Here is a 115343-nt window from a genome sequence, read left to right on the forward strand (position 1 = left end):
TTAACAGCATCAGGTGTAGGAATAATAATAGCTAAAAATGCCACACTATCAGGAGCAGAAGGAGGCTGTCAGGCAGAATGCGGCTCAGCAGCTGCTATGGGAGCTGCTGCTGTGGTTGAAATGATGGGAGGCAGTGTTACGCAGGCATTAGATGCAGCAGCAATAGTAATAAAGAATATACTAGGCTTAGTATGCGATCCAGTAGCAGGATTAGTAGAAATACCATGTGCAAAGAGAAATGCTTCTGGAACAGTTAGTGCTTTAACTACAGCTGATATGGTTATGGCTGGTGTGAATAGTCATATACCATTTGATGACTGCGTATCAGCTATGTATAAGGTCGGACGACAGATACCATGCGAACTAAGGGAAACGGCACTTGGGGGATTGGCAGTAACAGAAACAGGATTGAAACTGAAGGAACAAGTGTCAATGAAAGAATGATACCAACTGCTTTTGGCTTGTAACATTTCTAATAACAGGGAATAGAATGATATGGAATAAATTTATTAGAGAATTATTGATAAATATTACTTAAGCTGGTGTTTATTATGAAGAAGAATTATTTTATATTACTCATTATTTCCTTGTTATTGTTTATTAAAATTACAAATCCAATTTTCAATGCTGTTATATATTCCATTGCTATTATTCCACTGGCTATTTTGCTTGGAGAATTTACTACAAATATGGCAGAGTATATTGGAGATAAGAAAGGCGGACTTTTAGCAGCAGCAGTTGGTAATATACCAGAATTAACAATTGGGTTATGGTCTGTAAAATACGGAATGATAACTATGGTAAAAGCATCTTTGGTAGGAGCCATAATAAGCAATATGCTGCTGGTACTTGGCATCTCAACCTTTATAGGAGGAACTATTTATAAAGAACAAAAATTTAATAAAAATATAGCCAGGACAAATTTCAGCATGTTGTTTTTAGCATTGACCACTATAGTAATTATTTCATCACTGGATAAATACAGTTATAGGCTTTCAGCGGTGAATCTGCAGTCTATTAGTGTGAAAATATCTTTAGTATTAATACTTGTATATTTACTGGGACTGTTTTTTTCATTATATACTCACAGCAATCTGTTTGTAATAACTGAAAGTAATACGGAGAAGAACCTTAAAAAAAATAAAAATTATTATGTTTTGCTGGCTAATATAATGTATAGTGCCATTATTCTATATTTTATAAGTGAAAAGTTAATACTTAATATAAGAATAATCACTAATTCATACAATATATCAGAAGAATTTATAGGTATTATCCTTATGCCCATATTAGGAAATATAGGAGAAAACTTTGCTGCAATAATGGGGGCAATAAAAAATAAAGTAAGCTTAAGCCTTGAAATTGCTATTGGCTCAAGTATTCAAATTTCACTTTTTGTAATGCCCTTATTAGTGGTGTTTTCCCACTTTTGCGGAATGCCCCTGACTCTGCTTTTCTCAGAATTCCAGGTTGTATTGGTGATTGTAGCAGTAGCCATGTCATTTTTTGTTTTTCAGGATGGGAAGACTTATTGGTTTGAAGGTGCCATTTTAATAGCAATATATGCAGTAATTGCATTAGCTTATTACTATATGGTATGAAAAAATAAAACTGCTAATATAATAAATATATAAACCAATTGCCAAGAGGGTTATATGTCGCATAAAAGAGTTGTAGATAATTATTATGTTGATTTAAATAATTTAGTTGATGTTTTAAGCAGATTAGTAAGTTCTTATAGATTATTAGTAGGTGGAGCTGCAGAATTAAATCAAATAGCACTAGCAAAAAAAAAGGATATAAAGGATGCAATTGAACGAGCATCGGATTTAGGCGAAATTATAGATGAAATAATTAAATCCTTGGAAAAAACAGAAGGCACATATCTTGAATATTGTAAATTAAAATCAAAAATATTAGAATGCAAGGTTGAAAGCCAGTTTATTGAAACAGAAATAGATGAGGAATTAAAACTGAAAGACTAAAAAAAGATGTGAGAAATCACATCTTTTTAAACTTTACTGAGCTTACCATAAGATAGGAAAGCATAATTTCTAATAACATTGTTAAACCTATATTTGTTGGATGATTAACAGTTATTAATGCAAATATGGCCATGAGCATTCCTGCAATAGTAATAGGTATTCCCATAAATACACCAGTAAATGTAGAAGAATTATATCTAGCAAGCCTGTATGCACCTGCTATAGGGAAAAGAAGAACTAATAAATATCCTAAAAGACCTAATGAAGAATAATTATATAGGTTAAAAATCAATATAGCTGGAGCGACACCAAATGAAACCAAATCAGCTAAAGAATCAAGTTCTTTTCCTATATCGCTGGATACATTTAAAAATCTTGCAACTCTTCCATCATATCTATCAGCTAAAGCAGCTAATATGATAAAAAGACATGCTAATTTGTAATTTTCTTGAAAAGTCATCATTAAGGACATAACACCGAAACCTAAATTACTTAAAGTAAAAAAGTTTGGTACTGCGCTTTTAGCAATCTTTGCCATTATATCACTCCTAAAAATATCGTATGTTAAAACTTAACATAAATTAAAATATTTATATACTTTAAGATTTATTCAGCATGTTTTTTAAAAAGTATATATAAAGATTATTATATTATATTATAACTCAAAAGTAAAAAAAAATTAAGGGCTTATTTAATTTTTTTTATGGAATAAATAATAATATTTTGTTAAAATGAACTGTGAGTGATATGCTTTTTACAAAGTATATATTATGAATTTAAGGAGAAAGAATATGAACGGCAGAATTAAAAGTGCCTTGAAATACATAATTTTAGCACTATTAGTAGCAATTATAGTATTTATAATTTTAAAATATAAAAGCATTGGAAGAGTATTTAATTTTAGGCATATGAAAAGGCTTATTTTAAGCTATGGAAAATATTCGGCATTAGTGTTTATATTAATGTATACATTAAAACCAATTTTATTTATTGTACCAGCATCACTGCTTTCAATACTTGCGGGCAATGTTTTCGGACCATATATAGCACTTATACTCAGCATGATTGGATGCTTTGGCTCTGCAACAGTAGCATTTTATATGGCAAGATTTTTAGGACGCTCTTTTGTAGATAAACTACTAAAAGGCAAAGCCTTAAAACTAGATAATAATATAGAAAAAAACGGCTTTTTTATAATGCTGATAATGAGACTGTCAATAATTTTTAATTATGATGCATTGGGATATGCAGCCGGACTTACAAGTATGAGCTACAAGGATTTTATAGCTGGTACTATGATTGGGATATTACCGGAAATGGTTACATATTCATTAATGGGGAAAAATATTGAGCATCCTCTTTCAGTAAGGTTTATCGTGCCTATAATAATGGTTGTGATAATAGGTTTGATTGCATCCTATTTATATAAAAGCAGAATATCTAAAAAAAATAAATAAAAACATCTTGTGTGGATAAAATAACACCAGGAGGTGTTATAAATGAAAATTAGTGATGTAATGACTAAAACAGTTGCCAATCTTAATGTGGAAGATACAGTAAAGCGTGCAGCTGAACTTATGAAAGAACACAATATAGGTTCAATCCCTGTATGCAGAGATGAAAAAGTTGTTGGAATTATTACAGATAGAGATATTGCTGTTAGAACTGTAGCAGATGGGAAAAATTCATTAGAGCAGAAGGTTAAAGATGTAATGTCCAGTAACCCTGTTGTTGGAAAACCTGAAATGGACATTCATGATGCTGCCAGGATTATGAGTGAAAGGCAGATAAGAAGACTGCCTATAGTGGAAAATAATAATTTAGTAGGTATAGTTGCATTAGGAGACTTAGCAGTTGAAAACATATTAGTTGATGATGCAGGAAGGGCTTTAAGTGAAATTTCCTCTCCAAGTATTCCGCAGATGTAAAGTTTAATATTTTGTAAATTAATCCACAAGGTGTACCCAATAATCTTGTGGATTTTTTATAGAAGGTGTTATAATTAGTTAAAAGTTAATAGTTAAAAGTTAATACATAATGGTTGAAATTTGAAAGTTTTGATAATTAAATGTCGAAATTATGAAATTATATAGAACTGTAAGTTGGGAGAGTTAGTTATGAACAGAGTTAAATTTATTTATAACCCATATTCAGGGGATAATACCATAACTGCGAATATTGATAAAATTAGTAACTATTCAGTTACCCTAAAAAGTATATAAAAAAGCACCTTACTTTCAAATTCTTATGCATCTGACAGTAAGGTGTTAATATTAATTTTAGGTTCACCAAAAAGAGGTACTTCGTTCCTTTTTAAGCGGAGCTTTTACGTCAAAGTTGGATCAAATTGATTCACTGTAAATGTTGATTTTATGCAATCCAAGGCATTTTTGCCTTGTTTTCTTACAGTAGATACATATCCACGGATTCTAGTAAAAGCGTTAGCTCCAGCAGAACTTCTAAAGGTGCCTGAAATCTTTTGCTTAACTTTAGCCATACGTAAATCACGTTCTGCTAAGTTATTATCAAAAGGTATATCAAAGTCATACATGAAAGCAAGTATTTGTTCCTTATAGCCATTTAATCTATTGAGTAAATTAAGACTGGCACTTTTCTTTACCTTCTTTTTAGAATATAATTCAATGTTTTTAGCATAGTCTTCGTCAATGCCAGCTTTAAGTATTTTATCATACTTAGATTCAAAATCCTGAATTTTATCTAAAGGTAAAGCATTTTGTTTGTTATTAGCTAAATCTACTTCTTTTTTTATATCTAACAATAGATTTTTCATTGGCTTTGCCCAGTTTTGACCTTGTAATTCAGTTATACCATTAAGTTCTCTTAATATATGAGCATTACATAGAGCATGATTGCAGTTAGTATACTTAAAATAAGTTTTAAAACCATCATGGACTGCCGTCCCAGTAAAGTTTGGAAGTATTGTAATATCATCAATAGCCTTTTTACCACGCTTTTCATGGCATTCATAATATGTAAGATTTTTATTAGAAGCAACATGAAGCCACTGGCGTTTTTTATCTATATAAATACCAGTTTCATCAAAATGAACTGCTCCTGTAGATGAGGTAAGGCTATTTCTAATCCTATTTGTTATAGCTTGTAAATTATCATGACAGTCTTGATTGAAGGTTACCATACTACCTTGACTTAAATGATGGTTAAATAAATCCTCAATGAGTTCAACAGCACGTTTATACGGAATCAACTGATATTGAGTTAAGTAAACAGCTATCGCTTTTAGGCGTTCTCCATATTGAACTGTATTCTTTATTTCTTCTGGGAAAGCAGCTGTATTTTTACTTTTACAATGAGGACATATTTTAACTTCTGCTCTATGCTCTACAATTTTAACTTTTACATCTGGTATATCTATAATTTGACGAACAATATATCTTTCAGGAGGTACATCCTTTAGGGATGCTCCGCATTCAGTACAGAATTCAACATTGTGAATTTCAATTTCATCAGGAGTATCATGTAAACACAATGTTGTTCCCTCATGACCCCTTTGACCGCCAGGTTTTTTACCTGATTTTGTTCTTAAACTTTTAGTCTTCTTTTTAAAGCCATCTGACGATGGAGGTTTACTGCTATTACTACTGTTTTTGTTGACTTGGCTTTCTAATGATTTTACACGCTCGTTTAGAGCCTTATTCTCTTTAGAAAGTGTTTCTACTTGAGATTGTAGTTCTTTAATTTGATTTGATAATTCTTTAATAACACCTATAACCTGAGATACACCTTGATTGTAAATCTCGATGATTTGGCCTTCACTCACGATGTGTCACCACCTTATCATTAGTTTTTGCAAGACAGGCTTTATGATACCAAAAAATAATGATAAATGGAAGGCTTTTTTTCAATAAATTAATAATAACAGTAAATTTAAATTATTTTAATAGCTGAATAGTTACTAAAATTATTATGATACACCAGAAATTTGGATATGAAGTTGTACCTTTTAGAATAAGCTATGAATGTGATGTTACTGAAGCATTAAAGGAAATAGATGAATCATATAAGTATATTCTCATAGCTGGCGGCGATGGCACTGTGGATAATGTTGTAAACCATATCAAGCAGTTAAATATAGATATTCCAATCGCAATACTTCCAACAGGTACAGCAAATGATTTTGCTAAATTTATAGGCATGCCACAGGATGTTGAAACTGCATGTGAACAAATATTAACCAGCAGTGTTAAAGAAGTTGATTTAGGCAAAATTAATGATAAATACTTTATTAATGTAGCAAGCACCGGATTATTTACAGATGTATCCCAAAAAACAGATGTAAACTTAAAAAATACTATTGGGAAACTTGCATATTATGTTAAAGGGCTTGAACAATTGCCAAACTTCAGAAGCCTTGACATTGATGTAAAATCAAAGCATGGTGAATTTAAAGGCGGCATGTATTTAATGCTTGTATTTAATGGTCAGACAGCCGGAAATTTAAAGTTTGCATATAAGGCTGCAATAGATGATGGTATGCTGGATGTAATAATTATAAAAGCAGGTGTCTTAAAGGACATGATTACATTGTTTATTAAAATGATGAAAGGTGAGCATCTGGAAGATACTCCTGGTTTGGTATACTTTAAAACAGATAAAATTGAAATTGAATGTCATGAAGATATAGTTACGGATATAGACGGAGAAAGGGGACCGGATTTTCCTTTGACTATAGAATGTATTAAAGGAGGCATTAAGCTATTAGGTGCAAAAAATTATGGTTAGTAATTTATATTTGTAATAAAAATTAAAATATATAAATAAATATAAACCAGGAGCAATTATTATGGAGAAATTGTGAATCAGTTTTATATTTATTTTCCAATGTTAATTTTTATATTCATTATATGGTTCAAGGATTTGAGCTTAAGTTTTGCTGCACCTTTTAAAATTAAAACATTAAGCATTATTACCTTAAGTATTTTAATTACACGATACATAGCATTATTCATTTTGTGTCTTGCTGAAAATATAAAACTTTTATATTTTTTTAAACCATTTTATTTTGCCAGCTTTATAGCTGTACCAGTGTTAATATTGTGTACAATTTATATAATTTTTAAGAATAATAAAATAAACTTTTTATATGTGTTCTTATTAGAGTTTATAGCATTAATATTATATATAATCACACTTTATTATTTTAATATAGTTATTAAAGTTGATAGCAGTATTGGATTTATAATGCTATTTAACAATGAATCAGCATATTATTTATATCTTATAGAAATTTCAATAATATTATTATTAATACTTTACTTAGGAAACATCAAAAACTTTGATAAAGCTGCATGGATATCTGCTGCAGCCATAGTTTTAATAATTGAGATATTATTAATTATTATGAAAATCAGGATTTTACCTGAATACCTTGCAGGTGAATTAATTACTCTCATTGTATTTGGGAAAGCGTTAAATATGGTAAAAAAACAATAGATAATATTATCTATTGTTTTTTTTAGATTTATTTTTTCTTTTATTATTAAAAGGCCTTGGCGGAACATTCCCGATTAAGCACTTTGAACTGCTGCCTATTAAATCTTCTCTATGGGCTGAAATAAGTGCCTCTTTTACAATTTTATAGTTCTTTGGCATGCCGAATTGTAAAAGGGCTCTCTGCATGTTCTTTTCTTTTTGGGATTTAGGCACATACACCTTTTCACCTGTTACAGGATTAATACCGCTGTAATAAATAGTGGTGGATAGACTTCCAGGAGTAGGATAAAAATCCTGAACCTGTTCCGGAGTATATCCCATAGTTTTTATGTACTGTGCTAATTCAATGGAAGCATTTAAATCACTGCCTGGATGACTGCTCATTAAATATGGTACCAAATACTGCTTCTTGCCAAGTTCTTTATTTATGCTGAAATATTTTTTCGTAAATTTTTCGTAGACTTCCATTTTTGGCTTTCCCATTTGTTTTAAAACCCTATCATTTATGTGCTCAGGAGCAACCTTTAACTGACCGCTAATATGATATTTGCATAGTTCTTTAAAAAATGTATCATCCTTGTCATATATTAAATAATCAAAACGTATACCAGAACGTATAAATACTTTTTTAACTCCAGGAACTTTTCTTATTTTTCTTAATAAACTCAGATATTCTGAGTGGTCTACTATTAAGTTTTTACATGGTGTTGGGAATATACATTGTCTGTTTTTGCAAACTCCTGATTTCTCCTGTATTTTACAAGCTCTGTGCCTAAAGTTGGCAGTAGGTCCTCCTACGTCATGAATATAGCCTTTAAAGTCTGGTAATTCAGTCATAATCTTCACTTCTTTAAGTATAGATTCCTGTGTTCTGTGCTGAATAGTTCTTCCCTGATGAAATGTTAAAGCACAAAATGAACAGGCACCAAAGCAGCCTCTGTGACTTGTAATTGAGAATTCGACCTCCTTAATAGCTGGTATTCCTCCTTTAGCTTCATACATTGGATGATAAGTTCTTGCATAAGGCAGCGAATATACCAGATCCATTTCTTCCTCAGTTAAAGGATATTGAGGAGGATTTTGAATAATGTAGTGATCACCATGCTTTTGAACTATGGTTTTACCATTTATGGCATCCTGCTCAAAGTATTCTATTTTGTAGCTGTCAGCATATTCTATTTTATCTTCCACACACTGTTCATAAGAAGGAGCTTCAATAAAATCTTTAATGTTTGCTGTATCCTTAGATAGATAAACTGTTCCTCTTACATCTGTAATACTGGATATTTTCATTCCATACTTTAAAAGTTCAGCTACTTGGATTATTGTCTTTTCACCCATGCCGTAAACTAATAAATCTGCTTTGGAATCAAGTAAAATACTTCTTCTTATTTTATCCTCCCAATAGTCATAATGGGCAAATCTTCTAAGGCTGGCTTCGATTCCTCCAATAATTATAGGCACATCCTTATATGCTTCTCTGGCCCTGTTACAATAAACTATTACTGCTCTGTCAGGCCTGTGACCAGCTTCACCGCCTGGTGAGTATAAATCATCATGTCTTTTCTTCTTAGCTGCAGTATAGTGATTAACCATTGAATCAATATTACCCGAATTAATTAAAAATCCAAGTTTAGGCTTTCCTAATTTAATAAAATCCTTTGTGTCAGACCAATCAGGCTGTGCAATTATTCCAACGGTAAATCCCTGGCTTTCAAGAGTTCTTCCTATGATTGCGGCTCCAAAGGATGGATGATCTACGTAAGCATCTCCTGTAATAAGTATAAAGTCAAGCTGGTCAATACCCCTATTTTTTAAATCTTCTTTTGATACTGGAAGAAAAGTGTTAATCAATTTTTAAAATCTCCATTCCTTAATAAACTTTTAATTTTAGTCATGTCATTATATTAACACAATATAAGAATTTTGCATTACAAAATTCTTATAAAGTAGGTTATAATTAAAATGTAAAATTTTTAAGGTGGTGAGCTTTAAATGGAAAGTGGCCCTTATGGTGGTCGGTTTATTTTTAAAGAAAAATTGAATAATAGTATACAGAGGGACATTATCTATTTTAATTTATAAAATTATAAGTTCCTCTGCAAAGAAGGAGGAACTTTTTATGGAAAAAGCATATAATTTCTTTTTGAGCAATGTTCTCTATAAGAAAGTTTATGACGAATTTGGGGAATCCATTGGTAAACTTTATGACATATATGTTACTACTGAAGAAGGATTACCAAGAGCAATAGCTTATAAAATTAAAAAAGATGGCGAAATGTTTAATTACGAATTTAAGAATATAAATTTCTATAACGACAATGGGAAAATTGTAATAAAGTGCAGTGAAGCAAGGGAGATAATGCTAAGGAAGTATTCATATCTTTTATCTAAGCATCTTCTGGATAGACAGATAGTGGATATAAACGGGAAAAAACTGGTAAGGGTTAATGATCTGAGAATTGCGGAAATCGCGGGGGAATTAAGAGTAATTGCAGTTGATACTGGCATTATGGCCCTTGGAAGAAGACTTGGAGCCGAAAAGTTATTTAAAGATGTTTACAAACTCTTAAAAATCAAACCAGCTGATAGTTTAATAATGTGGGATAATGTGGAATCCCTTGAAATGATCAATGATAATTTAAAATTATCAGTACCCTATAAAAAGCTTTCTAAACTTCATCCCGCTGATTTGGCGGATATTTTAGAGGAAATGGATATAAACTATAGAAAGAAAGTATTTGAAAGCCTGGATGAAAATTTAGCCGCTGACACATTAGAGGAAATTGATCCTGAATTTCAGGCGGACATTATTGAAAGCCTCAGCCAGTCCAAAACATCAGAGGTTCTTGATAATATGCCAAATGATGAAATAGCTGATATATTAGATGAAGTTGACGAAGAAGTAGCTGAAAGAATTCTTTTAAATATGGAAAAAGACGATGCAGATCAGGTTAGAAGCCTTATGCTATATGAAGATGAAACTGTTGGAAGCATTATGAATAAGGATTTTATATCCTTTAATATAAATATTACAGTAGGAGAAACCATTGAACTGCTTAGAGAAATAAAGCCTGAAGAAGAAGTTATGCATTACATTTTTATAGTTGACGAAGAAGAAAGGCTTCAGGGTGTAATATCCTTAAGAGATTTAATTATGGCGGAAAGCAGCTGCAAAATAAAAGATATAATGAGTACAGAAGTTATTTCAATAGAAGATAGTGACTATATAGAAGATGCTATTGAAATAGCTGTTAAATATGACCTTCTTTCTCTACCAGTAATAGATAAAAATAAAAAATTATGCGGAATAATTATTATGAATGATATTGTGGAAGATATACTTGTACCAACTTGGAGAAAAAGATTTAAAAAGGTAGTCTAAGAGGGAAGGAATATAAATGAAAGCAAAAAAGAAAATATTTATGATATTAAGCATTATAGGGCCGGGAATAATTACAGCTAATGCGGGAAATGATGCAGGCGGTGTTACAACTTACTCTGCAGTTGGGGCTCAGTATGGATATTCAATGCTGTGGGGAATGTTTGCCATTGCCATTGGACTTGCAGTTGTTCAGGAAATGAATGCCAGAATGGCAGTTGTTACAGGTAAGGGATTATCTGACTTAATCAGGGAAAGATTTGGAGTAAGATGGGCTTTTTTTGCAATGCTTATTCTGCTTATTGCAAATCTTGGAGTTTGCATAGGAGACTTTGCGGGTATAGCTGCAAGCTTGGAACTGTTTAAAATAAGCAAATATATTACTATTCCTTTTTTTACGCTGCTTATATGGCTTTTACTTACCAAAGGAACTTATTCTAAGGCAGAGAAGGTATTTTTAATATTGACTCTTACATTCTTCAGTTATGTTATAACTGCATTTATGTTAAAACCAGATTGGAACTCAGTAATTTCCAATGTATTTCATCCCAAAGCTGATTTTGATAAAAACTATTTTCTTGTTTTAATAGGAATGGTTGGTACTACTATTACTCCATATATGCAGTTCTATCTGCAGTCTTCAGTGGTTGATAAGGGAATTTCATTGAAAGAATATAAATATGAAAAGATGGATGTATACCTTGGAACATTCTGGGGGATCCTGACTGCACTTTTTATTACTGTATGTACTGCTGAAACACTACATAAGGCTGGAATTAATATTACTTCAGCTCAGGATGCAGCGCTGGCTTTAAAGCCTTTGGCAGGAAATTATTCATTTATATTGTTCGCTATAGGACTTTTCGGGGCATCATTTTTAGCCTGCTGCATAATACCATTATCAACTGCCTATGCGGTATGTGAAGCTTTTGGCTTTGAAAGCGGACTGGATAATAAGATTAAAGAAGCACCGGTATTTTTTTCATTATTTTTATTTATGCTTTTAGCAAGTGCAATAATTGTTTTACTGCCAAAGGTATCACTTATTTCAATAATTCTTATTACTCAGCAGGTTGCAGGAGTTTTATGCCCTGTAGTTTTAATATTTATGATTAAATTAGTTAATGATAAAGAAGTAATGGGGGACTATGTTAATACCAGGATGCAGAATTTTATTTCTAAAGCCACTGTTGTATTAATAGTAGTACTTACTTTATTAGCTTTTATAATGAATTTTTTGTAATACAAAACTAAACTTTAATGTATTTTTTATTGCTTACATACACAAAATAGAATCAATTATATGATTTGCTTTGAAATCTATTTAGTTGGTAAAAGAGGTGTGTGTGAATGATAAAAAAACTTTTTGGCTGGAAGAGGATAATTTTATATTTAATGATTATATTGTGCACGTACTTTATAACTGATTTATATACAGCCAAATTTGTTAATCCTGTTGGAGCTGTTACATACTATTATGGTTCCAGAGGAGACGCTGTTATGGAAATACAAAGAAGGCTGAAAGCATGGGGATACTATAACGGAAGTGTTGATGGAATTTATGGATATAAGACAAATATAGCTGTAAGGTATTTTCAAAGCAGCAATGGATTGAAGGCAGACGGAATTTCAGGAAATTCAACTCTTCAGGCATTGGGAATTAACACTGGAGCTGGTTCAGGCAATACTGGAAGCTCATATAATGCAAATAATTCAGATTTGATGCTTTTAGCAAAATTAATTAACGGTGAGGCAAGAGGGGAGCCATATGAAGGTCAGGTAGCAGTGGGAGCAGTGGTTTTAAACAGAACAAGAGATGCTAAATTTCCAAGGACAGTTGCCGGTGTTATATATCAGCCGGGAGCCTTTACAGCTACTGTTGATGGTCAGATAGAATCAAATCTTCAGCAGAGTTCCATAAACGCTGCCAGGGATGCACTGAATGGATGGGATCCCTCTGGAGGCGCTATTTATTATTTTAATCCTGCCACAGCAACAAGTTCATGGATATGGAGCAGACCTCTTATTAAAATTATTGGAAAGCACAGATTTTGCAAATAAAGATTATGCGGGTAAATGAAATAGCTTCTTATTCTAAATGTACCTATAGGGCATCTATTTTAGACACCTTATAGGTACATAATTACATATTATTATTTTTTAATTACTAAGCTTGCAGAACTATTATCAGATGCCTGATTAGTTATTTGAATCTTTAAGCCTAAATGAGGTATATTTCTGCCTAAAGCCGGTATCTCGTTATTGTAATAATTCCTGCTGTCATTAAAGCTTGGTTCTGTGAATCTATAGCTATCTACTGGTGATCTTCCTAAAGCCGTGTTTGTGTTTATTGTAAGTACTGCTTCCTTATCCTTGCTAAAGGCAGCATCATGCATTTGGAATTTTCCGCTTGCCAGCATTGGTTTCTTGCTTGGATCAGTGTACTGCCATACAACACTATGCTGATCTGCATCAACAATACCAAGGTATCCTTCTCCAGGATGATTTCCTGTCCAGTTGTCAGTGTAATAATCATCAACATACCAAACTACCATTCCAGGATCATAGGATAAATTCTGCCCCAGTGTACTTATGTGAGCAAGGCTGGTATCAACGCCGTGATGGTTTCTCCACTCAACAAGATAATAATTAGGTGCAATTATGGTACCTGTATTTCTTGTAAAACCATTTAATGTAAAGCTGGAAGTTCCTTCAGCATTATCTGATAAAACTACATTTTTATCGTTAATTACTTGAATATCATCAACATAGAAGCCAGCACCAAAGCTGTACTTGTCTGTCTCATATTCAAATTTAAGTTCTATATTTTTACCAGCAAAAGCACTTAAATCAAATGTTCCATCTTTCCAGCCATTAGAAGTGCCGGTAATGCCATTAGGTATATTTACTGCTCTATCAGGGTCTCCATCAGTAGTTGTAATATTCCCTTTAAGATAAGTCCAGTCAGTTGTCCCAGCTTCTCTAGCTTGTACTGAAGCATAGTCCCAGCCTTCTTCTATATCGTACCAGGTCTTAAATTTAAGTGTTGCTGCAGCTTTGCCAGTCAGATCAACTTTTGCAGTCATATTAGTCTTTAATGGAGTTCCATCCTGCCCTTTGCCACCCCAATACGCATACTTTCCGCTTGTAGGAGTAGCTATTACATGAGCTTTATCAGGAAGATTAATCCTTACAGCCTGACCTTGCTCGTCTGCTTGTCTTAAGTTTACACGTGCACCTGCATTTGTTAACTTATTAAAATCTAAAGTAACTTGTTTCTGCCAATTCCCGCCATAAAGAGCTTGGAACATTTGCTTAGCATATGGACTGAAGCCTGTAGGTTCAGCTCCAGGAATAGTTCCTCCCCAGCTTCCTGCTGACATTATTGACCAGTAGGATATTGGTTCCCCTATTGAAGTACCTGAACTATAAATAGTATCGTATTCATCTGGTAATCCCAGGTTATGACCAAATTCGTGAGCAAATACACCGGTTGCTCCATCTTCCGGTTCTATAGTATAATGATAAGCACCAAGTTTTCCACCCCAGTTAGTAACATCAGTTTTTGTTCCTGGAATTGGATAAACACCGCCTAAATCCCAGCTGTGTGACCAAATTGCATTACTTCCTAAGCTTCCACCGCCAGCTTCTTCACCAACACCAGCGTGTAAAACCATCAGGTAATCTATGATGCCATCTGGCTCATTATAGTTTCCATCACCATCTATGTCATATATATCTTCTTTATCAAAATCAGCAAGATTTAATTTAGGATCTTTTGCTGCTTCCTTAAGTGCATCTGCAACAGCATTTCTTGGCCTTATATCATTAGATGATCCATTAGATGCTCCATAATATGCTGCTGTATTAGGTAATGTATACCATCCAGCAACTTTCCCTTCAAAATCAAGACTTCCACCTGACTGCTGTGCATAGTACTGCTTTGCAGATATAAGATTCTCTCCGTTGGGTCCCTTATAGCCTTTATCGCCAAACAGCATATCCTGATAATGCTGTAAAGTGTAATCCTTGTAATACATATCAGTTTCCTCTGGTTGAATGTTGTTGTGCTTATAATCCTGATAATCAACCAATAAAACTAAAACATTAACATTCTTAGGATTAGTATCCGGCTTGCTTTGATCAAACTTATACTTTTGAACCTTTTGATTTTGCTTAGCCATAAGATCTCTGTCCATCTTTGAAGGCTGAATTTTTTGATTTGATTTAGCTTTATCCTGCATATATTTCGAATAGACTTTTTGTGCTTCTTCATAGGTTGCATTCTTTGGAATTTTACCTTCATTTTTAAGCATTTGAATAACTCTTTCTTCATTTGCAATAGATAAATCTACAGGACTACCTGTGCTTTCCAAGCCTTGTTCTGCGGAGTAGGCCTGTTTCGAAGAAGAATAGTTTTGAACCATTGCTGAGGAACCTCCCCCAGCACCAGTTAGCATGAATACAGCTGTTATAATCCCTAAAAACTTTTTAGATAACACACTTTACCCCCCTTTTAGATAAGTTTTTTATTATTTATAAAGTTGTTATAATATAATATATTTTTATAGTTTACAATATATGCCAAGGCTTTCTTTAAAAAAATTTATTAAAAAAGTTGACAAATTTTAAAAATGGCATATAATAAAAATATAATTCATAGTAAAACACTCGGAAATACTTAGAAAAAGGAAAGTATTGTAAATGGAATATACAGAGAGGAAATCTTATGCTGAGATGATTTCCATAGAAAGTTTATAAGAAGTGCCCTTTGGAGTAGTGCACCGAAATTATAGTAGGCTGCAACGGAATCATCCGTTATAGTGATAGAGCATAGCGCTGTGCTTGATTAAGTGAGATTTTTTTAAATCTAATTAGAGTGGAACCGCGAATATAACTTCGTCTCTATAATGTGGAGATGGGGTTTTTTGTTTTATTTAGAATTAATAATTAAGTAGGCCGCTTGAAACTGGTTTTAAATAAAACTTGTAAAGTTAAAAAAGAAAATTAATAGAATTTATTTTGGAGGATTAGATTATGATTTATGATAATGCATTAGATTTGATAGGCAACACACCTATGCTGAAATTGAACAGGGCTTTTGGTGAAAACACTGCAGATATATATGTAAAGCTTGAAAAATATAATCCAGGCGGAAGTATTAAGGATAGAATAGCTTTAGGTATGATTGAGGATGCTGAAAAGAAGGGCTTATTAAAACCAGATTCAGTAATTGTTGAGCCAACAAGCGGAAATACAGGTATTGGATTAGCTTTAGTAGGAAGATTAAAGGGATATAAAGTAATAATTGTTATGCCGGATACAATGACCGTTGAAAGAAGAAGCCTTATAAAGGCATATGGAGCTGAACTGGTATTGACACAGGGCTCAAAGGGAATGAAAGGAGCAATTCAAAAAGCTGAAGAATTAGTAAAAGAAAATAAGGGATATTTCGTGCCGCAGCAATTCTCCAATGAATCCAATCCTGCAAAACATTATGAAACTACAGCTGATGAAATTTTAAAGGAAATTCCAGAATTTCAGGCATTTACTGCCGGAGTAGGAACTGGAGGAACAATAACTGGTGTTGGAAGAAAGTTAAAGGAAAAATTAAATTCTGTAGAAATTGTTGCTGTAGAGCCGGAATCCTCACCAGTACTAAGCGGAGGACAGCCAGGGCCGCACAAAATTCAAGGTATAGGCGCAGGTTTTGTACCTGATGTATATGATGAAAAAGTTATAGATTCTATTTTAACAATATCTAATGAGGAAGCATATCATTATGCCAGATTAGTAGGGAGAGAACAAGGAATTTTAATTGGAATATCTTCCGGTGCTAATATTGCAGCAGCTGTAAAAATAGCTAAAAAGCTTGGCAGTGGTAAGAAGGTTGTTACTGTAGCTCCTGATGGAGGAGAAAAGTATATTTCAGCAGGACTTTACGATTAATATATGCTTTATGAGGTGATACAATTTGTTTAAAACTATAAGGTATGATTTGCAAAATGCCATTAAAAATGATCCATCAGCCAGAAGCACATTAGAGATAATGCTGCTTTATCCTTTCTTTCATGCTTTAATAGCCTATAGAATAGCTCACAGGTTATATAATGCTAAAATGTTTTTCTTAGCAAGGTTAATTTCTCAGTTAGCAAGATTCTTTACTGGAATAGAAATTCATCCTGGGGCTATAATAGGTAAAGGATTATTTATTGATCATGGTATGGGAGTAGTAATAGGTGAAACCGCAGAAATCGGCGATAATGTTACACTATATCATGGTGTAACTTTAGGAGGAACGGGAAAAGAAAAAGGAAAGAGACATCCTACTGTTGGGAATAATGTTATTATAGGAAGCGGTGCAAAGGTGTTAGGACCTATATATATAGGTGACAATTCAAAAGTTGGAGCTAATGCAGTAGTATTAAAAGATGTTCCCTCTGGAACAACTGCAGTTGGCGTACCTGCCAGAATAGTTTATCCTAAATTGGGTTCAGTAATAGAACTAAAGGATTATAAGGGTAATGTTAAAAAAATCTATAATGATATGGTAATATAAATAAGGGTGAGCAGAGTGGATAAAAAGGAAGAAATAATAAAGTTTTGTAACAGCTTAGGATTAGATTTAGTGGGATTTACAAAGTGCAGGGTATTTTGGGAATTAGAGAGTTTTTTTGAATATAGAAAGAATATAAATTTAGAAAATGAGTTCGAGGAAAAAGATATAAACAAAAGGATAAATCCAAATTTGCTGATGAACCAGGGAAAGACAATAATCTCTATTGCCTTTCCCTATATTTATAATCTGCGGCCTAATGGAGAATTTTACTTTTCAAGGTACACCAGAGGAGAGGACTATCATAAAGTAATAAAAAGTTATTTAGATAAAATATCAGACTTTATTAAGGATATGGGGGGAACAGCATCAGCCTTTGCAGACAGCAATCCACTTCCGGAAAGATATATTGCAAAGCTTAGTGGAATTGGATTTATCGGAAAGAACAATATGATTATAACTGAAAAGTATGGATCCTTTGTATTTTTAGGGGAAATAATTACTGATCTTGAATTAGAAGAAAGCAGACAGTTAAATATAAGCTGTGGACATTGTAATAAGTGTTTCAGTAAGTGCCCTACAGCATCAATAAATGAGAAACAATGTAATCCTAATATATGTTTATCCTATATTACTCAGAAAAAGCATATAGAAGACAAATGGTTTAAAAAATTAAATGGAAGGATATTTGGATGTGACAGCTGTCAAATGGAGTGCCCATTTAATAAAAATATTAAATTTTCAAATTTAGAAGGATTTAAACCATTTGAGTATATGGAAAACATAAACCTGGAACAGATAATTATGATGGATAATAAGGATTTTAATGAAAAATATAAAATTACATCCTGCGGCTGGAGAGGGAAAAATGTGCTGAAAAGAAATGCATTAATTAATTATATCCCAAAATATGGTGCCTTCCATGGCATTGATAAGGTAAATTCACCATATGTAAAGGATTATAATAATAGACTTTTAAAGCTTTTCAATTTATAATTTATATATACACAAATTTTTATAGAGGGTATATAATTTGTTTTAAATGAAAGGTGGAATACAAATATGATTTCTCCCGCATTAGTTAAAATAATAGCTCATTTGCCTAAAGGGCTTTTGCGATGCTTATCCAATAAGTTACTAAATGGCTATATTAAAAAATATGCAAATATAAAAGTGAGTGGAAAGGAGAAGTTATCTGATTTCCCGAGTCCCACTTTATATATTTGCAATCATTTAAGTAATTCAGATGCTTTGGTATTAAATAAGGTTATGAAAGAAAAGGATTTAACCTTTGTGGCAGGGGTAAAGCTTTCAAATACACCTCTTACAAATTTAGGCGTAAATATAACTAAGACTATTCCCATAAAACCAAATTCTGCAGATAAAGATGCTATATCAAAAATAATAAAAACTTTAAAAGAAGGTAAAAATATACTTATATTTCCGGAGGGAACAAGAAGCAGGTCTGCAAGCCTCATTGAAGCCAAAAGAGGAGTATTTTTAATTGCCAAACTTTCAAAGGCTGATATTGTACCTGTGGCTGTAACAGGTACTGAAAATCTTTTACCAATCAACAAATCCGATATGGGTGCTGAAAAATTCAATTATGCAGATGTTACTGTTACAATTGGGGATAAAATTGGAATACCGGAAAGAGAGCCTAAGGAAGAAAAGCATACATATGAAAATAGATGTGTAACATATTTTATGAAACAAATAGCAAATCTGCTGCCTGATAAATATAAGGGAGTATATAAATAAGATAAGGAATTAAGTTACAAGAACTCTAATAAATTACTATTAGAGTTTCTTATTGCATTTATTTAAATTTTAAATATTTCACATATTTAAATTTATTCAATAATTCAAAAAGTGGAGAGGATTTTTTCAATTAATAGAGAATACTATATATAAAATGAAAGTATTATGTCATTTTATTTTTAGTATAAACAAATTGCTTCATTTTATATAATCTATAATAACAGATATATAATAATAATTTTATTAGGGAGGAATTGAAATGGGAAGTAAATCATTGGAGAAATTTTTAAAGGAAGGTTTAGAGGACCTTAAAAGCAAGGGACTTTACAATCAGATTAACCCGCTGCAAGGTGCTAATGGAGCTATTATCCGCATTGACGGAAAGGAGTTTATTAATCTTTCATCTAATAATTATTTAGGATTAGCAACTAATCCCAGATTAATAAATGCAACAATTGAAGCAACAAAAAAGTATGGCGCAGGAGCAGGTGCAGTTAGAACAATTAATGGTACTCTTGATATACATGAAGAGCTGGAGGCAAAGCTTGCTAAATTTAAGCATACAGAAGCAGCAATTGCTTTTCAGTCTGGATTTAATTGTAATATGGGAGCAATTTCTGCAGTTATGAATAAAAACGATGCCATATTATCAGATGAGCTAAATCATGCATCTATTATTGATGGATGCAGGTTAAGCGGTTCCAAAATAATCAGATTTAAACATTCAGATATGGAGGATTTAAAGAAAAAGGCACAGGAAGCAATAAACAGTGGATTATATGGCAAGATAATGGTTATAACTGATGGCGTTTTCTCAATGGACGGCGATATTGCCAAACTGCCTGAAATTGTAAAGATTGCTGAAGAGTTAAATTTAATAACATATGTAGATGATGCTCATGGATCAGGAGTTCTTGGAAAAGGAGCCGGCACAGTAAAGTATTTTGGATTATCTGATAAAATAGATTTCCAGATTGGTACTTTATCAAAAGCCATTGGTGTAGTGGGAGGATATGTTGCAGGTACACAGGATTTAATTGACTGGTTAAAAGTCAGAGCAAGACCTTTCTTATTTTCTACATCACTAACACCAGGTGCAGCAGGTGCATGTATTGAAGCATTAAATATTTTATCTGAAAGTACAGAACTTGTAGATAAACTTTGGGAAAATGGAAGGTACTTAAAGAAGCAGTTAAAGGAATTAGGCTTTAACATTGGACACAGTGAAACACCTATTACACCTTGTATTATTGGTGATGCTGAAGCAGCTCAGCACTTTAGCAAGAGACTTTTTGAAGAAGGAGTTTATGCAAAGTCCATAGTATTCCCAACAGTACCATTAGGAACTGCAAGAGTTAGAAATATGCCAACAGCAGCACACACAAAGGAAATGCTGGATAAAGCCATTTCTATATATGAAAAGGTAGGAAAAGAAATGAAAATAATCTAATTGAAGCTTAACTATTAACTAAATTACTAACTTTCAACTAAATAACTAACTTTTAACTAAATAACTAACTTTTAACTCAAAACTTAAAACTACTAACTGAATTATGGGGGTATCTATAATGAAAAGAATAATGCTAACAGGAGCACTAGGACAAATTGGTTCGGAATTAACCATGTACATGAGAAGTATTTATGGAAATGATAATGTTATTGCAACAGATTTAAGAAGACAGGATGAAAGTAAAGTTGTTAAATCAGGACCATTTGAAATGGTTGATGTTATGCATCCTGATGAGATAGCAGATGTGGCAAGAAAATATAAAGTTGATACAATAGTACACCTGGCTGCACTATTATCCGCTGTGGCTGAGGCAAAGCCTCAATTGGCCTGGAATATAAACATGGGTGGATTATTTAATGCCCTTGAGGTAGCCAGGGAATTAAAATGCAGCTTTTTCACTCCAAGTTCCATAGGATGCTTTGGCCCGTCAACACCAAAGGATAAGACACCTCAGGATACATTGCAGAGACCAAAAACAATGTATGGTGTATCAAAGGTATCAGGAGAGCTGCTTTGTGACTATTATAATTATAAATTTGGAGTTGATACCAGAGGAGTAAGATTTCCAGGGCTTATTTCCTATGAAACTCTTCCAGGTGGAGGAACCACAGATTATGCAGTAGATATATATTATGAGGCAATTAAAAATCATAAATATACATGTTATATAGACAAGGGTACTTATATGGATATGATGTATATGCCTGATGCATTAAAGGCCATTGTAACACTTATGGAAGCTGATCCTGCAAAGTTAATTCATAGAAATGCATTTAATATAACAGCTATGAGCTTTGCACCTGAGCAGATTTGTGAATCCATAAAAAAGTGTATACCAGATTTTACAATGGATTATAATGTAGATCCTGTAAGACAGGCTATTGCAGACTCATGGCCAAATTCTCTGGATGATAGTGCAGCTAAAGAAGAATGGGGCTTTAAGGCAGAATATGATTTGGATTCAATGACAAAAGATATGCTGGCTAAACTGAGGAAAAAACTAGATGTCAGATAATTAGAAATAAGTTAAGGATGTTGTAATGCCACATTACAGCATCCTAATTTTATATAGAATTATATTAATGAATTGATTTGTGATAAAATAAATTTGAGGTGAGGACATTGAAAAAAGACAAAATTAACAGCATTTTAGATATTTTAAGTAAAACCTATCCTGATGCAAAATGTGCTCTTAATTTTAAATCGCCATATGAGCTTCTTATATCCACTATTCTTAGTGCTCAGTGCACTGATGTGAGAGTAAATATGATAACTTCAGAGTTATATAAGGAATATAATACACCTGAGAAAATGATAAAATTATCACAGGAGCAGCTTGAAGAGAAGATTAAAAGCTGTGGATTTTATAAGAATAAAAGTAAAAATATACTTGGTACCACAAAGGAAATCATAGAAAGATATAATGGTCAGGTTCCAAGTAATATGGATGATTTAATTAAGCTGCCAGGTGTGGGAAGAAAAACTGCAAATGTAGTTATGTCAAATGCTTTTGGAATACCAGCCATTGCTGTAGATACCCATGTATTCAGGGTATCCAACAGGATAGGGCTTGCAAAAGGAAAAACACCAGAGGAAGTAGAAAAACAATTAATGAAAAATATACCTAGGGATATGTGGAGTGATTCTCATCATTATTTAATATGGCATGGCAGGAATATATGCAAATCAAGAAAGCCTCAATGTGATAAGTGCCCTATAGAAAAATTATGCGAGAAGAATTTTGACTTTCTTAAAGAAAAATCATTACAGGAACATTAAAATTAATTTTCCTGTAATGACAGCTGCTGTTTAAGCATATTAAGTGCAATGTTAACAGTTTCTCTCCTTATGCTTTGTCTTGTACCAGATAAATTCAGCTTTTTTGAAATTAATTTTTTATTAATATACAGTCCAATATAAACTAATCCCACAGGCTTTTCTTTTGTTCCGCCGCCTGGCCCGGCAATACCTGTTGTAGATATACCAATATCAGTACCAGCTGCCATGGCAATGCCATAAGCCATTTCTCTGGCAGTTTCATCGCTTACCGCACCATACTGCTCAAGGGTGCTGATATTTACATTTAACCTTTTAACTTTTGCCTCATTGCTGTAAGTTACTGCACCTTCCATAAAACATGAGGAAATACCGGGATAGTTTATTAAAGCAGCTGCTAAAAGGCCTCCTGTACAGGATTCAGCAGTTGAAACAGTTAAATGCTTTTTTATTAATAATTGACCAACTTCGTTTTCTATGCTTTTTTCATTTGACAATTATAACACCTCCAATTTATATTGTATATTTATTATTTCACAATTAATCTAAAAGTTAAAGAGGGAGATAAAAATGGGGAATTTTAATACTATTCAATGGAAGGACAATAAATTGATTTTAATTGACTGCACTAAACTGCCTGAAAAAGAAGAGTATATAGTATGCTGTAAATATAGTACTCTCTGCAAGGCTACAAAGGATCTGGCTGTAAGGGGAGCACCTGCAATAGGAGTTTCTGCTGCCTATGGTGTAGTCCTGGCTGCAATTGAAGCTGAAAAATGTAAAAGTCATGAGGAGTACAATAATTTTATAAAAAAAGCTATTAAAGATTTATCTGAAACAAGGCCAACAGCTGTAAATTTATTTTGGGCATTAAATAAAATGGAAAAGAAATTTAACAGTATTAACAGTAATGATAGAGAATATATAAAGGATTCATTGCTTGAAGAAGCAAATGATATTTATAAATATGATATTAAGTGCAATGAGGATATGGGCAGATATGGGAATACAATTGTACCTGATAAAGCAAACATTCTTACTCACTGCAATGCCGGAGCACTTGCTACTGCAGGATATGGAACAGCACTGGGAGTGGTAAGGGCTGCTTATAGCTCAGGGAAACAAATACATGTGTATGCTGATGAAACAAGACCTTTGCTTCAAGGAGCAAGGCTCACCTGCTGGGAGCTGATGCAGGATAATATACCAGTAACTCTTTTATGTGATAATATGGCAGGTTATGCTATGCAGCTTGGAAAAATCGATTTAGTCATTACAGGAGCAGACAGAATAACTTCAAATGGAGATACCGCAAATAAAATCGGTACATATTCTGTAGCTGTTTTAGCAAAAGAAAATGGCATTCCTTTTTATATTGCTGCTCCCCTTTCAACTATAGACATAAATTTAAAAAATGGCAGTGAAATAAAAATTGAAGAAAGAAATCAAAATGAGGTAAAAGAACTGTTTGGGGTTAGAACAGCACCTGCAAAGGCAGAAGCCTTCAACCCAGCCTTTGATATAACTCCAAATAAGTATATTACAGGTATAATCACTGAAGTGGGAATATTAAAACCACCCTTTGAAGAATCCATAGCCAGAGTGATTAGAAAATAGTATAAAAGGCATTCTTTATGAGAATGATAAATTTTCATAAAGAATGCCTGATTTTATTTACTCTGGCAATATTTAATTACTAAATCTAAGGTAGCCATGACACCATCTATATGAGTTCTTTCATAAGCATGAGATGCAAATACTCCAGTACCTATTAAACCAGTTTTAACATCCCATCCTGCACGAACTACTGCAGAAGCATCAGATCCATAAAAGGGGTAAATGTCTATTTTATTTGAAATATTATTTTCTTTGCATATATTAACTAATTTATTTCTAAAATCTAAATCATATGGGCCCGAGGAATCCTTGGCACATATGCACACACTGTATTCAGATGAATTCTGAGTAAGTCCTGGTGCACCCATATCCACGGATAAAAATTCCTTAGTGTTCTCAGGAATATAGCTTGCACCATGGCCTACTTCTTCGTAATTACTGATAAATATATTTGTGGTATAAGGAAGCTTAATGTTATTTTCTTTTATATATTTAATTGCATATAACAAAACAGCTACACTGGCTTTATCGTCCAAATGCCTGCTTTTTATAAAACCATTTTCTGTAATAGTTGTTCTGGAATCAAAACATATAAAATCTCCAACATTAATTCCTAATTTTTCTGTATCTTTAGAATTAAATACCTTTTCATCTATTATTACTTCCATATTTTCAGGTGTTCTTTTAAGTTCTCTGGCCTCATCACCGCTAATATGTACTGATGGCTTTATAGTATGGATTGTGCCGCTGTATTCCTTTTTATCCATTGTAACAATAGTACAATTTTCTCCATCTATGGAGTTCATCATAAACCCGCCAATAGGAACAAGAGACAATGCACCATTACTTTTTATACCTTTAACCATAGCTCCAAGTGTATCAACATGGGCAGATAATGTCCTTTGATAATCCTGATTTTCCCCAGGTAAAGTAACAATGAGAGCTCCTTTATTTGTAGCTCTATATGGAATATTCATTGAGGAAAGCTCACCTTTAAGATAGTCCATAATTTTAGCAGTATATCCTGTAGGACTTGGTATAGTCAAAATCCTTTCAAGATATTCTTTTACTTTTTCCACGTCGTAATTCATATAAACACCCCTAATCTAAATAAAATAAATTTATTTGTAAATAAATCTTTACTTCTTAATTTTACCATAATGTTATAATTTTATAAATGATAAAACCATGGGAAATGATATACAAACACAATTATTTTTAGTATAATAATTTAATGAGAAGAGGTGATATATTTGAAAAACAAAAAGATATTAATTCCACTAATATTAGCTGTATTGATTGTTTTTGGATCTGTGGGATTTTATATGGCACATATAAATAATAGCGTTAAATCGTGGAATAATAAAATTTATCCTGGTGTTAAAATAGAAGGCACTGACTTATCTGGAAAGACAAAAGAACAGGCTGTCCAGTTATTAAATGAAAAATTCAGCAATGTTGTACCAAATAAGAAAATAAATATTAAAACTTCAAAAGGAACTTATACATTAACTTATAACAAACTTAGTCCAAAATACAATATTGATGAAGTAGTTAACCAGGCTTTTAATTATGGGAAGGATTTATCTTTTTTCTCAAAATATAATACAATAAAGAAATCTCCAGTGGAAAACTTTAAATTAAAATTTACCTATGACTCAAAGCCTGTTAAAGACATTGTAAGTACAATAGAAAAGGGTGTTAATAAAGATCCTGTAAATGCTTCAATGAAAATATCTGGATCATCATTTATAATAAATCCCGAAGCTAAAGGAATAAAGCTTCAAAATAATAAGCTTGAAAAGGATATTTTAAACAGTATAAATGGGGATTTAGGATCAGATGTAAATATTCAGGCTGCAACGGAAGAGGTACAGCCAAGGATTACCAGTGAGAAATTAAAACCAATTGATACTGCTATTTCTACTTTTTCTACAAACTATGGCAGTATATCTCCTTCGGAAAGAGCTAATAATATAGCATTAGCTACAAGGGGAATTGATGGTACTGTATTAATGCCTGGAGATACATTTAGTTTTAATGGAGTGCTTGGAAAAAGAACAGCAGAAAAAGGCTATCAATCAGCCCATGTTATTGTAGGAACTCAGGTAGTAGATGATTATGGGGGAGGAATCTGCCAGGTATCAACTACATTATATAATGCCATATTAAGGGCAAATGTTAAAGCAACGGAAAGAACACATCATACTATTCCTTCTTCATATATAGGTTTGGGAATGGATGCTACTGTAGATTATGGGAATCTGGATTATAAATTTACTAATACACTAGGCTATCCAATTTATATAGCAGGCAGCGCGGATGGAGCAAATGTGGGCTTTACTGTGTACTCAAATTCATCATTAAAAGGCAAAACTTATGATATATATAATGATGTATATGAAACAATACAGCCAAATGTAAAATATATAGATGATCCTGCAATGCCAGTTGGTCAGACAGAAACTATTCAAAAGCCTTTTACTGGATACAGGGTGAAAGTGTATAAGAAAACCATACAAAATGGCAGCGTAATTTCTACAGAGCTCATATCAAATGATTATTACAAGCCAGTAGATGCCCAAATTAAAAGAGGAACAAAAAGTAGTTAGGATTAACCTAACTGCTTTTTTTAATATATATTTATATTTTTGTATAAAAAAGGAGGAAATATTACATAAATATCTAATTATATATGTTAAGAAAAGTATATAAATGTTTTGTTTAATAAGGAGAGGTATGAATGGACGATAAGGGTGTTATAAATAAAATTGTACTTAATATTGAAAAAGTAATTATAGGAAAAGAATATGAAATATATAATATATTAAAAGGAATAATTGGAAATGGGCATATACTAATAGAGGATGTCCCTGGGGTTGGGAAGACTACTCTTGTAAAAGCACTATCAAAATCTGTGAATCTCTCTTATAACAGAATTCAGTTCACACCAGATCTGCTGCCATCAGACATAACAGGTATTTCAATTTATAACCAGAAGTCCATGGAATTTGAGTTTAAAAAAGGACCTGTATTCTGTAATATACTGTTAGCTGATGAGATAAACAGGACATCACCAAAAACCCAGTCTGCATTGCTGCAGGTAATGGAGGAAAAGCAGGTATCAGAAGGAAATAATACTTATGAAATGAAAGAACCATTTATAGTTATGGCAACACAAAATCCAGTTGAGTATGAAGGCACTTTTATACTGCCTGAAGCTCAGTTAGACAGATTTATGATTAAGGTTAAACTTGGATATCCTGATAAGATGTATGAAACAAAAATATTAAGTACTTATATAAATGATGAGCCTTTAAAAAATTTAGAAACTGTAGCTGATGCAGAGGATATATTGATGATACAGAAAAAAGTAAGGCAGGTTTCAGCATCTAAAGAAATATTTGATTATATAGCAAATATAGCTGATGCTACAAGGAACAACAAATTTTTAATTTTAGGCGCAAGCCCAAGAGCTTCATTGGCGTTACTTAGAATATCTCAGGCTAATGCATATATTAATGGAAGAGATTATATAATTCCAGAGGATGTAAGGGAAAATGTACACATAGTGCTGGATCACAGACTAAGATCATCTTCTCTTGCCAAGTCTAACAACTATACTACAAGTCATGTTATCGATGATATTATGAAGACTTTACCTGTACCAAGAATAAAATAGTATTGTTTCGGAAGGTGGTTCCGTGGTTAAAATAGATAAAAAATTTGCAGCTTTAATGATCTGTGCACTTGTATTTGCCTACTCCCAGGGTGGGAATCTGCCTTATGCTGTTTTTTATGGATTTTTATTATCTTTTTTGCTTGGGGTATTATATGTGATAAAGATGAAGAACGGCATATACATGAAAACTGAAATGGATAGAAATTTATATTTCTGCGGTGAACAAGGTGAATATAAATTAATTATAGAAAACTTAACTCTGCTTCCCATACCTTTTCTAATTATAAAAAACAGGGCATTGGCTGATTTAAATCTAAAGTATAAAGGGCAGTCAATAAACCTGAACATTGATGAGAAAAAAATAATAAAAGGAAAAGTTAATTTTAAAGTAAGGGGAATATACAATTTTGGAGACAATGATTTAAATATATCAGATTTGTTTTCCATTTTTAAAATAAGGAAATATTATAATTCTCATGAGGAAATTAAGGTTTATCCAAAAATAACAGATATAAAGGGCATTGAGGTCAATGGATATAATCTTATAAGAAATATTGTAAATTTCAAGGGCACCCTTGAGGATATATCAGCTGTAAAAGATATAAGAAAATACAATACGGGAGATAGCTTAAAAAGAGTTCACTGGAAGCTCAGTGCAAAATATGGACAGCTTTACGTTAAAGATTTTGATAATGTATCCGAAGAAAAGTGTACATTGCTCTTTAATATGAATGAGGATGATTATTTTGTAGAAAACGGACATATAATTGAAGAAAAAATAGTAGGGGCATGTGTTTCTGTAATAAATAATATGCAGATAAGAGATATAACCTGTGATGTATTTATTAACAACAGTTCAGTGCAAAGGTTTTCCATAGAAAGCAGGGAAGATTTCAACACTCTTATGGAATATTTTCTTGTTAATAAAAGTAAAGGTAAAATGGAATATATTAAATTTATATATTCCAGCCTGGAAAGCATTCACAAAGGCAGCTGGCTTGGGATATTTACACACAAGGCAGATGAAGAATTTGCAAATTGCATTATAAATATTATGAATATGGGGTATAGGGTCACAGTAATCTATATTTTAGAAAATCCAAGGGACTTAAATTATATAAATGTTATTAAAAATTCTCAAATAGATTGTATAAATTTTAATGAGCTTATTATATAGAGATTTTAAATATCTACACAGGTAATCTGCACTGAAAAGAGGTGTAATGGTGAGAACTATTAAGGATAATATAGTTTTTATTATACTTATATATATTAATATTATTTTTAATTTAAGTGTAATGAGCAGCTGTTTTCAAATCAGCAGATTTGGCTATGGATCAGTTACATTATTATATATATGCAGTATATTAATATGGGCTTTTTATAAGGATATATTAAAAACAAGAAAGAATAGAATATATTTTACTGCGGTAATTTTAATATTAACTGCACTTTTTATGCACTATATGATGGATATTAATAGTATTATGCAGACTTATGTTAATAATGGCATTGCTATAGTAAATTCAATATCTGATGGAACCTCTGCGGACTATAATTTATATAAACCATATATTATTGTATTAATTCCTCTTATTTCCCTTCTAATAGTGGCATTTACTCATAAAAGATTTCAAAATTTCATTATTATAATAACCTTTACGGTGATGATAAGCTACTGGTATACAGGCTATGATGTTCAAATTAAAAATAATTTATTTAAGTTTATAATGATTAGTTTAATAACATATGCCTCTAATAAATATAATGAAAATGAAAGAAAATTTAGGAAGACAGGAGTTAATATAAACAGCTCATTTAATAAAGTATTTATATATATAATACTAAGCAGTATAATAATTTCCGGTATAAGCAAGGTACTTCCACAGAACTTTCTGGGTAAGTATGATGGCAGTATAATAAATAAACTACAAAACAAATTTGCAGCTAATAAAAAAGCTGAAGGTGATATAAAAAATAAATATAATATATCTTTTGCAGGATATGATGACAGCAGCGTGAAACTAGGAGGCCCTGTTATTATTAATGATCTCACTGCCTTCAAAATAGAATTTAACCAGGAAAATGATGAAAATAAACCAATGTATTTCACTGGATCAATAAAAGATAAATATGATGGTTTTTCATGGGAAAAAACTAAAAATAATTATGTGGATGCGGAAAAAGGGCCAAAGTATACACAGGGTTTTATTGAACCTTTAAATGGGAAAAGGACTTTGATGATTTATCCAAATGAGCTTAGAAGCTCTACACTATTTGTGCCAAGGTATACTGAAAACGTTACAATAAGCGAAAATGGTAAGGCATTTATAGATGAATTTGGAAGTTATATAAACAGTACAATTGTAAATAAGTCCTATAAAGTACAGTATTATGGAAGTTCAAATATGGCAGATAATCTGTTCATTAACTTACCAGATAACAATTATATAAGCCAGGAAATGTCAAGAGAATATAATGGAACAATTGATAACAGGGAAAAGGAAGTTTCTGAGCAGGCTCGTTCAAAGTACAAGGAGTTCCTTCAGCTTCCTGATAATATCAGTAACAGAACTATTGAACTGGTAAATACAATAACAAAGGATAAGCATGGAAGCTATGATAAAGCAAGGGCAATATTTGATTATCTTTCTCTTAATTATAAATATACATTAGACGTTTCAGAGGTACCAAAGGAGCAGGAATTTTTAGACTACTTTCTTTTTACTGAGAAAAAAGGTTATTGCACATATTTTGCCACGGCATCAACTATTATGTGCAGAATTGCAGGTATTCCCGCAAAATATGTAGAGGGATTTCACATAACAGATAAGAAAGACAGTGATGGCCTTTATGAAGCAAGCAATAAAAATGCCCATGCATGGTGCGAAATATTGGTATCCCCATCAAAAAATATGTGGGCTGTATTAGATCCTATACCAGATTCAACAGATTTATTACTTAAAGAGGAACAGCTTAAAAAAGCAAAGGCACAAAGTGAACTGCAGAATAAACAATATCAGATTAAGAAAAATCAAAATATGCAGGATAAAAATGACATTGTTAATCAGTCAGCTGATAAATCTTTATTTAGTAAAAAGGTAATTTATATAATATCAATATTTACAGCGCTTACTATGCTGTTGTTTATAAGAGTAATATTTATTATAATAAAAACAAGATCAATAATTAGAAATAAAAGTATAATACCATTATATAACCAGCTTATAAAAAGATTAAAAACATCAGGTATGGTAAAAGAAGACAGTATTAGTGATATGGAGTTTGCTTCTAATATAAATGAATTGAAATTAAGATTTAAAATGGTTTCTTTGGTTAAAACAGCCTATGAGGAGTTTTATGGAGGGAAGCAAAATATAAATGCGGATAAAAAAGATTATTTAATATCTGTAGAGGAATATTTGAAGGAAACACAAGGTAAACTTAGATATTATATAGAAAAACTGTTTTTTTACTAAAAGTTGCGGTTTTATTAATCATAAAAATATGATATAATATTAAAGCATGAGCGGGTATGGCGGAATTGGCAGACGCGCTAGTTTCAGGTATTAGTGGGAAACCATGCAGGTTCGAGTCCTGTTACCCGCACCAAAAAGGAGCTGTCGCATTAGCAGTTAAAACTGCTGATGCAAGGCTCATTTTTTATTGAAGGCTTAAACTAAAGATTAAAGCCTGTTCTTTAATCTTTCCTGCTTTAGATATATGGCTCTTTTATTCAATAGTGTTGATAAAGTAACAAGTTCCCGTTAGGGACAGGCTAATTAAAACATATTTTAGCATTTCTCATATTTGTATATGTATTTTCAATATTAATTTTACTTATTGCTTCTATAAATTTATTTATTGCAAATGAAATGTTATTAAAATTAGAACTCTTTAAGAATTTGAATAAGCTCAAATAATTATTTAAATACTTTGTTGCTACACCTCTAAAACGGTACATCCATTCCATGCAATCGCATCTGTATTTTACTGCTTCAGAGCTATTATCAAGATATTCATTAATCTCCCTTATGTTCTTTTTCTTAAAGTACAGAGCAAAAAATTGCTTTGGCCTTGAACATGCCTTTTTATTATTATTGAGTATTTTGCCAATAAAATTATCAATATCATTTGCATACATTCTGCCAGTGCCTACGGCCCTGGAATAAATATTATTATGCAAATCCAGTACTGTAAGTACACAAACCTTTTTATTTGTAATATTTATATGGCTTACACTTTTGTCATGTACTCTTTTTTCATCATGTTCAATGCTTTTCTGTCCCTTCCGGGAGAATTTTAAGAAAAAATTTTCGATGTTTTAGGCAATCCATTTACGTTCTTTATTTTAATTGTCTGCCTGCCGGCATAGGATTTTTGCAAATCTTTGTTCTTTAATCTTTGTTCTTTTGATGAAGTCCTATTCACATCAACATTATTATTTAAAAGGGCCATAGGTGTCTATAGAAAGTAAATATCTAAACACCGTAGCAGTCCCAAAAATCTTTGAGGACTGGATATTTTGTGACAGCCACTTTTTTTATGCCTATATAAATTCAGGGTTACAAATTATTAGTAAAAGAAGTATAATTACATTGTTGTATAAATTATGGATAATATGTTGAAATATTATGTTTATTATCAAATATTAAGCATGGGGGTCAGTTAGAAAATGGATGATATAATCATAGAAAATACTTTACAGAAGGCATTTAATGAACTTATACCATATATGCAGTATTTTTTTGATGATGAAATAGCTTTTACCATGTCAAACCTAACTAGTTTTATTAAGGTTGTAAACAGCAAAAATATTAACATGAATGCTTCTCCCGGGGATCCTTTAAGACCTGGTGGGGCTGCCTATGAATGCATTAAGGCAAAGAAGGTATTATCACTAATAGTTCCAAAAGAGGTATTTGGTGTTGAAATAAAGGCCATAGGAGTACCTGTAAAAGATGACAGCAATAAAATAATAGGAAGTATAGTCTTGGTTAAATCACTGAAAAGACATTATGAGATTCAGGATTTATCACAAAAATTATGCCATGCGGTGAATAGTATAAGCCAGGCTTCAAAAATCATAACAACAGATGTTGAAAAAACTGTAACTACCAATGATAAAGTAATATCTGAAGTTAAAGAGGCTGAAAATAGTACTAAAAACTCAGATGAGGTAATAGGTTTCGTTAAGGGTGTTGCATCACAGACTAACCTATTAGGATTAAATGCTGCAATAGAAGCTGCAAGAGCAGGAGAATATGGTAAGGGGTTCTCCGTAGTGGCAAATGAAATAAGAAAATTGTCCAGTTCCAGCAATAAATCTATAAATGAAATTAACGATATTTTAGGCAAAATCAATCTATCTGTAAACAATATAGCTTCAAGTGTACACTCTTCTGCGGATAATTTTAAGGAACAGCTTGCAAAGCTTCAGGAAATGGATGCAGATATACAAAGCTTAAATTCCTTAACTAATAGTCTGGTGGAATTAGCTGAAAAGTAATGCTTAAATAAAAAAGCTTTAAATTTAAAGGTATGGCAGATTACTAAAAACTAGTAATCTGCCACACCTTTTTTGTTTTAATAAAAGTAAATAATATTATGAATTGAAGTATTACATAAATTGGTATATTATTAATATAATAACAAATAGTGAGAGGTGAGGATGTTGAGAATTGCTGACAAGAAAAGATTTATTTTTTCTTGCATTTTTTTTACTCTGGTATTTATTATGATTAGTAAATTTGATGATACTTTAATGGTAAATAAGAAGGACATTAGCTTATTATCAAATATAGTTCTGGCGAAGAATACAAAAACATCAAAAGGAGATGTGGTAAAAGAAAATGAGAAGATCACCATTGTGCTGGATGCAGGGCATGGCGGAGTGGATAAAGGGACAAGCTATGATAATTTATATGAAAAGGATATTAATTTAAAAATAGTAAATTATATAAAAAAAGGGCTGGAAGCTAAGGGGTTTAATATAGTTCTTACAAGGGATAAGGATGAACTTATTCCATTAAAACAGATTGGTGAAATTGCTAATAGTTCAAATGCTAAATTAATGGTATCAATTCATATTAATTCATATAAAGATTCTGGTGTTAAGGGAATAACAGGCTATTATTACAGCAATAAAAGTTCAATGCCAAAGGAAAGGATGCTGCTTTCTAAGGATATAGTTAACAGTATATGCAGAGATAGCAGCTGGATAAATAACGGTATCAAAAGTCAAAATCTTGCTGTTTTAAGATATTCAGATATTCCATGTGCTTTAATTGAGTGCGGTTATATTACCAATATGGATGACAGAGAAAAATTAAAAGATGATAGCACTTTAATGAATATGGCAGAAAATATTGCTTCAGGTATTACAAATTATATCAATAACAATAATAAGTAATATGAATTCATACAATTATTTAAAAAGTCTGATATAATTAATAATGTGTTTAATAAACAAATGAAGGGATTGTTGAATTTTGAAATACAAATTATTGTGTTTAGATATGGATGGTACTTTGCTGAATAAAGAAAACAGCATTAGTGAAAGAAACAAAAGTGCAATTAAAAGGGCTTCTCAAAAAGGTGTTAAGGTTGCCATAAGTACTGGCAGAGTATTTACATCTGCTTATTATTATTCAGATATTCTGGGAATAAAAACTCCTATAATAGCTTCTAATGGAGCTTATTTAAGAGAAAAAGACAGGGATGAAGTGATTTATAAAAATGTTCTGTCAATAGATCAATGCAGAAAAATTGCATCTATTTTGAAGGCTAATGATTTATATTTTCATTTCAATACAACCACTGCAATTTTAACTGCAAAGTTACTATATTCATCTGAGTTTTATGCTAAGGCAAATAAAAGCCTGCCTGATAATATGAAGATAAAAATCAATGTAATTGATGATTGGGAAAAAACATTTGAGCAAAATGATGGTGAAATAGTAAAATGTATTGCTATTGATGATGATAATGTAAAATTAAATAAAGTTAAAGATGAAATAATAAATTTAGGCGATTTTGAGGTGGTAAGCTCCTGGAATAATAATTTTGAGATAATGAATAAAGGTGCATCAAAGGGACATGCTGTTCAGGTATTAGCAAATTATTATGATATAGATAAAGAATCAATAATCTGCATTGGAGACAGCGAAAATGATCTTCCTATGATAAAATATGCAGGACTTGGCATAGCAATGGGGAATGCTCCTGATTATGTTAAGAATCAGGCAGATTATGTTACAGATACAAATTCAGAGCATGGAGTGGCTAAAGCTATAGAAAAGTTTATTTTAAATGAATAAAGGATTATACAGAACAAATAAACAATTTTTTGTAAACATTGTTATTAAGTACTTTGGAATTGGATGTATTAGTTATATTATATAATTAGATATTATTGAGTGGAGGGAACTTACTTGAATTTAAACATAGTATTATTTGAACCAGAAATTCCTCAGAATACTGGAAATATTGCAAGAACATGTGTATTGACAGGATGCAAGCTGCATTTAATAAAGCCTTTGGGATTTAGTTTAGATGAAAAACATTTGAGAAGAGCTGGTTTGGATTATTGGAAGTATCTTGATTTAACCATTTATGAATCTTATGATGAACTAAGAGAAAAATATAAGGATTCTGCTTTTTATTTTTCCACTACCCATGGTAATAAATATTACACTGATGTTGTGTTTAAAGAAGGCGATTTTATAATTTTTGGTAAAGAATCAGCTGGCTTACCAGATAGAATTAGAGAAAGTGATCCTGAAAAATGTATAAGAGTCCCAATGATTAAAACTACAACAAGATCATTAAATCTATCAAATTCTGTGGCCGTTGTTGCTTATGAAGCATTAAGACAGCTTGGTTTTCCCGATATGAAGTAGGTGAGTTAAGACCATGGACAAAATAAAGATAATAACAGACAGTACTGCAGATCTGCAATCAGAACTGCTTATAGAAAATGATATTGAATGTCTTCCGCTGCTGGTTACAATGAATGGACATACATATAGGGATGGTATAGATATAAATTTAGATGAGCTTCTTAATAAAATGGAAAATATGGATGAATTCCCTGGCACAGCTCAAATAAATCCACAAAGATTTTATAACTGTTATAAAAAGTATTTAGATGATGGATATAAGATTATATCCATTCATTTATCATCTAAAATGAGTGGAACATATCAATCAGCCTGTATAGCAAAAGATATGCTGGAAACTAATGATATAGTTGTAATAGACAGCTTAAATGTTACCTCAGGTCTTGGCCTATTGGTACTGAAAGCCTGTAGACTCAGGGATGAAGGCTTAGATATATTCCAGATTAAAGAAGAAATAATAAAAGCTATTCCCCATGTTAAAAGTGTGTTAGCCTTTGAAACTTTAGACAATTTAGTAAAGGGTGGAAGATTATCAAAAACAGCAGGCAGAATTGGAAATATATTAGGCATAAAACCAATATTAGCAGTTGAAAATGGTGAGATGGCACTTAAGGATAGGGTAAGAGGAAGTAAAAAGGCTATTAGATATATATTGGATTATGTTTCAAAAGTGGGCATAAAACCTGGAGAATTGTCTATTCTGGATCAAGTCCATAATAAAGATATCTTAGACATTCTAAGAGAAGATTTAAATAAAGAAAAAACAAAATTTATAGAATGTGAGGTTGGGTGTGTGGTAGGAGTACACGCAGGCCCAGGAGCATGTGGAATTTTTTTTATTGAAAACTATTGATGCAATTATTTTTTCATTAATGATTTGACAAACATTATAGACGCTATTAAAAAATAAAATAATATGTATATATGAAAAATGTAGAATTTTATACATTGATATTATATAATGAAGACAAAGATATATATATAAAACTGAATGAAATTTTCGGAAGATAATTTGTATAATTTAGATATAGGATAAATATTTATACAGATAGCCGAAGGAATAAGTATTATTATCCAAAATATAATACGAAGCTCTCAGGCAAAAGGACCGAAGATGGACAGAACTCTGGAAAGCGTAGCACCGAAGGAGTAAATCTCTCAGGTTAACAGGACAGAGGTAAAAGCATTGGGCTTTTATCTCTGTTTTTTTATTTCAAAGGAGCAATTTATTATGATTGAACAATTTATTGCCATAACAAACAATCCTTTATCAAAGGAAAACTTAGAAAAAAAATATGATGTAGAGTTCATCAGCAGTGATACAATGGCAGTGCTGAAAAAAGTCAGGGATTATATTCATAAGGGGCATAAGCTGCTTACTCACCCCTTGATGAGCAGCATAAAACCTAATGAGACACCATACAGAACAATTTTAATCAGCAAAAATAGTTATAATAAAGTTGATTATGACTCATTAACTATTATGGAAGAGGCAATAATAACTACAGAAAAGTTTTTAAAAATGGGGAAAGCTGTATGGGATGAACAGGTATTGGAGGATTTTAGAGTTATAGATTATGACATGATTTATCATGTAATTAATTAAAGGAGGAAATAAAATGGCACACATTTATGACACTATTATAATAGGCGGAGGCCCGGCAGGACTATCTGCAGGACTATATGCATCAAGATCAAGAATGGATACTTTAATAATTGAAAAAGCAAAATACGGTGGACAGGTAACAACTACTGATGAGATAGAAAATTACCCTGGATCAACTGAAGATACTACAGGTTCCAGCTTAAGCGAAAGAATGAGAAAGCAGGCAGAGGAATTCGGAACAAAGTTTGTAAAAGATGAAGTTCAGGAAGTCCAGCTGGAAGGTAGTGTTAAAGTTATAAAATGCAGAAAAGAAACTTATGAAGCTAAAACAATAATAATAGCAACTGGAGCTAATCCAAGACTTTCAGGATTTAAAAATGAGAATGAATTAAGAGGAAAAGGAATTTCATATTGTGCAACATGTGATGCAGACTTCTTTACGGATTTGGATGTAGCTGTAATTGGTGGAGGAGACTCAGCAATAACTGAAGCAATTTATTTAACCAAATTTGCAGAAACTGTTACTGTAATTCATAGAAGAGATTCACTAAGAGCTGCTAAGTCATTACAAGAAAAGGCTTTCGCAAATCCCAAAATTAAATTTATCTGGGATTCAGTGGTGGATGAAGCAATTGGCGATGAAATACTAGAAGGATTGGTTGTACGTAATGTTAAAACTGGTGAAAAAACTAATGTTAAGTTTGATGGATGTTTTGTATTTGTAGGGTATAATCCAATTTCACAGCTATTTGAAGGAAAAATTAATATGGATAAAAAGGGATACATCATAACTGATGAGGACATGAGAGTTAATATACCTGGAGTATATGCAGCAGGAGATGTAAGAGTAAAATCCTTAAGACAGATTATAACTGCAGCAGCTGACGGTGCAATTGCAGCAACCACAGCTGAGGCTTATATAAGTACTTTGCATTAAAAACACTGCATAAGTACTTTAAAATAAATTTTGGAGGGATATAAAATGATTGAATTAAATAAGGAAAATTTTGATGCTGAAGTTGCTAATTTTTCTGAAAAGCCTGTATTTGTAGACTTCTGGGGTGACAAATGTGAAATATGCAAACAGCTTATGCCAGGAGTTCACGGCCTTGAAGAAAAGTATGGAGATAAAATTAAGTTTGCAAGCCTGAATATTGCAAGTGCAAGAAGACTGGCTATTTCACAGAGAGTATTGGGACTGCCCACTATGATAATTTATAAAAATGGTGAAAAATTAAAAACTATTACTCCAGACAAGATAAGCACATTAGATGATGTGGAAAACTTCATAAAATCAGTTTATGAAACATTGTAAAATAGTCTTATGCTAATTGCAGTCGGGATAATAAATTCAATATATGTATAAAATATCCCGATTGAAGTTATATAAATTTTGGAGGTGAATATTTTGCGTCTAGAACTTGGAAAAATATTTATTAAAGATATGCAGTTTGCAGCTGAAACAAAGGTTGAAAATGGTATTCTTTACGTAAATAAGGAAGAGCTTTTAAATGAAATTGGCGGCGATGAAAGACTGGAAAGCATAACACTGGACATTGCCAGACCAGGAGAAAAGGTTAGAATAATTCCAGTAAAAGATGTAGTGGAACCAAGAGTAAAAGTAGATGGAAAAGGCGGTATTTTCCCTGGATTCATCAGCAAGGTTGATATGGTTGGTGCAGGCAGGACACATGTTCTTAAAGGTGCAGCAGTTGTTACAACCGGTAAAATAGTGGGCTTCCAGGAGGGAATCATTGACATGGCTGGAAAAGGTGCCAAATACACACCATTCTCAAAAACTAATAACCTGGTAATAAAATGCGAACCCAAAAACGGTGTTAATCAGCATGAACATGAAGAGGCTGTAAGAATGGTAGGCTTTAAAGCTGCAGCTTATCTGGGAGAGGCTGGAAGAAATATCACCCCTGATGAGGTTAAAGTTTATGAAACATTACCTCTGCTTGAGCAGGTGAAAAAGTATCCTGAACTGCCAAAGGTTGTTTATGTATATATGCTTCAAAGCCAGGGGCTGTTACATGACACATATGTATATGGAGTAGATGCTAAGAAGATACTCCCAACATTTATTTATCCAACAGAAGTGTTTGATGGAGCTATTGTCAGCGGAAACTGTGTATCTGCATGTGATAAGAATCCTACTTATGTGCATATGAATCATCCTATAATTGAAGATTTATTTGAACATCATGGTAAGGATTATAATTTCCTTGGATGTATAATAACAAATGAAAACGTTTATTTAGCAGATAAGGAAAGATCTTCAAATTACACTGCTAAATTAGTTGAATATTTAGGAGCAGATGCGGTAATCATTTCAGAAGAGGGCTTTGGAAACCCAGATGCTGATTTAGTAATGAACTGCAATAAAATAACTGAAAAAGGTATTAAAACTGTGCTGGTAACTGATGAGTACGCTGGCCAGGATGGAAGTTCACAATCCTTAGCTGATGCTACAACAAAAGGCGATGCAGTGGTTACTGCCGGCAATGCTAATGAAGTAGTAGTACTTCAGCCTATGGAAAAGGTAATAGGGCATCCAGAAGCTGTAAATATTATAGCTGGAGGTCATATGGGAAGCTTAAGAGAAGATGGCTCCATAGAAGCTGAAATTCAGGTTATTACCGGAGCTACAAGTGAAGTTGGATATAATTACTTAACTGCAAAAGAATTCTAATTTGAACAATAGGAGGAATAATAATGTTAAAAGGAAAAAAAGTTATTGCCATAGGTGACAGGGACGGTATACCAGGACCAGCCATCGAAGCTTGTGTTAAAAGTGCAGGAGCAGAAGTTATTTTTGCATCAACAGAATGCTTTGTTTGAACAGCCGCAGGAGCTATGGATCTGGAGATCCAACAAAGAGTAAAAGATTTAACAGAAAAGTTTGGTGCAGAAAATATAGTTGTTGTATTAGGAGGAGCAGAGGCTGAAGCTTCAGGACTTTCTGCTGAAACAGTTTCCGCAGGAGATCCAACTTATGCAGGACCTTTAGCAGGAATAGCATTAGCACTTCCAGTTTATCATATGGTAGAGCCTGAAATAAAAAATGAATGCGATGCAGCAGTTTATGATGAACAGTGTGGAATGATGGAAATGGTTCTGGATGTAGATGCAATTATTGCTGAAGTTAAGACTATAAGAGATCAATATTCAAAACTTTAAATCGCTGATTGACTACAAAAATACCAAAAGGGGTGAAACAGTTGATAAGAGTAGTTCATTATATAAACCAGTTCTATGCTGGTATAGGCGGAGAAGATAAGGCTGATTACAAACCAGAGGTAAGAGAAGGCTTTGTAGGGCCTGGTATGGGTCTGAACGGCATTTTTAAAGGTGAGGCACAGATAGTTGCAACTGTAATCTGCGGGGATTCATTCTTTAACGAAAATTTAGATGAAGCTAAAGCTGAAGTACTTGAAATGGTTAAAAAATACAATCCTGATGTTTTCATTGCAGGTCCAGCATTTAATGCAGGAAGATATGGAGTTGCATGTGGAACCATTGCAAAAGAAGTTCAGGAAAAGCTGAATATACCCGTATTGACAGCAATGTATAAAGAAAACCCTGGAGTAGATTTATACAAGAAATATTTGTATATTATTGAAACAAAAAATAGTGCTGTAGGAATGAGAGAGGCACTCCCTAAGATTGCCAAGTTAGCAATTAAACTTGGTAAGGGAGAAACTATATTGGATCCTGCTTCGGAAGGATATATAGAAAGAGGAATCAGAAAAAATTATTTTGCAGCTGAAAGAGGATCTAAAAGAGCAGTTAATTTACTTATAAAGAAGCTTAAGGGCGAAGAATTTGTAACTGAATTTAAAATGCCTGTATTTGACAGAGTAAAGCCAAATCCAGCAGTACCGGATATGTCAAAGGCTAAAGTGGCTTTAGTTACATCAGGAGGTATAGTACCTAAGGGAAATCCTGATCATATTGAGTCATCAAGCGCTTCTAAATATGGTAAATACGATATTGAAGGAGTTATGGATTTAACTGAGGAAACCTATGAAACTGCCCATGGCGGCTATGATCCAACATATGCAAATGCCGATGCTGACAGAGTGCTTCCTGTAGATGTACTTAGAAAGATGGAGAAGGAAGGAAAAATAGGTTCTCTTTATAGATACTATTATGCTACTGTTGGTAATGGTACAGCAGTTGCATCAGCAAAAAAGTTCGGTGAAAAGATAGTTAAAGAGCTGGTAGCAGATGGAGTAAATGCAGTTATATTAACCTCCACCTGAGGAACCTGTACACGTTGCGGTGCAACGCTTGTAAAAGAAATTGAACGTGGAGGACTTCCAGTAGTTCACATGTGCACTATAGTTCCAATATCTCTTACTGTTGGCGCAAACAGAATAGTTCCAACAATAGCAATACCTCATCCTCTTGGAGATCCTTCTCTGGATAAAAAGGAAGAGTTTGAACTTAGATATAAACTAGTAGAAAGAGCATTAAAGGCTTTAGAGACACCAGTGGATGATCAGACTGTATTTGATAAGTAATTAAATACTAAAATCCATAAATGTATAGTATGCACTTTTATAAATTTAAAAAGTGCATACTATACAAATTTCTTATTTTTTATAATTAATAAATGATAATTGATAAAATCGAGAGTTGTCAATTATCAATTGTTAATTGCATATTAAAGTTTTAGGAGGTAACGATATGAGTTTCCCAGTTATAAAAAATGCAGCTTATATTTTAATTAATACTCCAGATATGGTAATACATAATGGTACAACACAGACTCTGGAAAGAAAAGCAAATCCCAAGTCAGAATATTTAAAGGAGTTACCAAAGCATTTAAGAGAATTTAATGATGTGGTAGCATATGCTCCCAATCAGACTTATATAGGAAATATGACACCTGAACAATTAGGAGAGATTAAAAGACCATGGCATAATTCAAAGGTGGATGGCGCCGACAGGTTTGGTGAATTTGGTGAAATAATGCCTGAGGAGGAATTTTACGGACTTTTAAAGATATCAGATGTATTTGAACTTGTTCTCCTTACAAAGGATTTTACAAAAATAGTTAAAGAAAAATTTGCAGTTCATCCATTGTTAAATGCTAAGGTAGATGCTTTGGGAGAAGGAGAGGACATAAATATCATAGAGGATATGGTGAAAAGCGGCATTGCTGAAGGTTTATATAATGGGGAAAAACTAGAAGGATGCGTGAAAAGGGCACATGAATTTGATACAAACCTTTCATCTCATATAATGTTAGAGAATCTTGCAGTAAAAGCATCGGGGGTTCTTTCATTAATGCACTTAATGAAAAAGACAGGTATAGATCCAAATGATGTGGACTATTTAATTGAATGTTCTGAAGAAGCCATTGGTGATATGAATCAGAGGGGCGGGGGAAATATTGCAAAAGCCTGTGGAGAAATTGCAGGTATAAAAGGTGCAACAGGAGTTGATATGAGGGGATTTTGTGCAGGACCAACCCATGCAGTTATTAATGCTTCTGCCCTGGTTAAATCAGGAATATGTAAGAATGTTATTGTTTTTGCAGGAGGATGTACAGCTAAGCTTGGTATGAATGGAAAAGACCATGTTAAGAAAGGACTCCCAATACTAGAGGACTGCCTTGGTGGCTTTGCCATTCTGATTTCAGAAAATGACGGTATAAGCCCAGTGCTTAGGACAGATGTTATAGGAAGACATACAATAGCTCATGGAGCAGCACCTCAGGCAGTAATAGAAGCTTTGGTTTCAGAACCTTTAAAAAGAAATGGAATGAAGATAACAGATGTTAACAAGTATGCACCTGAAATGCAGAACCCTGATATAACTGAACCTGCTGGTGCAGGAGATGTACCAACACAAAATTACAAAATGATAGGTGCCTTGGCTGTTAAAACAGGTCAACTAGACAGAAAGCAGCTGCCTGACTTTGTAAAACAGCATGGATACCCAGGTTTCGCTCCAACTCAAGGCCACATACCTTCAGGAGTACCAATAGTTGGGCATGGATTAAAACATATTAAGGATGGCTCATTGGAAAACTTCATGATAATAGGGAAAGGAAGCTTATTCTTAGGAAGAATGACCAATCTATTTGATGGTGTATCTATTTTAGTAGAAAAAAATAAAGGATTAGAAGATGAAATACCTTCAGTATCAAAGGATGAAATAAAAAATATGATTGCTGAACAGTTTAAAAAGTTTGCAGATCAGCTTTTAAATGAATAGTCGGGGTGATTTAAATGGATCAAACTAAGAAGCTTATAGCCGAGGTATTTGATGAAATTGCAGATGGCATAAAAAGCGGAAGCTTTGGGAAAAGATATAAAATCGGTTTAACAACCTTTGGTTCTGAACATGGGATAGAAGAAATGGTGAGAGCTGCAGTACTTGCAAAAAATAAGTATGGGGATTTTGATATAGTTCTCATAGGACCAAAAGTTCAGTGCGATTTTCAGGTAGTACAGGTTCAAAATGCTGAAGAGGGTCATAAAAAAATGGTTGACATGCTGGAGAAGGGAGAAATTGATGGCTGCGTAACACAGCATTTTGATTTTCCTATAGGTGTGTCAACGGTAGGAAAGGTAATGACACCTGGCCTGGGAAAAGAAATGTTCATAGCTACAACTACGGGAACTAGTGCAACAAACAGAGTAGAGGCAATGGTTATAAATGCTATTGATGGCATTGCTGCAGCTAAAGCTAATGGCATAGAAAATCCATCAATCGGAATACTAAATTTAGATGGTGCCAGAGGAGTTGAAAAAGCCCTTAATGAACTAAGCCGCAATGGTTATACTATTAATTTTTCAAATTCACTGAGAGCTGATGGAGGGCCAGTTATGAGAGGAAATGACCTGCTTGCTGGTACTCCCGATGTAATGGTATGTGATTCCTTAACAGGCAATCTTTTAATTAAGATTTTTTCTTCCTATACTACTGGAGGAGATTTTGAAACCATTGGCGCCGGCTATGGACCAGGAATAGGCGAAGGATATGACAAAATAATAAATATTATTTCAAGGGCCAGCGGTGCACCATTAATTTGTGAAGCTTTGAGATATTGCAGCATATGCTGTAAAAATAACCTGGTGAAAACCTCAGGTGAGGAATTTAAAAAAGCAAATGAACATGGACTTAAGGATATACTTAATAAAATACTTTTAAAGCAGGCTCCAAAAGCAAACGATGAAGAAATAAAGATACCGCCTAAAAAGGTTGTAACATATGCCATACTTGGAATAGATATTTTAGAGCTTGAAAACTGCTGCAAACTTTTATGGTCAAAGGGAATTTATTCAGAAAGCGGAATGGGATGTACAGGACCTGTAGTGCTGGTAAATGATGAAGATGGAGAAAATGCTGTTAAAATTTTAAAAGAGGCTGGATATAAATAAACTTTTACAGTAAATGGTTCTTTTTTATATGATTTTTTAATATTTATATAACAGCACATTAAAAAAGTAATACTTTAATTTTTTAGTACTTCACAGAACAAAAAAAGAAGGATATTTCAACAATTTGTAGAAATATATAATGCTGGTAGAAATTCGATTATATTTTAGGAGGGGAACTTTAATGAATAAAAAAAGAGTAGTTGCTTTAATCGCAGCTTCAATAATGACAGTATCATTATTTGCTGGATGCGGCAGCAGTAAACCAACACCTAATACTAATTCTTCAACAAAAACAGAAAAGAAACTAAAAGTTGGTCTTTCAACTGATGAAGGCGGATTAAATGATAAATCATTTAACCAGTCAGCAGACACAGGAATAAAGAAGGCTGTTAAAGATTTTGGTGTTGACTACAAACCAATTGAATCAAAACAAAAAGAGGATTATGAAGCTAACCTTGATGCACTTGTTGCATATGGTGATGATTTAACTTTTGGTGTAGGATTCCAAATGGAAACAGCTATGGAAAATAAGGCAAAGCAGTATCCTGATAAGAATTTTGCTTTAATAGATTCAGTTGCTTATGAAGATCCAAAAGCTTCAAACCCTGTTCTGTTAAAAAATGTTGAATCCATTTTGTTTAAAGAACACGAAGGTTCATTCTTAGTTGGTGTTATTGCTGGTAAAATGACTAAGACAAATAAAATAGGATTTATCGGTGGTAAAGACTCTGCTTTAATTAACAGGTTTGAGGCAGGCTTTGCATCAGGAGTTAAAGCAGTTAACCCAGAAGCTGCAAAAGGATTAATCAGCTCTGATGGAAAAGCATTAGGAACAATGGTTAAATATGCTGATACATTTGCTGATTCAAATAAAGGATATGAGCTTGCAAAATCACTATACGGTTCAGGATGCGATATTATTTTCCATGCTGCTGGTGGTGTTGGTATTGGAATGTTTAAAGCTACAAAAGAACTTAAAGATTCAGGAAAACAAGTTTGGGCTATAGGTGTTGATATGGATCAGGCTGTTTCAGTTCCTGAATATGCAGACGTAATTTTAACAAGCATGGTTAAGAGAGTTGATGTTGCTACTTACCAGGCTGTTAAAGATGTTAAAGAAGGAAAATTCCAAGGTGGAAAACTTGTTGAACTTGGATTAAAAGAAGACGGTGTAGGAATAGCTCCATCATCAGATAAAAACGTTCCTAAGGATATTTTAGATTTAGTTAATAAGTATTCTGATGCAATTAAAGGCGGGACTATAAAAGTTCCAGCTACAAGAGCAGATGTTTTAAATTTTACAGCTCCAGAAGTAAAATAAAACTTTCAAAAATATCATATTAGGTATATAATATAATAAATTTAAGCTAGATGTAGTAAAACATCTAGCTTTTTATAACATAAGTATTAACAATTTCTAGAATATGGGGAAGGAGGCACTGGTTACAAGTTTATGGCAACCAGAATTACACATGGAAAAAGTAATTGAAATGAAAGGTATAACCAAGATATTTCCCGGGACCATAGCAAATGACAATGTAGACTTTGAGTTATTAAAGGGAGAGACCCATGTATTGCTAGGCGAAAATGGAGCAGGTAAAACTACGCTTATGAATATACTATATGGTTTGTACCAGCCAGAAAAAGGAGAAATTTTTGTAAACGGTATACAAGCAAAAATAACAAACCCAAATGATGCGATTAAATTAGGAATAGGTATGGTGCATCAGCATTTTATGCTGGTTAATAATTTTACTGTAGCTGAAAATATTGTTTTAGGAATTGAGCCCCAAAAGGGACTTAAGATAGATATGAAAAAAGCTGTTGAAGACGTACGTGAAATTGCTGATAAATATGGATTCCATATAGATCCTAATGCAAAAATTGAAGATATCTCTGTAGGGCAGCAGCAAAAGGTGGAAATATTAAAGGCATTATACAGGGGTACTGAAATATTAATACTTGATGAACCCACAGCTGTTTTAACACCTCAGGAGATTGATGAACTTGGTATTATAATTAATAATTTAGTAAATGAAGGGAAATCCATAATATTAATTACTCATAAATTAAAAGAAGTTATGAAAATGAGTGACAGAGTAACTATTATAAGAAGAGGTAAGGTTACAGGAACATTAAAGACAAAGGAATCCAGCATAGATGAATTAGCTGAACTTATGGTAGGAAGAAAAGTAAATTTAGTAGTAGAAAAAAAGCCAATGAAAGCTGGAGAAGAAATTCTACAGGTGGAAAATTTAACAGCAAAGGATCACAGAGGCTTACCTGCAGTTAATGGTGTCAATTTATCTATAAGATCAGGAGAAATACTTGGCATTGCAGGTGTAGATGGAAATGGACAAACTGAACTTGTAGAAGTACTTACTGGTCTTAGAAAGCCTGAGAGTGGATCCATAAAATTAAATGGCAAGGATATATTTGCAAAAAGTCCAAGGGAAATTATTGAAAGCGGTATTGGACACATTCCTGAGGACAGACATAAAAGAGGACTTATATTAAGCTTTCCATTATTTGAAAACTCAATTATGGGAGTTCACCACAAAAAGCCATTTTCAAATGGTATAGTGATGAATTATGGTGAAATTAGAAAGCACTGCAGGGAACTCATAAAAGAATTTGATATAAGAACACCAAATGATGAGGTAACAGCAGCATCTCTTTCAGGAGGAAATCAGCAGAAGCTCATTGCTGCCAGGGAAATTGCAAAGGATCCGGAATTATTAATTGCTTCACAGCCAACAAGAGGACTTGATGTAGGTGCAATTGAATATATACATAAGAGACTTGTCCGAGAAAGAGATAAAGGGAAAGCAGTTTTACTGGTATCCTTAGAGCTGGATGAAATAATGGCTTTATCAGATAGAATTGCAGTTATGTATGATGGAAAGATAGTATCAATTTTAGATAGAAAAGATGCCACAGAGCTTAAACTAGGCGTTCTAATGGCTGGTGGAACTTTGGAAGAAGCGGAAAAAGGGGTGAAGAGCAATGGCTAAGGAAGAAAATAAAAAAAATAAGGTTTCTGAGTCATTTAAGAATGGGTTAAAGAGCATTGCTTTTCCAATATTAGCAATAGTAATTGCAGTTTTCGTGTCTGTATTTTTTGTCTTATGGGCAAAAGGATATTCAATAACAGATTATTTTACTGCTTTTGGTGAACTTTTTAAAACCATATGGAACGGAAGCTTTGGTGATGGAAGAAAAACATTGGAAACAATGGTGTATGTAACTCCTCTTATATTTACAGGTGTTGCAAATGCTATAGCCTTCAGATGCGGATTGTTTAATATTGGAGTTGAGGGACAGTTTATTGCAGGTATGATGGCAGCTTCGGTAATTGGATTAATTCCAGGACTTAATCCTGTAATTCATGCAATATTAATTATTGCAGGCGGTATCGTTGCAGGAGCAGTTTGGGCAGGCATACCAGGCTATCTAAAGGCAAAACAGGGAACTAGTGAAGTTATAAATACAATCATGATGAATTATATTGCTATGTTTGTGGGAAACTGGATAATACTTAGGTCACCCATTGCTGTAAAGGGAAAGGCTACCACACCATTAATACAAAAAAGTGCCGAGTTATTAAGATTTACCAGTACAAGCAGGGCAAATATAAGTTTGATTATTGCTATTTTATGTGCCATATTTATATACTGGCTGCTGTGGAAAACTACAGTAGGTTATGAAATAAGAGCAGTTGGAATAAGCCCATCTGCTGCAGAATACAGCGGAATAAGTGTTACTAAAAATTTAATACTTGCAATGGTTCTGTCTGGAGCAATTGCTGGTATTGGAGGAGCAACACATATAGCTGGAGTAATGCATCAGGCTAATGATATGATGGCTTTTCCTAACTTTGGTTTTGATGGAATGGCTGTTGCCTTGCTTGCAAAGAGTAATCCTATTGCCTGCATACCATCTGCATTGTTATTTGGAGCCTTAAACAGCAGTTCAAAAATGTTACAGCTTAATGGAATACCAAAAGAAATAGTATATTTAATTCAATCCATAATAATTATATTCGTAGCTTCTGATTATATAGTTAAATACTTCTCAGAAAAAAAGAGAAAGAAGAAGGTGTTAGTAAATGAGTAGTTTATTAATTTTGACATTGATTGCAGGAACCTTAAGAACTGCTACACCTTTGATTTTTGCTGGACTGGGAGGAGTTTTTTCAGAAAGATCAGGAGTAGTTAATATAGGACTTGATGGTATGATGACAATGGGCGCTTTCTTTGCAGTGCTGGGAACATATATATCAGGCAGCCCATTAGTTGGTGTATTATGTGCCATGCTTGCTGGAGGAGCAATTGCACTTATACATGCATTTTTAAGCATAACCTTAAAATCTGACCAGATAATTTCAGGTACTGCAATTAACTTATTTTCTACAGCACTTGCAAGTTTTTTGATTATTAAAGTTTTCAAAAAAGGCGGACAGACTGATATTGTAAAGGCATTACCATATAATATGCCTAATTGGATAAAATCTATCCCTTTTATTGGATATATATTATCAAATATAAATTGGTTTGTAATATTAGCTATTGTATTGGTTTTTGTGACAAATTTCGTGCTTTTCAAAACTCCTATAGGTTTGAGAATAAGAGCTGTGGGAGAGCATCCAAGCGCTGCTGATACATTGGGAATAAATGTTTATAAAGTTAGATATTCATGTGTAGTTTTATCCGGCGTTTTAGCAGGACTGGGCGGGGCTTCATTAATAGGCATAACACCAGTATACAGAGAAGGCATGGTTGCAGGAAGAGGGTTTATTGCCTTAGCTGCCATGATATTTGGAAACTGGAAGCCTGTTGGAACCATGTGGGCTTGTTTGTTATTTGCATTTGGCGGCTCCTTTGAAATTGCTGCACAAGGATTTGGGTGGTCTTTGCCTACAGAGTTCTATGCATGCATACCATATGTTTTAACAATGCTTGCACTGGCAGGATTCGTTGGAAAGACAACTCCACCAGCTGCAGATGGTCAGCCATACGAAAAAGGTTCAAGATAATAAATCTGAAAGGGAATTTGCAAACGCAGATTCCTTTTTTGTTGAATTTCAACATTAAAACTATACAGTGTGTTATAATAGCTTTGATATTATTATACATTACGCAAGAAAAGAGGTGTTTATCTTGAATATGGATTTTAGCCTAAATTTAACTCAGGAACAGAAGCTTGTTATGACTCAGCAAATGCAGCTTTCTGTTAAATTGCTGCAGATGTCAACTTATGAATTACAGCAGTATATTGATAAAGAACTGCAGGAAAATCCAGTACTGGATGTAAAGGACCCAGATAGGCTTAAGGATGATAATACTATTGATCACAAGGAATTAATAAAGTATCTTGAATTTGATGACTACAGTCATCAAAGCTATAGTAAAGAAGAAGATGAGGAAGTTTCACCATTTACATTTATTTCAGAAAAGAAATCTCTTAAGTCATATTTAAAAGAGCAGATTTTAGAGCTAAATGAAAAGGATTACCTCAAAAATATATGTCTTTATATAATAGAAAACATTGATGGCAGAGGATATTTAGATGGAAATATTGAAGAAATATCCAAAAGTCTTAAAATACCTAACAGTACGGCAGTGAAAGCATTATCTGTTGTACAGTCACTGGAGCCCGATGGAATAGGTGCAAGGGACATAAAAGAATGCTTAAAAATACAGCTTAGGAAGAAACACATAGATGATGAAAATTTATTTAAAATAATAGATAACTATCTGGAGTATATTGGTGAAAACAGATACAACAGTATTGCCAAGGAATTAAATATTGATGTAAAAGATGCTCAAAGGTATGGGGATATAATAAAATCATTAGAGCCTAAGCCTTCCAGGGGATTTTACACTGGTGAAGAAGTAAAATACATAATTCCTGATGCATATATTAAAAAAATTGATAATGATTACTTTATTATTATGAATGAAGATATATCTCCAAAGCTTTCAGTAAACCGTATGTATAAAGAAATCATAAATAATAATAATGATAAACAGGCTGTGGACTATGTTAAGGAAAAAATGAACAATGCCATTTTTTTAATTAAAAGCATAGAGCATAGGAAAAGTACTATATACAGAGTTCTTGAAAAAATACTAGAAATTCAAAGAGAATATTTTGACAATGGAGAAGCATATTTAAAACCAATGACCTTAAAGGAGATTTCAGACAGCTTAAATATGCATGAATCCACAATCAGCAGGGCAATAAGGGAAAAATATATATACACATCAAGAGGAACTATTAAGATTAAGGATTTATTTACAACAGGTATCACTTCAACTTCAATGAATGGAGAAGACATATCCACAAATCTAATCAAGAAAAAAATTAAAGAATTAATTGATAATGAAGATAAAACCAAGCCTCTTTCTGATCAGCGGATTTGTGACATAATAAATAAGCAGGATATGAATATTTCAAGAAGAACCGTGGCAAAATATAGAGAGGAAATAGGCATAAAGAGTTCTAAGGGAAGAAAAAGATTTTAATTTTTCTAATGCAGATTATAATAATATTAATTTTTTATTTGCAGGGGATTTTATTTTTATATAAAATCCCTTAATAAACTACAGAATAGTATATTAAATTTATGTTCATAATTTATTAACATTTTTTTTGCAAATACTATTTAAAAAATGTTTTATTTGTCATATAATATAGGTGGGACATAAAGTGTATTACTGGGACATCACATGTCCAAAGAGGTGCTGCTTTTGGAGGAAATTTTAAAGTTACAGCAGAAGATAGTTCCTGAAGCTGTGGATTTATTAGAGAAAAGATACAACATTTTAAGGACCATATTTTATAAACAGCCTATAGGCAGGAGAATTTTAGCCAATGATTTAGGTATAGGCGAAAGAGTAGTAAGAACAGAGATCAACTTTTTAAAAAATCAAAATCTAATTGAAATCAATACTCCAGGAATGACAATTACACCTGAAGGCGAAGAAGTAATAGATAAACTTAAAAATTATATACACGAATTAAGAGGATTATCAGATATAGAAAAAATCATAAAAGAAAGATTAAAACTTAAAAATGTAATTGTTGTACCAGGGAATCTGGATGAGGATCCAACTGTAATTAAAGAGCTTGGAAGAGTGGCAGCAAATTATTTAAAAGGTACAATAGTTGACAATAGTATTATTGCATTAACAGGAGGCTCTACCGTTAAAGAGGTAGTAGATAATATGCCTAAGATACAGGGAATCACAAATGTTACTGTAGTTCCTGCCAGAGGAGGTATGGGAAGAAATGTGCTGACTCAGGCAAATACCATAGTATCAATATTAGCAGATAAAATTAATGCAAATTACAGACTGCTTCATGTTCCAGACAATTTAAGCAATAAAGCTCTTAATACCATAATAAATGAAAAAGACGTAAAAGATGTGCTTGAAATAATTCATAAGGCAGACATTTTAGTCTTTGGAATTGGCAGAGCAGATGAAATGGGAAGAAGAAGAGGAATGTCAGCTGAGGAATTAAGCAGACTTGAAGATTTAGGTGCTGTTGGAGAAGCCTTTGGTTACTATTTCAACAGAAATGGAGAAATTGTTTATTCTACACCAACCATTGGAATAAAAAATGAGCAGATAAAAAAGCTTAAGACATTGATTGCAATTGCTGGTGGGGAAAATAAAGCAGAATCTATATTAGCTACTGAGCTTAACAATGATAACAGTGTACTGATAACAGATGAAGGTGCTGCAAGGAAAATATTGCAGTATATTAAAAACGCTTAAGTTAAAACTAAATTAATATAAATATTTTAAATTATTCAGGAGGGATTTTAACATGGTTAAAGTAGGAATAAACGGCTTTGGAAGAATAGGAAGAAATGTTTTCAAGGCTCTGGTAGACAATTATACTAATGAATTGGAAGTTGTAGGTATTAATGACTTAACAGATGCAAAGACATTAGCACATTTATTAAAGTATGATTCATTATATGGTAAATTTAATGGAACAGTAGAAGCTAAAGAAAACTCAATAGTTGTAAATGGCAATGAAATCAAAATATTTGCAGAAAGAGATCCTAAGAATATTGACTGGGCATCAGTTGGAGCTGAAATAGTTATTGAATCAACAGGATTATTTACAGATGCAACAAAAGCTAAAGCACATTTAGGAAAAACAGTTAAGAAAGTTCTTATATCTGCACCAGCAAAAAATGAAGATGTTACAATAGTTATGGGAGTTAATGAAGAAGTTTATGATAGTGCAAAACACAATATTATTTCAAATGCTTCATGCACAACAAACTGTTTAGCACCATTTGCTAAAGTATTAGACAGAGAATTTGGAATAGTTAAAGGATTAATGACAACAGTTCATTCATATACAGGAGATCAGAGATTACTTGATGCTCCACACAGAGATTTAAGAAGAGCAAGAGCAGCATGTGAATCAATGATACCAACAACAACTGGAGCTGCTAAAGCAGTTGCATTAGTATTACCACAATTAAAAGGAAAATTAAATGGTTTCTCATTAAGAGTACCAACTCCTACAGTTTCATGCACAGATTTAACTTGTGAATTATCAAGAAATGTTACAGTTGATGAAATCAATGCAGCATTCAAAAAAGCATCAGAAACTGATATGAAGGGTATTTTAGGATACAGTGATGAACCATTAGTATCAGTTGATTACAGAGGAGACGAAAGATCATCAATAGTTGATGGAATGTCAACTATGGTTATTGAAGGAAACATGGCTAAAGTTGTTTCATGGTACGATAACGAATATGGTTATTCTCACAGATTAGCTGATTTAACAAAATTTGTTGCAGATAGATTATAATTTTAATTTAAGTTTGGAATAAATGGTTAATGGTTTATAGTTGGAAATGATTATAAAGAAGGTCTGGTTTTGTAGTTTGGGCTATAAGGCCGGACCTTTATTCAGTTTTGAGTTTTGAGTTATGAGTCAAGTTTAGAGTTATGAGTCGAGTTAAGAGTTATGAGTTTAGAGTTGACAGTTGATGTTTGCAGTTTAAAGTTGATAGTTAATATGAAGTGTGAGGTGTAATTATGAATTTTAACAAGAAGACAATAGAAGATGTAGATGTAAAAGGAAAGAGAGTATTAGCAAGATGTGATTTTAATGTACCATTAAAGGATGGGGTAATAACAGATGAGAGCAGATTAAAAGGAGCCCTTCCAACAATAAAATACCTTATGAGTAATGGTGCTAAGGTGATACTTTGCTCACATCTTGGAAAAGCAAAGGGACCAGATCCAAAATTGACATTAGCTCCTGTAGCTAAAAGATTATCAGAAATGCTTGGAAAAGAAGTAGTATTTGCTGCAGATGATACAGTTGTTGGAGAAAACGCAAAAGCAGCAGTAGCTAAAATGAAGCCTGGCGATGTGGTATTACTTGAAAACACAAGATATAGAAAAGAAGAAGGCAAAAATGAAGACAATTTTTCAAAAGAGCTGGCATCACTTGCTGATTTATATGTAAATGATGCTTTTGGAACAGCACACAGGGCTCACTGTTCAACAGTTGGAGTTACAAAATTTATAAGTACTGCAGTGTGCGGATTTTTAATCCAGAAAGAATTAAAATTCCTTGGAGATGCTGTTGAAAAGCCAGTAAGACCATTTGTGGCTATATTGGGCGGAGCAAAGGTTTCAGATAAGATAAATGTAATAAATAATTTATTAGAAAAAGTAGATACATTAATTATAGGCGGAGGAATGGCCTATACATTTCTGAAAGCACAGGGATATACTATTGGAAAGTCATTAGTTGAAGAAGAAAAAGTAAGTTATGCTAAAGAAATGATTAAAAAAGCAGAATCAAAGGGCGTAAAATTATTATTGCCTGTGGATAATATAGTGGGAGCTGAATTCTCAGCTGACACAACACCAGTTACAACTAAAGATCAGAATATACCAGATGGCTGTATGGGATTAGACATCGGACCAAAAACTTCCAAGATATATGCAGATGCTGTAAAGGATGCTAAGACAGTAGTATGGAACGGACCAATGGGAGTATTCGAATTTGCTAACTTTGCAAAGGGAACTGTTGCAGTAGCAAAGGCTATGGCTGAATCAAATGCAACTACAATTATTGGCGGCGGAGACAGTGCAGCTGCAGTAAATCAGTTAGGGTTTGGAGACAAAATGACTCATATTTCTACTGGCGGTGGTGCTTCACTGGAATTCCTTGAAGGAAAAGAATTACCTGGAATAGCAGCTTTAAATGATAAATAATATCATAATATGATGCTGTTTAGGTAAATAAAAATATTGGAGGACGATTGTAATGAGAAAAGCAATAATAGCTGGAAACTGGAAAATGAATAAGACTATTTCAGAGGGAGTCAAATTAGTAGAAGAGCTGATTCCATTAGTTGAGGATGCAAAATGCGATGTAGTTGTTTGTCCAACATTTGTATGCCTTGATGCAGTTATAAAAGCTGCTAAGGGAACAAACATTAAAGTTGGAGCTCAAAATATGTATTTTGAAGAGAGCGGAGCATTCACAGGAGAGGTAGCACCAGCAATGCTTAAAGAAATGGGAGTAGAGTATGTTATTATAGGCCATAGTGAAAGAAGACAATATTTTAATGAAACAGATGAAACTGTTAATAAGAAGGTTAAAAAAGCCTTTGAACATGGACTAATTCCAATAATGTGCTGCGGAGAAAGTTTAGCTGAAAGAGAAGGAAACATAACTGAAGAAGTTATAGGAAGACAAATTAAACTGGATCTTGCAGGACTTAAAAATGAAGAAGTGGGAAAAATGATAATAGCATATGAACCAATCTGGGCTATAGGTACTGGAAAGACAGCTACTGATGAGCAGGCTAATGAAACAATAGCATTTATAAGAAAAGTAGTTTCAGGAATGTTTGGAGCTGAAACAGCTGATAAAGTTAGAATACAATATGGCGGATCAGTAAAACCAGCTACAATAAAGGCTCAAATGGCACAATCAGATATAGATGGAGCATTAGTTGGAGGAGCAAGCTTAAAAGCACCTGATTTTGCAGCTATAGTTAATTATTAATTCACCAATGAATTACAATGAAATGGAGAAATTATAATGAGCAAAAAACCTGTAATGTTAATGATTTTAGATGGTTTTGGATTAAGCGAAAAAGAAGATGGAAATGCAGTTAGGGCAGCTTATAAACCTAATTTTGATAAATATTATTCTAATTATCCTCATACAGAACTGGGAGCCAGTGGGCTTGATGTTGGATTACCAAAAGGACAAATGGGAAATTCAGAAGTGGGCCATATGAATATAGGCGCTGGAAGAATAATTTATCAGCAATTGACAAAAATAACTAAAGACATAGATGATGGAGTGTTTTTCAACAATGAAGCCATTAGCTGGGCAATGAATAAAGCAAAAGAAAATAACAGCGCACTTCATTTAATGGGCCTTCTTTCAGATGGAGGAGTACATTCCCATATAGATCATTTAAAGGGAATACTACAGTTTGCAAAGAAAAGCGGACTTAGCAAGGTATATCTTCATGCTTTCCTGGATGGAAGAGATGTGCCTCCATCATCAGCAAAGGATTATATAGCTGAAATTGAAAACTTCATGAAAGAAATCGGACTGGGAGAAATTGCAACTATATCAGGAAGATATTATGCAATGGACAGAGATAAGAGATGGGAAAGAGTTCAGCTTGCATATAATGCCATGGTACTTGGAAAGGGTGAAACGGCAGAAAGTGAAGCAGAGGCTGTAGAAAAGTCCTATCATGATAACAAAACAGATGAATTCGTTCTTCCAACTGTAATAGTAAAGAACGGAGCACCAAAGGCTAAAATAGAAAATAATGACTCAGTTATTTTCTTTAACTTCAGACCAGACAGAGCAAGAGAAATTACAAGGGCAATCAATGATAGAACTTTTGATGGATTTAAAAGAGAAGCCCTTAATTTAAATTTTGTATGCATGACTGAATATGACAGCACAATTGAAAATGTAAAGATTGCATATAAACCAGAAACCTACGCAAACACTCTTGGTGAGTATGTAAGCAGCATGGGCCTTAAACAATTAAGAATTGCGGAAACAGAAAAGTATGCACATGTAACTTTCTTCTTTAATGGAGGAGTTGAAATCCCAAATAAAGGTGAAGACAGAGCACTTATTCCTTCACCTAAGGTAGCCACTTATGATTTAAAACCAGAAATGAGTGCTTATGAGGTTACTGATGAGCTATTAAAGAGAATAGATTCAGATAAGTATGACATGATAATTTTAAATTATGCAAATCCAGACATGGTTGGACATACAGGAGTATTTGATGCTGCTAAAAAGGCTATTGAAGCTGTAGATAAATGCCTTGGAAAAGTTGTAGAGAAGATATTGGAAAAGCAGGGTACTGTATTTATAACTGCAGACCATGGTAATGCTGAGGTAATGGTGGATTATTCTACTGGAACTCCAATGACTGCTCACACCACTGACCCAGTGCCATTTATCTATGTAAGCAAAGATGCCAGAGAATTAAGGAAAAGCGGCATTCTTGCTGATATTGCACCAACAATGCTGCAGGTAATGAACATTAAAATTCCTGCAGAAATGACTGGAAAAAGTTTAATAAAGTAAAAATAATAACTATGGAAAAATTCAATAGGAGGGTAAATTAATGAAAAATTATATTGAGATTGTAGATGTTAAAGGAAGACAGATTTTAGATTCAAGATGTAACCCTACAGTAGAAGTTGAGGTTGCTCTGGAGGATGGAACAGTTGGAAGAGCCTCAGTACCATCAGGGGCTTCAACAGGAATATTCGAAGCTGTAGAATTAAGGGATAATGATAAGACAAAATATAATGGGAAAGGCGTCTTAAAAGCAGTTGATAATATAAATAACTCAATAGCACAAGAGTTAATAGGAATGAATGTATTTGATCAGGTTAAAATTGACAAGGCAATGCTGGCTCTTGATGGCACAGATAACAAGGAAAACCTTGGAGCTAATGCAATGCTTGGAGTATCACTTGCCTGTGCTAAAGCTGCTGCAGAATATCTTGGATTAAACCTGTATCAGTATATAGGCGGGGTTAATGCTAAAGTGCTGCCAGTTCCAATGATGAATATAATCAATGGTGGAAAACATGCTGACAATAATGTGGATTTACAGGAGTTCATGATAATGCCTGCAGGAGCACCAAGTTTCAGCGAAGCTTTAAGAATGAGTTCTGAAGTATACCACTCCTTAAAATCAATTTTAAAATCAAAAGGATATGATACAGGAGTTGGTGATGAAGGCGGATTTGCACCAAACCTTAAATCAAATGAAGAAGCAATTCAAATTATAGTTGAAGCAATAGAAAAAGCAGGATATACTCCAGGAAAAGATTTATTTATTGCTCTTGACCCAGCTTCATCAGAGTTTTATGAAAATGGCAAATATAATTTAAAGAGTGAAGGAAAGGTTCTTACACCTGAAGAAATGACAGATTATTATGTCAGCCTGGTTAACAAGTACCCAATTATATCAATTGAAGATGGAATGGCAGAAGAGGATTGGGACGGATGGAAGCTGCTTACTGAAAAGCTTGGTAGTAAGATTCAGCTTGTAGGAGACGATTTATTTGTTACAAATACAAAGAGATTAAGCATGGGCATAGAAAAAGGAGTTGCAAATTCTATACTTATAAAGCTTAATCAGATTGGAACATTAACTGAAACTTTAAATGCTATTGAAATGGCTGAGAGAGCAGGATATACTGCAGTGGTTTCACATAGAAGCGGAGAAACAGAAGATACTACTATAGCAGATTTAGTTGTAGCTGTTAATGCAGGACAAATTAAAACAGGAGCACCTGCAAGAACAGAAAGAGTTGCTAAGTATAATCAACTGCTTAGAATAGAAGAAGACCTTGAAGATGCTGCAGAATTTAGGGGATTAAAGTCATTCTACAATATAAAAAAGTAACTATAGCTAAACAACTTCAACTAGAACTTATACAGCGTGAAAAAGCGTTGAAGATTCGCTATTTTCCCACTGTATAAGTTAAGTTTACATATTGTTTATCAAGGGGGAGCACTACTTATAGTGCTCCCTTTAAATGTAAGAAAATTTTCAGCAGTAGTTGAGGAATTTAAATACATATGTTACAATTAGTTATATTCAATAATAAAGCTGATAAGCATAAATAATCTGGAGGTGGCATTATGAAAACTGCTATTATAGTTCTTCAAATAATTGTTTCTATTTTATTAATAGCGATAGTTTTGGTTCAACCAAGTAAAACAGATGGATTAAGTGGTCTTATGGGAGGAACTAGTGATACTTTTTTTGCTAAAAATAAATCTAGAACTTCTGAAGCAGTATTATCCAAAGCAACTGTGGTGCTGGCTATAATCTTTGGGGCTTTAGCAATGGCACAAAACATTATAAAATAAAAATTGTTTTAATAACAACGCAAGGCGTACTATAATTAAAAGCATAAAAATAAATATCTTAGGGGGCGACTCATGTTGAATAATTATATTATTTTTACTGTAGTGGCAGGCCTTTTGGCACTTACCTTTGCATACTTTTTAGCTAGTAGTATTGTCAAACAAGACCCGGGCAATGAACGAATGAGGGAAATATCAGGTTATATTCATGAAGGCGCTATGGCTTTTTTAACTAGAGAATATAAATATCTTTTAGTATTTATCCTAGTTGTAGATGCTGTAATAGTGTCTTTTTTGAATTGGCAGACAGCTGTATGTTTTACTTTAGGAGCTGCATTTTCAATACTTGCAGGATTCTTTGGAATGAATGTGGCTACCAGGGCTAATGTGAGGACTGCTGAGGCAGCATCTAAATACGGGCAGAACAAGGCACTAAAGATAGCATTTTCAGGCGGCTCAGTTATGGGCATGTGTGTTGTTGGACTTGGTGTTGTTGGGCTTGGACTTCTTTATTATATTTTTAATGGTAATGTGGGATATGTTACAGGATTTGGATTTGGAGCAAGCTCCATCGCACTATTTGCTCGTGTAGGCGGTGGAATATATACAAAAGCTGCCGACGTTGGAGCTGATTTAGTAGGAAAAATCGAAGCAGGGATACCTGAAGACGATCCAAGAAATCCTGCAGTTATAGCAGATAATGTGGGAGACAATGTGGGCGATGTAGCTGGAATGGGAGCAGATTTATTTGAATCCTATGTTGGGTCAATTATATCAGCACTTACGCTGGGAGCTGTACTATATAAAAATGGAGAGGGAGTTATGTATCCCTTTATTTTAGCATCCATAGGAATTATTTCTTCTATTATTGGAATACTTGTAGGGCGTAACAGCAAATCAGATAACCCACAGAAGGCTTTAAATTTAGGCACATATATAAGCGGTGCTATTGTGGTTATAGCAGGAGCAGTTTTAAGTACGAATATTTTTGGAAACTTAAAGGCTTTTTATGCTGTGGCAGCAGGGTTAATAGTTGGATTATTAATTGGAAAAATAACAGAAATATATACCTCATCAGATTATAAGTCAGTTAAAAAAATTGCTAGTCAATCTGAAACAGGTCCGGCCACTACAATTATATCAGGATTAGCTGTTGGAATGTATTCAACAATGTGGCCAATGATACTTATTGCAGTAGGAGTTATCATTTCATATTATACTATGGGTGGATCTTCTAATGCTGTTATGGGGTTGTACGGGGTATCCCTTGCAGCAGTGGGAATGCTGTCTACAACAGGAATAACTGTTGCTGTAGATGCATATGGACCAATTTCTGATAACGCTGGTGGTATAGCAGAAATGTCTAATCTTCCCGAAGAAGTGAGAAATATAACAGATAAATTAGATTCTGTTGGGAATACAACAGCTGCAATTGCAAAAGGCTTTGCCATAGGATCAGCTGCACTGACAGCCCTTGCATTGTTTGCTTCCTATGCTCAGGCTGTAAACTTAAAAATAATAGATTTACTAAATCCATTTACTTTAGTTGGATTATTTATTGGTGCTATGCTTCCATTCCTGTTTGCTGCAATGACCATGGAATCTGTGGGAAAAGCAGCTAACGAAATGATAGAGGAAGTAAGATGGCAGTTTAAAAATATAAAAGGGATTATGGAGGGAGAAGCTACTCCGGATTATAAAAAATGTGTTGATATTTCAACAGCAGCAGCTCTTAAAGAAATGCTTCTGCCAGGAATACTTGCAATAGTTACACCTATTGCAATAGGCATACTTCTTGGGCCAGATGCTTTAGCCGGCCTTATAGTAGGTGCAGTATCTACTGGTGTACTGGTAGCTATTTTAATGGCCAATGCAGGGGGAGCATGGGATAATTCTAAAAAGTATATTGAAAGCGGTGAACACGGAGGCAAAGGAAGCTATGCTCATAATGCATCAATAGTAGGTGATACTGTTGGTGATCCATTTAAGGATACATCAGGTCCATCTATGAATATACTAATCAAACTTATGACAATAGTTTCCCTTGTATTTGCACCAATTATATTAAAATATGGCGGAGTATTATCAGGATTATTTAAATAAATTTGCAGGACTTACTATTGAAATTTAAGGATAGTAAGTCCAATTTGTATATAGGAATATTTATTGAACTTTAGTAAAAAATAAACATTATGTAATGATAAACACAGGAGGTGGAATTAAATGAATATTAGAGAAAATCTGCTGGCATTTATGCAGGAATTGGCATACAAGCCAATGGACATAAAGGAGCTTTCAAAAATATTTGATATTAAGAAAAAAGAAAGACCAGAATTTGAAGAACTGTTAAATCAAATGGAAAAGGATGGACAGATAGTTAAGAATAGAACTGAGCACTATGGCATACCAGAAAGAATGGGATTAGTTGTAGGAAAGTTTCAGGGACATCACAAGGGTTATGGTTTTGTAATTGCCGAAGTTGAAAGGCCGGACATATTTATACCTTCCAGCAATGTAAATGGTGCAATGAATGGAGATAAAGTAATAGCTAAAATATTAAAAGAAGAAAATGCGGGGAAAAAATGCGAAGGTGAAATAATAAGAATACTTGAAAGGGCCAATAAAACAATTATTGGAGTGTACGAAGACAGCAAAAACTTTGGATTTGTAGTTCCTGAGGATCAAAGAATATCCCATGATATATTTATACCAAAGGCAGATAGAAATGGTGCTAAAACAGGGCAGATTGTAATAGTTAAAATAATTACATGGCCTGAAAGCAGGAGAAATCCAGAAGGAAAAATCACTGAAATATTAGGCAATAAAGGTGATAAGGGTATAGATATATTAACTATTATTAAAAAGTATTCTCTGCCTGAAGAATTCCCAACAAAGGTAAGCAGTTTTGCTCAAAATATTTCTGAGGAAATACCTAAAAAGGAATATGAAAGAAGAAGAGATCTGAGAAATCTTAAAATAGTAACTATTGATGGTGAGGATGCTAAAGACCTGGACGATGCCATATCTATAGAAAAGCTCCAAAATGGTAATTATTATTTGGGAGTACATATTGCAGACGTATCAAATTATGTTAAGGAAAAGAACCCTTTGGACAGAGAAGCATTAAAGAGGGGTACTTCAGTATATTTAATTGACAGAGTTATACCTATGCTTCCTAAGGAATTATCAAATGGTATATGCAGTTTAAATCCAAAGGTAGATAGGCTTACATTAAGCTGCTTTATGGAAATTGATAAAACAGGTAAAGTGATAAATCACGATATATGCGAAAGTATAATAAAAACCAGTGAGAGAATGACTTATACAGATGTTACAAAGATACTCAGAGACAAGGATCCTGAAATGATGGAAAGATATTCATACTTACTGGAAGATTTCAAAACCATGGAGGAACTATGTGAAATACTATATAAGAAGAGGATAAACAGAGGTGCCATAGATTTTGATTTTCAGGAATGTAAAATTATATTAAATGATGTTGGAAAGCCAGTTGAAATAAGACCATATGAAAGGGCAACAGCCAATAGGATAATTGAGGAATTCATGCTGGTTTGTAATGAAACTATTGCAGAGCATATGTTTTGGGCTAATGTTCCCTTTGTATACAGAATACATGAAGAACCGGATGAAGAAAAGCTTCTTCATTTCAGCGAGTTTGCTCATAATCTTGGTTATACTCTGAGGGTAGGCCAGGAAGTGCACCCAAAAGCACTTCAGGAAATAATTGAAAAGGTAAAGGGAAAGAAAGAGGAAACAGTTGTAAGCACATTATTGTTAAGATCTATGATGAAGGCCAGATATTCTCCTCAGTGTGTAGGACACTTCGGCTTGGCAGCAAGATATTACTGCCATTTTACATCACCAATAAGAAGATATCCTGATTTAATTATTCATAGAATAATTAAGGAATACATTAATGGTGGAATAGATGAAAAAAGAGCAAACAGATTAACATCAGAGGTGGAAGTTGCAGCAAAGCAGTCATCTGAAGCAGAAATCGTGGCACAGGATGCAGAAAGAGAAGTTGACGATTTAAAGAAGGCCGAGTATATGTCTGAGAGAGTAGGAGAAGAGCTTACAGGCATCATTTCCTCAGTAACTAACTTTGGAATGTTTGTTGAATTACCTAATACAATTGAGGGGCTTGTCCATATCAGCAATCTCCATGACGATTACTATATTTATGATGAAAGACATTTATGCTTAATTGGTGAAAGAACAAAGAACATATACAGATTAGGTGATGAAGTTAAAGTAAAAGTAGCAAAGGTGGATATGATGCTGCACGAAATTTACTTTGATCTTGTTCCGGAAAATGGCAGTGATGAAGAAGAAAATAATGAAGCTGTTAATAACGAGGAAAATAATATTAAAAGTACGGAAGATGAAAGTCTTAAAGAGTACGATGTTCCTGTAGAGGAATTTGAAAGAAAACTAAGGTAAATAAAGGGAACATGGGAACCTCTGTTCCTTGACTTTAAAAGCTTAATTTAGTATAATTAATTACTAAAGTATTTAATATTAGTCAAATAATTCTAGAGTAAAAAAGTGGGTGTTTATATGGCAAAGGAAAGAAAAAACAAAACATTAGCAGAAAACAGAAAAGCTCGCCATGATTACTTTATAGAAGAAAGCTTTGAAGCCGGTATAGAATTAGTAGGAACAGAGGTAAAATCTATCAGAGCAGGAAGGGCAAATCTTAAAGACAGCTATGCAGATATTGTAAATGGTGAAGTTTTTGTGAGAAATATGCACATAAGTCCATATGAACATGGTAATATCTACAATAGGGATCCTTTAAGAGATAGAAAGCTTTTAATGCATAAAAGTGAAATAACCAGATTGCTTGGTTTTACAGCTCAAAAAGGTTATACATTAGTGCCTCTTTCACTATATTTGAAAAATGGAAGAGTAAAAGTAAATCTGGCTGTAGCTAAAGGTAAAAAGGATTATGACAAGAGAGATGCAATGCTTGAAAAGGCAGCAAAAATAGATATAGAAAGACAGATGAAAGAGCGAACCAGATATTAGTGGTATATGCAATTAGATTAAACATAACAAGTATTTACTTATTGATTAATAATCTGTTTTGATGTAATATAGTATTCGCCGGCAGAAATGCCGATGATAATATAAAACTTAATATAATTTAGTTTGCGATGCAGCAATAATGAGTAAATTAATTATTCATTGTTACCTGCCAATGAAATCATGGGGGCGTACTTGGTTTCGACGGGGGTGAGTTGCGTCTGAGAAGCGAGTCGAGGGAACCTGTGGGCCCGCGTTAAAAAACTATGGGATTAAATTTAAACGCAAACGATAATTTAGCTTTAGCAGCTTAGTTCTGCTACGTCCGTCCTTTGAGTCCCGCGGCTTAGGAATGGGCGTCGACAGCGGGGTACCGAGTCTAACAAAGCTTTGAGTTAGAAACGGAATTTATGAAGCTACTGAAATCTGAAGCCTGTCCTTAGGCGTCAGACAGAGGGAATGTTAAACTAAGGAATGCACTCGGAGATGCTCAGGGGTTACTGCTTTCGGACAGGGGTTCGATTCATAAGAGTCGCCTTAGGAAGTGATTCCTAAGTGAAAACCCGGCTTTATCGGTGAAACCGTAACGTGTTAATATGGCGACGGTAATACCGAGAGGTATGTGAGGAAACTCAACAGCCTTGTATCGACTTATAGATTCCTTCATTAATATAGTTATATATCTAGCTATCTATATAACTAGTTAACAATATACTATTAAGGAATACTAGGATAGGAGTTTAAAACTATACTTTGCTTCTATAATATGCCGGGTGTCTTACAGAAGTTGTAAGATAAAGATATAGTCAGCACCATTGGATAACAATGGGAAAGGGTGTCCCCTCGCCTCCACCAAATAAGAACTCAAATATTGATACAAACGAAACCCACTGATTTCAGTGGGTTTCAGTGTTTTTTGGAGAAAATTAAGGTGCTAAAAATAAGTTTTGAATTTAAAAATATGAAAACTTACTGGGAAAAATGCACACACCTATGGATTTTAACTAAGGGGTGTGCATTTTTGGATAGGTGGGTGCACTTTTTAGCTATAATATTTTATGAGGAATTACTTGGGGAAATATTTTGGTTTCTAAAAATAAATCTATTTACAACCATACTATTCAGTGATACTATATAGGTGTAGTAAGTAATACTAAATACATGTCATACAGAATAGCAAGGGGTGATTGCACTGGAGAACCTAACGGAAATGCTTAAAGGTGTACTTGAGGGATGCGTACTTGAAATTATAAGTCGCAACGAAACCTACGGCTACGAAATCACGCGGCAGCTGAACGCCCTCGGATTTTCGGACGTTGTGGATGGGACAGTTTACACCATTTTGGTGCGGCTTGAGAAAAACAAGCTGGTTGAAATTACAAAAAAGCCATCCGATATGGGACCACCTAGAAAGTTTTTCAAGCTCAACGATGCTGGGCGTGAAGAACTGCAGAAGTTTTGGAGAAAATGGGAATTTGTATCATCAAAAATTAACGAGTTAAAGGAGAAAAAGTAATGAATTTTTGGGAAAAGGTTACGGGAAGCGACATGACTAAAGAATTTAAAGCTTTTGAATCACGTGCCCAAAAACTGCCGATTGAGTATCAAGCAGCATGGGAACAAATCAAAGCTAATCTTTGGTCGCACTCAGATTTCACCGGCAGAAACCTGATGCCAATTCTTGATGGTGTGCTTGGATTGCTGGAAGAATCAGCGGTAGATGGTGAGAATGTGAAAGAGGTTTTGGGTGAAGATATCAAAGGCTTCTGTTCAGCGCTGGCTGGTATCGATGGGGCAAATTCTTTTCGCGACAAATGGCGCAAGCAGCTCAACAATAATATCGCTAAAAAATTAGGTAAATAGGAGGATAAAATGAGAATACAAGATATCATCGAAGGCAAAAAAGAGTGGAGAGCGCACATGGCGCGTGTTAAAGCACTCCCAAAAGATTATCAGATTGTTTATAAAGAGATTCAAAAATATCTTTATAAGGTCGGCCCTATTGAACTAACAGAAGGGATAGGATTGCTTTCTGGAATTATCGATCTTTTTGAAGAGGGTGCAGCCATAGGAAAAGGCGTACTCGAAGTAACAGGCAGTGACGTAGCGGCTTTCTGCGACGATCTAATCAAAGGTTCAAAAACCTACGCTGACATCTATCAAAAATCTGTTGACCAAGAAGTTAACAAAGCCATGAAAAAGGTTACGGATAAAACAAAGTAGGGGATGGTAGAGTGTGTAAATACGAGTGGATATTATGCCCGATCTGTGGCAACAAAACACGGGTTAAGATAGGGGTTGATACGGTACTTGAAAACTTCCCGCTATTTTGTCCTAAGTGTAAACAGGAAACGATAATTAATGCAAAACAACTGAATATATCAGTTATCAAAGAGCCAGACGCTAAGATGCAGAGCCGATAACCGTGAGTGAAATCACAGTTGTCGGCTCTTTCTTTATAAAATTAATCAAGCTGCATTGAAAGGATTAGGCTTAAGTTTGAGTAAGGTTACTATATTTTAGAGGAGGAAAAGAAAATGGGAAAAAATATTATACAAATTAAAGGGGTAAAGAAGTCTTTCAAAGATGTAGAAGTACTCAAAGGAGTAGATTTTGAAGTAGAACAGGGAAGTATCTTTGCATTGTTAGGTTCTAATGGAGCAGGAAAAACAACGATGATTAGAATTATGGCTACTTCACTTAAAGCAGATGCTGGAGGTGTTGTGATTAATGGCTATGATATTGAAAAAAATCCAGGAGACATTAGAGGCTCTATAAGTCTTACTGGTCAGTTTGCAGCTATTGATGATATTTTGACTGGCCGTGAAAATCTTCAAATGATAGCAAAACTTAGACATCTTAAAAATCCAAATCAAGTAGCAGATGAGTTAATTAACCGTTTTGGAATGTCAGAGGCTGCAGACCGTAGAGTTGGTACCTACTCTGGAGGTATGAAAAGAAGAATTGATATAGCAATGAGTCTTGTTGGGAATCCAAAGATTATTTTCCTAGATGAGCCAACAACAGGTCTTGATCCAGAAGCACGTTTAGAAGTTTGGAAGATTGTAAAAGAGTTATCAGCTGTAGGAACTACAATATTCTTAACAACCCAATATTTAGAGGAAGCAGAGCAACTTGCAGATAAAATCGCTATTCTCCATGGAGGAAAAATCATTGCTCTAGATACACTAGAAGGATTGAAAAAGTTATTTCCACCTGCAAAAGTTGAGTATATTGAGAAACAACCTACATTGGAAGAAATATTTCTAACAATCATTGGTAAGAAGCAATTTGGTAATATGTCAAGAACAAAATAAAAAGAAAATGAAATGATTCTTCAAAAAAAGGGTAACCCTAATAAACATACAGTCAAATCAGAATGTATGTTCGTGTGTCTTATATAATTAATCTACTCTATTTGAAGAGTAGAGTTGATTTTTAGCCAGCAATCCAAAAATCAAACGGATTAATTTACGAGAAGTTAGCGCGAGTGCTCGTTTATGCTGATGTGTAGTCACTTCAGCAAATTTCTTCTGGTAGAAAGCTTGATATTCAGGAACGTGTCTTATGACACTACCAGCGGCTTCTATCAGATAATAACGTAAATAACGGTTACCTGCTTTGTTCATTGGCGTATTTTCAGCCTTGAAATCACCAGATTGATTTTCTTTCCATACGATGCCAGCATATTTAGCAATAGCATCATTATTAGGGAATGCATGCACACTGCCTAATTCGGCAAGAATACCACTGGAATAAACAGGGCCAAAACCAGGGATTGACATGAGAATTTGATATTCCACAGGATTCATTCCCATAACCGCTTTCTCAATGGCTTTATTAATAGTACTCAGTTCTTTTTCAAAAGCCTGAATACAGTTAAAAGAGCATGCAATTGAAGTCGTTAATGGCTCATACAAACATTTATCAAGGCGATATGAATTACGAGCAGCTTGTTGAAGAATTTTAGCAGTCATCTGTGGATCAGAAATTCTCTTTCGACTCTTTGTATTGATGAATTCAACAAGTTCTTCTATGGAAGCATTTGCAATGTCTTCAGAAGATAAAAAATCCGTCAGGATAGAGGAAGCAGTGGCACCATATTTATTAGAAAAAGGATGTTCTTCACCATCTAACAAAGCAAATTCGCTAAACTTGAGAAATACATTTGATAGCATATATGTCTTCTCCCTGGTTAAGCATTCAACTATATGAAGCCTGTGTCTTGTAAGCCTTTGTAGGGCAAGGTATTGAGAACCACGCCAAGGCTCAGTATGAATCCTGCCGACTCTTGCAAAATCAGCAATAACAAAAGAGTCAATGCCATCATTTTTGTTAAGAGCATTAAAGGAATCTTTGTAGTTAGCAACTTCCTTAGGATTCAAACAGTAGACGTAGGGTTTATATGGCACAAGTTTTTCACTTGCAGATAAAAAATTAGCTATATGCACGCCATAAAATGAAGTAGACTCAAGACCAATAATAGTAACCTTAAATATATTATTTTCTAGTATCTTGACGAGCATGGATTCTAGTTGTTCTGCACCAGATTGTGTATTAGGAACAGGTTTCATTTTAATAAAAAATTCCTGTTCAAAGTTAATTGCAGAGACAACATTTTGTCTCGCACCAATATCGATACCAACAAATAGAGTTGATAAGTAATCTACTTTCTTCATGAAATCACCACCTTTCGAAAGTAATGAGGAAATTAGAAAAGGAATTATCCTAATCCAGAGTACTGACTGCAACCTCGCGTAATCAGCATTCAACCAAGCGAAATACCTTGCTGGTGGCTACGAATGGAGATGCAACATTTGTGTAAGCAGAATTTGATACTCTGGTCAGGCTGCAAGCTTTCTAGGCAATAACAATATGTTTTGCAGGAGAATACAGCAGTAACCTTCGCTAAAGTCCGTTAGGACTATTTTAGCATTAGGAAATTCCTTTATAAATAGTTAATGTAAGTTGTATAGATAGGAATGTAAAATAGATAGCAATAATGAATTGGGGGAATCCCCACAGAAAAACATAGATACTTTCTTATCTATACTAAAATATAAAAATAAATAAGTTTATAGCAGTCATTTAACTGACTATAAACTTATTATACGAGGAGAATACAGCAGTAACCTTCGCTAAAGTCCGTTAGGACTATTTTAGCATTAGGAAATTCCTTTATAAATAGTTAATGTAAGTTGTATAGATAGGAATGTAAAATAGATAGCAATAATGAATTGGGGGAATCCCCACAGAAAAACATAGATACTTTCTTATCTATACTAAAATATAAAAATAAATAAGTTTATAGCAGTCATTTAACTGACTATAAACTTATTATACGAGGAGAATAAATAAATGGAATCTACAAATAAATATTTTTTCAAAGATATGAGTGTTATGTTTGGACGTTCTATGCGTCATATTTTCAGAAGTATGGATACAATTATTACAGTTTGTCTCACACCAATTGCGATGATGTTATTATTCGTTTATGTATTTGGTGGTGCAATAAAAACAGGTACTGAAAATTATATTAATTATATACTACCAGGTATAATGTTAATGGCTATTGGCAGTGGGATTTCATATGTATCTTACCGTATATTTATAGATAAAGAGCGTGGTATCTTTGAACGCTTTCACTCTATGCCCATCGCGCGTTCCACGGTATTATGGGGATATGTATTAACCTCATTAATTTCAAATGGAATTTCTGTAATAGTGATTATACTTGTTGCATTATTAATGGGTTTCCGTTCATCAGCAGGAATCTTAGCGTGGCTTGCTGTATTTGGAGTTCTTGGGATATTTACACTTACTTTAACTTGGATTGCAGTAATTGCTGGACTTGCTGCTAAAACACCAGATGGTGCAGTGGCATTCGCTTACCCAATCATCTTTTTACCATTTATCAGTTCTGCCTTTGTACCAACAGATACCATGCCCTCAACAGTACGTGTTTTTGCAGAAAATCAACCTGTAACACCTATAGTAGAGACTATTCGCAATTTATTATCAAATAAGCCGGTGGGAAATGAGATATGGATTGCCCTCGCTTGGTGTATAGCAATAATGGTTATTGCTTATATCATTGCAATGATGATTGATAAAAAATTATAACTTGTCCTTATACTAAGTACAGTTACTCACCTATAGGGGTAAATTATGAACTCCATATGTTCCCACTTACCGATAGTGTCAAAATGTCGTGGATATGTTTCCGACAACCTACAATTCAAAAGACATTCGTTTTGTCCTCTCGAGCCAGCCAGTATTAGAGATATATCAATAAAGGGGTGTGCAATTTTTAGCAGAAATCATATACAATTTAGCGATATTAAAAGATATATTCCTATTGAAATCATCGCTAAATTGTATCAATATCATAGTTATTAGACAAAAAACCCTCGACAGGAATGTCGAGGGTTTTTCCCGTTTACAAGAAAGTCTAGAATTACATAAGGTGAACCGTACCACAAATAGCGAAGCTTTTTAAAGTACTATATGATGAATCATAGTACAAGTATCGCAGATTATTTATTATTAAGTTGTCATTCTAATATGATATAATATATGAGACTTTAATGTTTATATCATATGGGGGTGCACAATATGGAACTTTACGAAAAAATAAAAATCTTATCAGATAAATATTCATTTGATTTATTACAGCAAATTAATAGTAGAATAAATGAAATGAAAGAAGATGATAATTCACATTATATGCTGTATAACGTCTTAGGAATATCAAATGAGCAGGGAAATCAAATTGACTTATATCAGAATATAGGAAGATTTTTGTACAAGTATGCAGGGTCATTTTTAGAGGAAGCTACAATTGCTTGTTTTAAACACAAATATCCGCAAGCACAAGCAAAAGTTAAAATAGATAATACTTTTTCTAGTAATCCTAAAACTGTGGAAATTGATTGCTTAGTTAACAATGTAGCCTTTGAAATAAAATGGAGAGATGCAACTACTGACGGAGATCATATTACTAAGGAACATAATCGAGTAAAAGTTATTAAAAATAAAGGGTACATGCCTGTTAGGATAATGTTTTTTGAACCAAATAGGAAGCAAGCTGTTAAAATTCAAGAAAGATTAAAATATTTATATGAAAATGAGATAGGTGGGAGATACTATTCAGGAGAAGATGCTTGGAAGTATATTAAGGATGTTACTGGAATAGACTTGAAAGCCATATTAGCTGATATTGTGGCTAAAAAACAGAGGTGATAATAATATTATGAGTGTTTTGCTTGGAGATTGTCTCGAAAAAATGAGAGAAATAGACGATGAAAGTGTTGATTTAGTTTATTTAGACCCACCGTTTTTTACACAAAAAGAGCAGACTTTAAAATCGAGAGATAATTCAAAGCAATATTCATTTGATGATACATGGAATTCCATAGATGAATATAGAGCCTATATGGAAGAAAGATTAAGAGAATGCTTTAGGGTATTAAAAAGAACAGGAAGTATATTTCTTCACTGTGATAAATCAGCATCTCATCATTTAAGGATGGCATTAGATAATGTATTTGGGTATAATAATTTTCAAAGTGAAATAATATGGAATTATAAAAGATGGTCAAATTCTAAAAAGGGTTTATTGAATAATCATCAAACTTTATATTTTTATAGTAAAACACAAGACTTTAAATTCAATACAATATACACAGATTATTCTTTAACAACTAATGTTGACCAAATATTACAAGATAGAGTACGGAATGAGCATGGTAAATCAGAATATAAGAAGGATAAAGATGGAAAGGCAATACTTGGCAAGGCAAAACAGGGGGTTCCATTATCAGATGTATGGGAAATACCATTTCTAAATCCTAAAGCGGCAGAGAGAGTTGGGTATCCTACCCAAAAACCTATATTATTACTTGAGAGAATTATTAACATTTGCACTGATGAAAATGATGTTGTTTTAGACCCATTTGTAGGGTCAGGAACTACACTAGTAGCAGCTAAGTTATTGAATAGGCGATTTATTGGGATTGATATTTCGCCAGATGCAGTAGAATTATCGTCTGCTAGGCTGGATAGGCCTATTAAAACTAATTCTTATTTATTAGAAAAGGGAAAATCAAGCTATAAAAATTTAACTGATGAAGAACTCAATATTTTAAGAAGTATAGATGCTGTACCAGTGCAAAGAAATAAAGGGATTGATGGATTCTTAAAAGAATATTATAATAATAAGCCTATTTCTATTAGAATACAAAAGAAAAACGAATCTTTGAATGAGGCAAAACGTAATTTGATTAATGCTAGTAAAAGGAAACAATGTTCACTAATGATATTAATAAAAACTGAATTAAATGATTTATATGGGGAGCGTTTAATTAGGGATGAAAGTGACAATACCACTCTTTTAATAATGGATAGCTATAATACTAAAATAAGAAATTGGATTAAAAATAGATAAGAATGCAGTTATTTTAATTTTGAGTAAAAGTCATAGTATGGGTTATAATCCTGCTATGACTTTTATACCGTCTACATTTTGTATGTATATTTAACTAAGCTTAGTACAAAATATAAGAGAACTGGCGTTCTAAAATTACCTATATAAGTTATACGAGGAGTGAAGATTATGGTAACAATACAATTTACTAGATTTGCGAATTTAAATTCTACTGGTGATGATAATGATATATCTTATGGTTATAGAATATATAATGAAGAAAAAAGCGAGTATAATAATTCATTTATAATCTTAGAAGAATTAAATTTCTATATTAATAAAGATACAATAAAGACTTTTTTACAAGAATACCATCCTTATTTTTATGAAATGATTTCTATTGATGGTGAATTACAATTTAATGGAGATACTGTTGCTACGTGAGTGTTAGACTAAATAAGTAAGTTTTAAATTTTTACATTTAGTGATAAATTGTAACTATTCAGTTACCCTAAAAAGTATATAAAAAAGCACCTTACTTTCAAATTCTTATGCATCTGACAGTAAGGTGTTAATATTAATTTTAGGTTCACCAAAAAGAGGTACTTCGTTCCTTTTTAAGCGGAGCTTTTACGTCAAAGTTGGATCAAATTGATTCACTGTAAATGTTGATTTTATGCAATCCAAGGCATTTTTGCCTTGTTTTCTTACAGTAGATACATATCCACGGATTCTAGTAAAAGCGTTAGCTCCAGCAGAACTTCTAAAGGTGCCTGAAATCTTTTGCTTAACTTTAGCCATACGTAAATCACGTTCTGCTAAGTTATTATCAAAAGGTATATCAAAGTCATACATGAAAGCAAGTATTTGTTCCTTATAGCCATTTAATCTATTGAGTAAATTAAGACTGGCACTTTTCTTTACCTTCTTTTTAGAATATAATTCAATGTTTTTAGCATAGTCTTCGTCAATGCCAGCTTTAAGTATTTTATCATACTTAGATTCAAAATCCTGAATTTTATCTAAAGGTAAAGCATTTTGTTTGTTATTAGCTAAATCTACTTCTTTTTTTATATCTAACAATAGATTTTTCATTGGCTTTGCCCAGTTTTGACCTTGTAATTCAGTTATACCATTAAGTTCTCTTAATATATGAGCATTACATAGAGCATGATTGCAGTTAGTATACTTAAAATAAGTTTTAAAACCATCATGGACTGCCGTCCCAGTAAAGTTTGGAAGTATTGTAATATCATCAATAGCCTTTTTACCACGCTTTTCATGGCATTCATAATATGTAAGATTTTTATTAGAAGCAACATGAAGCCACTGGCGTTTTTTATCTATATAAATACCAGTTTCATCAAAATGAACTGCTCCTGTAGATGAGGTAAGGCTATTTCTAATCCTATTTGTTATAGCTTGTAAATTATCATGACAGTCTTGATTGAAGGTTACCATACTACCTTGACTTAAATGATGGTTAAATAAATCCTCAATGAGTTCAACAGCACGTTTATACGGAATCAACTGATATTGAGTTAAGTAAACAGCTATCGCTTTTAGGCGTTCTCCATATTGAACTGTATTCTTTATTTCTTCTGGGAAAGCAGCTGTATTTTTACTTTTACAATGAGGACATATTTTAACTTCTGCTCTATGCTCTACAATTTTAACTTTTACATCTGGTATATCTATAATTTGACGAACAATATATCTTTCAGGAGGTACATCCTTTAGGGATGCTCCGCATTCAGTACAGAATTCAACATTGTGAATTTCAATTTCATCAGGAGTATCATGTAAACACAATGTTGTTCCCTCATGACCCCTTTGACCGCCAGGTTTTTTACCTGATTTTGTTCTTAAACTTTTAGTCTTCTTTTTAAAGCCATCTGACGATGGAGGTTTACTGCTATTACTACTGTTTTTGTTGACTTGGCTTTCTAATGATTTTACACGCTCGTTTAGAGCCTTATTCTCTTTAGAAAGTGTTTCTACTTGAGATTGTAGTTCTTTAATTTGATTTGATAATTCTTTAATAACACCTATAACCTGAGATACACCTTGATTGTAAATCTCGATGATTTGGCCTTCACTCACGATGTGTCACCACCTTATCATTAGTTTTTGCAAGACAGGCTTTATGATACCAAAAAATAATGATAAATGGAAGGCTTTTTTTCAATAAATTAATAATAACAGTAAATTTAAATTATTTTAATAGCTGAATAGTTACGATAAATTATGTTCATGGCGGAGTGGGCTGAATGGTTTCTCCAAGCAGATTTTTTAAGGCATTTGGGATATCCTCTACAGACTAGATGCCATACTCATAAAGTAATGCAGGGATTATATCTTTCTTTTTTCCTTCACTCATTGGTTCTCTTCTTTTTTCCATAATAAAACAAGCTCCAGTGATATTTTTATATTATCACAAAAGTTATATTTCTAAAATATTTTATGCAGCGGTTGCTGATTTTAGTCATACTTTGTACTATATTTAAATTAGGTCACATTTATTTATAGTTAAGTCACTATTTTTGCAATACACAAGTGTAATTTAATTTTTACCTTCGCGGGTGAATTATGTTAATGTAGAGACTTTATTAAAAGATATATATAATTAAGATGGAAAGACATTAATAAAGCATATATTAATAATTTGGAAGGGGGATGATTTAATAATGGATAAAGCATTAATAATTAGAGAGGCTTGTTCTTTAATACTTAATGAATCAAAACAAAAAGCTATTAAATTTATAAATAATAATTATAAATTTACACAAGAAACTGTTCAAAAAAGGGCATATACAGATAAGATAAAAATGCAAGTATTCCTTAGAGATGGATTCATTGATAGATATACAGGAGATAAATTGTTAATCCCAGGAATTTTAATTGAAGTGATGATTTTGTATGAGCAAAGAATACTGGATTAAAGGAAAGCCTGCTACATTTGCAACAAGCAGAGAAAAGCCTTGGAAAGAAGAAATTATAAATACATTAGGAAATAAAAAAAACAATTTTGAAGCTATTGAATTTGAGTTTATTTTTAATGATGATAATTTTAAAAAGTATGAATTTGATATAGATAATTTGTGTGAACCTGTTTTTGCAGTTCTTACAACTACATTAGGTTGGTTTTATGGGAAAAGAATAAATATAAAGTATTGGAAAGCAAAAAAGCGAATTGGAGATATTGAAGGGCTTTACATTAGGGAAATAGATAAGAATACTGTTTCGCTTCCGAATACAATACCAATTTTTGACGCTATATTTAAAGGTAAATTTCCGAATAAGGCAACAGATGAAGCTATTCCGAAATGGATTAAAGAAATTAGTGAATTTAAAAAGGCTAATAACAAATGTACAATTCATTTGCAATTTGGTAGTAAAAATTTAAGTATTGCAACAATTTCCAATGGAAAAGTAAAACCGATAATTGATTGCTTATATCCAATCATTGGAGGAAATGCAGGTGCTCCAGAAGATGAAAAAGTTGAAACTATAATTGTTGAAAAGCAAATTGAAAATTTAGAAGATAACATGGTAAAAGTTACAATTTGGGAATAATAGTTATTCTTACTCTTGTGCCTTCAAACTTTTATTTTACAAAGAATAGGGTTTGATGGTAAACTACGATTTAAATGTTATGTGCAAGAAAAAACCTTTGCATTCATATAAATTTTGCAAAGCTTTTCATTTTTATAGCTTTACCAAAGCTTGCAGGAAATTAAAAAGAGAGTAAAATTTAATTATTAGGTTAAATTTTTAGGAAGGTGAATTTTTACATGACAAAAATAATAGTTGATAGTACTTGTGATTTACCCGAAGAAATTTTGGATAAGTACAACATAGAATTCTTACCGCTAAGAATTTTAATTAAAGGTGTAGAATATCTAGATAAAAAGACAATAAAAATAGAACAGGTTTACTCTGCAATGAAAGAAGGTATTGTACCAAGAACATCTCAACCAAGACCTGCTGATATATATAATTTATTTACTGAATATTGTAACAAGGGAATGGATTTTATATATCTTTCTTTCTCATCAGCTTTATCTGGTACATATGAAGTTGCTAATGGTATTGCCATAGAATTTAAGAAAAAATTTAAAAAAGTAAAGATTGCAGTAATTGATTCAAAAGCCGGATCAACAGCCACTGGTTTAATAGCCCTGCAGGCTGCAAAACTAGCTGAGGCTGGCTATGACTTTAATATTATAACTAATGAAATATCAGAACTAGTTAAGCATGTAGAACATATATTTACTATTCCAAATTTAAACTGGCTTATTAAAGGTGGACGAATAAGTAAAACTAAAGGGCTTATAGGCAGTATTCTTGATATTAAGCCAATTTTAGATGTTAAGGATGGAGAAATGGAAGTCATTCAAAAAATCAGAGGCAGGAAAAAGGCTCTTAATACAGTTGTTGATATTTTAGAAAAAAGAATTGAAAAGTTTCCTGATCAGGTTATTGGAATCAGCCATGCAGATGATATTGAAACTGCAAATGAACTTATGGAAATCATAAATAAGCGAATGGGAAAACATAATTTTATTGTTAATAAAATTGGGAGTGTATTAGGGAGCCATATAGGAATTGGCGGTGTAGGCGTGTTCTTCTTTAATGATAAAAACAAGCTATACATTGATTAAGCAAATAAGCCGCGGAGACGTTTCTCGCGGCTTATTTTTAGCAACAAAATTTGCTCAACAGGGGTGAACTTTGTTATAGATATTTTTCAATCAGGTTTTTAAAAATCTTAATATGAGTTTGTTCATCAGATATTATTTTTATTATAATTTTTTCTATATATTTATCCTGGATGGTTTTTAATAATCTATTATAGCCATTGATAGCATTTCTCTCGCCATCGATATCTGCTTCCAGTTTATCTCTTGAATTTTCTTTATCGCCTTCAGCATAAGAGTGTTCTTTTTCATAGATGATGTTTTTATCAATGTAGGCTATGTTACCTGTCATCCAAAAGTTTTTATTTGAGTTTTCGTAAAATGGCTTGCCTCCAAGCATTGTGATTAATTCACTAAGAGCATCCAGATGGCGCATTTCGATTAATGCAATACACATCAATGCTTTTGATATGGTGTTATTACTTATGGTTTTACTGTGGTATATATATTGAGTAATAGCCTGTATTTCACTATCTGCACTACTGGCAAAAGCATTTAATAATAAAGTTGCATAATACGGATTTTTACTTTCAACTTTTATTGGCGGGAAAGGCATAGCGGATTGGCATGGTAATGTTTCTGAAAATTTATCGATTTTTTCTTCGATATCTTGGAATTTATCCATGTTCTCTAAAAATCTCCTTTTTATAATGTTATACATTTAATAAATTCTATGTTATAAACTCAAAGTATATGTATTATATAGAAAGTAATAAATATCGATTAAATCGATTAAATAATGGTCAATTGAAAAAGTAAATTCCAGTTTGAAAAAGTAACTTCAACCTATAAAAGGGATTAAAAAGTATTGCATAAGAAAAGAGGTTTATTTTGCCTAATATCTGGAACAAAAATGCAATAATTAACTATTAAATAGACAGGATAACATAAATTTTGGTATACAAAACAAAGGTGAGAAATAATCCATCTATTTTGTAAAAGTAATTTCCACCTCAGTATTTTCTTAACCATCTAGTCAACATTATAACTGTAATTGATCATATTATCAAGGATGCTTCGCACCGCATAGCGGCTCCGTCCTTGACAATCTGTCCAATTACAAATTAGGAGTAGTTAAGATGGTTAAGGATAGTTATGTGAATGAACTTTGCACAACTAAAATCCACCCATTAATTTGAAAAACTAACTTCCACATTGAAATTCTCATGGGTGGAATTTACTATTTCAATTAATATCGATTAAATAATTTAATAAAAGAAATTTTATATGTTTATTTTTTATAAAAATTTGATATAATATAAATAAGAGTGCAGAAAATAAAAATAGGGTGCTATCAACACCCTATAGTATACAATTCTAGTTGCATAGGCAACTGACATCACTATAATTTAATATGATTAAAAAATAGTAGCATCCAATTGCGAGTGGGGGCTACTATTTTTTGTGCATTTTATCAATAAGTAACACTATAAATGTTAGTAGTGCTAATAAAAATAATCCTGCCTGAAATAGTAACATCAAAATATCGTTACTCATATGTATCACCTCCCTTCAAAAGGGATGAGTGATACCAGTAGCCCACATTTAACTATAAAATTGTACTTTAGAATTATACCATATTTATGTAGAATATATACAGAAGAATAAAATGGAAAAACCTCATTTTGAGTAGTTATGGTGAACCGAACCATAAGTGACGTAGACTTTTTTGAAAAGTGCATGGTAAAATATAAATAAGTTAAAAAGATGAATTGAGTAGACATCTTTTAAAGAATTGTTTGAAACAGGGCACAGTAGCAATGAATTAGATGAATGCTATAATCCTGGCCACTTAATGACAAGAACTAAGTGCAAGGAATATCGCCTTAGCTGTTTTGCTTATTTGAATTTATTAATGACAACCCTGGGCTTGAGTTAAGTTCCTTAGAAAACTATCTATATTTTACTTTATTTATCTAATATTCAGGAAGTTGCCGTTAATAGATGGTTTGAATTATTAAAAGATACTGAAATTTGTCCTATAGATATCCATACTCCATTGTGGTTATGGAGCAGGGGTAAATTTTCTATTAATTTAATTTATTAAGGTAGTAAAGTAATATACAATAAGGAAAGGGTGAGGGGAATTTGTCTATAATACTTAAAAACGTAAATAAAATATATAAAACAGGGGACATAGAAACTTATGCGCTAAAAAATATATCACTGGAAATAAAACAAGGTGAATTCTTAGTTATACTAGGACCCAGCGGAAGCGGTAAAAGTACCCTTTTAAATGTAATAAGCGGACTTGATAATCCTACATCAGGAGAAATCAGCTATAATGATGAGATAATAAGCAACTATGATTCGAAAAAATTAACTAAATTCAGAAGAGATAATTTAGGATTTACCTTTCAGCAATATAATCTGCTTCAGAATTTAACTGTAAGAGAAAATATTGAGATAGGTGCGGCCATAGGAAAAAATCCATTTAGCATAGATGAAATAATACAAAAGGTAGGTATAGAATCTGAAAAAGATAAGTATCCATATCAATTATCTGGAGGACAGCAGCAAAGAGTATCTATTGCAAGGAGTATTGCCAAAAATCCTAATATATTGTTTTGTGATGAACCAACAGGGGCGTTAGATGAAGCAACTGGCAAACAAGTATTAGATGTGCTCCAAAAAATGAATAAGGAATTTAAAACTACCACAGTAGTTATAACCCACAATCCTAATATTGCTCTTATGGCAGATAGAGTAATGAAAATGAACTCAGGCAGAATAGAAGAAATAGTAAAAAATGAGTTCAAGAAAAATGCATTTGAGATAAATTGGGGTTAGTCATATGTTATCAAAAAGTACATTAAAAACATTTAAAAATAAAATAGTCCAGCTATCTGCCATTGGAATTATAATTTTTTTAAGTTCCTTTATATTTACCACAATGTTTTATGCTATAAGTTCTTTAGAAGGACCTGCAGAGAAATTTTTTATTAACAACCATCAAGAAGACTTTTCTGTAGATATGATAAATGGATTAACACAAAAGGAACTTGAATATGCCATTTCAAATTATCATATAAAACCAGGAATTTATACTTTAACTAATATTAAAAAAGAGAATAAGGATTTATTTTATGCAATTTCACATAACAGAGAAAAATTGTTTAAAGAAAAATATAAGGGTTACAACCTTGAATTAAGGGAATATAAAGATATAAGTATAAATAATAGTAATCATAAAATAAAGATTATAAAAGAATCTAAAAATATAAACATACCTATGATTGAGGAAGGTGAAAAACCTTCAACAAATAATGAAATGGCAATAACAAAAATATATGCAAAAAAGAACAATATAAAACTAAATGATGAATTAAAAATAAAAGGAAAATCTTATAAAGTAGTTGGATATGTATTGTTTCCAGATTACAATCTGCCTATGTTTAGCTCAACCTTCATAATTGATAATGGTATGCAGACCATAGGATTAGTTACAGATGAAGAATATGAGAATATAAAGGGTGAAGAAGGATTCCATTTTGCTGGTAAATCTAAAGGAAAGTTTGATGAAAAAAGTTTTGAAAAAACTGTAATAAATGATATTAAAAATCAAAAGGATTTAGATTATATAACTAATATAACCAGTACTAAAAATCAAATAAGAAGCGGGGCTGTATATGAAGAAATAAGAGGGGGAAAGGCTATGAGCCTAGGCCTTAGCTTTATGATTTCATCTATAGCAATTATGATAGTTGCAATAATAATATACAAACTTATAAGAAGCGAAAGCGGCCAGATAGGCGTATTAAAAGCTTTGGGTTATTCAAATACTGAAATAGCTGTTCCATATTTAACCCTTATACTGGCAATATCACTTCCAATGCTTATTGCTGGATATGCAGCAGGAAAATTTTCATCAGTATATGTGAGAGATTTATATTTAGAGTTTTATCTTTTACCATCAACAAATATAGAGACTAATTTAATGGTATTTTTAACAGCTATATTGCTGCCATTAATATTTTTTATTGGACTGTCAATGCTGATAGTTAGAAAGATGTTATCAAAAAAGGCTGTAGATTTACTGCGGGCAGGAGAAAAGGAAAAAGTAAGTAAACTAAATAAATTTGCTTCAAAGATGATGAAAAATGCAAAAGCTGTAACTAAATTTAAATACACTTTTATACTTAACGATACAGGAAAGTTTTTTGTATTTTTTATTGGTATTGCTTTTGTTTCCATACTAATAATGTTTACACTTATGACAAATGGCTTATTTAACAGGATGATAACTGATTATTATAATAATGTAAACTACAAATATGAAGCTTCTGTGGATATAACCAAGCCCATTCCAACTTTAAAAAATGGAGAAGAAAAGTTTTTATTATATCCTAATGGAAAATATAAGGATGACACCATAACATTAAAAGGCATTGAATATAATAACAAACTTCATAAACTTTATAATGATAAAAATAAAGATATTACAGCAAAGCTAAAAGAAGGAGTTATTATAAACAAAAGCTTTAATATGAAGTATAATAAGAAAATTGGAGACAATATAGAAGTAAAAATAGGCGATAAAGAATATAATCTGACTATTGCAGGTATATGTGAGGAATATAGTGATTATAAAATATATATGAATTTAAATGAACTAAGCAAAATGGTAACATCTAATAAATCAGATGAGTTTTTTAATGGGGTCTATTCTAAGGAGAATTTAGATGAAGATAAGTATTTAACTGTAACTAATAAATCAGATATTTTAAAGCAGGCACAGCTTATGCAGAACTTTACAAAGTATTCTATATATATATTAGTAATAGTGGCAATGGTTATAGCTATAATAGTTCTCTATATTCTCACCACTATAACAGTAGAAGAAAAATACTATGACGTATCCCTGCTTAAGGTAATGGGGTACAGTGACAGAGAAGTTAACTCTATGATACTAAATAGTTATTTTCTATATTCTATATTATCATTTTTAGTAAGTGTTCCTATAGCTGTAGGCATAATGAATACCTTGGAGAAATATCTAATAGAGCATTTTAATATGGTTCTGCCTCTTAAGTTTGAGATATGGCAGGTATTTGCCGGGATTGCAATTGTAGCAGTTATATTCTTTATAGGAACATTAAATGCTAAAAGAAAAATAAGCCGGGTACCGCTTCAGGAAATATTAAAACAATATAGAGAGTAGTGGGTGCAAAACTATAAAAGTAAGCTTTTCATATACTTTAAAAATTACACTAAGACTTTCTACCAATACTGTCCACCACTTTTCGCAAATAAAAAAACTCTAGTTAATGTAACTAGAGTTTTTAAGGTAACGGGCTATTTAATTTTTCATATTGCGTCAATTAACAACATTTTTGGGTTATAACTCACCACTGATTTGTTCATTTGCATTATGCTGGTGGATATGTGTATTCCTGTTGAAATGTACCATTGGGAACATAAAATGTATGCCTGAAAGGTACATCATAGAATAATTTATATATTCCAAAAAGATCTATGTGAATTGTTCCAGCACCAGAAATAACATAACTACTAGAAGTATGACTTTCTAAAGAACAGGCATTTTGAGTATAAGATTTAATGCTAGGATCTCCTCCATTTCCTTGAGAAGACCAACAATAAAATAGTTTATAAAATGCGTAAGCTGGATCTCCATATTGATCTGCATATTCAGTATGACAATAATTAGAATATACGTTTACACTATATGAAACTTTTCTGGTTTCTCCATTTACTGATACAGTTTGGGTTCCTTCATATATTGCTCCATCTTGTCTTACAACATATAAAGTACCTATAGAATTAGGTTGTACAACATTTTGAGTATTTTGAATTTCTATATTTGCTGTTTTGGGATCTTTTAATTTAGACTTATAATTATTAAATTCTTTTTGCCATTCAGTTGCTGCTTTTAGTTCAAAAATTGCATTTTTTATTTCATCTGTGGTACAGGATTCTACTGACTTAATAGTAGCATTCTTTTCAATTCTAACCCCATTTTTTTTGGCATCATTTAAAGCTTGATTTAAAGTTGTTATCAGTGCACTTTTGTTATTATTTGGAGAACTCTCTGCCGCAATTGCTGGTGTTGTCGTTAATGCCATTACTAAAAACGCTAAGGTCATTGCCATTAATTTTATTCCTTTCTTAATATTGAAATGATTAATCATACGTTAGCCTCCTTTTAATTTATATTTTAAACAAATTATACCACAATTTGGGAAAGGAGTAAACATTTGAAGGAAAATATGGTAAAATATATTTATATTATTTAAACATAAGCCTGGGGGGGGTAGAAAATGTTGGATTTTATTTATGTAATTGCAGTTATTTTAAAATACGCTATTATAATAGCCATAATATTATTTGTAATATTTGTAGTAAAAAGGTTAAATTCTATAGAAAGGAAGGTAGAAGGATTAGAAAATTTAATTAATAAAGAAAATAAACCTGATAATTAATTTAAATATAGAGAGTAGGGGGTTAACGTGAAATTTAGAAAATCAGTTAAAACAGATATTAACAACATAATGAATATTATCAGCCAGGCACAAGATTACTTTAAAGAACATGGAATTAATCAATGGCAGGATAATTACCCTAATTCTGAAATAATAAGTAATGATATTGATAATAATTATAGTTATGTATTGTTAAATGAAGATAATATTGTTGCTACCGCAGCAGTTTCCTTTGATGGAGAAAAAACATATGATTTTATTTATGAAGGGCAATGGATTAGTAATAATGAATATGCAGTTATTCATAGAATTGCCGTTGACAATAATTTTAAGGGAATGGGATTATCCACGCAGATTATCAAAAATGTACAGGAGCTTTGTTTGGAAAAAGGTGTGTACAGCATCAAAGTTGATACCCATAAAGAAAATCTATCTATGCAAAGAATGCTTAATAAAAACAAATTTCAGTATTGCGGAATAATTTATTTAGAAGATGGGAGTAAAAGAATAGCTTTTGAAAAAACTCTTCCAATGAAAAGCCAATTATGATATATTAAAAGATAAAATATTAAAAAGAAATTGTATTGGAGTGTAATATGTATAAAATTCTCATTGTTGAAGATGATATGGTAATTGCAGAATCAATGAAAAAAAGTTTATGCCAGTGGAATTATGAAACTGAATATATAAAGGATTTCAAGGACGTTACAGCACAATTTATTAAGTTTGACCCACACCTTGTACTTTTGGATATATCTTTACCATTTTTCAATGGTTATCATTGGTGCAGCGAGATTAGAAAAATATCAAGTGTACCTATAATTTTTATTTCCTCTATGTCTGATAATATGAATGTTATTATGGCAGTAAATATGGGTGGAGATGACTTTATTGCAAAGCCTTTCGATTTAAATATTCTTGTGGCAAAGGTTCAGGCCCTTCTGAGAAGAACTTATTCTTTTGGAGGGAAAATGGATATAATAGAGCATAAGGGTATAGTTTTAAACCTTAGCAGTGCAGTGCTGGAATATGAAAATAAAAAAATTGAGCTTTCCAAAAATGAATTTAAGATTCTTCAGATTTTATTTGAGAACATTGGCAAAGCCATATCACGAGATGATATTATGACCAGGCTTTGGGAAAGTGACAGCTATATAGATGATAACACTTTAACTGTTAATGTTACCCGCCTTAGAAAAAAACTTGCAGATGAAGGCATTTATGATTTGGTTAAAACAAAAAAGGGCATAGGGTATATGGTGGAATAATATGAAAGAAAAATCTTTTTTACGGATTGTATTATGGTATATTAAAGATCACAAGAAAACTATAATAATGGATGGTGTTTTCATTTTTATATTTCTTATGATTTTTTCTTTGTATTCTTTACCCCTTGAATCAATAGTATATGCATTTTTATTATCAGGATGTGTTGGAACTGTGCTCATATCTTATGATTTTATTAAGTACTATAAAAAGCATAAAGAGTTATGCCTTTTTAGGAAGCAGATCAGCGCTGGCATAGATAAAATGCAATCAGCTGACAGTTTGATTGAGGCTGACTATCAGATTATTTTAAAGGCGCTTTATGAGCAAAGTACGGAACTTATTTCAAATATAGATATTAAGCACACAGAAATGATAGATTATTATACACTTTGGGCACATCAAATTAAAACTCCAATTGCTGCAATGAGATTACTTCTGCAGACAAATCATAGTGAGCACAATAAGGAGTTATTAACACAAACCTTTAAAATAGAGGAATATGTTGAAATGGCGCTGGGCTATTTAAAAATAGATGGTGCATCATCAGATTTACTTTTCCAAAATTACAGCTTATTAGATATAGTAAGGCAGAGCATTAGAAAATATGCTTACATATTTATTAAAAAAAATATAGTGCTTCAGCTTAAAGAAACGGATTGTACTGTATTAACAGATGAAAAATGGATGGTATTTGTCATCGAACAGATATTATCTAATGCTCTAAAGTATACAAGCAGTGGTAAAATATCAATATATATGGAGGATACTGAAGAAAAGATACTGGTAATTAAGGATACAGGAATAGGAATTTCAGAAGAGGATTTGCCAAGAGTATTTGAAAAAGGTTTTACAGGATATAACGGAAGAATGGATAAAAAGGCAACTGGAATTGGTCTTTATCTTTGTAAAAAGATATTAGACAAGCTTTCTCATAAAATAACCATTGAGTCCAGTATTAATGTTGGCACAACAGTAAAAATTCACTTTTCTTCTATAAATACTATAATTGAATAAACCTTACACAAATGTAAGGTTAAAAGAAGAAATGTAAGGCAAAGTTATGGCTTGGCATTTCTTTTTTTATTACAATTACAATATAGTAAGCTGATGAGGAGGAAAGAACATGAAGTTATTAGAAGTAAATAATCTAAAAAAAATATATTCTACAAGATTTGGAGGAAATCAGGTTCAGGCACTAAGCAATGTAACATTTTCAGTAGAAAAGGGTGAATATGTTGCAGTTATGGGGGAATCCGGCTCAGGGAAAACCACACTGCTTAATATACTGGCATCTCTTGACAAGCCTACCAGCGGTGAAGTTTTACTTCAGGGTAAGAATATTGTGGCAATGAAAGAAAGTGAAATAGTTGCATTTCGAAGGGACAACCTAGGGTTTGTATTCCAGGACTTCAATCTTCTTGATACATTTTCTTTAAAAGATAATATATTTTTACCCCTTGTTTTATCCAGAAAACCCTATGAGGAAATGGAAAAAAGATTAATGCCCATAGCTGAGAAATTAGGTATAAAAGATATATTAGAGAAGTTTCCATATGAAGTATCTGGAGGGCAAAAGCAAAGGGCAGCAGTTGCCAGAGCTTTGATTACAGCACCACAGCTTATTTTGGCAGATGAGCCAACAGGTGCACTTGATTCAAAATCTACAGATCAGCTGCTAAAGTTATTTTCTCAAATTAATAGTGAAGGTCAGACTATAGTTATGGTTACCCATAGTACTAAGGCAGCCAGCCATGCTGGAAGAGTGCTTTTTATTAAGGATGGGGAAGTATTTCACCAGCTTTATAAAGGTTCAATGTCTAATGAAGAGATGTTCGAAAAAATCTCCAATACTCTTACAGTTATTACCACTGGGGGTGGCATAAATGAGTAAGCTGTTTTACCCAAGGCTAGCTGTAATAAATATAAAGAACAACAGTAAGACATACTTTCCATTTATCATTACATGTATATGTACCATAGCAATGTTTTATATTATGCATGCCCTTTCGATAAATAAGGGGTTAGATGGTATGAGCGGATCTGCAGCCCTGAAAAGTATACTTTCTTTGGGAACAGTAGTAATTGGAGTTTTTTCGGCTATATTTCTTTTCTACACAAATAGCTTTTTGATAAAAAGGCGTAAAAAAGAAATTGGACTATATAATGTACTGGGCCTTGAGAAAAAACATATTGCTAAGGTGCTTCTTTTTGAATGCATTTTCACTTCAGCTATCAGTTTATCAGCTGGACTTATTGCTGGAATCATTCTTAATAAACTTATGTTTCTTCTGCTTTTAAAGATTCTTAATTTTAAAGTGGCCTTTGGCTTTTATGTTTCAATGCCGTCTGTAATAAAAACTTTAATTCTTTTTACAGGTATTTTTTTCTTAACTCTGCTGTCAGATTTATTCCAAATTACAATGTCAAATCCTATAGAACTTTTAAAAGGTACACAGAATGGAGAAAAAGAGCCAAAAACCAAATGGTTTATTACACTTATTGGAGTTATAGCACTAGGTACTGGATATGGAATTGCACTAAATGTTAAAGCACCGCTTTCTGCTTTAAGGTTGTTCTTTGGTGCAGTTATTCTGGTTATGGTGGGCACATATGCCCTTTTTACATCGGGAAGTATTGTAATATTAAAGGCTTTAAGAAAAAATAAAAAATTTTACTATAAAACAGGTAATTTCATTTCAGTTTCAGGTATGATGTACAGAATGAAGCAGAATGCAGTAGGACTTGCGAATATCTGCATATTAAGTACTGCAGTACTTGTGATGGTTTCCACTACTGTTGCTTTATATGTAGGAATGGAAGATGTTATAAAAACCAGATTCCCAAGAAATATAATAATGAGTGCACCAAAAATTACAGAAAATCAATGGCAAAAGTTAGATGAGATTTTACAGGCTGAGTCAAAAAACAGCAGCATAGGTATAAAGAATAAGATTAGCTATTGGAGTAATAGTTTTCCTGTTACTAAAAAAGATGGTAGGTTTTCAATAACCAATAATACGGATATGAGTTCAAATGTTAATATGATTACCCTAATTCCTATTTCTGATTACAACAGATTGGAAGGAAAGAACATTACCCTTGCCGGCGATGAAGTACTCTTATACTCTAAGGTTAAGAATCTAAATAAAAATAGTATTACCATTGATAACAAAACTTATAGAATTAAACAAGTATTAGATAAACCTGTGGCAGGAATGGAAAGTCAGATGGATGATATAGTGGATAATTATGTAATCTTCACAAATGATATAAATGCTGTAGGGAAAAATGGAGTTAAAGAATATTTAGTTGGAGTTGATGTTCAAGGCAGTGACAAGGATATATTATCATTAACTAATAAGCTGAATGATAAATTTAAGGAAAACAGCATTAATGTGAATATTGACAGCTCTGCAGGAAGTAAACAGGACTTTTTTATGCTGTATGGCGGATTGTTTTTTATAGGAATCTTTTTAGGAGCATTATTTTTAATGGCAACAGTGCTTATAATTTACTACAAACAAATATCTGAAGGATACGATGATAAAGAACGTTTTGAGATTATGCAAAAGGTAGGCATGAGCAGAGGAGAAATAAAGAAAACTATCAGAAGCCAGGTACTAATGGTATTTTTCCTGCCTCTGGCTGCTGCAGTAATCCATATTGCCTTTGCATTCCCAATGATTACAAAGCTTCTTGCCATACTTAATTTGAAAAATGTATCTTTATTTATGCAGTCCACTGTAATTACAATACTTGTTTTTGCAGTAATTTATGCAATTGTATTTTCCATCACTGCAAGGGCATATTATAAAATTGTTGAATAATTATATAGAAAGTAATAAAGAGCAATGTTGTAGATTTCAGCATTGCTCTTTGTGTTTTTAGGGTCATTGACACTAAGGCGCATATTGACAGATTTATAATTCTATTACAAAATGTAAATATTGGAGGGGTACAATGATTGATAAAATTAAGTCTAAAATGAATAAAAAATATGCCACCATATCTGCTTATGTAATAGTTACTGCATTAATAATTTTTGTATTGGCAAGGGCTACCTTTGAAATTGAAGGCGTTTTTAAAGCAATAACTTCAGTGCTTAAACGTATAGGAAAAATGCTGACTCCAGTATTTATTGGAATTATAATTGCATATATTATTAATCCCTTTGTTGCTTATATAGAAAAACTGCTTAGAAAAGTAAAGTTTTTAAAATTTAAAAATGAGAAAAAATATAGAAGTATTGCTGTTTTTGTTTGTATTATTGTTTTAGCACTAGTTATATTTTTATTATTTGGGATTTTTATTTTTAGTATTACAAAGCAATTTTCCAGCGTAAAGTTTGATAAAGTCATTACTGCAATTTCAAGTTACATAAATAGTTTTTCTGAATCTTTTAGAAATCTGGAAGAAAAGCTAAAAGCTCTTAATATTGAATCCAAGGCATTAGAACAGTATACTGCACAATTTTCTGATACCATTACCAATTTGTTAAAGAATTTTGCCAACAATCTGCCAGCTAATACAATGAATATTTCTGGATATATTACAAATTTTGCTTTTGGATTAATTATTGCAGTTTATCTTTTATTGGACAAAGATTACTTTATTAAATATGGAAACATTTTTCTAAAAGCTATGTTTTCAGATAAAACTACAAGAAAAATAAAAGGTTACTTACATGATCTTGATTCAATTGTTTCAGGCTATATAAGAGGAACATTATTAGATGCCCTTTGCATGTGTGTCATATTAAGTTTAGTTCTGTCTATTATTGGAATTAAATTTGGTATTTTGATAGGTATACTTGCAGGTCTATGCAATTTAATTCCTTACTTTGGCCCAATAGTTGCCTTTGCAGGTACAATAATATTTGGATTATTAAATGCTCAATACAGTCAGGTGATTATTGCTGTTATTGTACTTTCCATTGTACAGCAAATTGATGGAAACATAATTGAACCAAAGCTTGTAGGTAGTAATGTATCACTTAAACCTGTATTTATTCTGATAGCTTTGCTTATAGGAGCAGATATTGCAGGAGTTTTGGGTATGATACTAGCTGTGCCTGTTGCAGCGGTTGTCAAATTAATCTTAACCAGAGTTATAGAGACAAGATTAAAGAAAAAGGAAATGGAGACGTAAAAATATTATTTTGTGAAGTTTTTGCAGTAATAGTATAATTATGTTGTAATGTAAAACAAAATATCCATGAAGGGGGATATTCTATATGACTATTTCTTTCGCTGAATTTCTAAGACAATTAACGGACAATCCTGCCCTGCTTATAACAGTGATATTGACTTTATGCGTAATTTTAGTAAATGGCTGGACTGATGCACCTAATGCTATAGCCACATGTGTTTCAACCAGAGCAATGGGACCACGGTCCGCAGTGTATATGGCAGCTGTATTTAATTTTCTGGGCGTTTTGGTAATGACAATGATAAATGCAAATGTGGCAGAAACCATATATAATATGGTAGATTTCGGGGGAGATTCTCATAATGCACTGGTTGCCCTTTGTGCAGCATTATTTGCAATCGTTGTATGGGCAACAGCAGCATGGTATTTTGGAATACCAACAAGCGAGAGCCATGCCTTAATAGCAGGAATTTCAGGAGCTGCCATTGCTCTTCAGGGAGGTCTTGCTGGTATTAACGGCGGAGAATGGATTAAGGTAATATATGGATTAATACTTTCCACTGGATTAGGATTTATCATGGGCTTTATTACAGTGAAAATCGTAGAACTCATCTTTCGCAGATTTGATCGCAGAAAGACCAGTGATTTTTTTCAAGGAGCTCAGATTTGCGGAGCTGCAGCAATGGCATTTATGCACGGAGCTCAGGATGGCCAAAAGTTTATGGGAGTATTCATGCTGGGAATGTTTTTAGCTAATGGGCAGGGAACTGTCAGCAATTTTGTTATTCCTGTGTGGCTTATGGCTCTTTGTTCCTTAGTTATGGCACTGGGTACCTCTATAGGCGGATATAAAATTATAAAAGCTGTAGGTATGGATATGGTTAAATTAGAGCAATACCAGGGATTTTCGGCAGATTTAGCTGCAGCTGGATGTCTCCTTATTTCTTCAATAACTGGAATACCTGTTAGTACAACACATACTAAAACTGCTTCTATAATGGGAATTGGCGCATCAAAACGACTAAGCTCTGTAAATTGGTCCATAGTTAAAGATATGGTTTTAACCTGGGTTCTTACTTTTCCAGGCTGCGGTGCTGTTGGCTTTTTAATGGCAAAGTTTTTTATTTGGATTTTTTAATAAAAAATATGAAGGGCGTGATTAAAATTGCATAGAAAAAAAGGAAACGATTATTTTGAACTTTTATCTGAACTGGTAGATTACTCCTGTGCCGAGGCTGAATTGCTGCATGAAACTTTATCAAATTTTGATGCTGCTGAATTAGAAAGTAAAAAGGACGAAATGCATGAAATTGAGCGAACAGCAGATACAAAAGAGCATGAAATGATGGATAAATTAGTTAAAGAATTTATTACACCTATTGATAGGGGAGATATTATTGAGCTGGCTCATAGAATTGATGATATAACAGATGCTGTGGAAGATATTTTAGTTAAAATTTATATGTATAACATTAAATCTATGAAGCAGGAAGCTATAGAGTTTTCAAATATAATTTTAAAGAGCTGTAAAGAATTAAAATCTTTAATGAATGAATTTCATAACTTTAAAAAATCTCAGGGTATACTCAAATTAATAATAAATATAAATGGTTTAGAAGAAGATGGAGACAAGCTATATACCACTATTATAAGAAATTTATATATTAATTCAAGGGATCCTGTTGAATTGATGACATGGAAAGATATTTTCGAGTATTTTGAAAGGTGCTGTGATGCTTGTGAAGACGGTGCAAATGTTGTTGAAAGTGTAATAATGAAAAATTCATAATTTATAAATGTAATGGAGATGAAAATTGCATATGTATAAGCTTATAGCCATGGATATGGATGGCACTTTATTAAAAGATGATAAAACTATTTCAGATAAAACCAAAATCAGCATTAAAAAGGCCTTAGGATCAGGTATAAAAATAGTGCTAACCTCAGGAAGGCCTATTCAGGGAATAAAAAAATATTTAGATGAACTTCATCTTACAGGTGAAGATGATTATGTAATAGGTCTTAATGGAGCAGTAATATGCAGAACCAGCGATTTTTCAGTACTGAGCAGAAATGCTGTATTGACAGGAAAAGATTTAAAGTATATTTATAGTAAAGTTAAAAATTTAAACGCATATTTTCATGCTTTTACTGAAAAAGAAGATTTAGTAAAAATAAGAAGCAGGTTTTCTGCTGCTGATGAAACAAGATTGAATTTAAAAGTCAGGACAGTTGATTTTCCTAGTGGCGTCAATGATGAAGACGAGATACTGAAGGTAGTTTTAGAGCAGGAAAAACAGGTTATAGATGATATAATGCCTCAAATCCCTAAGGAGTTATTTCAGGAGTACAGCGTTTTTAGGAGCGTTGATTTTATGATTGAATTTATGAATAAAAACTGCAATAAGGCAGCAGGAGTTGAGAAGCTTGCAAAGTATTTAGGAATTAAAAAAGAAGAAATAATAACTATAGGTGACTCTGTTAATGATATTGAAATGATACAGTACGGCGGCCTTGGTGTGGCTATGGGAAATGCAAAGAATGAAATTAAAAGCATAGCTGATTTTATTACCAAAAGTAATGAAGATGACGGTGTGTCTAATGTAATTGAAAAATTCATATTTAATTAAAGGTAAACAAAATGGGGCTGTCGCATTAGCATAAAAAAATATGCTAACGCGGCAGCATTTTTTTTGTGTTTTATAGAAAATTTAATGATATTTTAGTCCCCAATGAGCTTGATAATTAAAAAAAGACGCACTTTAATAAGCCTTTCATATTAAGGCTTTTTTTGATTTGCAGAGTTTTTAAAATTTTAAAGTTTGATAATTATGCACCTTTTTTAAGTGGAAAAAGATGCGTTTCAGTTCTATCTAACTGAATTTTATTATGTAGCTTATTTATATTATGTGCCATTGCTAACAAAATACTTTCTGCCAAAACATTCTTTTTACCTTTGCATAGATATCTACGAAATCCCATATCCTGTTTTATCTCTCCAAAAGAGCCTTCGGCTTGAATACTTCGATTCATTCTCAACTCGCAACCATCATCACTTATAATTCTTTCAAGATCCTCTTTGCGAAGCATGTTGAATAGTTTTGAAGTCTCAAGATTTTTAACCCTTTCTTCTAATGGCGTTTTACAGTTATGTCCTCTTATGCATTTACTCTTGTAAACACAGTTACTGCAGTCCTCACAAGTATAGATTGTTTTTTCACTTATATAGCCAGTCTTACTTTTCCTTTTTACTATTTTATTTACTGTTAGTTTCTTATTATTTTTGCAAGTATAATAATCGCCCAATTCAGTATAATCCATGTTTTCTATTCTGCTTATATCATGTTTATATTTTCTTGTTTTTGATATTTCATAATTTGCTGGTTTAATATATGATAGCTGTCCATTTTCTTTGATATAAAGATAATTTTCTTCACTCTCGTAACCTGAATCCGCATCAATTTTAAAATACTTAAAGTACAAGGAATTCTCCATGCTTTTTATAAATGGAATCAATGTTGTTGTGTCCCCAGGCTTATCGCAAACAGTAACCCATACTATATATTGGGAATCTACTCCATTCTGAACATTGTAACCTGGTTTTAACTGACCATTTTTCATAGCATCCTCTTTCATCCTCATAAAGGTTGCATCTTTATCTGTCTTGGAATAGCTATTACGTTTACCGCAGGTATGGATTTTCTGTGTATATTCTTTTAACTTTCTAAGGTATTCCTCAAGTTTTTCAATAGAACGTTGAATAGGAGTTTTCCTTTTACCACATCCATGTACAAATTCAATATTTTCTTCCTTTTTCAAGGCGTAAAGCTTTTTGCGTAGCTTTTTTACATGTTTCATTTTTACTTTGTTTTCGTATACAAGCTTTATTCCATACAATTCCTCACATTCGGCTACAAAATCAGCTAATTTAGAAAGTAATCTCTCCAGGTTTTTTGAAACTGCTTTTTTCCAGACGAAAGTATACTTGTTAGCACATGCCTCTATCTTTGTACCATCAATAAATATAGTATCTCCTGATATTTCTCCAATCTCATAAAGAAAATTTGACATTTCAGCCATTATTGTTTCTGAGCACGGGGCAAAATGAATACTACGAAATCTTGCAAAAGTAGAATGATCTGGTGCTGGTGAACCTTCTAAAAGGTACATGAAATTTACATCTCTTTTGCAGGATAGCTCCATTGCTCTTGATGAATAATTATGATTCATATAGGAGTAAAGTACAATCTTCAGCATCTGACGTGGCGTAGCCTGATTTTCCCTTATTCGGGAATAAGTCGAATATAAATCTGTTAAATCCATCTCCTCTACAAATTGACTTAGCAAACGCACTGAATCATTATTGGGAATCATGTACTCAATATTTAATGGAAGTTTTAATTGATAATTTCCACGATATAAAGTATAATTTTTGTGTGAATTAATGTATTTTCTCATATGTTAATTTTACTATAAATCTTTCACTCTTTCGAGTGGAAGATTTATTTTTATGTAAAAAAGCTGCCGCACCAATTATTTTAGTGCAACAGCCCCATTTTTAATATAACTAGAAGTCATCACTTCTCTTATGATAATACTTATTCATCTTCATTGGACATATATATTTTTCACCTTGTGGCGAATGATAATCCATTGGGCATGGTGTCATCATTGGACATGGCATCATCATAGGACAAGGCGATACAGGCTCCTGAATCATTGGCGGCTGTATAGGCTGTTGTATGGGCTGCTGTACTGGAGGCATAATTGGCTGTATATATAACTGCATTTTTGCCGGATCCATTATAGGTTCTATTTTTAATTGCAGCTTTATGGGCTCCATTATTACAGAACCCATTTTAGGCTGTATATTCAGTTCTATATTGCTTGGTTCCACTTTGGGCTGTATATTTGGTTCGATATCCAGCTGCATCTTTGAAGGATCCATTTTAGGCTGTATATTTAATTCCATGTTTTGTGGTTCAATACTGGGCTGAATATTTAATTTCATGTTTTGCGGTTCCATATTGGGCTGTATATCTAACTGCATTTTTGCTGGCTCAATACTTGGCTGTATCTTAAGTTTTTCCACAGGCGGTGGTGTATAAACCGGCGGCTTTACGGTATGAGGAGGTGGTGGTGTAAAAGGCTTTGGTGGAGGTGGCGGCGGTATTTTTCTTTCAAAGTCCTCATCATCATCAATTCTAAACATCATCATTGGACACATTACAGGATATTGGTAAGGGGGAAAGTTAGTTACTTCAATATCTTCTCTCATAATTATCCTTTCAAAAAATATTCTATCCATTTATTATATGAATATTTTTTTATGGTGTTCATGGATAATAAATTATTTGGATTAAAAAATGAACTGACCTGTTTTATCATAAAATAAATAGTAAACTATGCACTGTTTTTATAATTTAAAAATAGTGCATAGTTTTTTTATAACATTAAGTAAACTTAAGAAGTTCAGGCCTATGCACTGCATTGGCATAATTATTGCTATAAATATAAGTGCAATTAAAAATGTTTAAAAGGAGATAAGAAGACATGGAGAATAACAATAACTTGTTACATGAAGAATTAGTTATATTAAGTTATGAAGCAAAAACCAGCAAAGAAGTTCTAAAGGGTTTATCTGGTATACTGAGGGAAAAAGGGTACGTAAAGGAATCATATACTCAGGCCATAATTGATAGAGAAAAAGTTTTCCCTACAGGATTAAATACTGAAGGTGTTAAAGTTGCAATACCTCATACAGATGCAAAACATGTTGAAAAGCCGGCAATTCTTGTAGCAAAACTAAAGGAACCTGTTAGTTTTAAAGAGATGGCTAATGGTGTAAATGATGTGGAAGCTAAATTAATATTTATGCTTGCCATTAAAAACCCTGATGAACAGGTAAAAACATTAAGTAAACTTATGTCCATATTTTCAAATAGAAATGCTTTACTTGGAATATACAATGCAGCTTCAAAGAGTGAAATAATAAAATTATTATCAAATGTGTTAAATAATTAAATATAAATATAAAATTAGGAGGAATTATTATGAAAAGAATAATTGTAGCATGTGGATCAGGAGTAGCAACATCTCAGGCTGTTGCCTCAAAAATTTCAAGGTTACTGGAGGATGATAATATAAATGCAGCTGTAGATGCAGTTGACATTAAATCACTTGAAAGTGTTATCAATCAATGTGACATATATGTTTCTATTGTTCCAACAAATAAAGATGAATTTAAAGTTCCTGTGTTAAGCGGAATACCTTTCTTAACGGGAATAGGAATGGATCAGGAATATGAAAAATTAAAAGAGTTATTAAAAAAATAGTTATTATAATAACAAAATTAAGGGGGAACTATTATGGGTTCAGTAATAATTCACTATATACTAAATTTAGGTGCAGCAATATTTTTACCTGTAGTAATGATAATAATTGGTCTTATTATGGGCATGAAAACAAAGAAAGCAATACTTGCAGGTTTAACATTAGGAGTAGCTTTTACAGGAATGAATGTAGTTTTAAGCTTTATGTTAAATTCCATCAGCCCTGCAGCAACTGCATTTGTTAAGAATACAGGCATTCAGCTTAATGCAATAGATGTTGGTTGGTCACCATTGTCAGCAATAGCATGGGCATGGCCATATGCATTATTATTATTTCCAATTCAAATAATAATAAATATAGTTATGCTGGTATTAAATTGGACAAACTGTCTTAATGTAGATTTATGGAATGTATGGACTAAAATATTAACCGCAGTTATAGTATCATCTATTACAAATAGTATAGTTTTAGGACTTGTAGTGGCAGCTATTCAAGTTGTATTTGAACTTAAAAGTGCAGATGTTACTCAAAAACAAATGTACGAACTCACTAAGATACCAGGAATAGCATGTCCACATGCCTTAATGCTTCAAGGAATAATTCTTGCACCTTTAAACAGGCTCCTGGATTTTATTCCTGGGTTAAAGAATTTAAAAGTTGATGCTCGTACAATGAAGGAAAAGATAGGTATATTCGGTGAAAACAGCGTAATGGGATTTATTGTTGGTGGTCTAATAGCAGCATTTGCAAATTATGATGTAAAAGGGATATTAAATACTGCTATGCAGGTATCCACTTCCTTAGTATTGTTTCCAATGGTTGCAAAATTATTTATGCAGGCACTATCTCCAATTGCTGATGCAGCAGGAGACTTCATGAAGAAAAGATTTAAAGGAAGAGAATTTTATATTGGACTTGACTGGCCAGTTTTAGCAGGTATTCCTGAATTATGGGTGGCAGAAATAGTTTTAGTACCTTTTGAATTAGTTATTGCACTTATAATGGCAAAAATGGGAGTAAATAATGTATTACCTTTAGGAGGAATAGTAAATATTTGTTTTGGTGCTGTAGCGGTAGTAATAACCGGAGGCAATCTACTTAGAATGATAATACTTGGCATTATAGTAACTCCTGTATATTTAGGCGTTTCATCAAGTTTTGCCCCATTGATCACTAACCTTGCACGTTCAGTACATGCGGCTAATATCCCACAGGGTCAGCTGATTACATGGTTCGGATTAGAATCACCAGAGTTTAGATGGATAATGGCACATGGTGCTAATATAATAAATGGAGATATAGTTGGATTTATTATTTTGATAGGTTATTTGGCATTAGCTGTTTGGTACTTTAAATTTATGTCAGCAAAAGAAAAAGCATTAGCAGAAAAACAAAATTAGTAATTTTAATATTTTCTATAAAGAAAGGTAGGATATTATGTTAGAAAATTTAAAAAAACAAGTTGTTGCAGTTGCTCAGGAAGCAGATAGAAAAGGGCTATGCAAGCATGGTTCAGGTAATTTCAGCATTAGAGATAAAGAAACAGGATATGTTCTTGTAACACCTACTGGAGTACCAAGGGAGGAATTAACTTATCATGATATATGTGTTGTAGATATGAATGGTAATGTAATTGAAATTGAAACTGATGTTAAACCTACCAGTGAAGTATTTATGCATTTAGAAGCTTATAAATGTAGACCAGAAGTAATATCAGTAGTACACACACACTCACGCTTTGCAACTACTTTTGCCGTATTAAATAAAGAAATACCTCCTATGGTATATGAAGCAATGGTTTATGGCGGTGTAGTTAAAGTTGCACCTTATGGAAGACCAGGAACAAAGGAATTAGCTGAAAGCATTATAGAACCATTAAAGCATGGTGATGCCTGCTTACTTGAACAGCATGGAGTTGTTACAGTAGATAGCAGTGATATAAAAAAGGCTCTTCTTAAGGCGTTTTATGTTGAAGAGGTGGCTGAAATTTATTACGGAGCACTTGTTATTAATGGAGGAAAAGAGCCAAAGGTAATACCTGCTAGTGAGTTTACAGCATGGAAATATCCTAAGGATGTAAAGATAAATAAATAGCAACATTAATTCCACAATAAAATAAAATGAAGAAAGCTTTGTTCTATATATTAACTTCATAGTTCAAAGCTTTCTCTATAATCAATTTTTATATGGTTTAAAGTTAATTGTCTAAATTCTGTTTTAATATCATCTTATAGAAAGGAGAAATCTTATTATGAAATCCAAGGCATTTTATGCTCTTGTGCTATTAGATTTGATACTTTTCGTATTTACAATATTTCATTGGAATTTTACTTTGATTTTTACATGTTTTATTTTCACACTTATGCTTAGTAAAGCCAGTAAGAATATACCGGCTTCTAAAATACTTGAAAAGTATAAAACGGTTAAGCCTAAAAAGTAAACTTAGTAGAATAGGTGGTAATAATGAAGAATATTGATTTAATAAATAATTATATAGAAAATAGCTGTAGTATTGATAATATAAAAGAAAATGTAGACAAATCTATAGGCGTAGATGCATTAGAAATTGAAGAAAAACTGGGTATAGTAAGGAATAATGCCAGTACATTTTTAAATGAGCTGTGGAAAGATGGAAAATTAATAAAAATTGAAGGAAGACCAGTAAGGTTTGTAAGTGCCAGGAATTTTAGCAAATACATTAAAAGTGGTGAAGCCAAAATAACCTCAGATGATTTAATAAAAATTATTTCAAGCGAAAAAAACAGTGAATTAAAGGAAGATCCTTTTAATTTACTAGTGGGATATAATGCAAGTATTAAAAGCCAGATAAATCAGGCAAAAGCAGCCATTATGTATCCTCCTAACGGTCTTCACACATTAATATTGGGAGAAAGCGGTGTTGGTAAAACAACTTTTGCTAATTCAATGTATAACTATGCATTAATCAATAAAAAGAAATCAGCTAAGGATTTTCCATTTGTTTCTTTTAATTGTTCGGATTATTTTAACAATCCTCAGCTGCTGCTTCCGCAATTATTTGGTCATGTTAAAGGTGCTTTTACTGGTGCAGATTCTGAAAAATGTGGTCTTGTGGAAAAGGCAGATGGAGGCATATTATTCTTGGATGAAATTCATAGACTTCCTCCTGATGGCCAGGAAATGCTGTTTTCCCTTATTGACAGGGGAGAATACCATCGACTGGGTGAAACTCAGAATACAAAAAAGAGTAATGTTTTGATTATTGCAGCTACTACAGAAAATCCAGACAATGTTCTTTTGACTACTTTTCTTAGAAGAATACCAGTAGTAATAAAACTTCCTTCATTAAAGGAAAGGGATATTGGAGAGCGCATAGAGATAATTGAAAAACTATTTTATGAGGAATCCATAAGACTTAAAATGCCTTTAAAAATCTCTTCCAGGGTACTTAAGTGTTTATCTGTATATGAGTTTAAAGGGAACATAGGACAATTAAATTCAGAAGTGAAATTGTTATGTGCTAAAACCTTTTTACAGCATCTTCAAAATAATGTATCATTAAGGGTAGAATTTAATATGCTGTCTAAAGATATAAAGGAATACGCATTTAATAACAAAGTAGATGATAAGCTATAGAATTTTCTGGATGGCTTTAATGAGGATATATTAATATCTCCTTCTGAAAAACTTAAAGTTATAAATAACAATCCTTTAGATGAAAATATTTATGATATTATATCTGAAACATCAGACAAACTTAAGAAAAAAGGCTATAGTGAAAGGGAAATTGAGTTAGAAATTAATAAACTTATTGAAAACTTTTTTAATAGAGTTATAAATAAGCTTAGTATAAGCAATTTGCATTTAAATCAATTATATAAAATATTAAACAGAAAATATGTAGATGAAGCTGTTGAATTAATTAATAATATTCCCTATGAATTTAAAGTCCGTTTTAATAATAAAATGGTGACTGGGCTTGCTTTCCATATACAATCACTAATGGAGAGACTTAAGCAGGGAAAGCCAATTTATAATCCTAACCTACAGGAGATAAAATCCAGATATGAGGAAGAATTTAACCTTTCTGATCGTTTTGTAAGTGAATTAAGTGTTAAATTTAATGTAGATATACCGGAAGATGAAAAAGGTTTTATGACAATTTTACTGGCAAATAATATTGTTGAAAAAAAAGATAATGATAATGTTGGAATTATAGTTATATGCCATGGTGAAAGTACAGCTACAAGTATGGTAAATGTATGCAACTCCTTACTAAACATAAATCTAGTGAAAGCAATTGATATGCCGCTGGAAGCGGAAGTGGCTGCAATATATAATAAGTGTCTGGCTTCTGCAATTGCTTCAAATAAAGGAAAAGGTGTTCTTATCATGGCAGACATGGGGTCATTAATTAGTTTCGGAGAGAAAATTCAAAGGGAAAGCGGAATACCTGTAAGAACTATTAATAACGTATCAACGCTTACAGTGCTAGAAGCAGCAAGGCGTGTTGTTTTTAAAGGTGAAAATTTAGATGAAATTTACAATGCTTTAGCAAGTAAAGATTCAGAAGCTGTTCTCAGTAAGAAAAAGGCAATTATTACTGTTTGTGCAACAGGTAAAGGCGGCAGTGTAATGGCAGGAAATTTAATAAAGAGCACTATTGGAGAAAATTACTCTAGAAAGGTAGAGATAATACCTCTGGATTATATGACTATAGAAAATAATACAAAGTATTTTAATGAAATTAAGCAGAAATATGACATAATTGCATGCTTTGGAAGTATGAAACCAAGTAATAATGAGATGCCATATTTCTCCATTAATGAATTATTTGATGATAACATCAGAGAAAAATTAATAAATATTATAGATACTAATATATCTTCAAATAAAGCTTTAAGCAGAAAAGATATGGATATTTATGATAAAGCCAAAATAATGTTTGATAAATATTTACTTTATTTAAATTCAAATATGGCAATAAAATGCATAAAAAATATAATTAAAGAACTTGATATAAAAGAGGAGGAAAAAGAAAATGATAAAGTATCCAATCTTGTTATCCATATTGGATGTATGCTAAATAGGATAATCATTGGAGATATGATTATTTTCGACAATATAAAAGATTTTATTGAAGATAATAATGAAGTTTTTTTAAGAGTGAAAAAGGCGGTAAAATCAACGGAAGATGCTTTTAAAATTAAAGTATCAGATGACGAAATATGTTATATTGTAAAAATACTGCAGCAATTTTAATAATAAAATATGAATAGCACTCAGGCTTATAATAAACATGTTAAGTCTGGGTGCTTTATTATGTTTGGCTAGTGTAACTTAAATATAGATTTATAATGAAAAATAATATACAATAATAATATGTTAACATTTTCTTAATTTATTTTAGGAAGGTATGATTAAAATTATATTAAATATATTAGCAGTAATAACAACAATTTTTCAATCATTTTTGATAGTGTGGACCTGCAACAGTATTGCATCAAAAGAAAATAAGATTTCTAAAATTAACTTTATTATTTTGAATGTCACTATTTTAGTCTGGACTGTATTTTTTGGCTTTAATAATAATGGACCATATGCAAATTTAATAATGGTAATTGGGGTTTTAATTTTATGTATAATTTTCTATAGAAAATCTATCATTGATGCTATACTTGGATTTGGAACAGTTTATTCAGTAATTGTAATATCTTCCTACTTTTTTTTTGCCTTTTATAAATATGTTGTATCTTCCATTAAGCTAAGTTTATCTAGTGATTTTCAAATGATTATTTTTGTATTTCTGCCATCGTGGTTTGTATATATAATCTTTTTTAAATTTGCAGATTATATTTTAAATGCTGTTCTACTTATGAAAACATATACCCATTCTCTGCTATTCTTCATAATTATTACATATACTATGATTGTTTTGGACACTTTGCGTGCACAAGAACAGGATGGGAGTGCAGATTCAATGTTTAAATTAATTTTTTATTTAATGGCATTAATGATTTTTGTTTTCACCATAGTTTATTTTGCCAGAGTAAATGAAAAGTCAAAGGAAGCTGATATGTTAAATGATGCTTTAAAGGCTAAGATTACAGAGCTTAGAAAAGTAAAGCATGATTATGGAAGTGAAATAAGCGGATTATATGGCTTGTATCAGCTTGGCAGATTTGACAGACTTGGTGACATGCTTAAGAATATTGTTGAAAGAAATCAGGCCCTGAATACCTCTGTGTATGTTAATGTACAAGCATCTCCATTAATAAGCTCAATTTTAACCCCCATTTCTTCATCTGATATAGATTTAATTGTTCTTGATACAGCAGATTATAACAATTTATCAATAAATGATGACGAGTTGTTAAAAGTATTATCTAATATTATTAGGAATTCACTAGATGCTCTTAAAGGAGTAAAAAATCCTATAATTAAATTTAAAAGCTACAATGTTCATAATGGTGTGGTAATTAACATAAGCAATAACGGACCTGAAATTCCATGTGACATAATGAATAAGATTTTTAAAGCTGGTTTCAGCACTAAGGGCAATGTAGATGGTGAAAGAGGTTTTGGTTTAAGCATAGTAAAAGAAATAATAAATAAATGTAATGGTAAAATTACCATAAACAGCAGTTCGGAATTAACTGAATTTAATATTCAGATACCATATAAATAAATTTACTCTAACATTGTGGATGGAATTTTATATTAATAATAGAGTTCAGTAATAGCCTTAAACAAATCTCCATCAAAATCGATGTACATAATTCCACCATGGAGCTCAACTATACTTTTTGCAATGGCCAGGCCTAATCCATTGCCATCCACATCAGAGCTTCTGGAAATATCCCCTCTTGTAAATCTTTCAAATATTTCTTTTTTATCAAAATCAAGGGGCGCGGAGGAAACATTTTTAAAGCTTATTTTAATTCCCTTATGAATATCATCAATATCAACATATACTCTTGTGTTTGCAAGAGAATATTTTAGAGCATTAGTTATTAGATTTTCAAAAACACGAGACATTCTGTTGCCATCTAAGTTCATTTCAATTTTTTTTGCAAAAGACTTTACTATAAATACTATTTTTTTATATGAATATACTTCTGAGTCTGAATACTCTGATATGGATTGATTAATAAGCTCTATAACATCCACATTTTTTTTATTTAATTCCAGCTTTCCGCTATTTATTTTAGATATTTCAAATAAATCTTCAATTAGAGTCTTAAGTTTTATACTTTTCCTATTTAAAATATTTAAAAACTCTTTTTTTTCTTCTTCGGAAATATTCTCTCTAAGTAAAATATCAGTATAATTTATTATTGATGTCAGGGGAGTTTTTAAATCATGAGATACATTAGCAACTAATTCGCTTTTTAATTTTTCATTTTTTATCTGATCCTCAATAGATACTTTAAAGCCCTTGTTTATTTTGTTTATATTATGACTTAGACATGCTAAGGATCTGTCACCATTTTCCCTTATAACATAGTCTAGTTCACCACTGGTTATTTTTGCTGTGCCTTGTATTATTTCATCAATGTATCTGCTGAACCTGATGATTTTGGGCAATATTACTATGGCATAGAATAATACCAGGGGAAGCAGAATAACTATCATACCGTGATTATACATAAGCCATAATGCCATTATTACAGAAAGTGTAAAAAGAAAATAAACTGTAATTTTAAAAAGAGTAGTTCTATTTTCGAACCATTGATTTATTGTCTTAAAAAACTTAATCATAAAGTTATTTTTCAAACCACGGATAAATCTTTCTTCACCAAGGAAGTACAGTACCATTAAAATAAGAAAAAGTATTGCAGAATACATTGCAATGTACATTTTATCTCTTGTAATGCTGTTTCTTGTATTTGAAACACTTTCATTTATAGAGCTGATCTCACTATTATAATTATTCTGTGCTGCCTGCAAAATATTCTTTAGAACAGGTTCATCTTCATTTGAATAAGAATAATTATTAGGGAACCAATAGGCTTCCACATAATTACTGGAATTAATTATTGAATGATTACTGCCATATCTGCTTGCAGGAGCACCATCTGAATTGTAAGATAAATTATACCACTTACCTTTGCCAGATACATACTTGTACAAATCGCCGGTTTCCTGCTGAAATAATTTTAAATCATTTTTTATTAAATCAATATTTTCAGTGTCGTTGGTTATAAATGTATTTTTACTTTTATCGATAATAATAAATTTTACAATTTTACTATAATCATAATTACCAATAGAAATTTTAAATTCCCTGCTAATATTGTTAAGTTCATCCTGAGATTTTTCTGATAATATTTTTAAGTTATTGGTTTTGTCATATATATATGAATTCCCAATACTTGCACATTGTTTTACCCATAAATCATAATTAATCCAGTTAGCATTGCTTATTGAACCTTCATCTTTTTTTATATAGGATAATTTTTGCTTAGTAGCTGATAAAGTTGAATTCATTGAATTTATTTCATTATTTTTTTTATTAATACTGTTTATACTGCTGTATATTTCAATGAGAAGAAATGCAGAAATAATAAGAAGCAGAAGTACAGCTTTTTCCACCATGTTCCATAGTTTAGGATGACTAACAAATTTATTTTTCAATTGTATATCCAACTCCCCACACAACTTTTATATATCTTGGATCCTTTGTATTTATTTCTATTTTTTTTCTAAGTCTTCTTATATGGACGGAAACTGTATTTTCTGTTTTAAATGCAGGCTCATCCCATACTCTTTCATAAAGTTCCTCAGAAGAGAAAACTCTGCCCCGATTTTCAGCCAACAGCAGTAATATGTCATATTCTATTGGTGTAAGTTTAACTTTATTGCCCTCCAATGTAACAGTATGGCTGATTTTATTAATAATTAGCTGATCAATTACAACTTCTTCATCATTTGCTTTTTTATTATAATTCCCCAAATCAATATATCTTCGAAGCTGGGACTTTACCCTTGCTACCAGCTCCATAGGGTTAAAGGGTTTTGTTATATAGTCATCTGCTCCTATGTTTAAGCCTAATATTTTGTCCGTTTCTTCGCTTTTTGCAGACAGCATTATAATAGGAATATTCCTTTTTTCCCTTATCTTCATGCATGTTCTTATTCCATCCAGTTTTGGCATCATTACATCCAATATTATTACATGGATTTCATTATTTTCTAAAGAATCTAAGGCTTCCAATCCATCTCCGGCTTTAATGATATTAATATTCTCAGTGCTTCTTAGATATACTTCAATGGCATCCCTTATTTCCTTTTCATCATCAACAACCAGCACATTATGAGTATCCATAAATATAAGTCCCCCCAATTAAAAAATAATCATTTATTTTTGTATATAAAAAAACTGAAAGGCTCTTTTATATTTCCCTTTATAGTTTCAACCTTGGAAATGTTTCTAAGATGATATATTTTACCGTCATAATCCTTAGCCTGATTATCGCATACATAGGCATAGTCATACTTACCCGTATCCTTCCATGCCATAAATATATAAGTATGAGTTGGAATGCCACTGCTGCTTAGTTTTTCATCTGTGGTAAAGCAGATATCTCCCGGCTGCAGCTTTTTATAATCCATTTCCTTTTTCCAGCCTTCTCTTTTCATTATACCTAGAAGTTCAGTAGTATTACAAATATTATCATCTATTTTTTCACCATTCATCCTTAAAACTTCAGACAAAAAATAAACACATGTATTAGCAGAATAGCCTTGATTGAGAGAGACTGCCTTGTTATATGCTTTAAGTCTGTTATCTTTATTTAACATGGAATTGTATATTTTATCCTGAAGATCATGACTATGTATTTTGTTACTTTCACTAAATGAGTGTACAATCATAACTGCTGCAATTAAAATCAACATAGCTGGAAAGACTAAAATGACTTTTCTAAATGGGAATCTTAAATTTCTTTTATGTCTATTTTTGTATAATGAAGTCTGATCCATAAAAAAACCTCCTCAAATTTAGAACTGTTAATTCTATAATAGAGGAAGTAAATTACAAAAATCATATTATAAAAGTGAAGATTTCCGTACGATTTTATTTTTCTCATTTTCCCAGGATAAAACATAATCCTCTAGGATTTTATGAAGGTATTCACCAATTTTCAAATAGGATTCATCTTTCAGATTAGCCAGTGAAATTCTTATGGACCATTCAGGTGCGTGGAATCCACCGCCATTTAATAATACAATTGATGATTCCTCTGCTAACCTTAAAAGTATATCAACAGGCTTATGGTTTTTCTGAAGATAATCTGCGAAGTCTTTATTAAAGGTTTCACCAGCCCACTGAAGAAGATCAAATTCTGTATAATAGGCTGCATCATAAGGATTATGCTTTAACTCCATATGAAGACCTTTATATAAAAGCTCCTCACGATGATGACAGATATTTTGTGTAAGCTTTTTATAATTATTTTCCTTATCTGTTAAAGCAAATATACAGAAAAATGCCATTTGAACCTGCTGCGGGGTTGATAGGCCTGCAGTATGATTTAAAGCAACCTGGCGGCTGTCTGCTACAATTCTGTCAATAAAGCATATTTTTTCAGGGTTTGTAGAAAGAGCTTCATACCTTTTGTTAAGCTCATTTTTATCTTCTGCACTTTGATTTTTAAGTAATTTATCAAAAACATTGTTTTTATGAATAGCAATAGTTCCAAGTCTCCAGCCGGTAACTCCAAAATATTTTGAAAATGAGTATACTCCAATTGTATTAAAAGGTAAGTATGCAGCCAGAGAACGGAATTTTTCAACAAAGGTACAGTATACATCATCAGAAATAATCATTAAATCAGGATTATGCTCATGTACAATTTTCACCAGCTCATTTATGGTTTCAGGCTTTATTGAAACAGATGGAGGATTGCTGGGATTTATAACAAATAAAGCTTTAATATCTTTATTACAAAGCTTTTCTATTTCTGATTTGTCATACTGCCACATATTTATGCCGCTTTCGTAATTTGAAGCCTTTATTTCAGTGATTGAAAAATTATATCTTTCCAGATGGGGAATTTCCAAATAAGGTGTAAAAACGGGAGTCATAATTGCAACACTGTCCCCAATCTTTAAAAGCTTATTGGCAATTAATGAATCAAAAATATAACACATGGCTGCAGTTGCACCTTCAACGGCAAATATATTGAAATTGTCCTCTGATGTGCTGTCATAGCCAATTTCTTTAATCAGGTAATCCTGAACCACTTTTTCAATATGAAGGAGCATACGATCAGGCACAGGATAATTGTCTCCAATTATGCCGTCAGCTAACTCAAAAACCCATTTGTCTGCATTAAATCCCTTATCTGATCCATATTCAACTATTTTTTTTATCAGTTCTATTCCAGGAAGTGTGGTATTTTTAGTCAAATAATCATTTAATCTTTCAGCTATTCCTGGTCTGCTTGGCATACCTGCAAGATCTTTGTCCTCCCAAACTCTTTTTGTCTCTAAAACAGCAAACTGACCAAATGTAAAAAAAGCTTCTCTTGGTAAGGAAGCTGTCCAGTTGGGATTACCTCTTCCTGCATTTAATAATGTATTTATACTTTTCTTCTTGGGCCCTTCAGCCAGGTTAATTAGCTTGTTCTTAAGCTCAAAAGGACTTATTTTACCATATACACGCCTGATTTCTTCTAGTTGCACATTTTCATGAACTCTCATTTTTATCTTACAGCTCCTTAGCTTTACAATTATTGCGTAAATAATTTATTTAAAAATATAATGTGCATATTGTAACAATATTATTCTATAAAAGTGTATAGTTGATAAATTATGTAAAGTAGATTAAAATAGATAGGAACTTTTTAAATGATAATAAATGTAAAAAAGTATAGGTGGGGGAAGATAGATGAGCAGATTATTTTGCGGGAAAAACATAGAGCTTCTGGCGCCAGCAGGGACTTTCAAGGATTTTACTGAAATCGTTAAGAGCAGTGCTGATGCTGTATATTTCGGCGGAAAACAATTTAACATGAGAATGCATAGAAAAGACTACAATTTGTCAAATGATGAAATTAGACAAGCTGTTTTAATGGCTCATTCATTAGGAAAAAAAGTATATATCACATTTAATAATATGATGAACAACACTGAAATAGAAGGCTCCAGGGAATATCTGAGCTTTCTTGACACTGTGAAACCAGATGGATTTATTGTACAGGATTTAGGCGCAGTACGATTAATTGAGGAAATGGGTATAACTATTCCAATTCATTCTAGTGTTATGATGAATGTTCATAACAAGCAAATCATAGATGCCCTTTATAAAATGGGAATATCAAGAGTAGTAACTTCAAGAGAGATGAGTCTGGAAACCATCAAAAGACTTTCAAAGGATACTAATATGGAATTTGAATATTTCATCCATGGAGATATGTGTGCAGTCCATGGAAGTCAATGCTTCTATAGCGGAATGCTGTTTGGGAAAAGCAGTAATAGAGGGTTGTGTCTTAAACCATGCAGATGGCCTTATAAATTTGGACAGGATTCACAGGAGAAATTTAAAGATTATCTGGCTGTAAAGGACATGTGTATGTATGAACATCTGCCTGATCTAATTGATGCAGGAGTATGCTCATTTAAAATTGAAGGAAGAATGAGGAGCAGTGGTTATTTAATTCAGCTCATAAATAAATATGGAAAAGCCATAGACAGATATATTGAAGATCCTACGGGCTACTATGTGGATGATGAAGCTTTAAAACTTCAGGAAGACAGAACAAGAAATTTATCCACTGCATATGCTTTCAAGGTACCTGGAATTAATAACATAGAATTTGATGCATCAAGAGAACCTAAAATATTCAGCAGGGCCGTTGAAGAATTTGAAGTAAATAATGAAAAGTTACATGAACTAAAGGAAAAGTTTAAAACAGAAAAAAAGCTTAATAATAAACCATTATTAACAGTAAAGGTAAATAATATAGAATCCTTTAAGTCAGCTGTTGATAATGGTGCAGATGAAATATATATTCCAGGTGACGTATTTAGATGCGACAGACCATTTTCCAAAGCACAGATAGAGGAAGCTGTTAAGTATGCTGATAATAAAAAGGTTTATATAACTCTTCCACAAATGATGTTTCCAAGACAGTTTACTGATTATTCTGCAATGATGAAATTCTATAAAAAGGCTGGAATTGAAGGAATAATAGTAACTAATATAGGGGCCGCAGAGGAATTTAAAAACGATGATTTAAAGATGATTGGAGAGTTTTCACTTAATTGTTATAACACTAAAGCTGCTGAATTCTATGAAGAGGAAGGAATTAAGAGAGTAACAGTATCTGTTGAATCAACAGCTGATGCTCTAAAGGAAATGCTTTTAAATACTAAGACTCCATTGGAAGTTATAGTACAGGGAGCTCCTACAGTAATGTATATGGAGCACTGTGTTTATGCCGGTGAACACAATACTACATCAAAAGACTGGTGCTTAAAATACTGTGAAAAGGAATTAAAAGAGCTTGTAGATGAGAAAGGATTTAAACATCCTGTTTATACTGATCAATACTGCAGAAATCATATACTGTCTGGGAAAGATATATGCCTTATTGGGTTAATTGATGAATTGTCAAATTTAGGGGTAAGGGCAGTAAGAATTGAAGGGCAGCATTATAATGATGGAGTTTTAGGACAAGTAGTTAAGATTTACAGGCAGGCTTTAGATGGCAATAATTCTAATGATAGATCTGAATTATTAAAAGATATAACAAATAGAGGTCAGAGTTTTCAAGCTCTGAATTATAATTAAGGGGATGAGCTTATGAATAATACTTACTTAGGACCACACATTACAATGGAGAAAAGAAACAAATATTTAGTTCCCTGCTCAAATCATTTTTATAAAAATCCGCCTGAAATTGTTAAAGGTGAAATGCAGTATTTATATGATAGTGAAGGAAAAAAATACTTAGATTTTTATTCAGGAGTTTCTGTAATGAACTGCGGTCACTGCAATGCTGAAATCCTTGAAAAAACAATTGATCAGATGAAAACATTGCAGCATACCTCAACTATTTATCTTACTGAGCCCATGGTAAATCTAGCAGAAGAGCTGAGCCAGGTAACTCCTGGCGATTTAAAAAGAAGTTTCTTCTGCGGAACAGGTTCAGAGGCTAATGAAGGAGCATTGCTTGCTGCATCATTATATACAAATAAAAGTGAAATACTGGCTTTAAATAATGGGCTTCATGGAAGGACAAAGCTAACCATGAGTGTAACTGGTATTGGAATGTGGAGAACAGATTCTAACCCTGTGGGAGGAATTCATTTTGTGCCAAATGCTTATTGCTATAGGTGTAAATTTAAAAATTCCTGTGGTGAATGCGGTATGGAATGTGTTGAGGCAGTGGAAAAAACTATAAAGAACCACACTTCAGGCAGAGTTTCTGCTATGATAGCTGAAACAATCCAAGGTAATGGAGGCATAATAACTCCGCCTAAAGGATATTTTAAGGCATTAAAACAGGTATTGAATAAATATGGCATTTTACTTATTATTGATGAAGTTCAGACTGGGTTTGCCAGAACTGGTAAAATGTTTGCCATTGAGAATTATGATGTAGTACCTGATATAATAACAATGGCAAAAGCACTGGGAAATGGAGTTCCAATAGGGGCTTACATAACTACAGATGAAATTGCTTCTGCATTTACCCGTCCATCTGCTTCGACACTAGGAGGAAATCCTGTGTCTGCTGCAACAGGAAGAGCAGTCATAAGCTATATCAAAAAGTATAACTTATGCCAAAGAGCACAGCTTATGGGAAGCAAACTAAAGGATGGTCTATTAAAGCTAAAGGATAAATATAAAATAATCGGGGACGTAAGAGGTCTTGGATTAATGATGGGCGCTGAATTAGTTAAAGAAAACATGGAGCCTGCAGTTAAAGAAACAGATATAATCCTTGAACAGCTTAAGGATAAAGGGATTATAGTTGGTAAAAATGGAGAGAACAGAAATGTGCTGGCATTTCAGCCTCCTTTAATAATATCTGAAGAAGATATAGAAAATCTTATTAAATCATTAGATGAAATACTATGTAATATGCAATATGCATAAGAAAGGTTGGACAAAATGCTTAAATTTAAAAGAACATTATCAATTATTATTATTTTATCATTGACACTTACTTTATTTGGATGCGGGTCATCAAAGAAAGACTCAAAAGATACCTCAGCAAATACTAAAACTGAAAAACAGACTTTAAACATTGGTTTAATGCCGTCAGTGGATGCTGTACCCTTTATAATAGCTAAGGATAAGGGATTTTATGAAAAGAACGGAGTGGATGTAAAACTTCAGGTATTTAAAAGTGCAAATGACAGAGATGCAGCACTTCAGACTGGAAATCTGGATGGAGTTTCAACAGATGAAGTAGCTGTATGCCTTTATCAGAATGCAGGAATAGATCTTAAAATAACAGGAGTTACAGATGGAGACTTTATGCTGGTTGCATCAAAACAATCTGGAATAAAATCAATTGCAGATGTTAAAGGAAAATCTGTAGCCATTTCACAAAAGACTGTAATTGAATATTCACTGGATAAAATGCTGGAGAAAAATTCTATAAAGCCCGAAGAAGTAAAAAAAATTGCCATACCAGCCATACCAGCAAGACTTGAGATGTTAAAAGCAGGAAAGGTAGACTTAGCATTACTGCCTGAACCATTTTCAAGTGCTGCTATAAAAGATGGAGCTGTACTTCTTGGAAAAACAAGCTCTGAAAAGCTGCTGCCAGCAGTTTCTGCCTTTACTCAAAAGAGTATTGATAATAAATCAGATGCTATAAAAGCATTTTACAAAGCTTACAATGAGGCTGTTGAGTATGTTAACAATACTCCTATTTCTCAATATGAAGATACAGTTATAAAATTTGTTGGATATCCTGAAGATATGAAAGGCAATATTGTACTGCCAAAATTCAGAGCAGATGTGCTTCCATCTGATAATGATTTAAATAGTGCTGTAAAGTGGACTAAAGATAAGGGCATTGTAAAGAAATCATTAACTCCTAAGGATTTAACTTATAAAATTAAATAAGGTTGACAAATATATCATATAATGAATATAATCCTATTATAAAAGTATGAGGAGAAAAGCTGTATGATTAATGAAGAGACTGCCGAAAGGATAATAGGAAAAAAATACAGCCACTTTTTGTGGCTATTCATTTTTTTAGCGCTTACTATATGGTTTGGGTATTTAAAAAAAACAATAGTTCCTAAGCATATTATCTATTGTTCTTTGGATTACTATATTCCATTTGTGAAGGAGTTTGTAGTAGCCTATCTCTTTTGGTTTGCCTATATGTCAATTGGACTTTTATATTTGGGACTTAAATCAAAGAAAGATTTTTATAAGCTTGTTTTATTTCTTGCTTCCTGCATGAGTATATCTTACATAATATTTATCATATATCCAAATGCACAATTTCCGAGACCCATAATAACAAAGCGGGATATATTTTCAAGGATGGTATCCTTCATATATAGTATTGATGGAACAAACAATGTATTTCCAAGCATTCATGTAGCCAATGCAATAGGAGTTCATGCTTCTTTAATAAATTGTGACATATTAAAGAATTCAGGAAAAGTAAAGACAGCCTCTTTTATTGCAATGATTGCTATATGTGCTTCTACTGTTTTAATAAAACAGCATTCAATTATAGATGTTGCAGGGGGAGTAGTTTTAGCCTTTATTGTATATATATTTATATATAAGATTCCTAAAACACAATAATTCAGATTTACTTTTCATTTAACCTGCTTCTGAGTTTTATTCTGCTTTGATTATAGTACACATTATCGTAGAAATTTTTCCACATTTTCAGAACATGCTTTTTTGAATAGAGTTCATGGCACTGCCATGAACTTTTACAGCATGATTCATACATATGGTTATCATTTCTAATCTTATTTATAATTTCCGTAAACTCATTGACATTCTTACCTTTTAAGTAATAGTTAAGCAAAATACTATGATAAATACTTAAATCTCTTACAAGTACGGGCTTTCCAAGTGTTAGAGTTTCCCCAAAATTAATATCTTGAATTAAGGTTATCCTACTAATTCTAGTACCTGAGCCATAATTAGTTGTTGTGTAGTCTTGGTTTTGGAAACCGGTTTAATAAAATTTTTAATACCAGTATGCGTTTTCTTTAATACTGCATAAATACCATCAGCTAATGCATAATAATTAAAATCAGGTATATCATAAATACGCTTAGATATGTTTTGAATGCATATGATTAATGCACTTTCTCCTCTTTTTTCTGAAAGTGTTGCAGCAAAACCTATAATTAAGGTTAGAAATAAATTCATAGTTCTTATTGAATTTAAACTTCTTACTCTTATATTTTCAAAATCAAACTGCTGTTTTTTAAATCTGAAATATTCTTCTATCTTCCAACGTTTAATGTAAACCTTAATTATAGCTAAGGTTAATTTCTTATCATTAGGCTTAATATTGCTGATAAGCATCATAGGTATTTTGCCAAAGCCTCTTATTACTACAAGTGTAAGAGGCTTATCAGGTATATCTGGCAATGTTATTTGTATAAAGCTAAATTTGCATTTTTTAGCCCTACCAGCTTTATTGGTGACTATAGTCGAAAACTTTCCTTTATACTTGTTTGCAAGTTTAAGTATATTCATAACTTTACCATTATGAATAACATTTCTATTGCCTTTTGCTCGAATAACAAAGTTTTCTTTATTATCTATAAAGTATTCATAAAACTTTCTGCTATCATAACCCCTATCAAGAGCTTTAATGCCCTTATTATTAAAACTTTGTCTAATAAAATTTAATCCTTTAAAAGTTTCTTCATTCTCACTTACAAAGCCTTTTTCAATGTTTGAATACATTTTTGAGTACACAGATATAGGCATACTATACTTACTTGTAAGTGCAGCAATTTCAAGACAATTATATCCATTGACATTGGTTTCACCTGTGCTGCCATCACGTACCTTGCCCATAGCTTCTAAAACTTTACTATTACGTTTTGTGATTTCAGAACCATCAACGCAAAATACTGTATTGTCATTAATGTATGGTTTTATTTCAGAAATGTAGTTGTTTATTACAACACTTTGTTTATCAAACGTTCTAAGGTTATTAGAAAGTCTTTCAATGGTTTTCTTTAAAGAGATATCCTCTTTAAGAGCTCTTGATATGCCACTTAAAAGCACAGTCTGGCTTTCTGAAATTCCATAAATCATCTGTGCAATAAATTTATAATTAGGTCTTGATAAATTTATTGAGATTTTTTTTGAAAAAGTTAATAATTTTCTTTTTATTTGGTACGATAATTTGCTATAATTAATCATGAATAAAACATCTCCATCTGCTATTGATTTTTGTTTTGTCGCAAATTCATTATATCAAAACAATGGACTGTTTTATTCATTTTTTATGCAATTTTATAAATCTGTGGATAGTTTTAAATCTTAAATTTACTTATCCACAGGTTTTATTTAAATAGTCTTTTAAAAAAAGGGGAAACTCTAATCCAAGTGCCATTGATTCAAGAATGGACATAGGGAATAATTCATTATAGGATGGCAGAAACATTAAATCAGCTGCATTATATATGTCATTCATTTTTTTTCTGCTTATGATTCCAGTGAATTTTACATTGCCTGGGGGATCTTCCATAATACTTTTCAGCTCTTTATAGCCATATGTTATTGATCCAAAGGAAAAACCACCTGCCCAGATAAACTGAACATCAGGAAGCTTTTTTGCAACCTGAATAAAATCCAGTATTCCCTTTCTGGTCTGAACCTGACCAACACCTAATACTACAAATTTATCTCTGGGTATATTAAGCTGCTCTTTTATATCATCAATCTTTTCTT

105 protein-coding genes, 1 tRNA gene, 1 other RNA gene, 1 pseudogene, 1 riboswitch and 1 other annotated feature (2 of these 110 running past the window's edge) are annotated in these 115343 nt (G+C 32.5%); of the genes and pseudogenes, 88 read left to right on the forward strand and 20 right to left on the reverse strand.

Features of this window, described 5'->3' with window-relative positions:
* From sdaAA to EQM05_RS01445, 3 genes are all read left to right on the forward strand, one after another.
* Positions 1-444, forward strand: the 3' portion of a protein-coding gene (gene sdaAA, locus EQM05_RS01435) for an L-serine ammonia-lyase, iron-sulfur-dependent, subunit alpha (RefSeq protein ID WP_128748249.1). Its footprint begins 432 nt before the window's first position; the window shows 444 of its 876 coding nt (coding positions 433-876); the start codon falls outside the window, past its left edge; it ends in the stop codon at positions 442-444.
* Between the two features lie 107 nt (positions 445-551).
* Entirely contained in the window at positions 552-1601 is a 1050-nt protein-coding gene (cax, locus tag EQM05_RS01440) for a calcium/proton exchanger (protein ID WP_128748251.1), read from the forward strand.
* A gap of 54 nt (positions 1602-1655) precedes the next feature.
* Positions 1656-1985 carry a hypothetical protein gene (locus tag EQM05_RS01445; RefSeq protein WP_128748253.1) on the forward strand — a complete coding sequence of 110 codons (330 nt, stop codon included), beginning with the start codon at positions 1656-1658 and terminating at the stop codon, positions 1983-1985.
* 16 nt (positions 1986-2001) lie between these two features.
* Here EQM05_RS01445 and pssA read toward each other — a convergent pair whose 3' ends face one another.
* Complete coding sequence (gene pssA / locus EQM05_RS01450) at positions 2002-2523, reverse strand: CDP-diacylglycerol--serine O-phosphatidyltransferase (protein WP_128748255.1); 522 nt, start codon at positions 2521-2523, stop codon at positions 2002-2004.
* 253 nt (positions 2524-2776) lie between these two features.
* Between pssA and EQM05_RS01455 the strand changes: the two genes are divergently transcribed.
* Positions 2777-3442: a TVP38/TMEM64 family protein gene (locus tag EQM05_RS01455; protein ID WP_128750998.1), complete on the forward strand. Its 666-nt coding sequence runs from the start codon at positions 2777-2779 to the stop codon at positions 3440-3442.
* A 42-nt stretch (positions 3443-3484) separates the two neighbouring features.
* Complete coding sequence (locus EQM05_RS01460; protein ID WP_128748258.1) at positions 3485-3913, forward strand: CBS domain-containing protein; 429 nt, start codon at positions 3485-3487, stop codon at positions 3911-3913.
* Positions 3914-4311: 398 nt separating this feature from the next.
* Here the strand turns inward: EQM05_RS01460 and EQM05_RS01465 are convergent, their stop codons facing one another.
* A complete protein-coding gene (locus EQM05_RS01465; protein WP_128748030.1) occupies positions 4312-5784 on the reverse strand; it encodes an IS66 family transposase in 1473 nt (490 codons plus the stop codon).
* A 128-nt stretch (positions 5785-5912) separates the two neighbouring features.
* Between EQM05_RS01465 and EQM05_RS01470 the strand changes: the two genes are divergently transcribed.
* Together EQM05_RS01470 and EQM05_RS01475 are read left to right on the forward strand one after the other, a co-directional pair.
* On the forward strand, positions 5913-6746 hold the full coding sequence (locus EQM05_RS01470; protein ID WP_243108151.1) for a YegS/Rv2252/BmrU family lipid kinase: 834 nt from the start codon (positions 5913-5915) through the stop codon (positions 6744-6746).
* Between the two features lie 99 nt (positions 6747-6845).
* The gene (locus tag EQM05_RS01475) at positions 6846-7457 is read left to right on the forward strand and encodes a hypothetical protein (protein WP_128748263.1); all 612 of its coding nucleotides are present in this window, start codon (positions 6846-6848) and stop codon (positions 7455-7457) included.
* A gap of 6 nt (positions 7458-7463) precedes the next feature.
* Here the strand turns inward: EQM05_RS01475 and EQM05_RS01480 are convergent, their stop codons facing one another.
* The gene (locus EQM05_RS01480) at positions 7464-9311 is read right to left on the reverse strand and encodes a YgiQ family radical SAM protein (protein ID WP_128748265.1); all 1848 of its coding nucleotides are present in this window, start codon (positions 9309-9311) and stop codon (positions 7464-7466) included.
* Between the two features lie 268 nt (positions 9312-9579).
* Here EQM05_RS01480 and EQM05_RS01485 point away from each other — a divergent pair, with 268 nt between their 5' ends.
* The 3 genes from EQM05_RS01485 to sleB all read left to right on the forward strand — a co-directional run bounded on the left by EQM05_RS01485 (position 9580) and on the right by sleB (position 12900).
* Entirely contained in the window at positions 9580-10842 is a 1263-nt protein-coding gene (locus EQM05_RS01485; RefSeq protein ID WP_128748267.1) for a CBS domain-containing protein, read from the forward strand.
* 16 nt (positions 10843-10858) lie between these two features.
* The gene (locus tag EQM05_RS01490; protein WP_128748269.1) at positions 10859-12082 is read left to right on the forward strand and encodes an Nramp family divalent metal transporter; all 1224 of its coding nucleotides are present in this window, start codon (positions 10859-10861) and stop codon (positions 12080-12082) included.
* A gap of 107 nt (positions 12083-12189) precedes the next feature.
* Positions 12190-12900 carry a spore cortex-lytic enzyme gene (gene sleB, locus EQM05_RS01495; protein ID WP_128748271.1) on the forward strand — a complete coding sequence of 237 codons (711 nt, stop codon included), beginning with the start codon at positions 12190-12192 and terminating at the stop codon, positions 12898-12900.
* 92 nt (positions 12901-12992) lie between these two features.
* Here the strand turns inward: sleB and EQM05_RS01500 are convergent, their stop codons facing one another.
* A complete protein-coding gene (locus tag EQM05_RS01500) occupies positions 12993-15341 on the reverse strand; it encodes an immune inhibitor A domain-containing protein (protein ID WP_164917160.1) in 2349 nt (782 codons plus the stop codon).
* 171 nt (positions 15342-15512) lie between these two features.
* Positions 15513-15749 (forward strand) — a binding site (T-box leader).
* 127 nt (positions 15750-15876) lie between these two features.
* On the opposite strand from EQM05_RS01500, the gene cysK reads away from it, so the two are divergent.
* The 7 genes from cysK (at position 15877) to nth (ending at position 22445) form a co-directional block, all read left to right on the forward strand.
* Positions 15877-16788, forward strand: a complete 912-nt coding sequence (gene cysK / locus EQM05_RS01505; protein WP_128748273.1) for a cysteine synthase A — start codon at positions 15877-15879, stop codon at positions 16786-16788.
* Between the two features lie 25 nt (positions 16789-16813).
* The gene (gene epsC / locus EQM05_RS01510) at positions 16814-17398 is read left to right on the forward strand and encodes a serine O-acetyltransferase EpsC (protein WP_164917161.1); all 585 of its coding nucleotides are present in this window, start codon (positions 16814-16816) and stop codon (positions 17396-17398) included.
* A gap of 15 nt (positions 17399-17413) precedes the next feature.
* Positions 17414-18391 carry a tRNA epoxyqueuosine(34) reductase QueG gene (queG, locus tag EQM05_RS01515; protein ID WP_128748275.1) on the forward strand — a complete coding sequence of 326 codons (978 nt, stop codon included), beginning with the start codon at positions 17414-17416 and terminating at the stop codon, positions 18389-18391.
* A gap of 66 nt (positions 18392-18457) precedes the next feature.
* Positions 18458-19156, forward strand: a complete 699-nt coding sequence (locus EQM05_RS01520; RefSeq protein WP_128748277.1) for a lysophospholipid acyltransferase family protein — start codon at positions 18458-18460, stop codon at positions 19154-19156.
* A 259-nt stretch (positions 19157-19415) separates the two neighbouring features.
* Positions 19416-20606, forward strand: a complete 1191-nt coding sequence (locus EQM05_RS01525; protein WP_128748279.1) for a glycine C-acetyltransferase — start codon at positions 19416-19418, stop codon at positions 20604-20606.
* A gap of 118 nt (positions 20607-20724) precedes the next feature.
* Complete coding sequence (locus tag EQM05_RS01530) at positions 20725-21681, forward strand: L-threonine 3-dehydrogenase (protein ID WP_128748281.1); 957 nt, start codon at positions 20725-20727, stop codon at positions 21679-21681.
* A 107-nt stretch (positions 21682-21788) separates the two neighbouring features.
* Positions 21789-22445, forward strand: a complete 657-nt coding sequence (nth, locus tag EQM05_RS01535) for an endonuclease III (RefSeq protein WP_128748283.1) — start codon at positions 21789-21791, stop codon at positions 22443-22445.
* A 2-nt stretch (positions 22446-22447) separates the two neighbouring features.
* On the opposite strand, the pseudogene EQM05_RS01540 reads toward nth, so the two are convergent.
* Positions 22448-22930, reverse strand: a pseudogene (locus EQM05_RS01540) (nicotinamide-nucleotide amidohydrolase family protein); the annotation flags it as partial.
* An 82-nt stretch (positions 22931-23012) separates the two neighbouring features.
* On the opposite strand from EQM05_RS01540, the gene mtnA reads away from it, so the two are divergent.
* Positions 23013-24059 (forward strand): S-methyl-5-thioribose-1-phosphate isomerase, encoded by a 1047-nt coding sequence (gene mtnA, locus EQM05_RS01545; RefSeq protein ID WP_128748287.1) that lies wholly within the window; start codon positions 23013-23015, stop codon positions 24057-24059.
* Between the two features lie 53 nt (positions 24060-24112).
* Here the strand turns inward: mtnA and EQM05_RS01550 are convergent, their stop codons facing one another.
* The gene (locus EQM05_RS01550; protein ID WP_128748289.1) at positions 24113-25150 is read right to left on the reverse strand and encodes a M42 family metallopeptidase; all 1038 of its coding nucleotides are present in this window, start codon (positions 25148-25150) and stop codon (positions 24113-24115) included.
* Between the two features lie 162 nt (positions 25151-25312).
* Here EQM05_RS01550 and EQM05_RS01555 point away from each other — a divergent pair, with 162 nt between their 5' ends.
* From EQM05_RS01555 to EQM05_RS01575, 5 genes are all read left to right on the forward strand, one after another.
* Positions 25313-26671, forward strand: coding sequence for a VanW family protein (locus tag EQM05_RS01555; RefSeq protein ID WP_128748291.1), 1359 nt, complete (start codon positions 25313-25315; stop codon positions 26669-26671).
* Between the two features lie 131 nt (positions 26672-26802).
* Positions 26803-27741 (forward strand): MoxR family ATPase, encoded by a 939-nt coding sequence (locus EQM05_RS01560; RefSeq protein WP_128748293.1) that lies wholly within the window; start codon positions 26803-26805, stop codon positions 27739-27741.
* A 22-nt stretch (positions 27742-27763) separates the two neighbouring features.
* Positions 27764-28918, forward strand: coding sequence for a DUF58 domain-containing protein (locus EQM05_RS01565; protein WP_128748295.1), 1155 nt, complete (start codon positions 27764-27766; stop codon positions 28916-28918).
* 46 nt (positions 28919-28964) lie between these two features.
* Positions 28965-31220 (forward strand): transglutaminase-like domain-containing protein, encoded by a 2256-nt coding sequence (locus EQM05_RS01570; protein ID WP_128748297.1) that lies wholly within the window; start codon positions 28965-28967, stop codon positions 31218-31220.
* A gap of 50 nt (positions 31221-31270) precedes the next feature.
* Positions 31271-31353: transfer RNA gene (locus tag EQM05_RS01575), tRNA-Leu, on the forward strand.
* A gap of 166 nt (positions 31354-31519) precedes the next feature.
* Here the strand turns inward: EQM05_RS01575 and EQM05_RS01580 are convergent.
* Entirely contained in the window at positions 31520-31927 is a 408-nt protein-coding gene (locus EQM05_RS01580; protein ID WP_128748299.1) for a hypothetical protein, read from the reverse strand.
* Between the two features lie 489 nt (positions 31928-32416).
* Here EQM05_RS01580 and EQM05_RS01585 point away from each other — a divergent pair, with 489 nt between their 5' ends.
* From EQM05_RS01585 to EQM05_RS01750, 34 genes are all read left to right on the forward strand, one after another.
* Positions 32417-33250 (forward strand): methyl-accepting chemotaxis protein, encoded by an 834-nt coding sequence (locus EQM05_RS01585; protein ID WP_128748301.1) that lies wholly within the window; start codon positions 32417-32419, stop codon positions 33248-33250.
* Positions 33251-33478: 228 nt separating this feature from the next.
* Complete coding sequence (locus tag EQM05_RS01590; RefSeq protein ID WP_164917162.1) at positions 33479-34153, forward strand: N-acetylmuramoyl-L-alanine amidase; 675 nt, start codon at positions 33479-33481, stop codon at positions 34151-34153.
* A gap of 79 nt (positions 34154-34232) precedes the next feature.
* Positions 34233-35060: a Cof-type HAD-IIB family hydrolase gene (locus EQM05_RS01595; protein ID WP_128748305.1), complete on the forward strand. Its 828-nt coding sequence runs from the start codon at positions 34233-34235 to the stop codon at positions 35058-35060.
* Positions 35061-35174: 114 nt separating this feature from the next.
* Positions 35175-35642, forward strand: coding sequence for a tRNA (cytidine(34)-2'-O)-methyltransferase (locus EQM05_RS01600; RefSeq protein WP_128748307.1), 468 nt, complete (start codon positions 35175-35177; stop codon positions 35640-35642).
* A 13-nt stretch (positions 35643-35655) separates the two neighbouring features.
* Positions 35656-36495, forward strand: coding sequence for a DegV family protein (locus EQM05_RS01605; RefSeq protein WP_128748309.1), 840 nt, complete (start codon positions 35656-35658; stop codon positions 36493-36495).
* A gap of 138 nt (positions 36496-36633) precedes the next feature.
* Positions 36634-36763, forward strand: a riboswitch (glycine riboswitch).
* A gap of 110 nt (positions 36764-36873) precedes the next feature.
* A complete protein-coding gene (locus tag EQM05_RS01610; RefSeq protein WP_128748311.1) occupies positions 36874-37248 on the forward strand; it encodes a GrdX family protein in 375 nt (124 codons plus the stop codon).
* A gap of 13 nt (positions 37249-37261) precedes the next feature.
* Positions 37262-38185, forward strand: a complete 924-nt coding sequence (gene trxB, locus EQM05_RS01615; protein WP_128748313.1) for a thioredoxin-disulfide reductase — start codon at positions 37262-37264, stop codon at positions 38183-38185.
* A gap of 45 nt (positions 38186-38230) precedes the next feature.
* Positions 38231-38563, forward strand: a complete 333-nt coding sequence (locus EQM05_RS01620) for a thioredoxin family protein (RefSeq protein WP_128748315.1) — start codon at positions 38231-38233, stop codon at positions 38561-38563.
* 93 nt (positions 38564-38656) lie between these two features.
* On the forward strand, positions 38657-39943 hold the full coding sequence (locus tag EQM05_RS01625) for a glycine/sarcosine/betaine reductase component B subunit (protein WP_128748317.1): 1287 nt from the start codon (positions 38657-38659) through the stop codon (positions 39941-39943).
* Positions 39944-39966: 23 nt separating this feature from the next.
* A complete protein-coding gene (grdA, locus tag EQM05_RS01630) occupies positions 39967-40431 on the forward strand; it encodes a glycine/sarcosine/betaine reductase complex selenoprotein A (protein ID WP_128748319.1) in 465 nt (154 codons plus the stop codon).
* Positions 40432-40472: 41 nt separating this feature from the next.
* Positions 40473-41777, forward strand: coding sequence for a glycine reductase complex selenoprotein B (gene grdB, locus EQM05_RS01635; RefSeq protein ID WP_128748321.1), 1305 nt, complete (start codon positions 40473-40475; stop codon positions 41775-41777).
* A 166-nt stretch (positions 41778-41943) separates the two neighbouring features.
* The gene (gene grdC / locus EQM05_RS01640; RefSeq protein WP_128748323.1) at positions 41944-43479 is read left to right on the forward strand and encodes a glycine/sarcosine/betaine reductase complex component C subunit beta; all 1536 of its coding nucleotides are present in this window, start codon (positions 41944-41946) and stop codon (positions 43477-43479) included.
* A gap of 14 nt (positions 43480-43493) precedes the next feature.
* Positions 43494-44648: a glycine/sarcosine/betaine reductase complex component C subunit alpha gene (grdD, locus tag EQM05_RS01645; RefSeq protein ID WP_128748325.1), complete on the forward strand. Its 1155-nt coding sequence runs from the start codon at positions 43494-43496 to the stop codon at positions 44646-44648.
* 181 nt (positions 44649-44829) lie between these two features.
* Positions 44830-45969, forward strand: coding sequence for a BMP family ABC transporter substrate-binding protein (locus tag EQM05_RS01650; protein ID WP_128748327.1), 1140 nt, complete (start codon positions 44830-44832; stop codon positions 45967-45969).
* Positions 45970-46120: 151 nt separating this feature from the next.
* Positions 46121-47662, forward strand: coding sequence for an ABC transporter ATP-binding protein (locus EQM05_RS01655; protein WP_128748329.1), 1542 nt, complete (start codon positions 46121-46123; stop codon positions 47660-47662).
* Entirely contained in the window at positions 47655-48764 is a 1110-nt protein-coding gene (locus EQM05_RS01660) for an ABC transporter permease (protein ID WP_128748331.1), read from the forward strand. The genes EQM05_RS01655 and EQM05_RS01660 overlap by 8 nt, the downstream gene beginning before the upstream one ends.
* Positions 48757-49683, forward strand: coding sequence for an ABC transporter permease (locus EQM05_RS01665; protein ID WP_128748333.1), 927 nt, complete (start codon positions 48757-48759; stop codon positions 49681-49683). Before EQM05_RS01660 ends, EQM05_RS01665 begins: the two co-directional genes overlap by 8 nt.
* Before the next feature lie 130 nt (positions 49684-49813).
* A complete protein-coding gene (rpoN, locus tag EQM05_RS01670) occupies positions 49814-51175 on the forward strand; it encodes an RNA polymerase factor sigma-54 (protein WP_205694186.1) in 1362 nt (453 codons plus the stop codon).
* A 225-nt stretch (positions 51176-51400) separates the two neighbouring features.
* On the forward strand, positions 51401-52432 hold the full coding sequence (locus tag EQM05_RS01675) for a sugar-binding transcriptional regulator (protein WP_128748337.1): 1032 nt from the start codon (positions 51401-51403) through the stop codon (positions 52430-52432).
* A gap of 52 nt (positions 52433-52484) precedes the next feature.
* On the forward strand, positions 52485-53492 hold the full coding sequence (gene gap, locus EQM05_RS01680) for a type I glyceraldehyde-3-phosphate dehydrogenase (protein WP_128748339.1): 1008 nt from the start codon (positions 52485-52487) through the stop codon (positions 53490-53492).
* Between the two features lie 230 nt (positions 53493-53722).
* Positions 53723-54916 (forward strand): phosphoglycerate kinase, encoded by a 1194-nt coding sequence (locus EQM05_RS01685; protein ID WP_128748341.1) that lies wholly within the window; start codon positions 53723-53725, stop codon positions 54914-54916.
* Between the two features lie 52 nt (positions 54917-54968).
* Positions 54969-55715, forward strand: a complete 747-nt coding sequence (tpiA, locus tag EQM05_RS01690) for a triose-phosphate isomerase (RefSeq protein WP_128748343.1) — start codon at positions 54969-54971, stop codon at positions 55713-55715.
* A 36-nt stretch (positions 55716-55751) separates the two neighbouring features.
* On the forward strand, positions 55752-57281 hold the full coding sequence (gpmI, locus tag EQM05_RS01695) for a 2,3-bisphosphoglycerate-independent phosphoglycerate mutase (protein ID WP_128748345.1): 1530 nt from the start codon (positions 55752-55754) through the stop codon (positions 57279-57281).
* A 40-nt stretch (positions 57282-57321) separates the two neighbouring features.
* Entirely contained in the window at positions 57322-58617 is a 1296-nt protein-coding gene (eno, locus tag EQM05_RS01700; protein WP_128748347.1) for a phosphopyruvate hydratase, read from the forward strand.
* Positions 58618-58856: 239 nt separating this feature from the next.
* On the forward strand, positions 58857-59087 hold the full coding sequence (gene secG / locus EQM05_RS01705) for a preprotein translocase subunit SecG (RefSeq protein WP_128748349.1): 231 nt from the start codon (positions 58857-58859) through the stop codon (positions 59085-59087).
* A gap of 72 nt (positions 59088-59159) precedes the next feature.
* Complete coding sequence (locus EQM05_RS01710) at positions 59160-61187, forward strand: sodium-translocating pyrophosphatase (protein WP_128748351.1); 2028 nt, start codon at positions 59160-59162, stop codon at positions 61185-61187.
* Positions 61188-61307: 120 nt separating this feature from the next.
* Entirely contained in the window at positions 61308-63548 is a 2241-nt protein-coding gene (rnr, locus tag EQM05_RS01715; RefSeq protein WP_128748353.1) for a ribonuclease R, read from the forward strand.
* 117 nt (positions 63549-63665) lie between these two features.
* Positions 63666-64136, forward strand: a complete 471-nt coding sequence (gene smpB, locus EQM05_RS01720) for an SsrA-binding protein SmpB (protein WP_128748355.1) — start codon at positions 63666-63668, stop codon at positions 64134-64136.
* Positions 64137-64327: 191 nt separating this feature from the next.
* Positions 64328-64659, forward strand: a transfer-messenger RNA (tmRNA) gene (gene ssrA / locus EQM05_RS01725).
* 684 nt (positions 64660-65343) lie between these two features.
* Positions 65344-65649, forward strand: coding sequence for a PadR family transcriptional regulator (locus tag EQM05_RS01730; protein ID WP_128748357.1), 306 nt, complete (start codon positions 65344-65346; stop codon positions 65647-65649).
* Positions 65649-65996: a DUF1048 domain-containing protein gene (locus EQM05_RS01735; protein WP_128748359.1), complete on the forward strand. Its 348-nt coding sequence runs from the start codon at positions 65649-65651 to the stop codon at positions 65994-65996. The genes EQM05_RS01730 and EQM05_RS01735 overlap by 1 nt, the downstream gene beginning before the upstream one ends.
* A gap of 9 nt (positions 65997-66005) precedes the next feature.
* Positions 66006-66356: a DUF1048 domain-containing protein gene (locus EQM05_RS01740; RefSeq protein ID WP_128748361.1), complete on the forward strand. Its 351-nt coding sequence runs from the start codon at positions 66006-66008 to the stop codon at positions 66354-66356.
* Between the two features lie 11 nt (positions 66357-66367).
* Positions 66368-66556 carry a cysteine-rich KTR domain-containing protein gene (locus EQM05_RS01745; protein ID WP_128748363.1) on the forward strand — a complete coding sequence of 63 codons (189 nt, stop codon included), beginning with the start codon at positions 66368-66370 and terminating at the stop codon, positions 66554-66556.
* Positions 66557-66670: 114 nt separating this feature from the next.
* Complete coding sequence (locus EQM05_RS01750; RefSeq protein ID WP_128748365.1) at positions 66671-67450, forward strand: ATP-binding cassette domain-containing protein; 780 nt, start codon at positions 66671-66673, stop codon at positions 67448-67450.
* Between the two features lie 87 nt (positions 67451-67537).
* On the opposite strand, the gene EQM05_RS01755 is transcribed toward EQM05_RS01750, so the two are convergent.
* A complete protein-coding gene (locus tag EQM05_RS01755) occupies positions 67538-68812 on the reverse strand; it encodes an IS110 family transposase (RefSeq protein WP_128748367.1) in 1275 nt (424 codons plus the stop codon).
* A 679-nt stretch (positions 68813-69491) separates the two neighbouring features.
* On the opposite strand from EQM05_RS01755, the gene EQM05_RS01760 reads away from it, so the two are divergent.
* The 4 genes from EQM05_RS01760 to EQM05_RS01775 all read left to right on the forward strand — a co-directional run bounded on the left by EQM05_RS01760 (position 69492) and on the right by EQM05_RS01775 (position 73002).
* A complete protein-coding gene (locus EQM05_RS01760) occupies positions 69492-70256 on the forward strand; it encodes an ABC transporter permease (protein WP_128748369.1) in 765 nt (254 codons plus the stop codon).
* A gap of 492 nt (positions 70257-70748) precedes the next feature.
* On the forward strand, positions 70749-71375 hold the full coding sequence (locus tag EQM05_RS01765) for an ApaLI family restriction endonuclease (RefSeq protein WP_128748371.1): 627 nt from the start codon (positions 70749-70751) through the stop codon (positions 71373-71375).
* Positions 71376-71385: 10 nt separating this feature from the next.
* Positions 71386-72579, forward strand: coding sequence for a site-specific DNA-methyltransferase (locus EQM05_RS01770; protein ID WP_128748373.1), 1194 nt, complete (start codon positions 71386-71388; stop codon positions 72577-72579).
* A 168-nt stretch (positions 72580-72747) separates the two neighbouring features.
* Positions 72748-73002: a hypothetical protein gene (locus tag EQM05_RS01775; protein ID WP_128748375.1), complete on the forward strand. Its 255-nt coding sequence runs from the start codon at positions 72748-72750 to the stop codon at positions 73000-73002.
* A 186-nt stretch (positions 73003-73188) separates the two neighbouring features.
* Here the strand turns inward: EQM05_RS01775 and EQM05_RS01780 are convergent, their stop codons facing one another.
* Positions 73189-74661, reverse strand: coding sequence for an IS66 family transposase (locus EQM05_RS01780; protein WP_128748030.1), 1473 nt, complete (start codon positions 74659-74661; stop codon positions 73189-73191).
* Between the two features lie 584 nt (positions 74662-75245).
* Between EQM05_RS01780 and EQM05_RS01785 the strand changes: the two genes are divergently transcribed.
* The 3 genes from EQM05_RS01785 to EQM05_RS01795 all read left to right on the forward strand — a co-directional run bounded on the left by EQM05_RS01785 (position 75246) and on the right by EQM05_RS01795 (position 77222).
* Positions 75246-75500, forward strand: coding sequence for a hypothetical protein (locus tag EQM05_RS01785; RefSeq protein WP_128748377.1), 255 nt, complete (start codon positions 75246-75248; stop codon positions 75498-75500).
* On the forward strand, positions 75478-76134 hold the full coding sequence (locus tag EQM05_RS01790; protein WP_128748379.1) for a hypothetical protein: 657 nt from the start codon (positions 75478-75480) through the stop codon (positions 76132-76134). Before EQM05_RS01785 ends, EQM05_RS01790 begins: the two co-directional genes overlap by 23 nt.
* A 218-nt stretch (positions 76135-76352) precedes the next feature.
* Positions 76353-77222 carry a DegV family protein gene (locus EQM05_RS01795; RefSeq protein ID WP_128748381.1) on the forward strand — a complete coding sequence of 290 codons (870 nt, stop codon included), beginning with the start codon at positions 76353-76355 and terminating at the stop codon, positions 77220-77222.
* A 73-nt stretch (positions 77223-77295) separates the two neighbouring features.
* Here EQM05_RS01795 and EQM05_RS01800 read toward each other — a convergent pair whose 3' ends face one another.
* Both EQM05_RS01800 and EQM05_RS01805 read right to left on the reverse strand, forming a co-directional pair.
* On the reverse strand, positions 77296-77883 hold the full coding sequence (locus EQM05_RS01800) for a ferritin-like domain-containing protein (RefSeq protein ID WP_164917163.1): 588 nt from the start codon (positions 77881-77883) through the stop codon (positions 77296-77298).
* Between the two features lie 770 nt (positions 77884-78653).
* The gene (locus EQM05_RS01805) at positions 78654-78755 is read right to left on the reverse strand and encodes a putative holin-like toxin (RefSeq protein WP_128748385.1); all 102 of its coding nucleotides are present in this window, start codon (positions 78753-78755) and stop codon (positions 78654-78656) included.
* A gap of 591 nt (positions 78756-79346) precedes the next feature.
* Between EQM05_RS01805 and EQM05_RS01810 the strand changes: the two genes are divergently transcribed.
* Together EQM05_RS01810 and EQM05_RS01815 are read left to right on the forward strand one after the other, a co-directional pair.
* Complete coding sequence (locus tag EQM05_RS01810) at positions 79347-80048, forward strand: ABC transporter ATP-binding protein (protein ID WP_128748387.1); 702 nt, start codon at positions 79347-79349, stop codon at positions 80046-80048.
* Positions 80049-80052: 4 nt separating this feature from the next.
* A complete protein-coding gene (locus EQM05_RS01815; protein ID WP_128748389.1) occupies positions 80053-82419 on the forward strand; it encodes an ABC transporter permease in 2367 nt (788 codons plus the stop codon).
* 208 nt (positions 82420-82627) lie between these two features.
* On the opposite strand, the gene EQM05_RS01820 is transcribed toward EQM05_RS01815, so the two are convergent.
* Complete coding sequence (locus tag EQM05_RS01820) at positions 82628-83407, reverse strand: hypothetical protein (RefSeq protein ID WP_128748391.1); 780 nt, start codon at positions 83405-83407, stop codon at positions 82628-82630.
* 129 nt (positions 83408-83536) lie between these two features.
* Between EQM05_RS01820 and EQM05_RS15625 the strand changes: the two genes are divergently transcribed.
* The 10 genes from EQM05_RS15625 to EQM05_RS01865 all read left to right on the forward strand — a co-directional run bounded on the left by EQM05_RS15625 (position 83537) and on the right by EQM05_RS01865 (position 92745).
* A complete protein-coding gene (locus EQM05_RS15625) occupies positions 83537-83698 on the forward strand; it encodes a hypothetical protein (RefSeq protein WP_164917164.1) in 162 nt (53 codons plus the stop codon).
* Positions 83699-83725: 27 nt separating this feature from the next.
* Positions 83726-84247 carry a GNAT family N-acetyltransferase gene (locus EQM05_RS01825; protein ID WP_128748393.1) on the forward strand — a complete coding sequence of 174 codons (522 nt, stop codon included), beginning with the start codon at positions 83726-83728 and terminating at the stop codon, positions 84245-84247.
* Between the two features lie 47 nt (positions 84248-84294).
* On the forward strand, positions 84295-84966 hold the full coding sequence (locus EQM05_RS01830; RefSeq protein ID WP_128748395.1) for a response regulator transcription factor: 672 nt from the start codon (positions 84295-84297) through the stop codon (positions 84964-84966).
* 1 nt (position 84967) lies between these two features.
* On the forward strand, positions 84968-85981 hold the full coding sequence (locus EQM05_RS01835) for a sensor histidine kinase (RefSeq protein ID WP_128748397.1): 1014 nt from the start codon (positions 84968-84970) through the stop codon (positions 85979-85981).
* Positions 85982-86090: 109 nt separating this feature from the next.
* Positions 86091-86858, forward strand: a complete 768-nt coding sequence (locus tag EQM05_RS01840) for an ABC transporter ATP-binding protein (protein ID WP_128748399.1) — start codon at positions 86091-86093, stop codon at positions 86856-86858.
* The gene (locus EQM05_RS01845; protein WP_128748401.1) at positions 86851-88794 is read left to right on the forward strand and encodes an ABC transporter permease; all 1944 of its coding nucleotides are present in this window, start codon (positions 86851-86853) and stop codon (positions 88792-88794) included. Before EQM05_RS01840 ends, EQM05_RS01845 begins: the two co-directional genes overlap by 8 nt.
* A 133-nt stretch (positions 88795-88927) precedes the next feature.
* Positions 88928-90115: an AI-2E family transporter gene (locus EQM05_RS01850; RefSeq protein ID WP_128748403.1), complete on the forward strand. Its 1188-nt coding sequence runs from the start codon at positions 88928-88930 to the stop codon at positions 90113-90115.
* 85 nt (positions 90116-90200) lie between these two features.
* Positions 90201-91253, forward strand: a complete 1053-nt coding sequence (locus tag EQM05_RS01855; RefSeq protein ID WP_128748405.1) for an inorganic phosphate transporter — start codon at positions 90201-90203, stop codon at positions 91251-91253.
* 27 nt (positions 91254-91280) lie between these two features.
* Complete coding sequence (locus tag EQM05_RS01860; protein ID WP_128748407.1) at positions 91281-91904, forward strand: DUF47 family protein; 624 nt, start codon at positions 91281-91283, stop codon at positions 91902-91904.
* 31 nt (positions 91905-91935) lie between these two features.
* Positions 91936-92745, forward strand: a complete 810-nt coding sequence (locus EQM05_RS01865) for a Cof-type HAD-IIB family hydrolase (RefSeq protein ID WP_128748409.1) — start codon at positions 91936-91938, stop codon at positions 92743-92745.
* Positions 92746-92944: 199 nt separating this feature from the next.
* On the opposite strand, the gene EQM05_RS01870 is transcribed toward EQM05_RS01865, so the two are convergent.
* Positions 92945-94573 (reverse strand): IS1182 family transposase, encoded by a 1629-nt coding sequence (locus EQM05_RS01870; protein ID WP_128748411.1) that lies wholly within the window; start codon positions 94571-94573, stop codon positions 92945-92947.
* 109 nt (positions 94574-94682) lie between these two features.
* Entirely contained in the window at positions 94683-95423 is a 741-nt protein-coding gene (locus EQM05_RS01875) for a hypothetical protein (protein ID WP_128748413.1), read from the reverse strand.
* A gap of 245 nt (positions 95424-95668) precedes the next feature.
* Between EQM05_RS01875 and EQM05_RS01880 the strand changes: the two genes are divergently transcribed.
* From EQM05_RS01880 to EQM05_RS01915, 8 genes are all read left to right on the forward strand, one after another.
* Positions 95669-96139 carry a PTS sugar transporter subunit IIA gene (locus EQM05_RS01880; RefSeq protein WP_128748415.1) on the forward strand — a complete coding sequence of 157 codons (471 nt, stop codon included), beginning with the start codon at positions 95669-95671 and terminating at the stop codon, positions 96137-96139.
* A 29-nt stretch (positions 96140-96168) separates the two neighbouring features.
* Positions 96169-96450 (forward strand): PTS sugar transporter subunit IIB, encoded by a 282-nt coding sequence (locus tag EQM05_RS01885; RefSeq protein ID WP_128748417.1) that lies wholly within the window; start codon positions 96169-96171, stop codon positions 96448-96450.
* Between the two features lie 33 nt (positions 96451-96483).
* Positions 96484-97848, forward strand: a complete 1365-nt coding sequence (locus tag EQM05_RS01890) for a PTS transporter subunit IIC (RefSeq protein ID WP_128748419.1) — start codon at positions 96484-96486, stop codon at positions 97846-97848.
* A gap of 37 nt (positions 97849-97885) precedes the next feature.
* Positions 97886-98542, forward strand: coding sequence for a class II aldolase/adducin family protein (locus EQM05_RS01895; protein ID WP_128748420.1), 657 nt, complete (start codon positions 97886-97888; stop codon positions 98540-98542).
* 157 nt (positions 98543-98699) lie between these two features.
* Entirely contained in the window at positions 98700-98888 is a 189-nt protein-coding gene (locus EQM05_RS01900; protein ID WP_128748421.1) for a hypothetical protein, read from the forward strand.
* A 23-nt stretch (positions 98889-98911) separates the two neighbouring features.
* Positions 98912-100063 (forward strand): sigma-54-dependent transcriptional regulator, encoded by a 1152-nt coding sequence (locus EQM05_RS01905; RefSeq protein WP_128748422.1) that lies wholly within the window; start codon positions 98912-98914, stop codon positions 100061-100063.
* Positions 100064-100285: 222 nt separating this feature from the next.
* Positions 100286-101689: a PRD domain-containing protein gene (locus EQM05_RS01910; RefSeq protein ID WP_128748423.1), complete on the forward strand. Its 1404-nt coding sequence runs from the start codon at positions 100286-100288 to the stop codon at positions 101687-101689.
* Positions 101690-101843: 154 nt separating this feature from the next.
* On the forward strand, positions 101844-103115 hold the full coding sequence (locus tag EQM05_RS01915; RefSeq protein WP_128748424.1) for an ATP-binding protein: 1272 nt from the start codon (positions 101844-101846) through the stop codon (positions 103113-103115).
* Between the two features lie 32 nt (positions 103116-103147).
* On the opposite strand, the gene EQM05_RS01920 is transcribed toward EQM05_RS01915, so the two are convergent.
* The 4 genes from EQM05_RS01920 to aspD form a co-directional block, all read right to left on the reverse strand.
* On the reverse strand, positions 103148-105064 hold the full coding sequence (locus tag EQM05_RS01920) for a HAMP domain-containing sensor histidine kinase (protein WP_243108090.1): 1917 nt from the start codon (positions 105062-105064) through the stop codon (positions 103148-103150).
* Complete coding sequence (locus EQM05_RS01925; RefSeq protein ID WP_128748425.1) at positions 105054-105755, reverse strand: response regulator transcription factor; 702 nt, start codon at positions 105753-105755, stop codon at positions 105054-105056. The genes EQM05_RS01920 and EQM05_RS01925 overlap by 11 nt, the downstream gene beginning before the upstream one ends.
* Before the next feature lie 29 nt (positions 105756-105784).
* Positions 105785-106327 (reverse strand): hypothetical protein, encoded by a 543-nt coding sequence (locus EQM05_RS01930; protein WP_128751001.1) that lies wholly within the window; start codon positions 106325-106327, stop codon positions 105785-105787.
* Positions 106328-106477: 150 nt separating this feature from the next.
* Positions 106478-108133 (reverse strand): aspartate 4-decarboxylase, encoded by a 1656-nt coding sequence (aspD, locus tag EQM05_RS01935; RefSeq protein WP_128748426.1) that lies wholly within the window; start codon positions 108131-108133, stop codon positions 106478-106480.
* 187 nt (positions 108134-108320) lie between these two features.
* Between aspD and EQM05_RS01940 the strand changes: the two genes are divergently transcribed.
* The 4 genes from EQM05_RS01940 to EQM05_RS01955 all read left to right on the forward strand — a co-directional run bounded on the left by EQM05_RS01940 (position 108321) and on the right by EQM05_RS01955 (position 113219).
* Positions 108321-110225: a peptidase U32 family protein gene (locus tag EQM05_RS01940; protein WP_128748427.1), complete on the forward strand. Its 1905-nt coding sequence runs from the start codon at positions 108321-108323 to the stop codon at positions 110223-110225.
* 12 nt (positions 110226-110237) lie between these two features.
* Entirely contained in the window at positions 110238-111536 is a 1299-nt protein-coding gene (locus EQM05_RS01945; RefSeq protein WP_128748428.1) for an aspartate aminotransferase family protein, read from the forward strand.
* A gap of 15 nt (positions 111537-111551) precedes the next feature.
* Positions 111552-112517 carry a MetQ/NlpA family ABC transporter substrate-binding protein gene (locus tag EQM05_RS01950; RefSeq protein ID WP_128748430.1) on the forward strand — a complete coding sequence of 322 codons (966 nt, stop codon included), beginning with the start codon at positions 111552-111554 and terminating at the stop codon, positions 112515-112517.
* A 63-nt stretch (positions 112518-112580) separates the two neighbouring features.
* Complete coding sequence (locus tag EQM05_RS01955) at positions 112581-113219, forward strand: phosphatase PAP2 family protein (protein ID WP_128748432.1); 639 nt, start codon at positions 112581-112583, stop codon at positions 113217-113219.
* Between the two features lie 318 nt (positions 113220-113537).
* On the opposite strand, the gene EQM05_RS01965 is transcribed toward EQM05_RS01955, so the two are convergent.
* Positions 113538-114812: a transposase gene (locus tag EQM05_RS01965; protein WP_128748436.1), complete on the reverse strand. Its 1275-nt coding sequence runs from the start codon at positions 114810-114812 to the stop codon at positions 113538-113540.
* A 130-nt stretch (positions 114813-114942) separates the two neighbouring features.
* Positions 114943-115343: the 3' portion of a glycosyltransferase family 4 protein gene (locus tag EQM05_RS01970; RefSeq protein WP_128748438.1), read on the reverse strand. Its footprint extends 445 nt past the window's final position; only the last 401 of its 846 coding nucleotides appear in the window; its start codon lies beyond the right edge, outside the window — the gene reads right to left on this strand; its stop codon occupies positions 114943-114945.

This window comes from Clostridium sp. JN-9 (assembly GCF_004103695.1).
GTDB lineage: Bacteria > Bacillota > Clostridia > Clostridiales > Clostridiaceae > JN-9.

Coding starts and splice junctions, on each gene's coding strand:
- EQM05_RS01485 (WP_128748267.1), top strand. CDS start 9,580: ATGGAAAAAGCATATAATTTCTTTTTGAGCAATGTTCTCTATAAGAAA.
- EQM05_RS01475 (WP_128748263.1), top strand. CDS start 6,846: ATGTTAATTTTTATATTCATTATATGGTTCAAGGATTTGAGCTTAAGT.
- EQM05_RS01905 (WP_128748422.1), top strand. CDS start 98,912: ATGAAGAATATTGATTTAATAAATAATTATATAGAAAATAGCTGTAGT.
- EQM05_RS01460 (WP_128748258.1), top strand. CDS start 3,485: ATGAAAATTAGTGATGTAATGACTAAAACAGTTGCCAATCTTAATGTG.
- EQM05_RS01945 (WP_128748428.1), top strand. CDS start 110,238: ATGAATAATACTTACTTAGGACCACACATTACAATGGAGAAAAGAAAC.
- EQM05_RS01880 (WP_128748415.1), top strand. CDS start 95,669: ATGGAGAATAACAATAACTTGTTACATGAAGAATTAGTTATATTAAGT.
- eno (WP_128748347.1), top strand. CDS start 57,322: ATGAAAAATTATATTGAGATTGTAGATGTTAAAGGAAGACAGATTTTA.
- aspD (WP_128748426.1), bottom strand. CDS start 108,133: ATGAGAGTTCATGAAAATGTGCAACTAGAAGAAATCAGGCGTGTATAT.
- EQM05_RS01830 (WP_128748395.1), top strand. CDS start 84,295: ATGTATAAAATTCTCATTGTTGAAGATGATATGGTAATTGCAGAATCA.
- EQM05_RS01815 (WP_128748389.1), top strand. CDS start 80,053: ATGTTATCAAAAAGTACATTAAAAACATTTAAAAATAAAATAGTCCAG.
- cysK (WP_128748273.1), top strand. CDS start 15,877: ATGATTTATGATAATGCATTAGATTTGATAGGCAACACACCTATGCTG.
- gpmI (WP_128748345.1), top strand. CDS start 55,752: ATGAGCAAAAAACCTGTAATGTTAATGATTTTAGATGGTTTTGGATTA.
- EQM05_RS01870 (WP_128748411.1), bottom strand. CDS start 94,573: ATGAGAAAATACATTAATTCACACAAAAATTATACTTTATATCGTGGA.
- EQM05_RS01445 (WP_128748253.1), top strand. CDS start 1,656: ATGTCGCATAAAAGAGTTGTAGATAATTATTATGTTGATTTAAATAAT.
- EQM05_RS01685 (WP_128748341.1), top strand. CDS start 53,723: ATGAATTTTAACAAGAAGACAATAGAAGATGTAGATGTAAAAGGAAAG.
- EQM05_RS01735 (WP_128748359.1), top strand. CDS start 65,649: ATGAATTTTTGGGAAAAGGTTACGGGAAGCGACATGACTAAAGAATTT.
- EQM05_RS01525 (WP_128748279.1), top strand. CDS start 19,416: ATGGGAAGTAAATCATTGGAGAAATTTTTAAAGGAAGGTTTAGAGGAC.
- EQM05_RS01585 (WP_128748301.1), top strand. CDS start 32,417: ATGGATGATATAATCATAGAAAATACTTTACAGAAGGCATTTAATGAA.
- EQM05_RS01885 (WP_128748417.1), top strand. CDS start 96,169: ATGAAAAGAATAATTGTAGCATGTGGATCAGGAGTAGCAACATCTCAG.
- EQM05_RS01840 (WP_128748399.1), top strand. CDS start 86,091: ATGAAGTTATTAGAAGTAAATAATCTAAAAAAAATATATTCTACAAGA.
- rnr (WP_128748353.1), top strand. CDS start 61,308: ATGAATATTAGAGAAAATCTGCTGGCATTTATGCAGGAATTGGCATAC.
- EQM05_RS15625 (WP_164917164.1), top strand. CDS start 83,537: ATGTTGGATTTTATTTATGTAATTGCAGTTATTTTAAAATACGCTATT.
- EQM05_RS01655 (WP_128748329.1), top strand. CDS start 46,121: ATGGAAAAAGTAATTGAAATGAAAGGTATAACCAAGATATTTCCCGGG.
- EQM05_RS01955 (WP_128748432.1), top strand. CDS start 112,581: ATGATTAATGAAGAGACTGCCGAAAGGATAATAGGAAAAAAATACAGC.
- EQM05_RS01790 (WP_128748379.1), top strand. CDS start 75,478: ATGAGCAAAGAATACTGGATTAAAGGAAAGCCTGCTACATTTGCAACA.
- EQM05_RS01965 (WP_128748436.1), bottom strand. CDS start 114,812: ATGATTAATTATAGCAAATTATCGTACCAAATAAAAAGAAAATTATTA.
- EQM05_RS01455 (WP_128750998.1), top strand. CDS start 2,777: ATGAACGGCAGAATTAAAAGTGCCTTGAAATACATAATTTTAGCACTA.
- EQM05_RS01755 (WP_128748367.1), bottom strand. CDS start 68,812: ATGAAGAAAGTAGATTACTTATCAACTCTATTTGTTGGTATCGATATT.
- tpiA (WP_128748343.1), top strand. CDS start 54,969: ATGAGAAAAGCAATAATAGCTGGAAACTGGAAAATGAATAAGACTATT.
- EQM05_RS01760 (WP_128748369.1), top strand. CDS start 69,492: ATGGAATCTACAAATAAATATTTTTTCAAAGATATGAGTGTTATGTTT.
- EQM05_RS01925 (WP_128748425.1), bottom strand. CDS start 105,755: ATGGATACTCATAATGTGCTGGTTGTTGATGATGAAAAGGAAATAAGG.
- EQM05_RS01750 (WP_128748365.1), top strand. CDS start 66,671: ATGGGAAAAAATATTATACAAATTAAAGGGGTAAAGAAGTCTTTCAAA.
- rpoN (WP_205694186.1), top strand. CDS start 49,814: ATGGATTTTAGCCTAAATTTAACTCAGGAACAGAAGCTTGTTATGACT.
- EQM05_RS01875 (WP_128748413.1), bottom strand. CDS start 95,423: ATGGATAGAATATTTTTTGAAAGGATAATTATGAGAGAAGATATTGAA.
- EQM05_RS01665 (WP_128748333.1), top strand. CDS start 48,757: ATGAGTAGTTTATTAATTTTGACATTGATTGCAGGAACCTTAAGAACT.
- secG (WP_128748349.1), top strand. CDS start 58,857: ATGAAAACTGCTATTATAGTTCTTCAAATAATTGTTTCTATTTTATTA.
- EQM05_RS01590 (WP_164917162.1), top strand. CDS start 33,479: ATGATTAGTAAATTTGATGATACTTTAATGGTAAATAAGAAGGACATT.
- EQM05_RS01785 (WP_128748377.1), top strand. CDS start 75,246: ATGGATAAAGCATTAATAATTAGAGAGGCTTGTTCTTTAATACTTAAT.
- EQM05_RS01895 (WP_128748420.1), top strand. CDS start 97,886: ATGTTAGAAAATTTAAAAAAACAAGTTGTTGCAGTTGCTCAGGAAGCA.
- EQM05_RS01770 (WP_128748373.1), top strand. CDS start 71,386: ATGAGTGTTTTGCTTGGAGATTGTCTCGAAAAAATGAGAGAAATAGAC.
- EQM05_RS01845 (WP_128748401.1), top strand. CDS start 86,851: ATGAGTAAGCTGTTTTACCCAAGGCTAGCTGTAATAAATATAAAGAAC.
- EQM05_RS01650 (WP_128748327.1), top strand. CDS start 44,830: ATGAATAAAAAAAGAGTAGTTGCTTTAATCGCAGCTTCAATAATGACA.
- trxB (WP_128748313.1), top strand. CDS start 37,262: ATGGCACACATTTATGACACTATTATAATAGGCGGAGGCCCGGCAGGA.
- EQM05_RS01865 (WP_128748409.1), top strand. CDS start 91,936: ATGTATAAGCTTATAGCCATGGATATGGATGGCACTTTATTAAAAGAT.
- EQM05_RS01775 (WP_128748375.1), top strand. CDS start 72,748: ATGGTAACAATACAATTTACTAGATTTGCGAATTTAAATTCTACTGGT.
- EQM05_RS01570 (WP_128748297.1), top strand. CDS start 28,965: ATGGTGAGAACTATTAAGGATAATATAGTTTTTATTATACTTATATAT.
- EQM05_RS01740 (WP_128748361.1), top strand. CDS start 66,006: ATGAGAATACAAGATATCATCGAAGGCAAAAAAGAGTGGAGAGCGCAC.
- EQM05_RS01490 (WP_128748269.1), top strand. CDS start 10,859: ATGAAAGCAAAAAAGAAAATATTTATGATATTAAGCATTATAGGGCCG.
- EQM05_RS01930 (WP_128751001.1), bottom strand. CDS start 106,327: ATGTTGATTTTAATTGCAGCAGTTATGATTGTACACTCATTTAGTGAA.
- EQM05_RS01660 (WP_128748331.1), top strand. CDS start 47,655: ATGGCTAAGGAAGAAAATAAAAAAAATAAGGTTTCTGAGTCATTTAAG.
- EQM05_RS01560 (WP_128748293.1), top strand. CDS start 26,803: ATGGACGATAAGGGTGTTATAAATAAAATTGTACTTAATATTGAAAAA.
- EQM05_RS01890 (WP_128748419.1), top strand. CDS start 96,484: ATGGGTTCAGTAATAATTCACTATATACTAAATTTAGGTGCAGCAATA.
- EQM05_RS01530 (WP_128748281.1), top strand. CDS start 20,725: ATGAAAAGAATAATGCTAACAGGAGCACTAGGACAAATTGGTTCGGAA.
- EQM05_RS01620 (WP_128748315.1), top strand. CDS start 38,231: ATGATTGAATTAAATAAGGAAAATTTTGATGCTGAAGTTGCTAATTTT.
- EQM05_RS01915 (WP_128748424.1), top strand. CDS start 101,844: ATGATTAAAATTATATTAAATATATTAGCAGTAATAACAACAATTTTT.
- EQM05_RS01805 (WP_128748385.1), bottom strand. CDS start 78,755: ATGAGTAACGATATTTTGATGTTACTATTTCAGGCAGGATTATTTTTA.
- EQM05_RS01950 (WP_128748430.1), top strand. CDS start 111,552: ATGCTTAAATTTAAAAGAACATTATCAATTATTATTATTTTATCATTG.
- EQM05_RS01520 (WP_128748277.1), top strand. CDS start 18,458: ATGATTTCTCCCGCATTAGTTAAAATAATAGCTCATTTGCCTAAAGGG.
- EQM05_RS01795 (WP_128748381.1), top strand. CDS start 76,353: ATGACAAAAATAATAGTTGATAGTACTTGTGATTTACCCGAAGAAATT.
- EQM05_RS01940 (WP_128748427.1), top strand. CDS start 108,321: ATGAGCAGATTATTTTGCGGGAAAAACATAGAGCTTCTGGCGCCAGCA.
- pssA (WP_128748255.1), bottom strand. CDS start 2,523: ATGGCAAAGATTGCTAAAAGCGCAGTACCAAACTTTTTTACTTTAAGT.
- mtnA (WP_128748287.1), top strand. CDS start 23,013: ATGGGGAATTTTAATACTATTCAATGGAAGGACAATAAATTGATTTTA.
- EQM05_RS01730 (WP_128748357.1), top strand. CDS start 65,344: ATGCTTAAAGGTGTACTTGAGGGATGCGTACTTGAAATTATAAGTCGC.
- EQM05_RS01610 (WP_128748311.1), top strand. CDS start 36,874: ATGATTGAACAATTTATTGCCATAACAAACAATCCTTTATCAAAGGAA.
- EQM05_RS01820 (WP_128748391.1), bottom strand. CDS start 83,407: ATGATTAATCATTTCAATATTAAGAAAGGAATAAAATTAATGGCAATG.
- EQM05_RS01900 (WP_128748421.1), top strand. CDS start 98,700: ATGAAATCCAAGGCATTTTATGCTCTTGTGCTATTAGATTTGATACTT.
- EQM05_RS01800 (WP_164917163.1), bottom strand. CDS start 77,883: ATGGATAAATTCCAAGATATCGAAGAAAAAATCGATAAATTTTCAGAA.
- grdC (WP_128748323.1), top strand. CDS start 41,944: ATGAGTTTCCCAGTTATAAAAAATGCAGCTTATATTTTAATTAATACT.
- EQM05_RS01710 (WP_128748351.1), top strand. CDS start 59,160: ATGTTGAATAATTATATTATTTTTACTGTAGTGGCAGGCCTTTTGGCA.
- EQM05_RS01855 (WP_128748405.1), top strand. CDS start 90,201: ATGACTATTTCTTTCGCTGAATTTCTAAGACAATTAACGGACAATCCT.
- smpB (WP_128748355.1), top strand. CDS start 63,666: ATGGCAAAGGAAAGAAAAAACAAAACATTAGCAGAAAACAGAAAAGCT.
- grdD (WP_128748325.1), top strand. CDS start 43,494: ATGGATCAAACTAAGAAGCTTATAGCCGAGGTATTTGATGAAATTGCA.
- cax (WP_128748251.1), top strand. CDS start 552: ATGAAGAAGAATTATTTTATATTACTCATTATTTCCTTGTTATTGTTT.
- EQM05_RS01550 (WP_128748289.1), bottom strand. CDS start 25,150: ATGAATTACGACGTGGAAAAAGTAAAAGAATATCTTGAAAGGATTTTG.
- EQM05_RS01850 (WP_128748403.1), top strand. CDS start 88,928: ATGATTGATAAAATTAAGTCTAAAATGAATAAAAAATATGCCACCATA.
- EQM05_RS01605 (WP_128748309.1), top strand. CDS start 35,656: ATGGACAAAATAAAGATAATAACAGACAGTACTGCAGATCTGCAATCA.
- EQM05_RS01835 (WP_128748397.1), top strand. CDS start 84,968: ATGAAAGAAAAATCTTTTTTACGGATTGTATTATGGTATATTAAAGAT.
- gap (WP_128748339.1), top strand. CDS start 52,485: ATGGTTAAAGTAGGAATAAACGGCTTTGGAAGAATAGGAAGAAATGTT.
- EQM05_RS01765 (WP_128748371.1), top strand. CDS start 70,749: ATGGAACTTTACGAAAAAATAAAAATCTTATCAGATAAATATTCATTT.
- sleB (WP_128748271.1), top strand. CDS start 12,190: ATGATAAAAAAACTTTTTGGCTGGAAGAGGATAATTTTATATTTAATG.